Origin of the sequence: Nocardia sp. CA-151230 (genome assembly GCF_050942175.1) — a bacterium.
In the GTDB taxonomy this organism is placed as follows: Bacteria; Actinomycetota; Actinomycetes; order Mycobacteriales; family Mycobacteriaceae; genus Nocardia.
The window spans coordinates 4,658,090-4,766,715 of sequence record NZ_CP192061.1; the positions used below are offsets into that span (position 1 = coordinate 4,658,090).

General features: G+C 67.7%; 122 protein-coding genes and 7 pseudogenes (1 of these 129 cut by a window edge). 64 read left to right on the forward strand and 65 right to left on the reverse strand.

The annotated features are described in order from the left end of the window. Window positions 1-41, forward strand: partial view of a LysR family transcriptional regulator gene (locus tag ACQP1O_RS21895; RefSeq protein ID WP_433560367.1) — the final stretch only. 919 nt of this gene lie to the left of the window's left edge; 41 of the gene's 960 nt are visible here — the last part of the coding sequence; the start codon falls outside the window, past its left edge; the stop codon is at window positions 39-41. 177 nt (window positions 42-218) lie between these two features. Further along, window positions 219-1,343 (forward strand): PLP-dependent cysteine synthase family protein, encoded by a 1,125-nt coding sequence (locus ACQP1O_RS21900; RefSeq protein ID WP_433560368.1) that lies wholly within the window; start codon window positions 219-221, stop codon window positions 1,341-1,343. Window positions 1,344-1,370: 27 nt separating this feature from the next. Here the strand turns inward: ACQP1O_RS21900 and ACQP1O_RS21905 are convergent, their stop codons facing one another. Continuing rightward, window positions 1,371-2,576, reverse strand: a complete 1,206-nt coding sequence (locus ACQP1O_RS21905) for an erythromycin esterase family protein (RefSeq protein WP_433560369.1) — start codon at window positions 2,574-2,576, stop codon at window positions 1,371-1,373. A gap of 112 nt (window positions 2,577-2,688) precedes the next feature. Here ACQP1O_RS21905 and ACQP1O_RS21910 point away from each other — a divergent pair, with 112 nt between their 5' ends. Next, window positions 2,689-3,408: a MerR family transcriptional regulator gene (locus ACQP1O_RS21910; protein WP_433567748.1), complete on the forward strand. Its 720-nt coding sequence runs from the start codon at window positions 2,689-2,691 to the stop codon at window positions 3,406-3,408. 114 nt (window positions 3,409-3,522) lie between these two features. After that, complete coding sequence (locus ACQP1O_RS21915; protein ID WP_433560370.1) at window positions 3,523-4,452, forward strand: EamA family transporter; 930 nt, start codon at window positions 3,523-3,525, stop codon at window positions 4,450-4,452. 61 nt (window positions 4,453-4,513) lie between these two features. Here ACQP1O_RS21915 and ACQP1O_RS21920 read toward each other — a convergent pair whose 3' ends face one another. After that, complete coding sequence (locus tag ACQP1O_RS21920; RefSeq protein ID WP_433560371.1) at window positions 4,514-5,497, reverse strand: glycosyltransferase family 9 protein; 984 nt, start codon at window positions 5,495-5,497, stop codon at window positions 4,514-4,516. Between the two features lie 189 nt (window positions 5,498-5,686). On the opposite strand from ACQP1O_RS21920, the gene ACQP1O_RS21925 reads away from it, so the two are divergent. Further along, a complete protein-coding gene (locus ACQP1O_RS21925) occupies window positions 5,687-6,037 on the forward strand; it encodes a hypothetical protein (protein WP_379380628.1) in 351 nt (116 codons plus the stop codon). A 115-nt stretch (window positions 6,038-6,152) separates the two neighbouring features. On the opposite strand, the gene ACQP1O_RS21930 is transcribed toward ACQP1O_RS21925, so the two are convergent. Together ACQP1O_RS21930 and ACQP1O_RS21935 are read right to left on the reverse strand one after the other, a co-directional pair. Then, entirely contained in the window at window positions 6,153-6,839 is a 687-nt protein-coding gene (locus ACQP1O_RS21930; protein WP_433560372.1) for an SGNH/GDSL hydrolase family protein, read from the reverse strand. Continuing rightward, on the reverse strand, window positions 6,836-8,287 hold the full coding sequence (locus tag ACQP1O_RS21935) for an MFS transporter (RefSeq protein ID WP_433560373.1): 1,452 nt from the start codon (window positions 8,285-8,287) through the stop codon (window positions 6,836-6,838). Before ACQP1O_RS21935 ends, ACQP1O_RS21930 begins: the two co-directional genes overlap by 4 nt. Before the next feature lie 131 nt (window positions 8,288-8,418). Between ACQP1O_RS21935 and ACQP1O_RS21940 the strand changes: the two genes are divergently transcribed. Continuing rightward, window positions 8,419-9,036: a TetR/AcrR family transcriptional regulator gene (locus tag ACQP1O_RS21940; protein WP_433560374.1), complete on the forward strand. Its 618-nt coding sequence runs from the start codon at window positions 8,419-8,421 to the stop codon at window positions 9,034-9,036. 181 nt (window positions 9,037-9,217) lie between these two features. On the opposite strand, the gene ACQP1O_RS21945 is transcribed toward ACQP1O_RS21940, so the two are convergent. From ACQP1O_RS21945 to ACQP1O_RS21960, 4 genes are all read right to left on the reverse strand, one after another. Continuing rightward, window positions 9,218-9,553, reverse strand: coding sequence for a YnfA family protein (locus ACQP1O_RS21945; RefSeq protein ID WP_356996771.1), 336 nt, complete (start codon window positions 9,551-9,553; stop codon window positions 9,218-9,220). Between the two features lie 69 nt (window positions 9,554-9,622). Beyond that, window positions 9,623-10,858 carry a Dyp-type peroxidase gene (locus ACQP1O_RS21950; RefSeq protein WP_433560375.1) on the reverse strand — a complete coding sequence of 412 codons (1,236 nt, stop codon included), beginning with the start codon at window positions 10,856-10,858 and terminating at the stop codon, window positions 9,623-9,625. Beyond that, the gene (locus ACQP1O_RS21955) at window positions 10,851-11,411 is read right to left on the reverse strand and encodes a copper chaperone PCu(A)C (RefSeq protein WP_433567749.1); all 561 of its coding nucleotides are present in this window, start codon (window positions 11,409-11,411) and stop codon (window positions 10,851-10,853) included. Before ACQP1O_RS21955 ends, ACQP1O_RS21950 begins: the two co-directional genes overlap by 8 nt. Window positions 11,412-11,535: 124 nt before the next feature. Beyond that, window positions 11,536-12,087 (reverse strand): hypothetical protein, encoded by a 552-nt coding sequence (locus ACQP1O_RS21960; RefSeq protein ID WP_433560376.1) that lies wholly within the window; start codon window positions 12,085-12,087, stop codon window positions 11,536-11,538. Window positions 12,088-12,206: 119 nt separating this feature from the next. Here ACQP1O_RS21960 and ACQP1O_RS21965 point away from each other — a divergent pair, with 119 nt between their 5' ends. From ACQP1O_RS21965 to ACQP1O_RS21975, 3 genes are all read left to right on the forward strand, one after another. Then, the gene (locus ACQP1O_RS21965) at window positions 12,207-12,884 is read left to right on the forward strand and encodes a response regulator (protein ID WP_433560377.1); all 678 of its coding nucleotides are present in this window, start codon (window positions 12,207-12,209) and stop codon (window positions 12,882-12,884) included. Window positions 12,885-12,939: 55 nt separating this feature from the next. Further along, a complete protein-coding gene (locus tag ACQP1O_RS21970) occupies window positions 12,940-13,950 on the forward strand; it encodes a HAMP domain-containing sensor histidine kinase (protein ID WP_433560378.1) in 1,011 nt (336 codons plus the stop codon). A 496-nt stretch (window positions 13,951-14,446) separates the two neighbouring features. Beyond that, complete coding sequence (locus ACQP1O_RS21975; RefSeq protein WP_433560379.1) at window positions 14,447-16,084, forward strand: DUF4153 domain-containing protein; 1,638 nt, start codon at window positions 14,447-14,449, stop codon at window positions 16,082-16,084. Here ACQP1O_RS21975 and ACQP1O_RS21980 read toward each other — a convergent pair whose 3' ends face one another. Beyond that, window positions 16,085-17,296 carry a WD40/YVTN/BNR-like repeat-containing protein gene (locus ACQP1O_RS21980; RefSeq protein ID WP_433560380.1) on the reverse strand — a complete coding sequence of 404 codons (1,212 nt, stop codon included), beginning with the start codon at window positions 17,294-17,296 and terminating at the stop codon, window positions 16,085-16,087. Continuing rightward, on the reverse strand, window positions 17,196-18,557 hold the full coding sequence (locus tag ACQP1O_RS21985) for a TIGR03619 family F420-dependent LLM class oxidoreductase (RefSeq protein WP_433560381.1): 1,362 nt from the start codon (window positions 18,555-18,557) through the stop codon (window positions 17,196-17,198). The genes ACQP1O_RS21980 and ACQP1O_RS21985 overlap by 101 nt, the downstream gene beginning before the upstream one ends. On the opposite strand from ACQP1O_RS21985, the gene ACQP1O_RS21990 reads away from it, so the two are divergent. Continuing rightward, window positions 18,537-19,103 (forward strand): sugar O-acetyltransferase, encoded by a 567-nt coding sequence (locus ACQP1O_RS21990; protein WP_433560382.1) that lies wholly within the window; start codon window positions 18,537-18,539, stop codon window positions 19,101-19,103. The genes ACQP1O_RS21985 and ACQP1O_RS21990 overlap by 21 nt on opposite strands. 76 nt (window positions 19,104-19,179) lie before the next feature. Here ACQP1O_RS21990 and ACQP1O_RS21995 read toward each other — a convergent pair whose 3' ends face one another. From ACQP1O_RS21995 to ACQP1O_RS22005, 3 genes are all read right to left on the reverse strand, one after another. Beyond that, window positions 19,180-20,016 carry an SDR family NAD(P)-dependent oxidoreductase gene (locus ACQP1O_RS21995; protein ID WP_433560383.1) on the reverse strand — a complete coding sequence of 279 codons (837 nt, stop codon included), beginning with the start codon at window positions 20,014-20,016 and terminating at the stop codon, window positions 19,180-19,182. Window positions 20,017-20,136: 120 nt separating this feature from the next. Beyond that, window positions 20,137-20,505, reverse strand: coding sequence for a hypothetical protein (locus tag ACQP1O_RS22000; RefSeq protein ID WP_356996783.1), 369 nt, complete (start codon window positions 20,503-20,505; stop codon window positions 20,137-20,139). A 39-nt stretch (window positions 20,506-20,544) separates the two neighbouring features. Continuing rightward, the gene (locus ACQP1O_RS22005) at window positions 20,545-21,330 is read right to left on the reverse strand and encodes a DeoR/GlpR family DNA-binding transcription regulator (protein ID WP_433560384.1); all 786 of its coding nucleotides are present in this window, start codon (window positions 21,328-21,330) and stop codon (window positions 20,545-20,547) included. A gap of 118 nt (window positions 21,331-21,448) precedes the next feature. On the opposite strand from ACQP1O_RS22005, the gene ACQP1O_RS22010 reads away from it, so the two are divergent. The 4 genes from ACQP1O_RS22010 (at window position 21,449) to ACQP1O_RS22025 (ending at window position 24,306) form a co-directional block, all read left to right on the forward strand. Further along, complete coding sequence (locus ACQP1O_RS22010; protein ID WP_433560385.1) at window positions 21,449-22,240, forward strand: helix-turn-helix domain-containing protein; 792 nt, start codon at window positions 21,449-21,451, stop codon at window positions 22,238-22,240. A gap of 62 nt (window positions 22,241-22,302) precedes the next feature. Beyond that, window positions 22,303-23,154 carry a fructosamine kinase family protein gene (locus tag ACQP1O_RS22015; RefSeq protein WP_433560386.1) on the forward strand — a complete coding sequence of 284 codons (852 nt, stop codon included), beginning with the start codon at window positions 22,303-22,305 and terminating at the stop codon, window positions 23,152-23,154. Window positions 23,155-23,215: 61 nt separating this feature from the next. Then, on the forward strand, window positions 23,216-23,602 hold the full coding sequence (gene gloA2 / locus ACQP1O_RS22020) for an SMU1112c/YaeR family gloxylase I-like metalloprotein (protein ID WP_433560387.1): 387 nt from the start codon (window positions 23,216-23,218) through the stop codon (window positions 23,600-23,602). 212 nt (window positions 23,603-23,814) lie between these two features. Further along, window positions 23,815-24,306, forward strand: a complete 492-nt coding sequence (locus ACQP1O_RS22025; RefSeq protein ID WP_379380679.1) for a peptidylprolyl isomerase — start codon at window positions 23,815-23,817, stop codon at window positions 24,304-24,306. Between the two features lie 81 nt (window positions 24,307-24,387). Here ACQP1O_RS22025 and ACQP1O_RS22030 read toward each other — a convergent pair whose 3' ends face one another. Both ACQP1O_RS22030 and ACQP1O_RS22035 read right to left on the reverse strand, forming a co-directional pair. Then, window positions 24,388-24,882: a phosphoribosyltransferase gene (locus ACQP1O_RS22030; RefSeq protein WP_364610181.1), complete on the reverse strand. Its 495-nt coding sequence runs from the start codon at window positions 24,880-24,882 to the stop codon at window positions 24,388-24,390. An 86-nt stretch (window positions 24,883-24,968) separates the two neighbouring features. Then, window positions 24,969-25,679, reverse strand: coding sequence for a metal-dependent hydrolase (locus ACQP1O_RS22035; protein WP_433560388.1), 711 nt, complete (start codon window positions 25,677-25,679; stop codon window positions 24,969-24,971). A 227-nt stretch (window positions 25,680-25,906) separates the two neighbouring features. Here ACQP1O_RS22035 and ACQP1O_RS22040 point away from each other — a divergent pair, with 227 nt between their 5' ends. After that, window positions 25,907-26,653, forward strand: coding sequence for an SCO6745 family protein (locus ACQP1O_RS22040; RefSeq protein WP_433560389.1), 747 nt, complete (start codon window positions 25,907-25,909; stop codon window positions 26,651-26,653). A gap of 43 nt (window positions 26,654-26,696) precedes the next feature. Here the strand turns inward: ACQP1O_RS22040 and ACQP1O_RS22045 are convergent, their stop codons facing one another. Next, the gene (locus ACQP1O_RS22045) at window positions 26,697-27,548 is read right to left on the reverse strand and encodes an alpha/beta fold hydrolase (RefSeq protein ID WP_433560390.1); all 852 of its coding nucleotides are present in this window, start codon (window positions 27,546-27,548) and stop codon (window positions 26,697-26,699) included. A 37-nt stretch (window positions 27,549-27,585) separates the two neighbouring features. Between ACQP1O_RS22045 and mmuM the strand changes: the two genes are divergently transcribed. The 8 genes from mmuM (at window position 27,586) to ACQP1O_RS22085 (ending at window position 32,828) form a co-directional block, all read left to right on the forward strand. Next, window positions 27,586-28,485: a homocysteine S-methyltransferase gene (gene mmuM / locus ACQP1O_RS22050; RefSeq protein ID WP_433560391.1), complete on the forward strand. Its 900-nt coding sequence runs from the start codon at window positions 27,586-27,588 to the stop codon at window positions 28,483-28,485. A 247-nt stretch (window positions 28,486-28,732) separates the two neighbouring features. Beyond that, a complete protein-coding gene (locus tag ACQP1O_RS22055; RefSeq protein ID WP_433560392.1) occupies window positions 28,733-28,996 on the forward strand; it encodes a hypothetical protein in 264 nt (87 codons plus the stop codon). Continuing rightward, window positions 28,993-30,198 carry an FAD:protein FMN transferase gene (locus tag ACQP1O_RS22060; protein WP_433560393.1) on the forward strand — a complete coding sequence of 402 codons (1,206 nt, stop codon included), beginning with the start codon at window positions 28,993-28,995 and terminating at the stop codon, window positions 30,196-30,198. The genes ACQP1O_RS22055 and ACQP1O_RS22060 overlap by 4 nt, the downstream gene beginning before the upstream one ends. Window positions 30,199-30,256: 58 nt before the next feature. Further along, a complete protein-coding gene (locus ACQP1O_RS22065) occupies window positions 30,257-30,826 on the forward strand; it encodes a ferric reductase-like transmembrane domain-containing protein (protein ID WP_433560394.1) in 570 nt (189 codons plus the stop codon). Further along, window positions 30,823-31,629 (forward strand): hypothetical protein, encoded by an 807-nt coding sequence (locus tag ACQP1O_RS22070; protein WP_433560395.1) that lies wholly within the window; start codon window positions 30,823-30,825, stop codon window positions 31,627-31,629. Before ACQP1O_RS22065 ends, ACQP1O_RS22070 begins: the two co-directional genes overlap by 4 nt. Before the next feature lie 21 nt (window positions 31,630-31,650). Then, the gene (locus tag ACQP1O_RS22075) at window positions 31,651-32,115 is read left to right on the forward strand and encodes an NADH-ubiquinone oxidoreductase-F iron-sulfur binding region domain-containing protein (protein ID WP_433560396.1); all 465 of its coding nucleotides are present in this window, start codon (window positions 31,651-31,653) and stop codon (window positions 32,113-32,115) included. Then, window positions 32,105-32,269, forward strand: coding sequence for a ferredoxin (locus ACQP1O_RS22080; RefSeq protein WP_433560397.1), 165 nt, complete (start codon window positions 32,105-32,107; stop codon window positions 32,267-32,269). Before ACQP1O_RS22075 ends, ACQP1O_RS22080 begins: the two co-directional genes overlap by 11 nt. Before the next feature lie 31 nt (window positions 32,270-32,300). Next, the gene (locus tag ACQP1O_RS22085) at window positions 32,301-32,828 is read left to right on the forward strand and encodes a hypothetical protein (RefSeq protein WP_433560398.1); all 528 of its coding nucleotides are present in this window, start codon (window positions 32,301-32,303) and stop codon (window positions 32,826-32,828) included. 73 nt (window positions 32,829-32,901) lie between these two features. Here the strand turns inward: ACQP1O_RS22085 and katG are convergent, their stop codons facing one another. Then, complete coding sequence (katG, locus tag ACQP1O_RS22090) at window positions 32,902-35,109, reverse strand: catalase/peroxidase HPI (RefSeq protein ID WP_433560399.1); 2,208 nt, start codon at window positions 35,107-35,109, stop codon at window positions 32,902-32,904. 64 nt (window positions 35,110-35,173) lie between these two features. Beyond that, complete coding sequence (locus ACQP1O_RS22095; RefSeq protein WP_379381392.1) at window positions 35,174-35,587, reverse strand: Fur family transcriptional regulator; 414 nt, start codon at window positions 35,585-35,587, stop codon at window positions 35,174-35,176. A gap of 384 nt (window positions 35,588-35,971) precedes the next feature. On the opposite strand from ACQP1O_RS22095, the gene ACQP1O_RS22100 reads away from it, so the two are divergent. The 4 genes from ACQP1O_RS22100 (at window position 35,972) to ACQP1O_RS22115 (ending at window position 40,005) form a co-directional block, all read left to right on the forward strand. Beyond that, on the forward strand, window positions 35,972-36,679 hold the full coding sequence (locus tag ACQP1O_RS22100; protein ID WP_433560400.1) for a DUF4232 domain-containing protein: 708 nt from the start codon (window positions 35,972-35,974) through the stop codon (window positions 36,677-36,679). Window positions 36,680-37,660: 981 nt separating this feature from the next. Beyond that, window positions 37,661-37,960: a hypothetical protein gene (locus ACQP1O_RS22105; protein WP_433560401.1), complete on the forward strand. Its 300-nt coding sequence runs from the start codon at window positions 37,661-37,663 to the stop codon at window positions 37,958-37,960. Next, window positions 37,953-38,267: a hypothetical protein gene (locus ACQP1O_RS22110; RefSeq protein ID WP_433560402.1), complete on the forward strand. Its 315-nt coding sequence runs from the start codon at window positions 37,953-37,955 to the stop codon at window positions 38,265-38,267. The genes ACQP1O_RS22105 and ACQP1O_RS22110 overlap by 8 nt, the downstream gene beginning before the upstream one ends. 883 nt (window positions 38,268-39,150) lie before the next feature. After that, window positions 39,151-40,005 (forward strand): NmrA/HSCARG family protein, encoded by an 855-nt coding sequence (locus ACQP1O_RS22115; protein ID WP_433560403.1) that lies wholly within the window; start codon window positions 39,151-39,153, stop codon window positions 40,003-40,005. Between the two features lie 16 nt (window positions 40,006-40,021). On the opposite strand, the gene ACQP1O_RS22120 is transcribed toward ACQP1O_RS22115, so the two are convergent. After that, window positions 40,022-40,495, reverse strand: a complete 474-nt coding sequence (locus ACQP1O_RS22120; RefSeq protein WP_433560404.1) for an MFS transporter — start codon at window positions 40,493-40,495, stop codon at window positions 40,022-40,024. A gap of 840 nt (window positions 40,496-41,335) precedes the next feature. Between ACQP1O_RS22120 and ACQP1O_RS22125 the strand changes: the two genes are divergently transcribed. From ACQP1O_RS22125 to ACQP1O_RS22135, 3 genes are read left to right on the forward strand one after another with little or no spacing between them, the layout of a single operon-like run. Next, window positions 41,336-41,455 (forward strand): transposase, encoded by a 120-nt coding sequence (locus tag ACQP1O_RS22125; RefSeq protein ID WP_433560405.1) that lies wholly within the window; start codon window positions 41,336-41,338, stop codon window positions 41,453-41,455. Further along, entirely contained in the window at window positions 41,452-41,634 is a 183-nt protein-coding gene (locus ACQP1O_RS22130) for a hypothetical protein (RefSeq protein ID WP_433560406.1), read from the forward strand. Before ACQP1O_RS22125 ends, ACQP1O_RS22130 begins: the two co-directional genes overlap by 4 nt. Next, a complete protein-coding gene (locus tag ACQP1O_RS22135) occupies window positions 41,631-42,443 on the forward strand; it encodes an IS3 family transposase (protein ID WP_433560407.1) in 813 nt (270 codons plus the stop codon). Before ACQP1O_RS22130 ends, ACQP1O_RS22135 begins: the two co-directional genes overlap by 4 nt. On the opposite strand, the gene ltrA is transcribed toward ACQP1O_RS22135, so the two are convergent. Then, window positions 42,374-43,648, reverse strand: a complete 1,275-nt coding sequence (gene ltrA, locus ACQP1O_RS22140) for a group II intron reverse transcriptase/maturase (RefSeq protein WP_433560408.1) — start codon at window positions 43,646-43,648, stop codon at window positions 42,374-42,376. The genes ACQP1O_RS22135 and ltrA overlap by 70 nt on opposite strands. Before the next feature lie 461 nt (window positions 43,649-44,109). Here ltrA and ACQP1O_RS22145 point away from each other — a divergent pair, with 461 nt between their 5' ends. The 4 genes and pseudogenes from ACQP1O_RS22145 to ACQP1O_RS22160 all read left to right on the forward strand — a co-directional run. Continuing rightward, a complete protein-coding gene (locus tag ACQP1O_RS22145; protein WP_433560409.1) occupies window positions 44,110-44,409 on the forward strand; it encodes an integrase core domain-containing protein in 300 nt (99 codons plus the stop codon). 605 nt (window positions 44,410-45,014) lie between these two features. After that, window positions 45,015-45,293 (forward strand): hypothetical protein, encoded by a 279-nt coding sequence (locus tag ACQP1O_RS22150; RefSeq protein ID WP_433560410.1) that lies wholly within the window; start codon window positions 45,015-45,017, stop codon window positions 45,291-45,293. Window positions 45,294-45,570: 277 nt separating this feature from the next. Continuing rightward, the gene (locus ACQP1O_RS22155; RefSeq protein ID WP_433560411.1) at window positions 45,571-45,822 is read left to right on the forward strand and encodes a hypothetical protein; all 252 of its coding nucleotides are present in this window, start codon (window positions 45,571-45,573) and stop codon (window positions 45,820-45,822) included. A 94-nt stretch (window positions 45,823-45,916) separates the two neighbouring features. Beyond that, window positions 45,917-46,285 (forward strand): annotated as a pseudogene (locus ACQP1O_RS22160) (hypothetical protein); the annotation flags it as partial. 100 nt (window positions 46,286-46,385) lie between these two features. Here the strand turns inward: ACQP1O_RS22160 and ACQP1O_RS22165 are convergent. Both ACQP1O_RS22165 and ACQP1O_RS22170 read right to left on the reverse strand, forming a co-directional pair. Further along, window positions 46,386-46,724, reverse strand: coding sequence for a hypothetical protein (locus tag ACQP1O_RS22165; RefSeq protein ID WP_433568016.1), 339 nt, complete (start codon window positions 46,722-46,724; stop codon window positions 46,386-46,388). Between the two features lie 369 nt (window positions 46,725-47,093). Further along, window positions 47,094-48,092 carry a LysR substrate-binding domain-containing protein gene (locus ACQP1O_RS22170; protein ID WP_433560412.1) on the reverse strand — a complete coding sequence of 333 codons (999 nt, stop codon included), beginning with the start codon at window positions 48,090-48,092 and terminating at the stop codon, window positions 47,094-47,096. Window positions 48,093-48,195: 103 nt separating this feature from the next. Between ACQP1O_RS22170 and ACQP1O_RS22175 the strand changes: the two genes are divergently transcribed. Further along, complete coding sequence (locus ACQP1O_RS22175) at window positions 48,196-49,104, forward strand: DMT family transporter (protein ID WP_433560413.1); 909 nt, start codon at window positions 48,196-48,198, stop codon at window positions 49,102-49,104. 278 nt (window positions 49,105-49,382) lie between these two features. Here the strand turns inward: ACQP1O_RS22175 and ACQP1O_RS22180 are convergent, their stop codons facing one another. From ACQP1O_RS22180 to ACQP1O_RS22190, 3 genes are all read right to left on the reverse strand, one after another. Then, window positions 49,383-50,066, reverse strand: a complete 684-nt coding sequence (locus tag ACQP1O_RS22180) for an alpha/beta fold hydrolase (RefSeq protein ID WP_433560414.1) — start codon at window positions 50,064-50,066, stop codon at window positions 49,383-49,385. Between the two features lie 259 nt (window positions 50,067-50,325). Then, complete coding sequence (locus ACQP1O_RS22185) at window positions 50,326-50,745, reverse strand: SRPBCC family protein (RefSeq protein WP_433560415.1); 420 nt, start codon at window positions 50,743-50,745, stop codon at window positions 50,326-50,328. Window positions 50,746-50,798: 53 nt separating this feature from the next. After that, window positions 50,799-51,134 (reverse strand): VOC family protein, encoded by a 336-nt coding sequence (locus ACQP1O_RS22190; protein ID WP_433560416.1) that lies wholly within the window; start codon window positions 51,132-51,134, stop codon window positions 50,799-50,801. A gap of 84 nt (window positions 51,135-51,218) precedes the next feature. Between ACQP1O_RS22190 and ACQP1O_RS22195 the strand changes: the two genes are divergently transcribed. Then, window positions 51,219-51,824, forward strand: coding sequence for a CGNR zinc finger domain-containing protein (locus ACQP1O_RS22195; RefSeq protein WP_433560417.1), 606 nt, complete (start codon window positions 51,219-51,221; stop codon window positions 51,822-51,824). Window positions 51,825-51,839: 15 nt separating this feature from the next. Here ACQP1O_RS22195 and ACQP1O_RS22200 read toward each other — a convergent pair whose 3' ends face one another. Beyond that, complete coding sequence (locus tag ACQP1O_RS22200; protein WP_433560418.1) at window positions 51,840-51,980, reverse strand: hypothetical protein; 141 nt, start codon at window positions 51,978-51,980, stop codon at window positions 51,840-51,842. 41 nt (window positions 51,981-52,021) lie between these two features. Between ACQP1O_RS22200 and ACQP1O_RS22205 the strand changes: the two genes are divergently transcribed. From ACQP1O_RS22205 to ACQP1O_RS22225, 5 genes are all read left to right on the forward strand, one after another. Continuing rightward, window positions 52,022-52,807 carry a CPBP family intramembrane glutamic endopeptidase gene (locus ACQP1O_RS22205; protein ID WP_433560419.1) on the forward strand — a complete coding sequence of 262 codons (786 nt, stop codon included), beginning with the start codon at window positions 52,022-52,024 and terminating at the stop codon, window positions 52,805-52,807. 369 nt (window positions 52,808-53,176) lie between these two features. Then, entirely contained in the window at window positions 53,177-53,329 is a 153-nt protein-coding gene (locus tag ACQP1O_RS22210) for a DUF4158 domain-containing protein (RefSeq protein WP_433560420.1), read from the forward strand. Window positions 53,330-53,431: 102 nt separating this feature from the next. Then, entirely contained in the window at window positions 53,432-53,860 is a 429-nt protein-coding gene (locus ACQP1O_RS22215; RefSeq protein WP_433560421.1) for a site-specific integrase, read from the forward strand. After that, window positions 53,787-54,338, forward strand: coding sequence for a hypothetical protein (locus ACQP1O_RS22220; protein ID WP_433560422.1), 552 nt, complete (start codon window positions 53,787-53,789; stop codon window positions 54,336-54,338). Before ACQP1O_RS22215 ends, ACQP1O_RS22220 begins: the two co-directional genes overlap by 74 nt. Next, window positions 54,335-54,691, forward strand: coding sequence for a hypothetical protein (locus ACQP1O_RS22225; RefSeq protein ID WP_433560423.1), 357 nt, complete (start codon window positions 54,335-54,337; stop codon window positions 54,689-54,691). The genes ACQP1O_RS22220 and ACQP1O_RS22225 overlap by 4 nt, the downstream gene beginning before the upstream one ends. Before the next feature lie 146 nt (window positions 54,692-54,837). Here ACQP1O_RS22225 and ACQP1O_RS22230 read toward each other — a convergent pair. The 3 genes and pseudogenes from ACQP1O_RS22230 to ACQP1O_RS22240 all read right to left on the reverse strand — a co-directional run. After that, a pseudogene (locus tag ACQP1O_RS22230) lies at window positions 54,838-55,077 on the reverse strand (IS110 family transposase); the annotation flags it as partial. Between the two features lie 99 nt (window positions 55,078-55,176). Then, window positions 55,177-55,407, reverse strand: a complete 231-nt coding sequence (locus ACQP1O_RS22235; protein WP_433560424.1) for a hypothetical protein — start codon at window positions 55,405-55,407, stop codon at window positions 55,177-55,179. A gap of 285 nt (window positions 55,408-55,692) precedes the next feature. Beyond that, window positions 55,693-56,272, reverse strand: a pseudogene (locus ACQP1O_RS22240) (recombinase family protein). A 284-nt stretch (window positions 56,273-56,556) separates the two neighbouring features. Here ACQP1O_RS22240 and ACQP1O_RS22245 point away from each other — a divergent pair. Next, window positions 56,557-57,285 carry a hypothetical protein gene (locus ACQP1O_RS22245; protein WP_433560425.1) on the forward strand — a complete coding sequence of 243 codons (729 nt, stop codon included), beginning with the start codon at window positions 56,557-56,559 and terminating at the stop codon, window positions 57,283-57,285. A 128-nt stretch (window positions 57,286-57,413) separates the two neighbouring features. Here ACQP1O_RS22245 and ACQP1O_RS22250 read toward each other — a convergent pair whose 3' ends face one another. After that, the gene (locus ACQP1O_RS22250) at window positions 57,414-59,081 is read right to left on the reverse strand and encodes a transposase (RefSeq protein ID WP_433560426.1); all 1,668 of its coding nucleotides are present in this window, start codon (window positions 59,079-59,081) and stop codon (window positions 57,414-57,416) included. Window positions 59,082-59,365: 284 nt separating this feature from the next. On the opposite strand from ACQP1O_RS22250, the pseudogene ACQP1O_RS22255 reads away from it, so the two are divergent. Both ACQP1O_RS22255 and ACQP1O_RS22260 read left to right on the forward strand, forming a co-directional pair. Beyond that, window positions 59,366-59,668 (forward strand): annotated as a pseudogene (locus tag ACQP1O_RS22255) (IS21 family transposase); the annotation flags it as partial. A 157-nt stretch (window positions 59,669-59,825) separates the two neighbouring features. Then, a complete protein-coding gene (locus ACQP1O_RS22260; protein ID WP_433560427.1) occupies window positions 59,826-60,269 on the forward strand; it encodes a hypothetical protein in 444 nt (147 codons plus the stop codon). A gap of 10 nt (window positions 60,270-60,279) precedes the next feature. Here the strand turns inward: ACQP1O_RS22260 and ACQP1O_RS22265 are convergent, their stop codons facing one another. From ACQP1O_RS22265 to ACQP1O_RS22285, 5 genes are read right to left on the reverse strand one after another with little or no spacing between them, the layout of a single operon-like run. Then, window positions 60,280-60,504, reverse strand: a complete 225-nt coding sequence (locus ACQP1O_RS22265; protein WP_433567750.1) for an aldehyde dehydrogenase family protein — start codon at window positions 60,502-60,504, stop codon at window positions 60,280-60,282. A 4-nt stretch (window positions 60,505-60,508) separates the two neighbouring features. Next, window positions 60,509-62,281 (reverse strand): AMP-dependent synthetase/ligase, encoded by a 1,773-nt coding sequence (locus ACQP1O_RS22270; protein WP_433560428.1) that lies wholly within the window; start codon window positions 62,279-62,281, stop codon window positions 60,509-60,511. 35 nt (window positions 62,282-62,316) lie between these two features. Next, window positions 62,317-63,855 carry a succinic semialdehyde dehydrogenase gene (locus tag ACQP1O_RS22275; protein WP_433560429.1) on the reverse strand — a complete coding sequence of 513 codons (1,539 nt, stop codon included), beginning with the start codon at window positions 63,853-63,855 and terminating at the stop codon, window positions 62,317-62,319. Window positions 63,856-63,885: 30 nt separating this feature from the next. Next, window positions 63,886-65,151, reverse strand: coding sequence for a cytochrome P450 (locus tag ACQP1O_RS22280; protein WP_433560430.1), 1,266 nt, complete (start codon window positions 65,149-65,151; stop codon window positions 63,886-63,888). Continuing rightward, the gene (locus tag ACQP1O_RS22285) at window positions 65,148-66,611 is read right to left on the reverse strand and encodes an aldehyde dehydrogenase (RefSeq protein ID WP_433560431.1); all 1,464 of its coding nucleotides are present in this window, start codon (window positions 66,609-66,611) and stop codon (window positions 65,148-65,150) included. Before ACQP1O_RS22285 ends, ACQP1O_RS22280 begins: the two co-directional genes overlap by 4 nt. A 68-nt stretch (window positions 66,612-66,679) precedes the next feature. On the opposite strand from ACQP1O_RS22285, the gene ACQP1O_RS22290 reads away from it, so the two are divergent. After that, complete coding sequence (locus ACQP1O_RS22290) at window positions 66,680-67,240, forward strand: TetR/AcrR family transcriptional regulator (RefSeq protein WP_433560432.1); 561 nt, start codon at window positions 66,680-66,682, stop codon at window positions 67,238-67,240. Window positions 67,241-67,246: 6 nt separating this feature from the next. On the opposite strand, the gene ACQP1O_RS22295 is transcribed toward ACQP1O_RS22290, so the two are convergent. After that, entirely contained in the window at window positions 67,247-68,035 is a 789-nt protein-coding gene (locus tag ACQP1O_RS22295; RefSeq protein ID WP_433560433.1) for a crotonase/enoyl-CoA hydratase family protein, read from the reverse strand. A gap of 112 nt (window positions 68,036-68,147) precedes the next feature. Between ACQP1O_RS22295 and ACQP1O_RS22300 the strand changes: the two genes are divergently transcribed. Both ACQP1O_RS22300 and ACQP1O_RS22305 read left to right on the forward strand, forming a co-directional pair. Then, window positions 68,148-69,353, forward strand: a complete 1,206-nt coding sequence (locus ACQP1O_RS22300) for a CaiB/BaiF CoA transferase family protein (RefSeq protein WP_433560434.1) — start codon at window positions 68,148-68,150, stop codon at window positions 69,351-69,353. Further along, window positions 69,350-70,435 carry an NAD(P)-dependent alcohol dehydrogenase gene (locus tag ACQP1O_RS22305; protein ID WP_433560435.1) on the forward strand — a complete coding sequence of 362 codons (1,086 nt, stop codon included), beginning with the start codon at window positions 69,350-69,352 and terminating at the stop codon, window positions 70,433-70,435. Before ACQP1O_RS22300 ends, ACQP1O_RS22305 begins: the two co-directional genes overlap by 4 nt. Before the next feature lie 114 nt (window positions 70,436-70,549). Here ACQP1O_RS22305 and ACQP1O_RS22310 read toward each other — a convergent pair whose 3' ends face one another. From ACQP1O_RS22310 to ACQP1O_RS22335, 6 genes are read right to left on the reverse strand one after another with little or no spacing between them, the layout of a single operon-like run. Beyond that, the gene (locus ACQP1O_RS22310; protein ID WP_433560436.1) at window positions 70,550-71,299 is read right to left on the reverse strand and encodes an SDR family NAD(P)-dependent oxidoreductase; all 750 of its coding nucleotides are present in this window, start codon (window positions 71,297-71,299) and stop codon (window positions 70,550-70,552) included. Further along, entirely contained in the window at window positions 71,296-72,306 is a 1,011-nt protein-coding gene (locus ACQP1O_RS22315; protein ID WP_433560437.1) for a phosphotransferase family protein, read from the reverse strand. The genes ACQP1O_RS22310 and ACQP1O_RS22315 overlap by 4 nt, the downstream gene beginning before the upstream one ends. Next, window positions 72,303-73,499 (reverse strand): acyl-CoA dehydrogenase family protein, encoded by a 1,197-nt coding sequence (locus tag ACQP1O_RS22320; RefSeq protein WP_433560438.1) that lies wholly within the window; start codon window positions 73,497-73,499, stop codon window positions 72,303-72,305. The genes ACQP1O_RS22315 and ACQP1O_RS22320 overlap by 4 nt, the downstream gene beginning before the upstream one ends. Further along, window positions 73,496-74,665 carry a thiolase family protein gene (locus tag ACQP1O_RS22325; RefSeq protein ID WP_433560439.1) on the reverse strand — a complete coding sequence of 390 codons (1,170 nt, stop codon included), beginning with the start codon at window positions 74,663-74,665 and terminating at the stop codon, window positions 73,496-73,498. Before ACQP1O_RS22325 ends, ACQP1O_RS22320 begins: the two co-directional genes overlap by 4 nt. Further along, a complete protein-coding gene (locus ACQP1O_RS22330) occupies window positions 74,662-75,075 on the reverse strand; it encodes a Zn-ribbon domain-containing OB-fold protein (RefSeq protein ID WP_433560440.1) in 414 nt (137 codons plus the stop codon). The genes ACQP1O_RS22325 and ACQP1O_RS22330 overlap by 4 nt, the downstream gene beginning before the upstream one ends. Before the next feature lie 2 nt (window positions 75,076-75,077). After that, window positions 75,078-76,244: a thiolase family protein gene (locus ACQP1O_RS22335; RefSeq protein WP_433560441.1), complete on the reverse strand. Its 1,167-nt coding sequence runs from the start codon at window positions 76,242-76,244 to the stop codon at window positions 75,078-75,080. Window positions 76,245-76,305: 61 nt separating this feature from the next. On the opposite strand from ACQP1O_RS22335, the gene ACQP1O_RS22340 reads away from it, so the two are divergent. Next, a complete protein-coding gene (locus ACQP1O_RS22340) occupies window positions 76,306-76,497 on the forward strand; it encodes a ferredoxin (protein ID WP_433560442.1) in 192 nt (63 codons plus the stop codon). Beyond that, the gene (locus ACQP1O_RS22345) at window positions 76,494-77,708 is read left to right on the forward strand and encodes an NAD(P)/FAD-dependent oxidoreductase (RefSeq protein ID WP_433560443.1); all 1,215 of its coding nucleotides are present in this window, start codon (window positions 76,494-76,496) and stop codon (window positions 77,706-77,708) included. Before ACQP1O_RS22340 ends, ACQP1O_RS22345 begins: the two co-directional genes overlap by 4 nt. Before the next feature lie 591 nt (window positions 77,709-78,299). Here ACQP1O_RS22345 and ACQP1O_RS22350 read toward each other — a convergent pair. Together ACQP1O_RS22350 and ACQP1O_RS22355 are read right to left on the reverse strand one after the other, a co-directional pair. Then, complete coding sequence (locus tag ACQP1O_RS22350; protein ID WP_433560444.1) at window positions 78,300-78,764, reverse strand: hypothetical protein; 465 nt, start codon at window positions 78,762-78,764, stop codon at window positions 78,300-78,302. Window positions 78,765-78,790: 26 nt separating this feature from the next. Next, window positions 78,791-80,197, reverse strand: a complete 1,407-nt coding sequence (locus ACQP1O_RS22355) for an APC family permease (RefSeq protein ID WP_433560445.1) — start codon at window positions 80,195-80,197, stop codon at window positions 78,791-78,793. Window positions 80,198-80,382: 185 nt separating this feature from the next. Between ACQP1O_RS22355 and ACQP1O_RS22360 the strand changes: the two genes are divergently transcribed. Continuing rightward, the gene (locus ACQP1O_RS22360; protein ID WP_433560446.1) at window positions 80,383-81,009 is read left to right on the forward strand and encodes a TetR/AcrR family transcriptional regulator; all 627 of its coding nucleotides are present in this window, start codon (window positions 80,383-80,385) and stop codon (window positions 81,007-81,009) included. 111 nt (window positions 81,010-81,120) lie between these two features. Then, the gene (locus ACQP1O_RS22365) at window positions 81,121-82,470 is read left to right on the forward strand and encodes a flavin monoamine oxidase family protein (RefSeq protein WP_433560447.1); all 1,350 of its coding nucleotides are present in this window, start codon (window positions 81,121-81,123) and stop codon (window positions 82,468-82,470) included. Between the two features lie 35 nt (window positions 82,471-82,505). Here ACQP1O_RS22365 and ACQP1O_RS22370 read toward each other — a convergent pair whose 3' ends face one another. Next, on the reverse strand, window positions 82,506-82,835 hold the full coding sequence (locus ACQP1O_RS22370) for a hypothetical protein (RefSeq protein ID WP_433560448.1): 330 nt from the start codon (window positions 82,833-82,835) through the stop codon (window positions 82,506-82,508). 534 nt (window positions 82,836-83,369) lie between these two features. On the opposite strand from ACQP1O_RS22370, the pseudogene ACQP1O_RS22375 reads away from it, so the two are divergent. Continuing rightward, window positions 83,370-83,549, forward strand: a pseudogene (locus tag ACQP1O_RS22375) (virginiamycin B lyase family protein); the annotation flags it as partial. Then, window positions 83,498-83,677: pseudogene (locus ACQP1O_RS22380) on the forward strand (hypothetical protein); the annotation flags it as partial. The pseudogenes ACQP1O_RS22375 and ACQP1O_RS22380, both read left to right, overlap by 52 nt. A gap of 46 nt (window positions 83,678-83,723) precedes the next feature. Here the strand turns inward: ACQP1O_RS22380 and ACQP1O_RS22385 are convergent. Next, entirely contained in the window at window positions 83,724-83,849 is a 126-nt protein-coding gene (locus ACQP1O_RS22385) for a hypothetical protein (protein ID WP_433568017.1), read from the reverse strand. Window positions 83,850-84,046: 197 nt separating this feature from the next. On the opposite strand from ACQP1O_RS22385, the gene ACQP1O_RS22390 reads away from it, so the two are divergent. Then, window positions 84,047-87,298: a protein kinase domain-containing protein gene (locus ACQP1O_RS22390; RefSeq protein ID WP_433560449.1), complete on the forward strand. Its 3,252-nt coding sequence runs from the start codon at window positions 84,047-84,049 to the stop codon at window positions 87,296-87,298. A gap of 48 nt (window positions 87,299-87,346) precedes the next feature. On the opposite strand, the gene ACQP1O_RS22395 is transcribed toward ACQP1O_RS22390, so the two are convergent. The 7 genes from ACQP1O_RS22395 to ACQP1O_RS22425 form a co-directional block, all read right to left on the reverse strand. After that, window positions 87,347-87,829: a hypothetical protein gene (locus ACQP1O_RS22395; RefSeq protein WP_433560450.1), complete on the reverse strand. Its 483-nt coding sequence runs from the start codon at window positions 87,827-87,829 to the stop codon at window positions 87,347-87,349. Between the two features lie 206 nt (window positions 87,830-88,035). Further along, complete coding sequence (locus ACQP1O_RS22400; protein WP_433560451.1) at window positions 88,036-88,446, reverse strand: hypothetical protein; 411 nt, start codon at window positions 88,444-88,446, stop codon at window positions 88,036-88,038. Between the two features lie 684 nt (window positions 88,447-89,130). Next, window positions 89,131-90,093: a hypothetical protein gene (locus tag ACQP1O_RS22405; RefSeq protein WP_433560452.1), complete on the reverse strand. Its 963-nt coding sequence runs from the start codon at window positions 90,091-90,093 to the stop codon at window positions 89,131-89,133. Beyond that, a complete protein-coding gene (locus ACQP1O_RS22410) occupies window positions 90,090-90,413 on the reverse strand; it encodes a hypothetical protein (protein ID WP_433560453.1) in 324 nt (107 codons plus the stop codon). The genes ACQP1O_RS22405 and ACQP1O_RS22410 overlap by 4 nt, the downstream gene beginning before the upstream one ends. A gap of 622 nt (window positions 90,414-91,035) precedes the next feature. Continuing rightward, complete coding sequence (locus ACQP1O_RS22415; RefSeq protein ID WP_433560454.1) at window positions 91,036-91,989, reverse strand: ATP-dependent DNA ligase; 954 nt, start codon at window positions 91,987-91,989, stop codon at window positions 91,036-91,038. Between the two features lie 94 nt (window positions 91,990-92,083). Beyond that, entirely contained in the window at window positions 92,084-92,329 is a 246-nt protein-coding gene (locus ACQP1O_RS22420) for a hypothetical protein (RefSeq protein WP_433560455.1), read from the reverse strand. 68 nt (window positions 92,330-92,397) lie between these two features. Continuing rightward, a complete protein-coding gene (locus ACQP1O_RS22425) occupies window positions 92,398-92,619 on the reverse strand; it encodes a hypothetical protein (RefSeq protein WP_433560456.1) in 222 nt (73 codons plus the stop codon). A gap of 53 nt (window positions 92,620-92,672) precedes the next feature. On the opposite strand from ACQP1O_RS22425, the gene ACQP1O_RS22430 reads away from it, so the two are divergent. The 3 genes from ACQP1O_RS22430 (at window position 92,673) to ACQP1O_RS22440 (ending at window position 94,301) form a co-directional block, all read left to right on the forward strand. Further along, window positions 92,673-92,852 (forward strand): hypothetical protein, encoded by a 180-nt coding sequence (locus ACQP1O_RS22430; protein ID WP_433560457.1) that lies wholly within the window; start codon window positions 92,673-92,675, stop codon window positions 92,850-92,852. A 30-nt stretch (window positions 92,853-92,882) separates the two neighbouring features. Next, on the forward strand, window positions 92,883-93,716 hold the full coding sequence (locus ACQP1O_RS22435; protein ID WP_433560458.1) for a DUF6585 family protein: 834 nt from the start codon (window positions 92,883-92,885) through the stop codon (window positions 93,714-93,716). 228 nt (window positions 93,717-93,944) lie between these two features. Then, entirely contained in the window at window positions 93,945-94,301 is a 357-nt protein-coding gene (locus tag ACQP1O_RS22440) for a hypothetical protein (RefSeq protein ID WP_433560459.1), read from the forward strand. 149 nt (window positions 94,302-94,450) lie between these two features. On the opposite strand, the gene ACQP1O_RS22445 is transcribed toward ACQP1O_RS22440, so the two are convergent. Further along, window positions 94,451-95,407, reverse strand: a complete 957-nt coding sequence (locus ACQP1O_RS22445) for a hypothetical protein (protein ID WP_433560460.1) — start codon at window positions 95,405-95,407, stop codon at window positions 94,451-94,453. Window positions 95,408-95,410: 3 nt separating this feature from the next. Between ACQP1O_RS22445 and ACQP1O_RS22450 the strand changes: the two genes are divergently transcribed. Both ACQP1O_RS22450 and ACQP1O_RS22455 read left to right on the forward strand, forming a co-directional pair. Beyond that, a complete protein-coding gene (locus tag ACQP1O_RS22450) occupies window positions 95,411-95,842 on the forward strand; it encodes a DUF4253 domain-containing protein (RefSeq protein WP_433560461.1) in 432 nt (143 codons plus the stop codon). 218 nt (window positions 95,843-96,060) lie between these two features. After that, a complete protein-coding gene (locus tag ACQP1O_RS22455) occupies window positions 96,061-96,318 on the forward strand; it encodes a hypothetical protein (protein WP_433560462.1) in 258 nt (85 codons plus the stop codon). Between the two features lie 43 nt (window positions 96,319-96,361). On the opposite strand, the gene ACQP1O_RS22460 is transcribed toward ACQP1O_RS22455, so the two are convergent. The 3 genes and pseudogenes from ACQP1O_RS22460 to ACQP1O_RS22470 all read right to left on the reverse strand — a co-directional run. Beyond that, window positions 96,362-96,793 carry a hypothetical protein gene (locus ACQP1O_RS22460; RefSeq protein ID WP_433560463.1) on the reverse strand — a complete coding sequence of 144 codons (432 nt, stop codon included), beginning with the start codon at window positions 96,791-96,793 and terminating at the stop codon, window positions 96,362-96,364. A 153-nt stretch (window positions 96,794-96,946) separates the two neighbouring features. Continuing rightward, window positions 96,947-97,246, reverse strand: a complete 300-nt coding sequence (locus ACQP1O_RS22465) for a hypothetical protein (protein WP_433568018.1) — start codon at window positions 97,244-97,246, stop codon at window positions 96,947-96,949. A gap of 1 nt (window position 97,247) precedes the next feature. Further along, window positions 97,248-97,376 (reverse strand): annotated as a pseudogene (locus ACQP1O_RS22470) (hypothetical protein); the annotation flags it as partial. Between the two features lie 498 nt (window positions 97,377-97,874). On the opposite strand from ACQP1O_RS22470, the gene ACQP1O_RS22475 reads away from it, so the two are divergent. Beyond that, window positions 97,875-98,942 carry a fatty acid desaturase family protein gene (locus ACQP1O_RS22475; RefSeq protein WP_433560464.1) on the forward strand — a complete coding sequence of 356 codons (1,068 nt, stop codon included), beginning with the start codon at window positions 97,875-97,877 and terminating at the stop codon, window positions 98,940-98,942. A 40-nt stretch (window positions 98,943-98,982) separates the two neighbouring features. Here ACQP1O_RS22475 and ACQP1O_RS22480 read toward each other — a convergent pair whose 3' ends face one another. The 3 genes from ACQP1O_RS22480 to ACQP1O_RS22490 form a co-directional block, all read right to left on the reverse strand. Further along, the gene (locus ACQP1O_RS22480; RefSeq protein ID WP_433560465.1) at window positions 98,983-99,972 is read right to left on the reverse strand and encodes an alpha/beta fold hydrolase; all 990 of its coding nucleotides are present in this window, start codon (window positions 99,970-99,972) and stop codon (window positions 98,983-98,985) included. A gap of 5 nt (window positions 99,973-99,977) precedes the next feature. Then, on the reverse strand, window positions 99,978-100,781 hold the full coding sequence (locus ACQP1O_RS22485) for an alpha/beta fold hydrolase (protein ID WP_433560466.1): 804 nt from the start codon (window positions 100,779-100,781) through the stop codon (window positions 99,978-99,980). A 330-nt stretch (window positions 100,782-101,111) separates the two neighbouring features. After that, window positions 101,112-101,978, reverse strand: a complete 867-nt coding sequence (locus ACQP1O_RS22490; protein WP_433560467.1) for a hypothetical protein — start codon at window positions 101,976-101,978, stop codon at window positions 101,112-101,114. Window positions 101,979-102,007: 29 nt separating this feature from the next. Between ACQP1O_RS22490 and ACQP1O_RS22495 the strand changes: the two genes are divergently transcribed. Then, window positions 102,008-102,379 carry a hypothetical protein gene (locus ACQP1O_RS22495; RefSeq protein WP_433560468.1) on the forward strand — a complete coding sequence of 124 codons (372 nt, stop codon included), beginning with the start codon at window positions 102,008-102,010 and terminating at the stop codon, window positions 102,377-102,379. 246 nt (window positions 102,380-102,625) lie between these two features. After that, window positions 102,626-102,856, forward strand: coding sequence for a hypothetical protein (locus tag ACQP1O_RS22500; RefSeq protein ID WP_433560469.1), 231 nt, complete (start codon window positions 102,626-102,628; stop codon window positions 102,854-102,856). A gap of 126 nt (window positions 102,857-102,982) precedes the next feature. On the opposite strand, the gene ACQP1O_RS22505 is transcribed toward ACQP1O_RS22500, so the two are convergent. The 4 genes from ACQP1O_RS22505 to ACQP1O_RS22520 all read right to left on the reverse strand — a co-directional run bounded on the left by ACQP1O_RS22505 (window position 102,983) and on the right by ACQP1O_RS22520 (window position 106,868). Next, on the reverse strand, window positions 102,983-103,561 hold the full coding sequence (locus ACQP1O_RS22505; RefSeq protein WP_433560470.1) for an NUDIX hydrolase: 579 nt from the start codon (window positions 103,559-103,561) through the stop codon (window positions 102,983-102,985). A gap of 518 nt (window positions 103,562-104,079) precedes the next feature. Then, window positions 104,080-104,922 (reverse strand): DUF1932 domain-containing protein, encoded by an 843-nt coding sequence (locus tag ACQP1O_RS22510; RefSeq protein WP_433560471.1) that lies wholly within the window; start codon window positions 104,920-104,922, stop codon window positions 104,080-104,082. A gap of 505 nt (window positions 104,923-105,427) precedes the next feature. Next, complete coding sequence (locus tag ACQP1O_RS22515) at window positions 105,428-105,814, reverse strand: amidase family protein (RefSeq protein WP_433560472.1); 387 nt, start codon at window positions 105,812-105,814, stop codon at window positions 105,428-105,430. Then, window positions 105,795-106,868, reverse strand: a complete 1,074-nt coding sequence (locus tag ACQP1O_RS22520; protein ID WP_433560473.1) for an amidase family protein — start codon at window positions 106,866-106,868, stop codon at window positions 105,795-105,797. Before ACQP1O_RS22520 ends, ACQP1O_RS22515 begins: the two co-directional genes overlap by 20 nt. Window positions 106,869-107,062: 194 nt before the next feature. On the opposite strand from ACQP1O_RS22520, the gene ACQP1O_RS22525 reads away from it, so the two are divergent. Further along, on the forward strand, window positions 107,063-107,689 hold the full coding sequence (locus ACQP1O_RS22525) for a hypothetical protein (RefSeq protein WP_433560474.1): 627 nt from the start codon (window positions 107,063-107,065) through the stop codon (window positions 107,687-107,689). A 205-nt stretch (window positions 107,690-107,894) separates the two neighbouring features. On the opposite strand, the gene ACQP1O_RS22530 is transcribed toward ACQP1O_RS22525, so the two are convergent. Then, complete coding sequence (locus tag ACQP1O_RS22530) at window positions 107,895-108,152, reverse strand: hypothetical protein (protein WP_433568019.1); 258 nt, start codon at window positions 108,150-108,152, stop codon at window positions 107,895-107,897. Here ACQP1O_RS22530 and ACQP1O_RS22535 point away from each other — a divergent pair. Continuing rightward, window positions 108,067-108,483, forward strand: a complete 417-nt coding sequence (locus ACQP1O_RS22535; RefSeq protein WP_433567751.1) for a hypothetical protein — start codon at window positions 108,067-108,069, stop codon at window positions 108,481-108,483. The two genes, ACQP1O_RS22530 and ACQP1O_RS22535, sit on opposite strands and share 86 nt — an antisense overlap. The last annotated feature ends 143 nt before the right edge of the window (window positions 108,484-108,626 follow it).

Here is a 108,626-nt window from a genome sequence, read left to right on the forward strand (position 1 = left end):
AGGCGTCCGCGCGGCTGGTGGAGGCCGCCGTCTCGCACTAACTCCGACGGTGGACTCGGCGTACGGGTCACCACACCGGGCCATTAGCACAGCTTTCACCCCCTATTACAGATGCTTGGGAAATATCGCCCCAGGTCACACTGGGAAAACCTGATTCCCCGATAGCGTCGAAGCTGCCCTGCTCCGCATCGCGGGCCCGAACCGGAAGGACACCCGAGATGGCTGTGACCCAGGACAACACGCTCGTCGACGAGACCGACATCGACCGCTCCGACCCGGAATACCGGAGCTGGCTGCGCGAGGCCGTACGCACGGTGCAGGCCGACGGCAACCGCTCCGCCGACACCCACCTGCTCACCATCCCGCTACCGCCGGAATGGGGCATCGACCTCTACCTCAAGGACGAATCCACCCATCCCACCGGCAGTCTCAAGCATCGGCTGGCACGGTCGCTGTTCCTGTACGCGCTGTGCAACGGCTGGCTGCGGCCCGGCCGCCCGGTGGTGGAGGCGTCCAGTGGATCCACCGCGGTGTCGGAGGCGTACTTCGCCAAGCTGATCGGCGTGCCGTTCATCGCCGTCATGGTGCGCTCCACCGTGCGGTCCAAGATCGATCTCATCGAATTCCACGGCGGTGTCTGCCATCTCGTCGACGACCCCAGCGAGGTGTACGAGGTCGCGGCCCGGCTCGCCCGCGAACACGGCGGTCACTACATGGACCAGTTCACCTACGCCGAGCGCGCCACCGACTGGCGGGGCAACAACAATATCGCCGAATCGATCTTCCGCCAGCTCGAACACGAGCGTTACCCCGAGCCGAGCTGGATCGTCGCCACCGCGGGCACCGGCGGCACCTCGGCCACCCTGGCCCGCTACGTCCATTACACCCAGCGCGATACCGGCATCTGCGTCGCCGATCCCGAAAACTCGGCGTTCCTGGAAGGCTGGCGCACCCTCGACCGAAACGCCACCTCCGCCAAGGGATCCCGCATCGAGGGCATCGGCCGCCAGCGCATCGAACCCAGCTTCCTCCCGCACGCCATCGACCGCATGATCCGCGTCCCCGACGCTGCCTCGGTCGCCACCGTCCACCTGCTGCAGCGCCTGCTCGGCCGCCGGTGCGGCGCCTCCACCGGTACCGGCGTCTGGGCCGCCTTCGCCGTCATCTCCGGCATGCTCGCCCGAGGCGACCAGGGCAGCGTCGTCACCCTCCTGTGCGACCCGGGCGAACGCTACCTCGACAAGTACTACAGCCAGGCGTGGCTCGCGGGAGAAGGCATCGACCCGACTCCGTATTCTGTTCGGCTGGAACAGTTTCTGCTCACCGGTGAGCTCTCCCGCTGAGGCGGCGGATCGTTGCCGCCGGTCTCGCTACCAATACCGATGGCGCTTTCCGTCGGTGTCGGTGATGAAGACGACCGCGGCCGCGCCGGACAGGTCGGCGGGGGTGAGTGGGATGTGGCCGGGCACGATCGGTGTGCTCGTGCCGGTGGACGGGGGGAGTGCGGCGCGCAGGGGAGGTGCCGGGAAGAGGGTGCAGTGGGGTGTCGCCGCTGCCAGGGAGTGCTGGAGGGTGTTCGGGTCGGGGTCGGGGCTGGCGTCGGTTGCCACGAACAGGTAGCGGTCCGCGAGCGTCATGTGGACGAGCGCACCGGCATTGGCCCAGCTCTCGGCGTCGTCGTGGGCGGGGTTCACGTGGGCGTTGTGGGCGAAGACCAGGGATGGGCCCCGGTGTTGCTCCTGGGCGATCACGGCGAGGAGGTTGTCGGCCATCATCTCGGCGCGCAGGCTGAGGACGATGTCGATGCGGTCGGGGGTGTCGGTGGCCATGGCGGCGTGGTAGCGGAGCAGGCCCTGGGCGGTGCGGGCATAGGACACGGCGCGGTCGTAGGCGGCGGGGTCGGCGGGGCGCAGGCCGGGGGAGGCGCGGTGCAGCGCGCTGGCGAGGTCGTCGGCGAGGAGGCGGAGGGCGTGGGCGCGGGGGGAGTTGCCGATCGATGCCGCCGGGTCGTACATGGCGGCCGGATTGGTCCAGTCGGCGTCCTCACCGGCCAATTCGTCGAGTTCGCTTGCTGATTCGGGGCGCAGGGCGGCGGGCAGGCGGTCGGCGGCCCGGGACAGGGCATGGCGTGGGCCGGGGGCGCCGGCGTATTCCACCGGGGCATCGAAGCCGTGGAAGCGCACCCGATCCGCCGGCGCGCGGGCGGCATTGTGCGCGCGGAGCCATTCGACGAGTTCGCGATTGCCCGGCACCGCGCCGAAACCGTGGCTGAATCCGGTGGCGAGCACCGTGTCGATCTCCGTGGCCGCGCCGCACACGTAGTCGTCGACAATGGACGCGGCGAAGTGGTCGGTCTCCAAAACGATCGACCGGTAACCGCGTTCGACGAGGTGAGCGAGAACCTCGTTGCGCAGCAACGGGAATGCGGCGATGCCGTGCGTCGGCTCGCCGAGCGCGAGCAGGGCGGGCGGCTCGGTGTCGGTGGCGGTAGCGAGCAGGTCGTCGAGGGCGCGGCCCAGGTTCTGCGGCCCGTCGATCGGGCGGCCGATGGCCTGTATTGCGGTGGCAGTTGACATGGAGACCCCTTCCAGAAGTAACTGCCTTCGACACTATCGTTGAAGGTTCGTGTGAAACTTGCCCGAGTTCGACCTGGTATCCCGTGCTCGAACTCTCAAACGGAGGTGCGATCTGCGACCCATCGATCTCGCGCGGGAGCACGGGTTGTCCGCACAGGCCATCCGCAATTACGACGAGGCAGGCGTCCTCCCGCCGACCGAACGCAGCGACACGGGCTACCGGCGCTACACACCCCTGCACGCGCAGGCCCTGCGCGCCTTCCTGGCGCTACGCCGTGGCCACGGCCATCGGCCGGCCACCGACATCATGCGCGCGATCAACCGCCGCGACAGCGAAGCCGCCTACCGGCTCATCGACGCCACCCACCTCGCCCTGCACACCGAACGCGCCACCCGAGCCGACGTCGCGAGGGCCCTGCACAGCCTGTCCACCCCGATCCCGCCGGGTACCACGCGCAGGCCGCTGACCGTGGGTGAGCTCGCCCGCCGCCTCGACGTGCACCCGGCGACCCTGCGCACCTGGGAAGCCGAAGGCATCCTGCATCCGGACCGGGACCGCGTCACCGGCTACCGCCACTACGGCCCGGACTGCGTTCGCGACGCCGAGATCGCCCGCCAGCTGCGCCGTGGCAACTACCAGCTGTCCCAGATCACCCGATTCCTCGACGCGCTCCGAACCGCAGGCGGCACAGCAGCTCTGACCGTCTTCCTCGACGCCTGGCAAGAACGCCTGAGCACCCGCAGCCGCGACCTGCTCACCGGCGCCGCCCAACTCGACGCCTACCTCGCCCTGCTCGATCAGCGCGACCCCGAGGCGATCGCGGATCGGTGATGGCCATGTTCCCGGGGGACAGGGACCTTCGGCCGTGATGGAATCCCGAAGGCCCGCCCGTACCGCGGGGCTTTCTCCTCCGGCATCGGGGCGGCCGGGCGCTACGGTGGCGGGGTGGGTACGTCCGTCGTTGTCGAGAGTCCGCACCGGACACTGCTCCCCGGCTGGTCGGTGCCGCTGATCTTCATCGCGGGCGGCGTCTCGCAGTATCTCGGCGCGGCGATCGGCGTCCATCTGTTCGGCACGGTCGAACCCGCGACGGTCGCCTGGCTGCGTGCGGCGGCCGCGGGTGTCGCCCTGCTGGCGTGGCGTCGGCCCTGGCGTGGGCGGCCGACCCGCCGCTCGATCGGGGTGGCCGCCGGGTTCGGTGTGGTGACCCTGGGCATGAACATCGCCTTCTACGAGGCGATCGCGCGGATCCCGCTCGGCACGGCGGTCGCCATCGAATTCCTGGGACCGGTCGCGATGGCCACGCTCGGATCGCGCCGGGCCCGCGATCTCCTGGCCGTCGCCCTGGTGGTCGCCGGTGTCTTCCTGCTGGCGGGGGTCTCCTCGGATGCCCGGCCGGCCGGTGTCGCGTTCGCCGTGCTCGCGGCCGCACTGTGGGCGGGCTACATCCTGCTGGGCAAGCGGGTCGCCGACGCGGGTTCGGGCCTGGACGCCCTGGCCGTCGGCATGGCCGCCGCCGCACTTCTGCTGGCGCCGATCCTGGTGACGCGCCAATGTGTGCTCGCCCCAGCCGCTTTCGCGGACCCGGGCACCTGGCTGCTGGGCGCCGGTGTCGGTGTCCTGTCCAGTGCCGTCCCCTACGCTCTGGACCAGCTGGTCCTGCGCACGGTCGGCCGCGCCCGTTTCGCCTTGCTGCTGGCTCTGCTCCCGGCCACCGCGGCGGTCATCGGCGCGCTCGCACTGGCCCAGCGGCCCGCTGTCCCCGAACTCGCGGGCATCGCGCTGGTGATGGCGGCGCTGACTCTCAGTGCGACGCAACGCAACAGCCGTCCACGGTTGCGCGCGAACGCGCGGCCGTCCGAATCGCGGGAATGACCGCGGGCGCGCTCTCAGCGGGTTCGCCGCGTCAGGCCCCCGAGGGCGCGGGGTGCCGGGCTCACCCCACCCGCCGGTAGGTCTGCTGGGCGCGGCGGTCCAATCCGGTGCCGGGCCAGGGGCGTTTGCGCAGTTGCTTGTCGATGGCGTTGACGACCTCGGGCACACCGATCTTCAGCAGCCCCGGGTCGATGTCGTCGGCGTCCGGGTCGCCGGTCTGCCCGGCCCAGAGCACGGCGTGGCGGCCGAGCAGGTGCGGGGGCGGGCCGCTGCGGCTGGGCGGGTTGGGGCCGAAGAGCAGGACGGTGCGGGTGCCGAAGGCGGTGGCCAGGTGGGCGACACCGGTGTCGCCGCACACCACGAGGGCGGCTTCGGCGACGGTGGCGGCCAGTTCGATGAGGTTCTGCTGGCCGGCGAGGACTCGCGCCGATGAGAGTCCCGCGCGGCCGGCGACGTCGAGGGCGGTCTCGCGTTCGGATTCGTCACCGGTCAGCACGACATCGCGATCCTGTACCAGTAGATGCCGGACTACGGCGGCGAACCGGTCGGCGGGCCAGCGCCGGGCGGCCGCGCCGGCGCCGACGTGCACGACCACGGCGTCGCGGTGGCTGGTGCTGGCCACCGGCGGCACCAGGCCGAGGTTGCGGCGGTCGGCGGCGATCCCGTCGAATTCGAGCAGATGGCACCAGCGGTCCACGTCGTGCATCTCGGGCTGCCAGTCCGGGCCGGGCAGGTCGGGGAAGGCCGGATTGCGGTAGGTGAGAAGGCGTTCGGGCTGGGTGCGGGAGAGTTCGGCGATGCCCTCGGCGTCGTCGAGGTTGACGGCCAGCGCGGGTGCCTCGCCGTCCCAGCGCAGTCCCATGGTGTCGTGGACGGGGACCATTTCGTCGACCGAGGCGATGAGGTCGACGATCGGTTTCAGGCGATGGGGTGCCGCCAGTGCGATGTGGTCGCCGGGCCGGGCCCGGCGCAGGGCGCGCAACGCGGGAACGGCGGTGAGGAGATCACCCAACCCGCGTGCTCGCAGCACTAGTACAACCGCCACCTGAATTCTCCTAGCCGGCCACGCTGCCCACGACGCTACGGTCCGCCACCGGACGTGCGGGGACCATTGGGTGAGGACTACCCGGCCCGTACGGGGGTGAAACCCTGGGGACCGGTCCGCACGATGGCGGAAAACCGCGGGTACTACCGGCTGTCGTTGGCGCGGGTGGATGGATTACCGTGTGCAGTCATGACGGTCGTCTACAACCTCATGGTCACTGCTCATCTGCTCGGTATGGCGGCGGTGGTCGGCGGGTATGTCGCCTCCCAGCCGCGGGTATCGGAACTGATGGTGTGGGGCGCACGGGTGCAGATCCTCACCGGGGTGATCCTGCTCGGCATGGCCGAGTCGATCCATTCGCTGGGCAAGGACCCCGATATGGCGAAGATGATCACCAAACTCGTGGTGGCGGTGCTGGTCGCGGCCTTCGCCGAAATGGGTCGCGCGGACGCCAAGCGCGGCAAGGAGGTGGCGTGGATGACCCACGCGGCCGGCGGGCTGGCGATCCTCAACGTCTTCATCGCGGCGCTGTGGAAGTGAGCGGGCGCGAAACCGTGAGCGCGACAACCGCGTAGCGTTTCTCCTGCGTGAAAGGCGATGCCGCACAGGGTGCATGAGTGCACCGTGTGCGGCATCGGGCGTTTCCGGGCCCGGTTCAGGGGTGGCGGACCGGCTCGGGTGGGAGTTCGCGGGCGGTGTGGCGGGCCAGGTTCTCGGCGATCTCGGCGGCGACCACCGCGTGCCCGGCCATGGTCAGGTGGATGAGATCGGCGGAGAGCCAGCCGGGGCGCAGTCGCGCGGGGTGGTCCCAGAATTCGGTGAGGATGGCGTCGTGGCGGTCGGAGACGCGGCGCACGGCGTCGGCGAATCCGGCGAACAGCGGGCGCAGGGGGGCCATGCGCCCGGTGAAGGAGTCGGCCAGGGTGAACATCGACAGTCGCGCGCCGGTGGCGGCCACCCGGGTGCACAGCTCGTCGAGGGCGGTCTCCACGTCGGGCAGCCGGGCATCGCGCAGGAACAGGTCGTTGCCGCCGCAGGTGATGTGGACCAGGTCCGGGTGGAATGCCTCGAGCGCGGGCAGTTGCCCGGCGGTGACGTCGGCGATGACCGCGCCCAGCACGCCGGTGTTGAGGTAGTCGGTGCTCGGGTGGGCGGACAGCAGCCAGCGTGCCACGCGGTCGGCCCAGGGCACGGTGTCGTAGCCGGGCCAGGGGTCGCCGGTGCCGGCGGCGGTGGAGTCGCCGATGACGGCGAAGCGCCGGAACGGCACCTCACGCAGGAGTGCGGCGGCTGCCGGATCGGACAGGGTGAACGGATCGGTGGCTTCGGTGCGGGCGGTCATGGCCGGGGCTCCTCGGCTCGGACCGGCAGGGCGGCGAGACCGGCTGCGGCGACGGCGATTCCGGCGCACACGGCGAACAGGGTGTGGAAGGCGGTGAGCGGCTGGGCCGGGTGGGCGGCGAAGACCGCGGCGAGCACGGCCACCCCGAGCGCGCCGCCGGATTGGCGGGCGGTGACGTTCATGCCGACCCCGGCCGCGAACCGGTGCGGCGGCAGCGATCGCGCGGCGGCGGTGCCGAGCACGGTGATGAGCAGGCCGATGCCGCCGCCACCGAGCAGTCCGGCCGGCACCCACGCGGTCCACAGCGCGGGGGTGGCGTCCCAGCGGCCGGTGCTCATGTAGAAGGTGGACGCGGCGAACATGACGGCGCCGAGGACACCCAGCCACCGCTGCCACGGCACCGGCGCGCGCCCGGCCACCACCGCGGTGACCATGGAGGCGACCGCGCCGACGGTCATGGCGGCCGCCGACTGCAGCACCGAGTAGTGCCACATGGTGTCCAGCCACAGCGGTCCGGCCAGCAGCCACGCGAACATGGTCGCGCCGAAGACGAAGGCGACGGCATTGACCAGCGCGTAGTGGTGGCTGCGCCACAGCCCGACCGCGATGGCGGGGCGCGGATGCGTCCGCGACCGCCACAGCGCGAGGCCCAGCAGTACGAGCCCGCCGAGACCGGTGACGAGGGTTTGCCAAGCGCCCCAACCCCATTGCTGTCCCTGGGTGACCGCGGCGACGACCGCGCCGATGCCGAGTCCGGTGGCGAGGGTGCCGACCGGATCGGGCAGCCCCTGCGTGTGCCGCTGATCGCCGCGTGCCAGCCGCAGCCCGGTGACGATGAGCAGTGCCGCGATCGGCACGTTGATGACGAAGACCGAACGCCAGCCGAACCAGTCGACCAGCGCGCCGCCCACGGCCGGGCCGACGGTGGCGGCGAATCCACCGGCCGCGGTCCAGGCGGCCATGGCGACGCCGATGCGGGCGGGCGGGGTGACGCTCAGGACCAGGCCGAGTCCGGCCGGGATGAGGAAGGCCGCGGTCGCGCCCTGCAGGAAGCGGCCGCCGATGAGCCAGTCCGCCCCCGGCGCGAGCGCGCACAGCAGCGAGGTGAGCGCGAATCCGGCCAGGGCGGTGAGGAATACGCGCCCGCGGCCCAGGGCGTCGGCCAGCTGTCCGGCGGGGGTGAGCAGGGCGGCGAAGGCGACGGCGTAACCGCTCACCACCCAGGTCAGGGTGGTGGCGGCGGTGTCGGGGTAGTCGCGGGTGATGGCGGGGAAGGCGATATTGACCACGGACAGGTCCAGGAAGGACACGAACGCCGCGCCGGAGGCGACCAGCAGGGCGAGGCGGGCCGGGCGGTCGGACGTGGTGGTGGCCGAGGGGGATCGGCGAGCGGTGCTCGGCGGGGAGGTCTCGGGTGGTGCGGGCTGACGATGGCTGATGTCGGTCATGACGGGCTCTCCACGGAGGGGTGTCGGAGCGGGATCAAAACAATACGCACGATCGTTCGTATTTCTGAAAAGTACGACCGATCGTGCGTAAAAGCAACACTCGATGCGAAGATGAAGGGGTGGATGAACCGGTGCAGCCTTCCGAGCAGGAGATTTCCGATCAGCGGCGGCTCAAGGGGGCGCGTGCGCGCGCGACCATCGCCCGTCACGCCGCCGACGTGGCCTCGGTCGAGGGATTGACCGGGCTCAGTCTCGGCCGGCTCGCCGGGGATCTGGGGGTCAGCAAGTCGGGGGTCGCGACGCTGTTCGGGACCAAGGAGAACCTGCAGCTGGCCGCGGTGGAGTCGGCGCGTGAGGTGTTCATCGAACACGTCGTCCGCCCCGCCCTGAGCGCGGACCGTGGCATGCCGCGACTGCGGGCGATCATCGACCACTGGTTCGACTACGTGGGTGAGCCGCTGCTACCCGGCGGCTGCTTCCGGGGCGCGAGCGTGCCCGAGTTCGACAGCCGCCCGGGCCCGGTGCGCGACGCCCTTGCGGCCGACCGCGACGACTGGTTCGCGGTGCTGGAGAAGGAGATCGGCCGCGCTCAGGAGCAGGGCTACCTGGCCGGGCTGGACCCGCACGCCGTCGCGTTCCAGTTGGATGCGGTGGTGGCGGCGGCGAATACGGCCGCGCGGATGGGTGACGGCACGGCGCTGCACACCGCGCGCGCGATCATCGACGGCCTGCTCGAAGCCCGACGTTGACCATCGCCGTGACCGCGGGGAATGCGTAATCCGTTCACGCGCTGCAAATCTGCATCGACTGCATTGCGGTGGGATCCGGCGGGAATGCGTGGCATGCGTGAATGCAGTTCGGGCGCAGCTGGTTTCACGTGGAGCAACGCCTGTGTGTGTCTTGCCTGTGGGTGTCTTGCCTCTGTGTGTCTCACGCCGAGCGTGGCGCGTACATGATGAGCCCGACCCCGGCCAGGCACACCAGCGCGCCGATCACATCCCAGCGGTCGGGCCGGAAGCCGTCCAGCGCCATGCCCCACAGCAGCGACCCGGCCACGAAGACGCCACCGTAGGCGGCGAGGATGCGCCCGAAGTGGGCGTCGGGCTGCAGGGTGGCCACGAACCCGTAGCAGCCCAGCGCCACCACCCCCGCCCCCATCCACAGCCAGCCGCGGTGCTCGCGCACTCCCTGCCAGATCAGCCACGCGCCACCGATTTCGGCGACGGCGGCCAGCCCGAAGAGCACGATCGATCGCAAGACGGTCATGGCAGCCCACCCTAGAGTCCGCGGCGGTATCCGGTCGGACCGCCCCGTGTGCGGTCCGACCGGTCCGGATCATCGTTGGGCGTCGGCGCGGTCGAACAGCTGCTGTCCGAGGTAGCCGCCCGGGCCGGGCACGCCGGGCGGGACGGCGAAGACCGCCGAGCCGACCGGTGTGGTCCATTGGTTGAGGGCGTCGAAGTCGGCCAGTCGCTGCTGCACCGGCAGGTACTGGGCGTCGATGTCGCGCTGGAAGGACGCGAACAGCAGGCCCGAGTTGGAGACGTGCCCGGGGGCGGGCGCGTCGTCGTAGTTGTAGCCGCGGCGCAGGAACCGCTCCCCGTCGTGGGCGTGGTGGGCGCGGGCGATGTGGGAGGACGGCGGGATCTTCGGGATGCCGTACTGGTCCACGGCCGCGAAGTCGGGTTCGTCGAATTCCCTCGTGCCCGACAGCGGCGCCCCGTGCTCGACGGTGCGGCCGACGGTGATGGCGCGCCCGTCGGCGTCGAGTTCGTCCCAGGTCTCGAGGTTCATGGCGATGCGCCGCAACACCATCGAGGTGCCCCCGGCCAGCCACGGCCGCACCGATCCGTCGTCCCACACGAGGCGATCGAAATCGGTTGTGCCGGGCGCGATGTTGACCGTGCCGTCCACCGAGCCCATGAGATTGCGCATGGTCCGGCCGCGGGCGCCATTGCGGAATCCGCGCTGCACCCATTTCACCGTGACCAGCGATTTCACATGCTTGGACAGCACCCGCACCGCATGCGAGACCGTGGTGGCCTCGTCGGCGCAGATCTGCAGCAGCAGATCACCCCCGCACCAGGCGGCGTCGAGCTTGTCGATGCCGAAGGGCGGCAACGGTTTCAGCCAGTGCGGACGCTGATCCTCGAGTCCGGCGACGGTGAACAACCGCGGCCCGAATCCGACGGTGACGGTGAGCCGGGCGGGCCGGGCGGCCAGTTCCGGTTCGGTGTCGGCCAGTGCCGGTCTGCCCTGGGTGAGGCGCGAGGCGTCGTCGGTCCAGATCTTCAGCAGGCCGACGATGTCCTCGCGCTGTGCACCCGTCACCAGGTCGAAGGCGACGAAGGCCGCGTGCAGCGGCGGATCCGTCGCGATGCCCGCCTGATGAGGGCCGTGGAAGGCGACCGTGTCCAGTCCGGGATCGCGATCGTGGTCGCGGTGGGTGAGTGTGGCCGCGCCCCAGCCGACGCCGGCGGAGCCGGCGATCGTCACCGCGGCGGCCCCGGCGCCGCCGCCGAGCAGTCGCCGCCGGGACAGGCGGGGGTGCGGTTGCGGCCGGTCAGCCACCGTGGGCGGCGTTGTCGCCGGAGGGCTGGTAGTTCTCCTTGCCGCCCGCGAAGTCGCGCACCTGCGCGGTGACGGTGGTGCTGGAGCCGTCGGAGAAGGTGAGCGTGATGGGGGTGTCCGCGCCGGTGCGCAGCGGGGCCTTCAACCCCATGAACATGAGGTGCTCGCCACCGGGCTTCAGGGTCGCGCTGCCGTGGGCGGGGATGACGAGGCCACCGGCCTTGGGCCGCATGATCTTCTCTCCGGCCGCGTCGGGGACGATCTCGTGGATCTCCACGGTGGCCGAGGCCGGGCTGGTGGCCGCGACCAGGTTGATCGGATTGTCGGAGGTGTTGGACAGGGTGCCGAAGGCGGCGGACATGCCGCTGTCGGCGGCCTTGATCCACTGGTCGGTCATGGTGATCCGGTCGGCGGCCCTGCCGGTGGCGTCCGAGGCGGTCTGTGAGGAGGAGCAGGCGACGGGCAGCAGCGCCAGGGTCGCGACGGCGGCGGCCGCGCCGAGCCGGCGCGCGAATCCGCCGGTGCGCAGGCGGAAGCTGTGGCAGGAGGGCATCTGGGACATGGGAAACGAACTCCGTGTGTCAGGGGGAAGGGAGGTCACCCCGGACCGGTTCGCGGCGACACCCGTTCGGCGCAGGCCTGATTCGGCCACTGCGCGGGGAGCAGGCGTCGCGGATCTATGCCGGGGCGAGGTGTGGGAACGGTGCGCCGGCGCGAGGTGGGCCACGACGCCCGATCCCCGGACTGACGAGCAGGCGACGCGCCTCGGCGCGATCGTCGGTGCGGCACGGGCGCAGGCGCGGCGCGGGCGGGCGCAGGATCGAACCCAGCGCGTGGATGAACCGCCGCACGCTGGTGATGGCCCGGCGCATGCCGGCCTCGGCGGCGCGAATCGCGATCGCGCCCACCGGAATTGCGACCAGGTGGGCCAGCAGCATGGACGGCGAGGAGCCGTGATGGTGGTGACCCGGCGACATCGACAGTGCCGCATGCCCGATGGACTGCCCGGCCGCCAGCATCGCCATGGTTCCGGCAATCCCGTAGCGGGGGCGCAGGGTCGCCACCACGACCCCGATCAGTGTGCACGCCGCGAACAGCAGGGCGAGCGCGGAACCGTCGAGCAGGGTTGCGCCGCCGCCGAGTCCGTGCGCGAGAATCGCCACCGCGCCCGAGGATGCGCCGACGGCAGCGCCGCGCAGGCGCGCGGTGTGATCCGTCGATGAGCGCACCCGGCCATGCTACGACGTCGTGTCGCAGACGATGCTTCCAGGTGGTATGACCGGCGTCTCCACAGGATCTTCACAATCGACGCGAACCATCTCCACGGCGGTTGCCTAATGTCAGCTGCATGGAAACCAGTGCGCGCCGGATCCTCGTCGTCGAGGACGAGCCGACCATCGCGGAATCCCTCGCTGCCCGCCTGCGCGCCGAGGGGTACGCGGTCGACATCGCGCACGACGGGCCCGCGGCCGTGGCGGCCGACGCGGCCGGGGATCCGGATCTGGTGGTGCTGGACGTGATGCTGCCCGGCTTCGACGGGCTCGAGGTCTGCCGCCGCATCCAGGCCCGCCGGCCGGTGCCGGTGCTCATGCTGACCGCCCGCACCGACGAAACCGACATGCTCGTCGGCCTCGGGGTCGGCGCGGACGACTATCTGACGAAACCGTTCTCGATGCGTGTGCTCACCGCCCGTGTGCACGCCCTGCTGCGCCGCGTGGACCGCGCCGCCGCCCCGGTCGCCGCCATCGTGGTCGGTGATCTGCGCATCGACACCGATCAGCGGCGGGTGTGGCGCGGCGACGCCGAAACCCAGCTCACCCCACTGGAATTCGAGCTGCTGGTGCATCTGGCCCGCCGGCCGCGCACCGTGCTGGCCCGGGAGCGACTGCTGAGCGAGGTGTGGGGCTGGGCCGACGCCTCGGGCACCCGCGCCGTCGACAGCCACGTCAAGGCGCTGCGCCGCAAGCTCGGCGCGGACCTGATCCGCACCGTGCACGGTGTCGGGTACGCGCTGGAGGCTCGATGAACGGCGCTCGGCGCGGATCGGAGGGGGAGCGGTGAGAGCGCGAGAGTGGTTGCGGATGGCCGGGAATCGGGCGGCGGCATGGATGCCGCGGCCGCTGGACCGGGTGCGGTCGATCAAACTGAAGCTGGCCATCCTCATGGTCGGGTCGGGGGCGGTGGCGTTCGGGTTCTTCGCCTCACGCATCGGATGGCTGCCGCCGCGCACCACCATCGCGGCGACACTGCTGGCGCTGGTGTTCTCGCAGGTGCTCGCCCACGGCATGACCCTGCCGCTGCGGGAGATGACCGCCGCCGCCAAACGCATGGCGCAGGGGGATTATTCGCGGCGGGTGCGCGCCACCTCCCGGGACGAGGTGGGGCAGCTGGCGGCGGCGTTCAATCAGATGGCCGCTGACCTCGCCGCCGCCGATCAGCAGCGGCGCGAGTTCATCGCCAATGTGTCGCACGAACTGCGCACCCCCATCACGGCGTTGGGCGCGGTGCTGGAAAACCTGGTCGACGGTGTGGCCGAACCCGATCCGGCGACCCTGCGTACCGCGCTCGCCCAGACCGAGCGGCTGAGCCTGCTGGTGTCGGAGCTGCTGGCGCTGTCGAGCGTCGAGGCCGGTGCGGTGGCGCTGGAGCGCGAACCCGTCGCCGTGGAGCCGCTGCTGAAAGAGGTTGTCGCCGAAGCGGAGGTGATGGCGGCCGCGGTCGACCGTCCCGTCCGCTTCACCATCGTCACCGCTCCCGATCTCACCGTGCACGCCGATCGTGCCCGCCTGCACCAGGTCCTGCTCAACCTGCTCGACAACGCCACCCGCCACGGACCCGCCGGCGGTGAGGTCCGCATCCACGCCCACGCCGACCGCACCGGCGCCGTCATCGATGTCGCCGACGACGGCCCCGGCATCCCGATCGCCGAGCGTGCCCGCGTCTTCGAACGCTTCACCCGCGGCGGCCGCGCCACCGGCGGCGGCACCGGCCTCGGCCTGGCCATCGCCCGCTGGATCGTCGACCTGCACGGCGGCACCATCGCCGTCGCCGCCCCCGGCTCCCGCATCCGCATCACCCTGCCCGTGTCCTGACCTTCACCCCATCCACAACCCGCAGCGCCCCGCGCTCCCGGGTCGCTCCCGCACACCCATCGGAGGCCTTGCCATGCCCGAAAACCCTTGCGCCGCACCCTCTCCCGACGATCACCCGCCCGCCCCTGCAGCATCTGAACTCACAGCGAACGAACCGCCGATACACGGTTCGGCACCACGCGAACCCGAACAACGTCCACCCTGGCCAGGAACGACCGGCCCGAGAACCTCCGAAATGGCAAGGCCCGCAGCGCCGCAGCCCGACCCGGGACCGCCGGACCGGGGATCGTCGGAACCGGGAACCACCGCAGCGGCGATCGCCGACTCGGCCACCCCCTCAGCGTGGACCGTCCCAGCGCCGCCGGAGGCGTGGCCCACGCCCACTCCGCCCCAGCGTGTTCCGCCCCGATCAGCGTGGACCGTCCCAGCGCCGCCGGAGGCGTGGCCCACGCCCACTCCGCCCCAGCGTGTTTCGCCCCGATCAGCCCGGGTGCCGGTGCCGAGCGGGCTGTTGGCCGCCACGGTCGCGGCGGGATGTGCCGGGGCGATCCTGCTACCCCTCGACCGCCCCGGAGTCGGATGGCTGCTCGCGGGCCTGGCGATCACGGGCGCGGTGTACGCGGTCGACCGCTCGGCCCGGCAGACGGTTTCCGCCGAGCACGACATTGTCCCCGCGGCGCGTGAGGCGCATGCGGCGGCCACCGCGGCTTCCGGGACCGTGTCCGCTGCGCAGCCCGCTCCCGAGCCCCGCACGTCCCCCACCGCCACCGGCCGTTCCGCCGGTGCCGGCTCGGTTGCCGATCCCGCCGTCGCCGGCCCCGGAGAGCCCGGGGACGGTGCCGGGACCGGCGGTGCGGGCCGGATGCGTCCCGGTGGACCGGGGTGGACGGGCCGGGCGTCGTGGGATCGGATCTGGTGGGCGGGGGTGGCGCTGGCGCTGCTGGGTGTCGGTGTGTTCCGGTCTGCCCCTTGGCTTTTCGTGCTCTGTGTGCTCGGGGCAGCGATGGCCGGGTCGTTGGCGGTGGTGCGGCGGTCGGTGTACGGGCTGTGGTTCGACCTGCTGGCGGTGGCGTTCGCGGGACTGAATTCGCTGCCGTGGCTGTATCGGGCGGTGACGCGGGCGCGTGGCCGCTTCGGGAATGGTTCGCAGCGGGTGTGGTGGTCGGTGGCGGTGGCCTCCGCGCTGCTGGTGATGGTGGTGCCGTTGCTGGCGGGCGCGGATGCGGTGTTCGCCGGGCTGGTGGACGGGCTGATGCCGCGCATCGATGTGCCTGCGGTGGTGCGGTGGGGTTTCGTGTTCGTTGTGGTCGGGTCGGGGACGGCCGGGGCGCTGTATCTGCTGGCGGGGCCGCCGTCGGTGGCCGACGATGCGGGACCGGGCCAGGGGATGGATCCGCTGGGTTGGCTGGGGGTGCGCAGGTTCTCGCCGATCGAATGGGGAATTCCGGTGGGCGCGTTGACGATCGTGTTCGCGGCGTTCGTGGGCACGCAGGTGGTGGTGCTGTTCGGCGGCGACGGGTATGTGCAGCGCACGGCCGGGCTGACGTATGCCGAGTACGCGCGCTCCGGGTTCTGGCAGTTGTCGATCGTGAGCATGCTGACCCTCGCGGTGATCGGGATCGTGCTGCGCCACGCGCTGCAGGACACGGTGATCGAACGGCGCTGGTTGCGGGGCGCGGTCACGGTGGTGATCGGGTTGTCACTGGTGATCGTGGCGTCCGCGCTGCATCGCATGTGGACCTATCAGCAGGCGTACGGGTTCACGGTGCTGCGGCTGCTCGTGGAGGTGTTCGAAGCCTGGATCGCGCTCGTCTACCTGCTGCTGCTGGCGAGCCTGGTGTGGTTGCGGCGCGGCTGGGTGCCGCGCGCGGCGGTCGGCGCCGCGCTCGCGACATTGCTGGCGCTGGCGGTGGCGAACCCGGAACGGTTCGTCGCCGAACGCAATGTGGTGCGCTGGCAGGCGGGCAAGTCCCTCGACACCGGATATCTGAGCACCCTGTCGCCGGATGTCCTGCCGGTGGCCGACCGGCTGCCCGACGCCGAGCGCGCGGCCGTCGCGAACGTCATCCGCGCACACCTGTCCGATGATTCGTGGCAGGGCTGGAACTACGCCCGCGCCACCGCCCGCCGGTGATCAGGAGCCGAAGCTGACCGGGGTCCAGGTGCGGCCCGCGTCCTGGGTGGCGAGCATCGTGGTGGCCGCGTGCTTGGATCCGGTCTGGGACATGATCACGAAACCGGTTGTCTCGGTGACGAAATGCCCTGAGCTCTCGCGCCAGCCCTGGGCGGGTGCACGGTAGGTGGTAGTCCACGTCGCGCCGCCGTCGGCCGAGGTGAGCAGGTGGTCGTCGAGAGCGGCGACCAGATGGGTGGGGTCGGCGGGGATGAGCGCGGCGCCCGCGGACAGCGTCGGTGACAGCTGCCCGGTCTCGGTGAAGGTGGCGCCGCCGTCGGTCGAGGTCATGAGCTCGGTGGTGGTGCCGCCGTCGGAGTACGGGCCGAATCGGCCACACAGTGCGACGAGCCGCTTTTCGGAGAAGGGGTGCCAGGCGGCGGGACCATTGCCGCCGCAGGGCAGTTTCCACGGGGTCCACGTGCCGTCGACCGATCGGGCACCGTCCTCACCCCGGTTGGTGACGACCATCCAGGCCCGGCTGCCGAGAACGGTGACAGCGGCCGAGGGATCCGGGCCTCCGCTGCCGGGTACCGGGATCTCGGTGGGACCGGTCCACGCGTCGCGGGTGAGGGGGCTGGTGAACAACACGGTCCGTTCACCGGGCTGCACGGTGGCGATGTACACGCTGTCGTCGGAGATCGTGAACGACCAGGCGTCGACGACCGGATCGATGTCGAGATCGACCTCGCGCCAGGTCTTTCCGCCGTCGTGGGTGGCGAACAGCTTGTCGCCGGCCCGGATCCAGCCATTGCGGGCGTCGGCGAACTTCAGCCAGTGGCCCTTGGACCCGGGATCGCGCAGCGGGGCGGGGAGTGGGGCCTGCTGCCACGTCTGGCCGCCGTCGGTGGTGTGCTGCAGCGCCAGGCAGGGCTCGCTCGTGCACGGATAGGTCCGGCCCAGCACCCAGCCTTCGTCGGCGGAGATGAAGGTGATCGAATCGGGTTGGAAGCCGACCGGATCCGTCGCCGCGGCCTCGGTGGCGGCGGCCGGCGTCATGGCCGCCGCGGTGACCGTGGCCGCTGTCGCCGGGGTCGTCGTCGTGTCGGTCGTCACCGAGTCCGGGCCGCTCTCACCGGTTTTGATGGTGAGCGCCGCGACCACCCCCGCCGCCAGGACCGGTACTCCGACTCCGACGACTCCGGCCAGCACGACCGGATTCCGCAACCCCACCGGCCCGGACTCCCTTCAGCACATCGCCGGGGCCGGTCATCCGGGAGGTCACCCGGCGGCCCTGCGGCACAACGGGATCGAGTATGCCCGGTGGATGCCCGATTTGCCCACCCGGCACGGGTTTCGCCCACCCGGCTCGAATCGCCGGCGCGCTGGGCTGCCGGCGGGCAGCGATATCGCCGATGAGCTGGTAAGGGACCGGTGCATCCGGTGACGCTGAGCGGATGGCGGCACGCCACCGCTGGAGGGCGGCGCGGGTGGGTGGCGGGCCGGACCGCCGGGCCGGTTCAGCCGCGCAGCCGGGCCAGCAGCCGCAGGGCGGCATCGAGCTTCCGTCGAGGGAGTCGGTGACGTAGAGCAGGTCGATGAAGAAGTCGTCGAATCCGGTGTCGGCGGCGACCTTCTCGATGGTGGCGGCGACCAGTTCGAGGTCGGTGCCCGCGGCGACGTTCACCCGCAGCACGGTGCCGATGTCCTTCGGATCGCGGCCCGCCGCGACCGCGGCCTCGTCGATGACGCCGCGCAGCTTCAGCAACTGCTGACCCCAGGCGGGCGGGCCCGGCACCGGGACCACCGGCAGCCAGCCGTCGGCGCGGCGGCCGATGCGGGCCAGACCGGCCGGGCTGAACGCGCCCAGATAGATCGGCGGCCGCGGCCGCTGCACCGGCTTGAGCTCACTGCGATGTTCGGGCACCGACACGTAGCGGCCGCGATATCCGGCGGGGTCGGTGGTCCAGATGGCCTCCAGCGCATCGAGGGTCTCGTCCAGCCGGGCGCCGCGATGGGTGAAGGGGACCTCGGCGGCCTCGTACTCCTCCGGCGACCACCCGATGCCGAAGCCGGGAATCAGCCGGCCGTTGCTGACCACGTCGACCGTGGTGAGCGCGCGGGCCAGCTGCGCGGGCCGATACAGCGGCGCGATCAGCACATTCGCGCCGAGGGCGACCCGCTCGGTCACCGCGGCCGCGATCCCGAGCAGCAGCAGCGGGTCGAGCACCGAGTTGAACTCGTCGGGAATGGTGTCCTTGCCCGCGTAACCGACCTTCGGATCGGTGGCGGCGATGAGCCGCTCACCCACCCAGAGACTGTCGGCCCCCGCCTGCTCCAGCGCGGTCGCGTAGTACGCCACCCGTGCGCCCTCGCGCTCCTGTGAACCATGCTGAGGAAGAGCGAAGCCGATTTTCACCCTTCCGGTGATACCAGACACGCGATCACACCGGGCCGGCGGATCGCGGACAGGATGGTCGGGGTGGGACAACACAAGGACCGCATGCTCGCCGGAGAGCCGTACCGCGACAACGACCCCGAACTGGTCGCCGAACGTCTGCGCTGCCAGGAGTTGCTCGACCGATTCAACGCCACCCGCGCCGGTCAGGACATCGAGCGTCGAACCATCCTCGACGCGCTGCTCGGCGAGATCGGGGAGGGGTCCTGGATCATGCCGCGCTTCCAATGCGACTACGGGCAGCTGATCCGGTTGGGCCGCAACAGTTTCCTCAACTACGACGCCATCGTCATGGATTGTGCGCCGGTCACCATCGGTGACGACGTCTCGATCGGCCCGCGTGCCCAGCTGCTCACCGCCCTGCACCCGATCGACGATCACGCGCTGCGCCGCGACCGCTGGGAGACGGCCGCACCCATCACCATCGGCGACAATGTGTGGCTCGGCGGCGGGGTCATCGTCTGCGCGGGAGTGAGCATCGGCGCGAACACGGTGGTCGGGGCGGGCAGCGTCGTCACCCGCGACCTGCCCGAAAAGGTGTTCGCCGCAGGCAATCCCGCGCGGGTGATCAGGCCGCTGTGACCGATACCGGCGGCGGGCACGAAACCGGGTCCGGTGCGAGTTCGTTCACCGATGCGCAAGCTGGTTCGGCGCGACCTCAGCCGGGCAGGCCCGTCAATTCGGCGCACAGCCGGTGCAGGCGGGTGGCGGCCGCGTCGTCCTGGGCGGCGGGGGAGGGCGCCTTGACGCGGTTGCGCTCGAAGTAGCAGCCCGACACCGAGGAGACGTCGGGGTCGGTGGCCAGGTAGGTGAGGGTCCGCGCGGCCGTGCCGGCGTCGGTCATGAACAGGCGTTTACCGAGTGCCAGCGCGGGCCGGGCGAACCAGGGTGCGGCGTCCCAGATGCCGGTGGCGACGACCCCCGGGTGGAAGGCGTTGGCGGTCACCCGGGTTCCGTCCAGCCGCCGGGCCAGCTCGCGCGTGTACAGAATGTTGGCGAGCTTGGCGCGGCCGTAGGCGGTGGCGCCGCTGTACCCGTGCCGCAGTTGCAGGTCCTCGAAGTCGAGGGCATTGCCGTGGTGCATGACCGACGAGGTGAACAGGATCCGCGCCGGGGCACTGCGGCGCAGCAGATCCAGCAGCAGCTCGGTGAGCAGGAATCCGGCGAGATGGTTCACCGCGAAGGTGGCTTCCAGACCGTCCCCCGTTTCGGTGCGCGACATGTGGAATGCGCCCGCATTGTTGGCCAGCACGTCGAGCCGGTCGTATCGAGCGGCGACGGTGCCCGCGAGCTGCCGGACCGCGTCCAGGGACGAGAGGTCGCATTCGATCGCATCGACCGGCGCGGTCACGGTCGCACGCACCGATTCGACAGCGGCACTGAGCTTTCCGGGGTTGCGGCCGACCAGGATGACCCGGTGACCGGACGCCGCGAGCTGCCCCGCCGCCCCCAGGCCGATGCCCGACGTGGCCCCCGTGATCAGCATGGTCTTCATGCCCGGCCAGCCTGCCACACCCCGGCCGCACTGTCGCGGTACGCCGAACCGCGAATACGGAACCGCACCGCGGCCCGACCTCGCGCACCCCGGGCCCGGGCCGCCGCGGGCTCGGGCCGGTCAGACCGCGGCGGGAATCTCGCTCAGGCTCAGATAGATTCGCTTGCCCTCCGCGCGCGCCTGCGCCACCATCCGATCGGCCCCCTCGGACGGACCGCCGATACGCAGCACCGCATCACAGCGGGAGAGCAGCTGCTCGGCGACGGGATGGAAGATCTCGTCGTAGAGCGGGTCACCCGGACGCGTACTGCCGGCGGTCTCGAGCAGCGGCAGCGCCAGCGCCTCACCGGTGACCGGGAGATGCCCGGCGCGGAAGAGGGTCAGGGCCGTCTCGTTCATGGCGCGCACGTTCGCCGCCAGCTTGACCGGATCGTCACCGGTACCCGAGCGGTACGGGCCCGCGACCAGGATCATCTGAGAATTCGACACGGTAGCTCCTTCGATCATCGGTTCACACGTCGCCTCGGTTCACGCCGTGTGCAGGACGACGCCCGCCTCACGCAGGGCATCGAGCGTCCGCGGCCCGGCCGGATGGATCGCCGGGTCGGATGCGGAGCGGTCGGTGACGAACTCGTGGGCCGCGCCCAGCGCGGCCACCTGGCTGAAGGCCCGCACCCCGAGCTTGGTCGCATCCGCGACGGCCAGCACCCGCGCCGACTGCGCGATCCCGGCCTGCTTGACCGCGGCATCGTCGAGACAGAACTCCGACCAGCCATACGCGGCGTGCACCCCGCCGATCGACATCACGAACACATCGAACGCGAGGGACTCCACCGCCCGCAAAGCCAAAGGGCCGACCAGGGATTGCTCACCCGGCCGGGACCGGCCACCCGCCACCAGCAACTCGATCCCGGGACGGTCGGCGAGGCACACCGCGGTCTGCAGGCTCAGCGCGGTCACCGTCAACGGGCCGCGCTCGGCCAGCGCCCGGGCCACATGCACGGTCGTCGTGCCCGCGTCCAGCAGCACCCGCGACCCGGGTGCGATGCGGGCCGCGACGGCCGCGCCCAGCCGATCCTTGGTGGCGGCCGACCAGCCCGCGCGATCGGCGAACCCGCCCGCCTCGATCCGCGCCCGGGTCGCCACCGCCCCGCCGTGCACCCGCCGCACCAGGCCGCGCTGCTCGAGCGCGTCCAGATCGCGACGCACGGTCATCTCCGAAACACCCAGGCGCTGCGCCAATTCCGCCACCGCGGCCCGCTCCGTGCCCTGCACCAGGCGCAGCGTCACATCCAACCGTTCACCGGCATCCACACCACATTTCTAACAGAGTCGTGTTCGAATGAACAGAGTAAGTTTCGTATGGCGCGAGGTCGGGCGCTTACCTCCCGAGTAATGGCCTGTGGTGGTTGATCATTCGTACGATCGGCACATGGCGACTCACACGGCAGGCGACCTCCTGCGGCACTGGCGCACCACCCGGCGGCTCAGCCAGCTCGAACTCGCCGGCCGTGCCGAAACCTCCACCCGCCACCTGAGCTTCATCGAAACCGGCCGCGCCACCCCCAGCCGCCAGATGCTGCTGCACCTGTCCGACGAACTCGACATCCCCCTGCGGGAACGCAACCGCATGCTCCTGGCCGCCGGATACGCACCCGTCTACGCCGAACCCGAACTCGACACCCCCGCCATGCAATCCGTCCGCGACGCCCTCCGCCGGATCCTCACCGGCCTCGAACCACACCCCGCCCTCGCCATCGACGCGAACTGGACCATGGTCGACGCCAACGCCGGCATCGGACTGTTCCTCGACGGCATCGACCCCGCCCTGCTGGCGCCGCCCGTCAACGCCCTGCGCCTGACCCTGCACCCCGACGGCTTCGCCGCCCGCATCATCAACCTCGCCGAATGGCGCGGCCACCTCTTCGAACGCCTGCAACGGCAGATCGAGGTGACCGGATCACCCGAACTCAGCACGCTGCTCGACGAATTGCGCGCCTACCCCGGCGGCGAGGAATCACCCGGCCTGCCCGAACCCGAGCAGGCCGTCGTCCCCCTGCGCGTGCGTCTCGACGGCCACGAACTCGCCTTCCTCAGCGTCACCACGGTTTTCGGCACACCCATGAACGTCACCGTCGCCGAACTCGCCATCGAAGCCTTCCTCCCCGCCGACGCCGCCACCGCCGCCCACCTCCGCGACCGCTTCACCGTCGCGGGAACCTGACCCCCGCAACCCGATCCGACTAGTCGGTCCGCGGGTTGGTCCATACCCCACAATGAGATTCCATGGACGTGCCCGCGCACCTCACCCACCTCACCGGCACACCCATCACCCGCGTAGACCACCTCGGCCACAGCCACGCCTGGACCCTCCACCGCGCCCACACCGCCGACGGCCGCACCCTCTTCGTCAAAGCCGTCCAGAACGGCACCGCCTCCGCCGTCCTCGCCGCCGAAGCCGCCGGCCTGCGCTGGCTGGCCACCGGCCACCCCACCCTCATCCCACCCGTCGTCGCCGCCGACCCCCACATGCTCGTCCTGCCGTGGCAGCCACCCGAACCCGCCACGCCCACCACCGCCGAACACCTCGGCCGCGACCTCGCCACCCTCCACACCGCCACCCCACCCACCTACGGCGCCCCCTGGGACGGCTACATCGCCACCCTCCCTCTGAACAACACCCCCACCACCGGCGACTGGGGCCCGTGGTACGCCGAATACCGCCTGGCCCCTTACATTTCCGCAGCCGCCCCCGAACTCGGCCGCGACGGCACCCGCCTCCTCGACCGCGTCATGGACCGCATCGACGACCTGGCCGGCCCACCCGAACCCCCCGCCCGCATCCACGGCGACCTCTGGTCGGGAAACATCCTCTGGTCCACCGGCCACGCCCTGCTCATCGACCCGGCCGCCCACGGCGGCCACCGCGAAACCGACCTGGCCATGCTCACCCTCTTCGGCGCCCCCTACCTCGACCGCATCCTCGCCGCCTACCAAGAAACCACCCCCCTGAGTTCCGGTTGGCGCCAACGCATCCCCCTCCACCAACTCCACCCCCTCCTCGTGCACGTCATCCTCTTCGGCGGCTCCTACCGAGGCATGCTCCTCGCCGCAGCCGCCTCCGCCCTGGCGGGTTAGCGGCGCAATCGCCGCTGCATCATCTGCTCGGTGGGAATAGCCGTGGGCTAGCGTCGGGGGAGTGGAGCTGCAGCGGATTCATCATGTCGCGATCATTGCGTCGGACTACGAGAGGTCGAAGGCGTTCTATACCGAGGTCCTCGGGTTGCCGGTGATTGCGGAGAACTATCGGGCCGAAAGGTGTTCGTACAAGCTGGATCTCGCGTTGCCCGACGGCGGGCAAATAGAGCTGTTCTCGTTTCCGGAGCCGCCGGCGAGGCTGTCGAGGCCCGAGGCTGCCGGGTTGCGGCATCTGGCGTTCTCGGTGGCGGATGTGGGGGAGGCGGCGGCCGAGTTGCGGGGTAGGGGAGTGGCGGTGGAGGAGGTGCGGGTGGATGAGTACACAGGGAAGCGATTCGTGTTCTTCGCAGATCCGGATGGCCTGCCGCTGGAGCTGTACGAAGTCTGAGGTCAAGGCCTCCGTCGGAGGCCTTCTTAGTTGAACATCAAGAAATGGAAATATGCGCATCAACGCATGTTGCTCCGTTCCGAACAAAACTCCGGTACTCGGGACCTCACGCACCCGCCTGACCACACCCATCACCACCCAACCTCGAAGAGGGGAGCGGCTATTCGATGCCGCTCGGTCGCTGGGTTGGGGGCTCCCATACGATGGTCGGTATGACCAAAGTGCTCCTGAAGACCTCCGCCGGGGACATCACCCTGGAACTGGACGAGGCCAAGGCACCCAAGACCGTCGCCAACTTCGTCGACTACGTCAAGGCGGGCCACTACGCGGACACCGTCTTCCACCGGGTGATCCCGAACTTCATGATCCAGGGTGGCGGTCTGACCGCCGACATGCAGCAGAAGGCTGCCAAGCAGACTGTCGAGAACGAGGCCGCCAACGGCCTCAAGAACGACAAGTACACCGTCGCCATGGCGCGCACCTCGGCCCCGCACTCGGCCAGCGCGCAGTTCTTCATCAACACCAGCAACAACGCCTTCCTGAACTACCCGGGCCAGGACGGCTTCGGCTACGCCGTGTTCGGCAAGGTCGTCGACGGCGCGGCCGTCGTGGACGCCATCGAGGGTGTGCGCACCGGCAACAAGGCCGGCCACCAGGATGTGCCGGTCGAGCCGATCACCATCCTCTCCGCCGAACTGGTCTGATCAGTCCCTGCGGCATCTGAACAAACGGCCCGGAACCGAATGGTTCCGGGCCGTTGTCGTTGCCGCGTCGCGGATTTCGAGTCAGGCGTCGAGGACGCGGGCCTCGCGTTTGACGACGGGTGGGAGCACGGACCAGGGGAAGTTGATCCACTTGTCGGTGCGTTTCCACACGTATTCGCAGTCGACCTCGGAGTGCGGCTTCTGGTAGATGACCGCGCAGCGCACCTCGGCGACGTGGTGGGAGCAGAAGTCGCGCACGAGTTTGAGGGTCTTGCCGGTATCGGCGACGTCGTCGGCGACCAGGACGGTCGCGCCGGTGAGGTCGACGGCGCTGGGGACGGGCGGCAGCATGACCGGCATGTCGAGGCGCTGGTCGACGCCGGTGTAGAACTCCACGTTCATGACGTGGAGGTTCTTGACGTCGAGGGCGTAGCCGAGGGCGCCGGCGACGAAGAGCCCGCCGCGGGCGATCGACAGGATGAGGTCGGGTTCGAAGCCGTCGTCGGCGATGGCCTGGGATAGTTCGCGGCTGGCGTCCCCGAACAGTTCCCAGCTCAGTTCCTCGCGATCGCTCATGCCCGACTCCGTTCTGCCTGCTGTGGTTGTCTTCGGATCATACGAGCCGGGTTGCCGGTCGTTGCCCGGTCCGGCGCCCGTTCGGCTCACGGGTGGTGGGTGAGGGTGTACCAGAGCAGGGCGAGGGTGCCGAGAGCGAAGAGGGGCACCAGCACCATGGTCTCGATCTTGTTGCCGGTGCGGTCGATGATCGGGATACGCGTGCGGATCTTCAGCGGCCACAGCAGCCGGCAGCCGCGGTCGGTGAGGCAGTCGCCGACGAGGTGAGCGAGGGCGCCGAGTCCGACGGAGAAGGGCAGCCACGCGGGTTTGTCGCTGATCCAGTGGTCGATGGCGAAGGTGCCGCAGACGGCGAGGATGACGACGGTGCCCCAGGATTTGAGTCCGTCTCCGGTGGGTGCGAGGCCGAGCGCCTTGATGGCGAGGGCGAGCAGGAAGAACACCAGTGAGAGCGTGAAGTAGCGGCCCAGCAGGTGTTCGCCGGCCCAGGTGCCGTAGGTGACGGCGGCGACGAAGGCGAAGGAGTGGGTGCCGTGGCGGTGCCCGCCGGAGATCCACGAGATGAACTTGCACGCGTAGTGCGAGATCGGCCCCAGCACATGGGAAATGGTGCCGGAGGGGTGATCGGCGTCGGGCAGCAGCGCGGCGCCCGCGGTGAGGAAGGTGCCCATCACCAGATCAACGGAGCCGATGGCCCCGGATTGCACTGCGGGATAGGTCAAGACGGTGAACGGTAGCGCCGCGGCCGCCGCCGACCAGGCGAGCGCGCCGCTGGTCGCATGTGAATGTCCTAGCACCGCTTGAAGGTTAGCGGATGTAACCGACAGGTCTTTCCGGCTGCGTCGCGCGGTGAGGGACCTTGCTGGGCAGCGGATTCCGGGTGGGTGGGGCAAATATGTTTCAGGACAGTCGGTTTGGTGTTGGGAGTGCTCTCCGGGCCACATTCGGGTGGCCCGTGTGCGGCCGGTCGGCGGTCTGAAATAGTCTCGGATCGATTGCGCTTTCCGCTCAGAGAGGAACGGACATGTCGGTAGCGTCCGCGGTGAAGGATCAGATCCAGACGATCGGTGGGGGATTCATGTTCTCCCGGGAAGCCCGAGCCTTCGCTGACAGCACCGGTGTCCCCGGCTTCATGCCCGGCTATACCCGCGGCCGCGCCGGCGTTCTGGGTGATGTGGATGCCGATGTGGTGACCGCGGCCTTCGGTTTCTTCCGTCCCGAGGCGATCCGGGAGGCGTGGGAGGCCACGGCCTCGATGTCGGCCGCGGCAGCAGCCGAGAGGTATCTGACGGCATGCCAGGACTTCGGCCGCCGGAAGCTGGCCTCCTTCGAGGACTCCGGGCGCCTGGCCGAGCTGCTACAGCGGGTGGTGGTGGCCGCGAATCCGGTGGGCACGCCGCTGTTCGCGGGCTGGCGTGCCCTGCCGCTGGCGGAGGACGCGCCGGGCCTGGTGCTGCAGCTGATCCATGTGCTGCGGGAATTGCGTGGTGGCCTGCACCTGATCGGCGTGCTGGGTAGTGGGCTGACTCCGTTGCAGGCGGTGCTGATCGCGGGCTCGCCGCTGAAGCCGGGTCCGGATCAGGCCCGCAATTTCGGGTGGCCGGAGCCGTTCGACGAGATCACCGCGGAGCTGAAGGGCCGCTGGATGCAGGCGGAGTCGATCACCGAGGATCTGATCGCGCCCGCGTTCGCTGTCCTCGACGACAAGGAGGGCGAGGAGCTGGTGACGCTGCTGGACGCCTGCCAGCTGGTGGTGTTCGGCGGCCGCTGACCCGCCGCCCGGGTGGGCCGGTGAGCCCACCCGGGAATCCGGTTCAGCGGTGCAGGAATTCGAGGGTGACGCGTTCGAAGGCCTCCTTGGCCTCGTACATGACCCAGTGCCCGCATTTGGGGAACACGTGCAGTTCGGCGTTGGGGATCTGCCGCAGCGGGATGAGCGCCATGTCGGTGGGGCATTGCCGGTCGTCGGCGCCCCAGGTCATCAGCACCGGGCTCTTGATCTTGTGCAGCATGGACCAGTAGGGCGGGGTGGGGGAGTTCTCCAGGAACTGCTGTTGCAGCGCAAGCGCTTCGGACCCGTACATGGCCCTCAGGCTGGCCTGGGCGGCGGGTTCGATGGCCGCGGTCCAGCGTTCCTCGATGAGGCTGTCGCTGATCATCTTGGGGTCGTGGATCATGCAGCGCAGCCAGCGCTCGAGGCCCTCGCGGCTGGGTTGGTCGACGAATTCCGACAGCAGGCGGGTGCCCTCGCTGGGATTGGCGGCGAGCAGGCTGTGGCCGACACCGCCGATGGCGACGATCTTCTCGACCCGCTGTGGGTGGTGCATGGCGACATTCACCGCGACGACGCCGCCCATGGAGTTGCCGATCATGGCGGCGGAGTCGATGTTCAGCGCGTCCATGAACCGGACGACGGAGTCGACGGCGGTGAGGACCGGGTGCCCGGGGACCGGGTCGCTGACGCCGAAGCCGGGGAATTCCAGGACGTAGCAGTGGAAGTGGTCGGCGTAGAAGCCGAGGTTGCCGCGGAAGTTGCGCCAGCCGTTGACGCCGATTCCGGAGCCGTGCAGCAGAATCAGGGGAGGACCGTCGCCGGCCTCGTGGTAGCGCAGGACGCCTTTGTCGGTGGCGATTTCGCGTCGGGTGTTCTCATAGGTGACATCCACGCCACCCACATTAGAACAGGTTTCAGTTTGGAGGCCGATGGCCGAGTTCGGGTTCCCGGTGGGCGAGGTGACGGTCGCCGACGGCGGAGTGGCGACCGCACTCGAAGCGCGCGGACATGATCTGTCCGATGCGCTGTGGTCGGCGCGACTGCTGGTGGACGCGCCCGGCGAGATCCGGGCCGTGCACACCGCGTTCTTCCGGGCGGGCGCGGTCATCGCGACCACCGCGAGCTACCAGGCCTCGTTCGAGGGATTCGCGGCGCGCGGAATCGATCGTGAGCAGACCGCCCGATTGCTGCGGCGCAGTGTCGAGCTCGCGCGTGCGGCGCGAGAGGAGATCGACGACGGCCGTGAGCGCTGGATCGCCGCCTCGATCGGACCCTACGGTGCGGCCCTGGCCGACGGTTCGGAATACCGCGGCCGCTACGGGCTTTCCCTGACCGAGCTCAAGCACTGGCACCTGCCGCGGCTGGAAGTGCTCGCCGATGCCGGGGCGGATGTGCTTGCGCTGGAGACGATTCCGGATATCGACGAGGCCGAGGCGCTGGCCGGACTGCTCGACGGGAGTGGCGTGCCCGCCTGGCTCAGCTACACCATCGACGGCGAACGGACCCGCGCCGGGCAGCCCCTGCGGGACGCGTTCGCGATCGCGGCGGCGGTTCCGGAGATCGTTGCGGTAGGGGTGAACTGCTGTGCGCCCGACGATGTCGCGGCGGCGATCGCCCTGGCCCGGGAGGTGACGGGGAAACCGGTGATCGTCTACCCGAACAGCGGGGAGAAGTGGGACGCCGGGCAACGGTGCTGGACGGGGGAGGCACGGTTCCCGGCCGGCCTGGCGGGGGAGTGGGCGGGGCTGGGTGCGGCCATCGTCGGCGGATGCTGCCGGGTGCTGCCCGCCGATATCGAGCAGCTCGCCGCGGTCGTCGCCGCAGGTTAGGCGGCAGTCGCCCAGGTCCGCCCAATGATGAATGTTCGCATGCAGACATGTGCATGTACGAACGTTGTTCGAATGTAGCAAGAAAACACAAAACAGCCAGGACAGAGCAGTGGATGTCGGGTCCGGCATATTCGCAGCATCCAGGCCCCTGCTTCACAGCGCTCTCACAGCGCCGGTTCGCATGCTGAGGTTCGAGCCCATCCCGGGAGCGCCGCGCCCCGGGGGAACCGAGCGAACAGGAATCAGCATGCCGTCACATCCGAGCCTGCGGGCCGGGCGCACCGCGACCGCGACCCTGCTCGCCGTGACCGCGGCGGGCACGCTCGGCGCGACCGCGCTGGCCTACGTCGACAGCCACGGCAGTCTCCAGAGCGGCGGCAGCACAACCCCATCGGCCACCCCGGATGCCACCGCGGCCTCCGACGGCACTGCGGCGAACGCCACCACCGACCCCACGCCTGCGCTGCGTGCGGGTACCGGTCGCGTCCACGCCCGATCGAGCGGCTCATGATCGCCGCCCCCGACCGCACGGCCTCGACCGAATGGCCGGTGTGGAGCACCACCGCGCGCGTGGTCGTCTCCGACCCGGCGGCGCTGCGCCCGGCGCGGACCCTGCTCCGTGCCCACCTCGCCGAGGTCGACGCCGCATGCAGCCGCTTCCGTCCCGACTCCGAGATCAGCCGGCTGGCGCGGGCCGCCGGGGAACCGGTGCGCATCAGTGCACTGCTTGCCGGGCATCTGCATGCCGCCCTCGCGGCCGCCCGCGATACCGGCGGGGATCTGGACCCCACGATCGGTGCCTCGCTCATCGCCCTGGGCTATGACCGTGACTTCACCTTGCTGCTGCCGGCCTCCGCCGCCCGTGCGGCCGCGGACCGTCCGGATGCGGGCGCACGAAAGCCTGATTCGCACACCACGATCGGTGACGTCGAGGGCGCGGTCACCGGCCACGAAGCAGGTCATGTCGTGCCGGAGGAAGAGCACCATGACGAAGGTGGTGCGGCAGGGGAGGTGACGTCTGCGGAGCGGGTCACCCGGGGTGAGACCGGAGTCGATCGGCGCGGTGACGTCGGAGTCGACGGGCGTGGCCGGAGCTCCGGTGGGCACCGGGTACCCGTGGCACTCACGATGCGCCCGGACTGGACGCATGTCAGGTTGGATGGCGATCTGCTGAGCGTTCCCGCAGGGGTAGTGCTCGATCTGGGCGCGACGGCGAAGGCACTTGCCGCCGACCATTGCGCGCAGCTGGTCGCCGATCGGCTCGGCTGTGGTGTGCTGGTGAGCCTGGGCGGTGACATCGCCACCGCGGGCCCCGCCCCGGCGGGTGCCTGGCAGGTGCTGGTCGAGGATCGCCCCGGTGAACCTCGTTCCCGTATAGCCCTTCCCGCGGGTGCGGCGCTGGCCACGTCGAGCACGCTGCGCCGGCGCTGGTGGCGTGGCGGCAGTCTGGTGCACCACATCGTCGACCCGCGCACCGGTGTCGCCGCGGATCCGGTGTGGCGGACGGTGTCGGTCGCCGCCGGATCCTGCCTGACCGCCAATACCGCCGCGACGGCGGCTGTCATCCGCGGCCGGGACGCGCTGACGGGGTTGCGTGGCAACGGTTTTCCGGCGCGGCTGGTGAGTCGTGACGGTGAGGTCATCACCTTGTGCGGGTGGCCGCAGGCCGCTGACGACCAGCCCGGGACCCGGGAGAACGGAGCCGAATCATGAACAGCGGGAACCGAATCGTGCACCGGCCGACGCCGCGGTCACGGGGCGGTGAATGCTGATGGGGCAGGCGGGGTTCGACGAGGCGTTGTGGGCGTTCGGGCGGGGGACGGGTGTCACGGCGCTGGTGGTGATGACGGTGGCGGTGGTGGCCGGGATCGTCGCGCGGTCGGGGCGGGTCGTCGTGTTGCCGCGGGCCGGGATGGCGGTGTTCCATCGGGGCGCGGCGTCGACCGCGGTCGGGTTGGTGGCCGTGCATGTGGTGAGTCTGCTGGCCGATCCGTGGGCGCAGTTGCGGCTGGTGGATGTGGTGGTGCCGTTCGGCGGGGCGTATCGGCCGGTGTGGGTCGGGTTCGGGACGGTGGCGGTGGACGTGCTCGCCGCGGTGACGGTGTCGGGTCTGTTGCGGCATCGGATCGGGCCGAGGGCGTTTCGTGCCGTGCACTGGGCGACGTATGCGCTGTGGCCGGTGGCGTCGATCCATGTGCTCGGGGCCGGGACGGACGCGTTGCGGCCGTGGCTGGTGGCGGTGCTGATGGCCTGTGCGGTCGCGGTGATGGCCGCGATGGGCTGGCGGATCAGCCGGGGATTCACCGAGATCGGTGTACCGGCCGGGCAGCTGGCCCGATGACCGGCGTCGAATCCGGGAGTCGCCGCGCGGTGGCGGTGCGCAGGCTGCTGGCCGCGCCGACGGCTGACCTGGCCGCGCACGAGGCCACGCACGGCCGGTTGCCCGCCGTCACGCGGGAGCTGATCGATGCGGTGGCGGCCTCGGGGCTGCGCGGGCGCGGCGGCGCGGGGTTCCCGGTGGCGCGCAAGCTGGCGGCGGTGGCCGGGGGTCGTCGCCCGATCGTGGTCGCCAATGGTGCGGAGGGGGAGCCCGACAGCCACAAGGATGCCGTATTGCTCACTCGCGCACCGCATCTGGTGCTGGATGGGCTGGTCGCGGCGGCGGCCGCGGTCGGGAGCCGCGACTGCCGGGTCCATGCCTCGGAGACGGTGCTGGAACCGCTGCGGCGGGCACTGGTGGAACGGCGGATGGCCGGGTATCGCGAACCGGGGATCGAACTGACCGCTGCCGCCGAGACTTTCCTGGCGGGGGAGAAGTCGGCGGTCGTGAATCGCCTGTCCGGACGCGCGGCGCTCCCGTCCGATCAGGTGGTCTCCACGTCCCGCTCGGGTGTGGGTGGTCGCCCGACACTGGTCCACAATGTCGAGACGCTGGCCCAGCTGGCGTTGATCGCCCGGCACGGCCCGTCCTGGTTCTGTTCGGTCGGTGTCCGGGATGAGCCGGGCACGATGCTGATCAGCTTGTCGGGCACCGGAATCGCGGGTGTTTTCGAGGTTGCCTCCGGTGCCGGGTTGGCGGCGGTGGTCGCCGGTCTGGGCGGCACCGACCCGGCCCGGGTGCGCGCGGTGCTGGTCGGCGGCTGACATGGCACCTGGATTTCCGGGTTGGCCCTGCCCGGGGCCGCGTTGTCGGCGCAGGGTTTACGGCATCTGCGTGCCGTCCCGGGCGCCGGGGTGGTGCGGGTGCTGGCTCACGGTGAGTGCGGGTTGCGTGTCACCGCCGAGATCACCGCCTATCTCGCGGCACAGAGTGCCGGGCAGTGCGGTCCGTGCCGCAATGGGTTGCCCACCCTCGCAACCCGATTCGAGCAGCTGGTCCACGGAGTCGGCGATCCCGCCGAGATCGCCCGGGTGGCCCGGCTGGTCGAGGGCAGAGGAGCCTGCCATCACCCCGACGGGACCGCGCGACTGGTGCGGTCCGCGCTGGAGGTGTTCGCCGACGAGGTGGCGCGGCATCGGCACGGCCACTGTGTCGCGGGTGCGCCGGCCCGGACAGAGTACTGCGATGAGCGAACCGCTTCGCCTGCACATCGATTGGACCCGCTGCGACGGCCGGGGGGTGTGCAGTGAACTGCTGCCGGGCACCTTCGCCCGCGACGACTGGGGATTCCCGCTGACCCGCGATCACCGCGACCCGGTACTGGAACGCGCGGATCTGCCCGCCGCACGCGAGGCGGTGCGGCTGTGCCCGCGCCTGGCCCTGCGGGTGCTGCCGCTGGCATGATCGGGGGTCGAGGGCGTCGGAAGGGGAGAGCATGGCGACGGCGACGATGGGCCGAATCCAGCGGCTGCGCAGTCTCATCGAGCATCCGCGCACCGGAGCGGCGGAGCGGGCGGCCGCGCAGCGCATGCTGGACCGGTTGCTGAGCAGGACCGGCGGGGGAGTGCACCGGACCGGCGACCGCACCTACGGTGCGCGCCACGATCGTCCCGGCCGGCACGCGGGTCTGTCGCGCATCGCCGACATGATCGGCGAGGACATCGCCCTGGCCCGCGTCCTCACCCTCCCCGGTGGCGACGGTGACCTCGCCACTCGCAGCGCCCTGCGCGACGCGCCCGGCCAGCTCACCTACACCGTCGAAACCCCGTACGACGCAGGCATTCTCATCACGGTCGGCAACATCCCACCGGGGTGGGCCTGCGATCCCGACGGCTTCGACACTCCGGCGCTGCGTGCGCTGGTCGAGGAACTGACCGACCTGATGAACGCCTACAACCACGACGGCGGCGACATCGCGCGCCGCTTCCTCGGCCGCGTCCGCACCCAGACGTCCACCGGCTAGCATCCCGAAACGCACGATGCCCCCGAACCGGGTCGGTTCGGGGGCATCGTCCTGCTGGTTCAGACGGTTGTCATCACGCCAGGTCGAAGCGGTCCAGCTCCATGACCTTGGTCCAGGCGGCCACGAAGTCGTCGACGAACTTCTGCTTGGAGTCGTCCTCGGCGTACACCTCGGCCAGGGCCCGCAGCTGCGAGTTGGAGCCGAACACCAGGTCGACGCGCGAACCGGTCCACACGGTCTTGCCGGTGGCGCGGTCCTTGCCCTCGTAGGTGCCGTCGTCGGCGGACGACGGGCCCCACTTGGTGGACATGTCGAGCAGGTTCACGAAGAAGTCCGTGGTGAGCGCACCCGGCTTGTCGGTGAACACGCCCAGCTGCGAACCCTGGTAGTTCGCACCCAGCACGCGCAGACCACCGACGAGCACGGTCATCTCCGGCGCCGACAGGGTCAGCAGGTTGGCCTTGTCCAGCAGCAGGTACTCCGCCGGGATGCGGGTGCCCTTGCCGACGTAGTTGCGGAAACCATCGGCGGCCGTCTCGAGCGCGGAGAAGGACTCCACGTCGGTCAGCTCCTGGGTGGCGTCGCCGCGGCCCGCACGGAACGGCACCTCGACATCGAAGCCGGCGGCCTTGGCGCCCTGCTCGACGCCGACGTTACCGGCCAGCACCACCAGGTCGGCGAAGGAGACCGGCTTGCCGAAGGACTGCTGGATGCCCTCGAGCACCCGGATGACCTGCGCGAGCTCGTCGGGCTGGTTGACCTCCCACCCGGCCTGCGGCTGCAGGCGGATGCGGCCGCCGTTGGCGCCGCCGCGCATGTCCGAGCCGCGGAACGACGAGGCCGCCGCCCACGCGGTCGACACCAGCTGTGCCACGGTCAGACCCGATTCCGCGATCTTGGCCTTCAGCGCCGCGACGTCGGCGGCGTCGATGAGCTCGTGCTCGACGGCGGGGATCGGGTCCTGCCACAGCAGGGTCTCTTCGGGTACCTCGGGGCCCAGGTAGCGGACCTTGGGACCCATGTCGCGGTGGATCAGCTTGTACCAGGCCTTGGCGAACTCCTCGGCCAGCTCTTCGGGGTGGTCGAGCCAGCGGCGGGTGATCTGCTCGTAGACCGGGTCGAACCGCAGCGACAGATCGGTGGTCAGCATGGTCGGCAGGTGCTTCTTGGACCCGTCGAACGCGTCGGGGATGATCTCCTCGGCGTTCTTGGCGACATACTGGTGCGCACCGGCGGGCGACTCGGACAGCTCCCACTCGTGGCCGTAGAGGGTCTCGAGGAAGGAGTTGTCCCACTGGGTCGGGGTGGGGGTCCAGGTGACCTCGATACCGGAGGTGATGGCGTCCTTGCCGACACCGGTGCCGAAGGTGGAGCGCCAGCCCAGGCCCTGCTGCTCGAGCGGGGCGGCCTCGGGCTCGGGGCCGACATTGTCGGCCGGGCCCGCACCGTGGGTCTTACCGAAGGTGTGGCCACCCACGATGAGCGCCGCGGTCTCGACGTCGTTCATGGCCATCCGGCGGAAGGTCTCGCGGATGTCCACGGCCGCGGCCAGCGGATCCGGGTTGCCGTTGGGGCCTTCGGGGTTGACATAGATCAGACCCATCTGGACCGCGGCCAGCGGGTTCTCGAGGTCACGCTCGCCGGTGTAGCGGGCGTCGCCGAGCCACTCGGTCTCCGGACCCCAGTACACGTCCTGCTCGGGCTCCCACTGGTCGACGCGGCCGCCGCCGAAGCCGAACGTCTGGAAGCCCATGTCCTCGAGTGCGACATTGCCGGCGTAGACGATGAGGTCGGCCCACGACAGCTTCTTGCCGTACTTCTTCTTCACCGGCCACAGCAGACGCCGCGCCTTGTCGAGGGAGGCGTTGTCGGGCCACGAGTTCAGCGGAGCGAAACGCTGCATGCCGGCACCGGCTCCACCGCGGCCGTCGTTGATGCGGTAGGTGCCCGCGGCGTGCCAGGACATGCGGATGAAGAACGGGCCGTAGTGGCCGAAATCGGCCGGCCACCAGTCCTGCGAGGTACGCATGACCTCGACGATGTCCTGCTTGACCGCGGCCAGGTCCAGGGTCTTGAACTCGGCGGCGTAGTCGTAGCCCTCGTCCATGGGGTTGGCCACGGCCGGGTTCTTCTGCAGGATGCTCAGGTTCAGCTGGTTGGGCCACCACTGACGGTTGGCGTTACCGCCCTCGGCCGGGTCGTTGAGCCGGCCATGTGCGACGGGGCAGCCACCGGCGGGTTCGGTATTGGCTTCACCGATGGGCGGGTGTTCTTCAGGCACGGTGTGTCCTTTCAGTGAGTGATCATCTGAGTGACCATCTAGCTGTCGGCCACGATTGTGGCCGCTACTTGTCTTGTGTCGCAGTAGTTTTCGAGCATTCGGGGCACAGGCCCCAATAAATGACCTCGGCCTCGTCGAGCGCGAAACCGTTGTCGTCGGAGGCGGTCAGGCAGGGCGCGTCGCCCACGGCGCAGTCGACATCGGCGATCACGCCGCACGACCGGCACACCACGTGGTGATGGTTGTCCCCGACGCGCGTCTCGTACAGCGCCACGGACCCCATCGGCTGAATCCGGCGAATCAGCCCCGCACTGGTCAAAGCCTTCAATACGTCGTACACCGCCTGATGTGAAACCCCACCCAGCGTCTCGCGCACGAAGCCCAGGATCGAGTCCGTATCCGAGTGCGGGTGTGTGTGCACCGCGGTCAGCACCGCCAGCCGCGGTGCGGTCACACGCAAAGCGGCCCCGCGCAACATGCGCTCGAAATCCGTAGGCGTGGGCACAACCCGAAGTCTGCCCCTTTTTCTTGAATCAATCAAGTATTGATTCGATCGAGTCGCGAAAATTCGGTCTTGCGCGTCGCCCGCACATCGGGGGAGCAGCAGGCTCCGCCGCGGGCGACCGACAGGACCGGGTCGGGGCCCCCAATTCCTGTGGCATGCGAAACCGCGGCGAGGTGTCAACGCCGCGACGAAGGTCGGCCGGAACAGGGAATTCCGGCCTGTTCCGGTGAATTATGCTGGACCGCAGCTGATTACGGGGGAGTATCGGTGTCGTTCGCGGGCGTAACGGAGGGTCGGGCGCCTCGATGTCCAGCGTGCACACCAACCGGTGGCAGACCGAATCTTCGAGGGGACCACATGCGCATCAAGTCACTGGTTGTCGCCACGCTCGCCGCGGGCGTCGCGATCGCCGTCACCGGTTGCGAGCCGACCTCATCGCCACAATCGGCCCCGGCAACCACCCCGGCATCCCGCAACGCGCAGCCCTCGGGACAGGCGACCCCGGGCCAGACCACCCAGGCCGGCCAACCGGGCCAGGACGCGCCCGCCGCCACACCATCCGATACCCACGCACCCGACAGCACCGCTCCCACCGCGGCACCCCAGGGCGGCACCACACCCGCGAAGTGCACCACCTCCCAGCTGGTCCTGGACAAGGGAGTCGGCGGCCCCGTGGGAGGGGACTGGTTCCTGAGATTCATCAACGTCAGCTCGACCAGCTGTGTCATGCAGGGATTCCCCGGCGTCTCCCAAACCCTCGGCGCGGCAGGCGATGGCGTCTCCCAAACCCTCGGCGCGGCAGGCGATCCGGTCGGCGAACCCGCCGACCGCGACCAGGGCCCCCAAGCCCCGAAACCGGTCCCCGTCACCCTCGCCCCCAACGGCGCCGCCCAATTCGAATTCATCACCTACCCCAAACAGGTCAACGCCTGCGCCGCCCTGCGCACCAACACCCTGCGCGTCTACCCACCCGACAACACCGAATCGCTCTCCCTCCCATGGGACAGCCTCATCTGCCCCAGCCCCCAGCGCATGCTCATCGTCCGCGCCGTCCAGCCGATGTAGGACCACACCCGGAACCGGTGCGAGTCCCGTCCTCGCACCGCTGCGGGCATGCCGACCGCAGTCCGAATGGGCCCTGCGCCCCGACGCACTGCATCCGCGATCGCCTTCAGCTCGGCGTCCCCGGTCGGGGGCGCACACCATCGGCGGCGCAACCGACACCGGCGACTGTGCCGCAGGGGGAGCGGGTGCCGCGGAGGCGGACAGCGCCGGGGCGGGGTGGGCGGCATGTACTGCGGGCCACCGGGATCCGAGTGACCAGGATGCTGCCGAGCGGAAGCTTGCATGTGCCGCTCCGGGCGGCCGGGGTAGCCTGCTGACGTTGCCGGATGATTCAACTCGGCCTCGATGCACGGGGCTCGGGTCGGAGGCAGCGTCACGGACCCAGACAAGGCCCGTCAGTGCTCCAGTGTGTCGGTTTTCGAATTTCTTCGCCGAGAATCCTCGTCGGAGACGGCGCTGCGGTCAGGCCACCTCGACCGACTATTTCGTCAATGTGACGAAATAGATCTGAAGGGAGGGGGCTGGTTGTTCTCAACCTTGTGTCGTCGACGTGACCCCTTGGATCTCAACGGATCCGGTCGGAGGGAAACCACAGGGTGCTCCACGGCCGTACGCCTGGCCCTTACAGGCGCACGGTGGTGGATTGTTGCGCGTTCCGGCTGCCCACATGCTGCTGATCCGGTTGCGGCGTGGGCCGCCCCACCGGTTCTTTTGCATGACTGTTCGACGTCAAGGGCATGAACCACGCCCTGTCAAGACACCTCGGCGGTGGTGGCGATGCGCCCACCCCGTGCGTCCTCCCGCTGATCTTCGTTGAGCGCTAGGTCAGGATGCGGTGGGTCTGGGTCTGGGTCCATCTCCGATCCTGGCCGGACATCCTCCATGACCATATCGGCCAGGGCACAGCTGCCGTGGGTGCGCAGCCGCCATGGTTCCGAAATCCACCGTCGAAGTCTGTCGTAGTCTGTGGTAGTCTCAGCCGTGGCGATTACATGGTATTGGGGATTGGCGCATCTGCTTGCCCAGTCCGGTATCGAGATCGACGACGTGTACGACATGCTCAGTGCGTGGCTGGCCAGCCAGCGACAGATCTGGTTCATGCCCGCGGTCGACGACGCCACCGGCATCAAAGCTTCGATATTGGTTGGTAGAGCCGATGACGGCCAACCCTTGGTGGTCTTGGCCCGCGTTGACGGCAAGGACATCTATATCGTCAACGCATTTCGACCGACGCCCGAGCTTGTCGCCGATTTCGAAAGATGGGAGTCCCGCCGTGACTGACTTCGAGAACATGACCCCTGCAGAGATCGCCGCGCTCACCCAGCGGCTGATCTTCCATACCGATCAGGCACAGGAATTGCCTGCGGTCCACCATGGCGTGGATACGGGCGAAACACTGATTCCTCGCTCCGTCAAGCTGCCCGCGACCGTTGATCGTGCGTGCAAGGCTCGGGCCCAGGAACTCGGTCTCACGCAGTCCGCCTACATTCGGTCGCTGATCGAGAAGGATTTGTCCGGTGCGCCGGCGCGGCCTCTGACCACAGCCGATCTGCCGCTGATTCTGGAGTTCATCCGCAACGCGGCGTGAGTCCTCGAACTGTTCGATGCGGTCGAGCGAGGAGCCGGTGCACTCGATCACCGACAGTGGCCCAGACTGCGCAACCCAGGACGAGCGGTGAGTCAGCCTGGGGTGCAAGCGATTCCATGATCTAGCGGTGGCCGGCCCGTAGAGGCGCGTCTCGGTCGTGGTGGTCCCCGTCGGCTCGTCCCAGGTCGCCGGGTCGCCGCATCCGATGGTCCCGGGATGGCCGTACCGCACCGGGCCGTCCGCGCACCACCGCATCCGCCAGTAGGGGTTGGGGGCCCGTGGTGAGCAGGGTGCGGGCGGCGGCGCTGATCAACACCGCCCGTGGCGATATCGTCCGAGAATTGCGGTTCTTGCGGGTGCCGGCCGCCTTCGAGAACCTGCGGTTGCGGATCGCGGGCCGCGTCGTGCACGTACTGGGCTGGTCGATTCCAGCGCGGATGCCGTTGCGGCGGTGGGGTGTTCCGCCGCTACGGAATGGGTTCCGGGGCAACGGGACCGGCGGCGGCATTCGTGTAGGAGATGGCCTTGACCTCGAGGCGCCGCAGCCGCGGTGTTTTCGGCGCGGCACTGGTCCACCTCGATTCCGCCCGGTTCGATCTTGCCGGGCTCACAGTGCCCACAGTGGTGATCGCCGCCGAGAGCGATCGGATCACGCCGATGGTCCAAGCCGAGAAGATCGACGCCTTCCTTCCGATTTCAGCAGGCCTCGTGCGTCTGCCGGGCGGCATTGCCTGCCGCTGGAACAGCCACAAGCGATCACCGAAACGCTGCTCACCCTGCTCGGGTGAGCGGAGCGCCGTTGGCCGGCAGCCGTATTGTCACACTTGTTCTGACTTCGCCGGACAGCTGACTCTCACATCCGCAACCTCAGGAGGGCGCGACAATGACAGTGCTTCCGATCCTGGTACTCGGCGCCACCGGTGGACAGGGCGGCGCGGTGACCGCGGCGCTCCTGCGACACAATGCCCCGGTTCGTGCGATGGTCCGGAATCCGGCCGCCGTTCGAGCGCGGGGCCTCGCCGACACCGGCGTCGAGGTGGTGAGTGGGTCTCTCGACGATCCGGGCGCGCTGGCCGCCGGAATGCGCGAAGTATCAGCGGTGTACGCCTTGACCACACCGTTCGAAGCCGGGCCCGAGGCCGAGATCGCGCAGGGCCGCGCCATCCTCGCCGCTGCTACCCAGGCGCGGGTTCGGCACCTGGTGTTCAGTTCCGTCGCCGGAGCCGATCAGCACAGTGGGGTCCCGCATTTCGAGAGCAAAGCAGTCATCGAGACCGAACTCGCCCGTAGCGATCTCCCATACACCATCCTGGGACCGACCTACTTCTTCGACAACGCTCTCGGCGGAGCGGACCGCATCACCGTTGACGGTGTCCTGGACCTTCCACTGCCCTCGGACCGGAAGCTGCAGCAGCTGGACCGAGCCGACCTCGGCGCGTTCGCCGCGAAGGTCCTGCTCAACCCGGACAGCTACCTACGGCGTCGCATCGAGTTGGCCGGCGACGCGCCGACACCTGCCGAGATGGCGGAGTCGCTCACCGCGGCCACCGGAAGGTCGGTGCGGCACGAACGGGTACCGCTGGCTGCGATCGGCAACCCGGACATGCACGCCATGTGGAATTTCCTGAACGGTCCCGGCTACCGCGTCGATATCGACACCCTGCATCGGGAGAACCCGGATATCGCGTGGACATCGTTCCGGAGTTGGGCAGGCACAGCTTTCACCGAGAGCCGGTAGCGGAGCCGATCGGCGTTCAGACCAAGGTGGATGCCGCGTCTGGCACAGCGGGGTCGTCGGGGTGCGGTGGCGTATGGACCCGCGCGGCGGACCCGGCTGCGATCAGGCAGGCGCTCGCGCCGACCAGCAGAGCGGCCCGGGGACCCGCGGAACTGCATATCCATCCCGCCAGGAGGCTGCCGATCGCGATCAGAACCGGCACGTCGGCCAATCCCGACCAGGCCAGCATCCACAATCCGACGGCAAGCAGACATTGCAGCGCCTGCGTGACGATCAACAGTCGGCGTAGGTCGAACCGGTCGGTGACCACCCCGCCCCAAGGGCCGAGCAGCAGTGGCGGAATGCCGCCGACAGCAATGACGATACCGAGCGACGAGGCGGAACCTGTCAGCCCCAGCACCAGCCATGCGATCGCGGTCTGCTGTACGAAAGTGCCACTCGCCGATACGATCTGGCCGGCGAAATACCAGCGAAACGGCACGGAGCGCAAGGCGCGGAATCCGGCGCTCCGACTGCGACGCGTGGCTGTGCCGCGATTTGTCTACTGACATCTTCGGTGCGACAGTGCCTCGGATTCCGGATACTGACACGTTCCGCGCGAAAAATGACAACTAGAACGCGAACGGACACGGGAAGCGACGCACTGGGGGCCTGGACCGGGGTCGACACTTCGACTTGACATAATGTTGATTATCGGCGTGGTTACGGCCTTGAGTTGATCTTGAAACAGGCTGCGCAACTGCGGTATCTGTTCGGTTCCAGGAAAAGGTGGGAGTAATCCGGGGGCGTGGCTTCGGCGATGCGCGGCGGTAATCCAGGAAGACCTGAGCGTTGGGCCGTGTTCGATTCAAGCCTCTGCATAGTCATTCATGATTCAGTTGCGTCACTGTGACGTTTTGTGCCTGATTGACTGAAGTTGCCGTTTCACGGCTCGCGCCGAAGCTTCCGGGTATTCCTGGATTGTGTGGCCCGCGGCGCGGGTGTCCGTTGCTTCCTGGCGTTTTGGGGCTTCGGCACTTTCAGGTGCGCCTGGAATTCTGCCCCGCCGCCGGGCGGTTGTGTGGTTGGTTCGGTCGGTCTGGTGGGCGGCGCGGGTTCGGCACTCTCACCTTTTTCTGGATGGCATGTGGGTGGGTTCGGCACTCTCGTGTTTGTTTGGGCGACTCTGGGGGCCTCTCCCCTGGGTTGTCTTGTATTGCAGCAGCTTTCGCCGATAGGTAATTATGTCAAGTCGAAGTTAGGTAATTATGTCAAGTCGAAGTATGAGGTGCCTGAAGATCTTCGGACAGTGCCCCCAAAGTAGAATCTGGGGAACTGAACGGAGTTGTTTGTGGCACAGAAGAAGTCGCCGAAGTCGCGGCAGTTCAGTCCCGAGTTTCGGGAGACTGCGGCCCGGGAAGTGGTGGAGAAGTCGCGGGCGGTCGCCGATGTCGCTCGCGATTGCGGGTGACCGATCAGACGATCCGGAACTGGGTGCGCGATTTCCGGCGTGCGCATGTCACCGATTCGGAGTTGTCGATCTCCGAGCGTGCCCGGTTGAAGGAGCTGGAGCGGCGGGTGCGGGAGTTGGAGGAGGAGAACCGCTTCTTGGGAAAATCGGTGGCCTTCTTCGCGAAGAAGCACCGGTGAGTGTCAAGTACGCGTTCATCGCCTCCGAAGAAGGCAATTATTCCGTCGTGGACATGTGCCGGTGGGCGAAGGTCTCGCGATCGGGCTACTACGACTGGTATCGGCGCGAGCCCTCGGCCACCGCGCAGCGCCGCGAAATCCTCGCCGCCGAAATCCAGTTCTGTTTCGAACATTCCGACGGCACCTACGGCTATCGGCGCATCCACGCCCAACTGACCCGGTGGGGCACGGTCGTGGACCCGGGCACGGTCCGCGCGATCATGCGGGAGCTGGGCTTGGTGCCGTGCCAGCCACGCCCGTTCCGGCCGGTCACCACCCTCGCCGGCGATGCGGCCGAGCTGCCGGACCTGGTGCGCCGCGACTTCACCGCCGATGCTCCCGGGACGAAATTGGTCGGCGACATCACCTATATCCGCACCTGGGAAGGATGGTTGTACCTGGCGACGGTGCTCGATTGCTTCTCCAAGAAAGTGGTCGGTTACGCGATGGCCGATCACATGCGCACCGAACTCGTCACCGACGCCTTGCATATGGCCGCGAAGAATTCGACCTTCACCCCAGGGATGACAATCTTCCACAGTGACCGCGGCAGTCAATATCTTTCCTCCGAATTCGCCACCGCGGCAAAGGAACTCGGCGTGCTGCGTTCTGTAGGCCGTACCGGTACGTGCTTTGAGGTGAGTCGGCGGCGGGAATCGCACCCACCGCCGCTCTCAGAACCGTGCTTAACAGTCTCCCGTTACACGGCTCCCGCTGCTGAACCGGTAGGCAATGCGCCGTGCTTCCAGTGCGCGAACATGCCCGGATAAACCGACGCTATCTCGGCGAGTTGCTTCCGAGCTTTCCTGGGTGCGCGGCGGAACCGTTTGTACTTCCTTACTGCCCATTTCACCAGAAACGGGTTGATCTGTCGCTCCAGGAACCGGATCAGATCGGACTTGTAGAAGCGCCCGTAGTAGTTGATCCAGCCAGCCACAACGGGGTTGATCATCGCGGCGATTTCCTTGAAACTCAGCGCGGTCCAGCGACCCAACTGCCAGTTCCGGATGGCCGCGGCCATGTTCTTCCTCGCCTGCTTGCTCACCGAGGGCAGGAAGCCTGACTTCAGCCTCCCGTCCCGCAAGCGAGCGGCCCGGCACCGGAACGTGAACCCCAGAAAGGTGAATTCCGTGACCGGGAAATCCAGATCACGACCCTCCTGCTTGCAATACACGATCCGGGTCTTCTCCGGGTGCAGACTCAAACCGAACTGACCCAACCTGCGCCCGATCGCATCACGGACGAACTCCGCTTGCTTCTCACTGGCGCAATGGATTACAGCGTCGTCGCAATACCGCTCGAACCTGATCGACGGAAACTCCCGATCCAGCCAGGCATCGAAAGCGTAGTGCATGAACAGATTCGACAACAACGGCGAAATCGCGGATCCCTGCGGAGTCCCCTTGTCCCGCCATAGAAGCGTCCCGTCGGCCTGCTGCATCGGCGCGATCAGCCACCGTTTCACATACAGCAGAACCCACGGCAGATCGGTGTGTTTCTCGACAGCGGCGACGATGGGATCATGCGGAACGTTGTCGAAGAATCCCTGGATATCGAGGTCGACAATCCAAGGCTGTCGCCAACACCGTTGCTTGCATGTTTCCACCGCCTCCCACGCCGACCGGCCCGGGCGATAACCATACGAATCCCGATGAAACACCTTCTCCACCTCGGAATTCAGCACCATGGCCACCGCAGTCTGAGCGATTCGATCGGCGACGGTCGGAACCCCAAGGGTCCGAACACCACCATGCTTCGGGATCTCCACCGCCCGAACAGGCGGCGGAAAATAGCTTCCCGAAGACAGCCGATTCCAGAGCCGATACAGGTTGTTCTTCTCGTCCTGCTCGAACTCCGCCAACGACTGCCCATCCACACCAGCCGCTCCCTTGTTGGCCTTGACCCTCTGATATGCGTTCCACACCAGAGTTTTCGGGATATCGAACGGCTTGCCTACCGATCTCGTCTCGGTCATCAGATTCCTCCCATTACTGGTTGATCATCGATCGAAACCCAACAACACGCCCCCTTCGCTCCGCCCCCATTACAGGAGCTTCATCACTACTACGGGGCGTTCCGCCCTCCTGACAGGCCACCGGGTTCTGCACCCGTCTCGCGTCCACCTCAACCAGCGGACACCATTTCATGTCGAGGAGTTCTCCTGTTCCGTTGTGAAGCCCGGACCGAGCTCGCGCCACCTTCATGCCGGACACCACCAGACCAATCAGCAGGCACCCGTCTGGCTCATCCCGGAACAGCATTAAGGCCCCGGTTTCGATGTCACTTGGCCTAACGACACGTCATCAGTGGTTCACTCGCGTTCGCCTTCTCGGCCCCTACCTGCCCTGTCTTGCAAGGCTTTTCCCACGACGCTCACCACCACGACTCATTCACCGCAGCAGCTCGGGGCGGTTTGACACCTGCACCTGCATACCGATGCCGAAGGACCTACCTTCATCTCCACAACAGCACGGCAACAACAAGATTCGCGCTTCTACATCACGACCTCCCTATCACCTATCAGGACACACCAACGCCTGGGCGGAATCGTTCAACGGGACCCTGAAGAACGAGCGGGTGAACCGCACCGAGTATCCGACCCGTGAACACGCTCGACGCGACATTACACGCTATATCGAGTTGCGCTACAACCAGATTCGGCTCCACTCGGCAATTGACTATCGGACACCCAACGAAGTAGAGTCCGAGTGGTTCGAACGGAACCAGGCAGCGTAGAGAAACCAAAGATCCGCTGTCCGAAATCCTTCCGGCCCCTCAGTATCGACCCCGGCTGGTCCGGGCCCCAGTGCTTCGCTTCCCGCATCGGTCCCTTGTGTCGGTCTCCACTCCCCGCCCATTACGTCACAGTGACGAACCAATAGTGGTTTCTTTTGGTATTGACCCAAGGGAAGCTCGCAACAACGCATCTGGAAGCACGACGCTTTGATCTTGACGCTTTGATCTTGAAGCAAACGTCCCGACCGGGGGCACCCTGAGTTTTCGATACTTTCCGAGCCACCGCCCGAAGGTGCCGGAGAAATGCCCCCAGTACACGTTGTTGGGCAAGGTCGATACGCTCCGCCAGGGCGCAGAGATCGACGACGAGGAAAGACTCGCCCTGTCGTGCGTGCCGGCCATGACCGCAGATGCCGAACGCCTTCTCGCAGCGTTGCTCTCGCGACGGGCAGCGCGCTGTGGTGATGGGTGCCGGCAGGAACCAGCACCCATCTGGAGGTGCTCGGCTGTGTCGAATACGACGGGAGCCGAGACCAATGAGGACGTATCGGACCGCATCGGTCAGAGCAGCCCACAGCGCCCGCTACCAGCATTATCTTCCTGGCATGACACCACTCGAGCCGCCGATGATCGCCTCGCCGCAGCAGACAGGGATGATCCTCGACGTCGCCGCCGTCGGCATCTACGACCCCGCTGGCGCTGACACCTTGTATCTGCGGTCAACCAACGGCGTGCGGTACCAGCTACCCGAGCAGCTGCGGGACTGGGCGACTACGGTCATCGGGGGGAACCTGCACGCTGTCGCGGCCGGGCGGCCGTCGGCGTTCCCCTGCCGGATCGAGTTCGGAATCCTCGACGGCCACATGTACGCCGAAATGCTGTAGCTCTACTGCAGGAAATGACGAAGGCCGGTCTCGGAGGGGGGATTCCGAGACCGGCCTTCGTTGTTCTCACCTGCAGACTGCACTGCTGTGTGTATGACCCGCTCGAGCTACCGGATTTCGGCGCGGAACTCGAGCCGACGCGACCGGCCAACGGCGCCGCGGCGGCTACCGCTCGCCTGTCAGGAGCATGAGCGCGAGCCTCCAGTCCGGAGCGGTCCTGCATCCCTGTTGTGCGCGACGTCGGTACATCGGGGCCGTATCCGGCTTCGTAGGCCGCGTGCTCAGACAGCCCTGTCTCGTCCTCAGCGATCTGGACTTCCAGATACCGTGCGAGCCGCTCCATTCCAGCGGCGATGTCTTCTGCGGACATGCCGGCCGCTGGGCGGCCGAGGGCGCGCTCGAGACGGTCCCGCGCCTCGGCGTGCTCCTGGAACACGCGTGTGAGGCAGGCGAAATCACGATCGCCGATGTGCGCTATGTCGGCGTGGTCGCGGTGCGCTACTACCCCGCGCCGGTAGCGGGCAGTTAACCCGAGGTTCGGGATGCCAGCCCAGCGGCACTCGCTTTATCACCCAGGCATGGCCCGGGACTGCACGAGCCTTAGCGCTCACCAATCAGCGATCATGGCCGGACCTGACGGTGAACCCGCGCGCAGACCGCCGTCCGCCAAAGGGCTCATCACGATCTTTGCGTGCCCGGGATCGGAACCGGCGATTGTGACGCTAGGCGCTGCGGTGGCGCAGGTCCGCTGCCAGCCTTCGCTTTGCGGGTACACCCTGCTGGGCGCGGTCGGCACAGGGTTCACGGCCGCCGCGCGGCGTTTGCTGCGTTCCCTGCTCGACGAATTGGCGACAACCGACCCGCCGGTCACCGGTTCGGTGCCGAGATCGGTTGCCTCGCTGGCGAACTGGGTTTCGCCACAGCTCGTGGGCACCGTGGAGTTCCGGGAGTTCACCGGCGGTAGTCTGCGGCATCCGAGCTGGCGGGGCCTGCGGCCGGACAAGACCGCGGTCGAAGCAGACCTCTTCCCTGCGGTTACGCCGCGGGCCCGGCGTAACGCCGGGCCCGGAAAGGGGTTCGATGGGGAAGCGTTCAGGCCGAGCGGCGCTGACGCTGGGCGAGCATGTGCAGGATGGCGTCGCGGGGCACGGAATCGTCTGCCGATGCCTCCACTGTCACCCACTCCGAGACGAGTTCCTCGACGCTCGCGCCGGCCTGGGCGGCGCGGGTCCGGAGCCGTTGCAGCACCGGCCACGGCAGCTTCAGGCTCACGTCCTGTGTCATCACCAGATCGTTCGGATCCTCGAGGCGGGGAACGTCCACCGGAGCGGCGTCCGGGTCCGGTGTGAAGCTGTCGATGTCGAAATCGGGTCCGTATGCTTCGACCAGCGCTGTGTACAGCTCGGTGGCGCTATCCTTCGAACGGCTCATCGGTCTCGGCCTCCCATCGTGTGAACTCACCCAGATTATCGCCGACCGACTCGCCAGCGGCTATCACGATCGACTCGAACGGTGCGACTTCTCGCAGGTGATGACGTGACAGTGCCGTCAGGAAAGCCCCTGGCGGCGCCGCGGCGTGTTTCCCGGTGGTGCGTGTGTGGGCACCTACGATGATCAGCGGTTATCCGGTCGTCACGGGTCGGGTGATCGTCACTGGAGATACGCACACATCCCCGCCCGGCCTGGCTCCGCAGATCCCGTTGGCCGGGCGGGGCCCGTGCCAGCGGTGCCCGGCCTGCCGAGACCCTGTGTTCGCAGCGAGGACGCCGGGATATTCGGTGCGGTGGCCGGGCCCCACCGTCAACGGTTCTGGGGCGGAATCGATTCCACCGTGCCTATGGATCGGCTACCGGCAAACCATTCACCTGAGTTCGCGCCCGCTGTGGAACCGACCTTGACGAGTGGTGTCGACGATGGTGGTTGCTGCGCTGGCCTGGTTCGAGAACGTGCTGTGTCCACCATGTGAGCGACAGCCGGATGCCATGGCCGATTGGAGGGGCCGCAAAGGTACAGGGACCGTTGGAGATTGTGTTTGATCGGAACCAAGACCAGGTCGTCGCCTTCCATACCCGCAGCGGACTCGGGTACCACGGTCACGCCGATTCCTGCCCTGACCATGGAGAACAAGGTGCTCAGCTGGCGCACCCGATGTGTGGGCCGGAATTCGGAACGGGCGCGGCGGTGCAACTCCCGGATGTGCGGCTCGCAGCCGCCTGTCGACAGCAGCAGCGGATCGTCGGTGAGGTCGGCGATGTCGACGACGGCCTCGGCGGCCAGCGGATGATCCCTTCTCATGGCCGCGCAGAAGGTGTCTCGCGCCAGCAGTACCGCTCGCGTTGGTGCTTCGGACGGGTCGACGAGCACCGCCGCATCTGCGGTCGCATCACCGAGCCACGCAGCTACTTCGGCGTCTTCGCCTTCCAGCACAACAACTCTTACTCGGGGCAGTTCGACCTCCCAGGCGTTGAGGAGATCGGGAAGCAGGGCGTGACAAGCGGTCGGCGGCGCCGCGAGTGTGATCGAACCGAAAGGGATGCCAATCCGGCCTCGCAGTACGTCCTGGGCGGCTGTGGTGGCCGCCACCGCGACCCGGGCGTGCTCAAGAATGCACTGACCCAGGGCGGTGGGGGTGATGGGGAACTCTCGCGTCACCACAGGCTGTCCGCTGAGGCGCTCGAGTGCTGCGATGGTGTGCGATACGGCGGACTGGCTGACGCCGAGTTCGGCTGCGGCTGCGCCGAATCCGCCGGCGTCCACGACCGCAACCAGGGTCTTGAGGTGTGTGAGTGAGATGTCCATGAATCGTCCTCATGATGCGACCAGTTCATATCATTGGACTCATGTATAGCTCATCGGCAGACTGAAACGCGATCGAACGACTCGTGTGAAAGGTGCCCGTCCGATGACCCTGGCCGAAGCTAGAGCGCGAATGAGGGCCAGTTGGGTGCCGAAGTTCGTTGTGCTGTCGGGGATTTGGGGTGCCAGCTTCGCTCTCATCAAGCTCGCTGTCGATGCGGGTGTCGCCTCGGTGTGGGTCGCGTTGTGGCGGTGCGCCTTCGGCGCGCTCGTGCTGAACGTCGTGTGTGCGGTGCGTCGGGAGGCGCTACCTCGCACACGGTCGATATGGGGCCATGCTGCTGTGGTTGCTCTGCTGGTCAACGCCATTCCATTTACCCTGTTCGCGCTGGCCGAGCAACACATCGGCTCGGTGCTGGCCGGCCTGATCAACGCGACGACCCCGATCATGACGATGGGCTTCACCATCCTGCTGGTCCCCGGCGAGCCACTGACCCGACGTCGGGTCGAAGGAGTCCTGATCGGGTTTGCAGGCGTGGCTTGCCTGCTCGGAGTCTGGCGGGGCATGGATGCCGACACGGTGGGCGGTATTGCCCTCTGTCTGGGCGCCACCCTGTGCTATGGCGCTGGATTCGCCTACACCCACAGGTTCCTCGCCAAACCGGGGAGTTCACCAGCGGTCCTGTCGCTGACCCAGTTGCTCACCGCCACACTGGAATTGGCCCTGATTGCCCTGCTGGCCGGTCGTGTCCCGACCGTGCCGGAGTGGCCTGGCGCTGTCGGTCTGATCGTGCTGGGCGTGCTCGGCACGGGCTACGCGTTTGTGCTCAACATGCAGGTGATCGCCTCCGCCGGGCCGACGGTCGCCTCGACGATCACCTACGTCGTCCCGATCTGGTCCACCGTCCTGGGTGCGGTGCTGCTGTCGGAAACTGTCCGCTGGAATGCTGTTATCGGCGCGATCGCAGTCGTCACTGGCGTTGTCGTGACACGCTCCCGGCCTGCCCTGAAATGAAATCCGATAGTGGGGAAGCGGGATCGGGTTCAGCGACACAACCCGCCGCTTGCTGCAGCGCGAGCTGCTGGCCTTGGCCCACCGCCGGTCACCGGTGAGATCCTGGCATCGATCACGGCCGCCGTGTACTGGGTCGCCCCGCACTATCCGGTCGGGGCGGCCCAGAAGGGTGGTAGTGACGGGCAAGGTCACCTATTCGACTGTCGCGGGTTCATGTCGACCGAAACGGCGCTTCTGATGAGGTGAGAAGTCGGGCGGGCCGGCTGGACCGCGGCGGTTCAACGCTCGGTCTTGAACTCACCAACGATACGTGCCAGCAATGCCGGGTCCTGCAGCATCGGCAGGTGACCCGTTGACAGTTCGCTGCGGAACTCCGCGCCGAGCTCGGTGGCGTGCCTGCGTTGGTCCGCTGCGGGGATAACCCGGTCCGACGAGGTCACGACATACCCGCGTCGCGCCGGAAACGTTCGCGGGGATACGCCGTCCCGATAGAGGTGTTGCGATTCCGGCTCGAACTGCGAGACGATGCGCGAGGTGTCGGGCTCGCCGAGTCCCGCGCACACCCCGGAGCGGATCGCGTTCTCGGGAGGCTTGGTTCCCGCGAACCGCATGATCAGACCCATGACGAGCTTCTGCGGCATTGGCATGGCACCGAGGAACGACTTCCCGATGCCGGGCATCGACGCCGCGACGCCGAGGATGCCGTCGAGCCGTTCCGGCGCGATGGCCGCGATCTCACTGGCCACGACCCCGCCGATCGAGTGGGCCACGATCGTGAATACGGGGCCGGGTGCCTGCTCCAGAACCGCGTCGGCGTAATTCCGCAGGGTCGCGTCCGCTCGGCGCGGGTAGGTCGCGACAACCGATTCGACTAGCAGCGAATTTCGAACATCGTCCCAGATCCAGGCTGGAAGTCCTGCGCCACTGAGAAACAGTATCGGCGTTGTCTGCGAGGCGGTCATGTTTGCTCCTGTATTTGGCTGCCGGTGCGCCTTTGCTGATGTTCGAGTTGGAGGCCCGCGCCTGGACCGGAGGAGCAGCCGCCGGCTTCCCTGCCCGGCTTCAGAGCCATCGGGAAAACTGGCCGCGAGTAGACGAGCACAGCTGGTCGCCGGATCGGGCAAGACCGGCCTGCCGTCGATCGGTGGGGCACCCTCGTCCGGCCATACTGCTGGCCGCAGTCCCCTGGGAAGGACCGCGACCAGCGATGACGCGACTGTCCTAGCCGAGGTGCTCGTTGGCGGGTTCCACGGTCTGCTTGAGAAGGCTCAGGCCGTGGTCCATGACGGCGCCCATCGGAATGGTGAGCTCGGCCGGTTGCACGTCGTGGATCCAGACGAACCGGGTGCGGCCGTCCTCGTGCGGGAAGACTTGCATCGACGCGTTGTCGTGCGTCGGCGCCATGGTGTCGCCGATGATCGAGAAGACGAGCCGACGCAGCTCATCGTCGAACGCGATGAGCCGCTCCCGCGCCACCGTCCCGTCGGCGAACGTGACAACCCTGACGTCGGGTTCCTCGAGCCGGCTCTCGGTGACGAAGCCGGGCGCCATCCGCACGGGCCCGTCGGTGAAGTCACCGATGATCGACCACACGGCCCCGGGGTCGGCATCGATGATGATCTCTTTGTGCACGGAGGCCATAGCTGTCTCTTCTCTGGTGGTGGGATTCCGGATCGCGAGGTCGGCGGGTGCGTCTATGCGGCGACGACGCAGAACTGGTTTCCCTCGGGGTCGGCCAGCACGACCCACCCGTCGAAGCGCCCTACTTCGGTCGCGCCGAGGGCCCGAATCCGGTCGACCTCTCCGGCCAGGTCATCGGTGAACAGGTCCAGATGCAGCCGATTTTCGCCCTCCCGACCTTCGGGCACTGCCTGCAGGGACAGGCCGGCACCGGCCTTGTTCGAGTCCTCCAGATAGGTGGTGCCTTCGTCCGAGGACGCGACCTGGTACCCCGTGACCGCCTGCCAGAACGCGGTGCTGCCTGCCAGGTCGTTCGTGTCGATACAGATGTTGCCAATGCTGACGCTCACCAGCGAGCCCTCTCATCTAACTGACGTATCGGTTACGTCAGTTAGGTAACCTACCATGGTCGTTAGCCGGGTAGGCTGCGAGAGGTGAAGAATGAGCGGACTGCCGATCTCGTGCCGGACCTCGCAACCGGGACGGCGCCGATGCCGCTGCGCGTGATCGAGAAGTTCATCAACACCCGCCGCCGCGACAGCGACGAGATCGCAACCCCGCCACAGCTGGCGAAGTGGTTGCACGCTAACGGCCTGACACCGGTCGAGATGGTGGTGAAGGCCGAGCAGCGCGACCGTGCCGAACGGATCCGTGAGGGACTGCGCGCGCTGATCGCGGAGAACAACACCGCGCCGGTCTCGAGCCCACGCCCGGACGGCCTCAACCCCGCCGCCCGCGCCGAATTCGCCGAACTCACCCGCGAATTCCCGTTGATGCTCGACGTGACCGTTTCCCCGCCCCGACTGGTCCCCTGTTCCCGGGTGCCGGTCGAGGCGGCGATGGCCGGGCTCCTCGCCATCGTGGCCGAGGCCGTGGCAGAAGGCACGTGGACGCGACTGAAGGCCTGCCGGGAACCAAGCTGTCGATGGGCCTACTACGACCACTCGCGCAATCGCCGCCGGACCTGGTGCTCCATGGACATTTGCGGCAACCGTGCCAAAGCCCGCGCCTCACACCACCGCAAGTCCGCCTCGCCTTGACCGCGGGCAGGTCCGTCAACCGATAACCCCGCGCCGTCGGCCTTCGGGCGCGCCTGCGACGAAATCCGCCTCGGCCATTTCAAGTTCGCGGTGGGGTACAGCTGCTCCGGTCAGCTCGCCGCCGAGCACATCGGCGATGTCGTGCGAGTCCTGCACCAGCGCATGGATATCGACCGCTGCCGCAGTATGGTCGGAGCGTGATCGATGAACGCAGACCGCTACTGTTCCTGACTTCGGTTGCGCTGTCCTCGATCCCGTTCTTCGTGTTGGGCGCAGTCACCGACGGAGTACGGATGGGTGCAATGCGGCTGCCCATGAGCGCAGTCATGTTCGTGGTTCCGGTTGCCGTCGCCGCGGCACTGACCTGGCGGTATTCCGGTGCTGCGGCGGTGCTGGGGTTGCTGCGGCGCGCTGTGGACCGTCCCGCTGCCGCGCCGCGCTGGTATGTGCTTGCTGTGTTGCTGCCGGCGGCGCTGGCGGTGGGGTCCGTGGCGGCCGTGTGCTGGACGGGGCAGGCCGGATGGCGGCTGCCGCTGTCCCCGGCCGCCGCACCGGGGCTGGTGCTGGTTTTCCTCCTCGCAGCGACCTGCGAGGAGCTGGGCTGGACCGGATATGCCATCGAGCCGTTACAGCAGCGCTTCGGCATGTTGCCGGCCGCACTCGGTCTGGGCGTCTATTGGGCGGTCTGGCATGTGATTCCGTTGGTCGAGGCGGGACATCCGGTGGGTTGGATCGCCGGAGGGTTCCTCGGTACGGTCGCCACTCGAGTGCTGATCGTGTGGCTGCACGATCGCACAGGGCATGGAGTGAGTGCGGCGATCCTGATGCACACCTCGTTCAATGTCGCCGCCGCCTACACCCCGGGGCTGGACCGGCCGATCAGCGTGATCACCACCGGCGTCCTCACGGCCGCGCTCACCGCCAGTCTGATATGGGGCAGCACATCGCGGACTCCGCGGGCAATCGACGCGTTGACGCACTGAACTGCTCCCCCGTGATGGCGATTGCGGCGACGACGAGATACCCGACAGTGTGGAATGGCAGGAATCGCAGGGATTAGCCGATGTCGACCCATGGGCCGACTCCGATCCATGCGACGATATCGGAGAAACACGTTCTCCCTCGTCGCGAATTGCATCCCGCCACGAAATTCCCACCGGTCGCTCGGATAGCTGATTGACGGGGTGGGCATACTCGTTCCATCGAGGGCGAGTTGCTCCGGCCGTTTCGGAACGGCCCGTAAGGGCCAGTGACGAGAAAAGTCACGCTAAGCGGCTGGTGTGGGCGGACCGAGCGTCATTCTTCGGTGAACTGCGGGCGGCGTTGTGGCGCTGGTGGTTTCATGTCCGGCTGTGCGTGATGAGGGCGTGGGCGAGTACGGCCGGTTTCCGGCGTTGTCGCGGGTGGAGCTGGAGCGGTTCTTCCACCTGGACGACGAGGACCGCAAGCTGATCGCCGATCGCCGCCGCGACTACAACAAGCTCGGCTTCGTTATCTCCAGCTGAATCAGGGCCGTACACAACGTGTTCGAGGAGAGCGGTAAGTCCTCGGCGTGGCGTCGTAGACGGGATTACCTTCCGTTATCCATCACGGAACGGGAGGTAGGAATGCGGGTGCAGCGGGTGCTGATGCCGGGCGCGGGGTTCGAGTCGTGGACGGTGCTCGGCGACGATCACATGCCGGTGCCGCAGGTCGAGCGGTTTCTGTCGTATCTGGCGTCGATCGAGAAGTCGCCGAACACGATCAAGGCGTATGCCCATGATCTGAAGGACTGGCTGACTTATCTCGACCGCCACGGCATCGACTGGAGGGAGGCGCGGCTCGAGGACGTGGCCGGGTTCGTGGCCTGGTTGCGGTTGCCGCCGCAGGCCCGCGATGGCCTGGTGGCGGTGCTGCCGTCGGTGGCACCGCACTGCTCGGAAAGCGGGCCGGTTCTCCACGGTCCGCTCGTTCCTGCCCGCGATGATGCACATCATCGATTTCGGGGCCACCGGCGACGGCAAACCGGTCCACACCAAGTCCTTCATCGGGGTTAGCTTCGCCGATCTGCGTGACTGGGAACACTGTCTGGTGCGGCTCTACCACCACGTCTTCGTGTCCAGCCTGACCGTGGACCGCGAGCCGGGCCGCTGCGTGCTGGTCAGCCGCGGCCCGCTGGACTCGGAGGCCTACATCGAGGCCTACCATGTGCCGCAAGCGGATCCGGAATTCGATGAGCAGCGCCTCGAGGAGCTGGCGACCGGCTGGGTTCGCAGACCTGGCCGACCGGCCGAACGTGCTGACCATCCGCGACAACGAAGGCCCGCAGCTGAGCGCCGCACTCGACTGGATCCTCGGCACCGGACCGGCGGCCGCATGAACTACATCGCCGAATTCGGGGCCGCGGTAGACACAGAGTCCCCCAAACACGGAGTCCCCCGAACACGCCTGGCAGCGGCTGGCCACCCGCTGGTGGTCGCAGCGGCCGCAACGCGGGCAAGCTCGCCCGCGCGGTGCGGGTGCTATTGGAGATGAGCGAAGCCGACCCGGGGCTGTCGCTGGAGCTGGTGTGGGATCTGATCGAGAACACCGTGTCCAAGGCGGAGTTGCGGGCGGCGCTGGCCGCGATAGATGAGCTTGAGCAGGTCGAACAATTCGAGGGCGTCATCGACGGCCTTGGCGCGCAACCCTCGCGCGTTGCTGGAATTCCTACGCGAGCACACCTGCCAGCGCGCGATCCTCGCCTTCCCGACATGCCTGAATCCCACGGCATGGGTGCGCATGGGCGGGCGGACCGACCCATACGTGTTCGGCCGCGGATCTCTGCCGGCGGCCGGGCGCGGACTGGCCCGCATCATCGCCGCCCGGGCACGGTGGATTCAGGCTAAGGAGTTGCCGCAGATAGGTACCGAATATGTGCGGTAACTCCGGTGACGACCTGGGGAAACGGTCCGCGCTGAGGCTCGGTGACTCCGCAAACTATCTGCGGTAGCGGCTTACCGCCGGATTTGGCGGACTTGGCCCTTCTGACCTCACGGGCCGTGCAGTAGGCGCGGCTGGCCGGGTCGTGCAGGGCGGCGAACGCGGACAAGAACAGGGCGCGTTTGAGTTTGTGGTTGCCGGACCGCGCGGGGTGTTCTCCCTTGATGGAGCTGCCGGAGCGGTGGGTGACCGGGGCGATGCCGACATAGGCGGCCAGATGCCCGGCCGTGGCGAAGGCCGAGCCGTCGCCGACCTCGAGCAGGATGCGGGCTCCGGTCCTGACTCCGACGCCGCACCCAGAGACGTGCCGACGCTCGAGACGAGTCGTCGGCACGCCAGCCAGTTGCTCTTCGACGGTCCTATCGACCGCTCGCGAAGTTACCGGCCTGGCTCAGGCAGGGATGCCTGTGTACAGGTCGAAGCTGCCGTCGGGCTGCTGCTCGCAGACGTAGTGGGTGCCGCCGGTGCTGGGGTCCTGGCCGTCGGCCTCGCATGCGGCCTGGGTGGCGTAGTTGCCGATGTAGTCACCGCCGGGGTTGGCCTGGGCGACACCGATTCCGAGGGTGGCAGCGGCGCCGACCGTGAGCAGGCCGGTGACAACGGTGGTGGCAATCTTGATCATGGGGTTCCTTGCTGTGAGGACTCGGAGGGCCCGAGTTCGACAACAGTAGAGCAGGCCGGCCTCGGCAGCCCAGCCGAGTGCTACCAGTCCGAACTCGCCCCTGAGAAGGTGAAAACCACTCCGTAGCAGCACATCACGACGAAGGCGTTGGACAACTCATCGGCCATGGCCGGACATCATGCGCTACAGCCGATTTCGACCTACCGAAAACGAATCACACGACATGAGAAACAGTGCCGTTTGGCCTGGCGCCCACCTCGGCGAGATCCCCGGGAGTATCCGGTCCTACACCGCGACGTCGGGCAACGGCCCGCGGTCCTCGGGCAGGGTGGGCCCGGTGTTGAGGTAGCTGTAGACGGTGTCGCGGTGGACTCCGAATTCCTTGGCCAGCGTGGCTTTCGGCTCGCCGGCCGCGGCGCGGGTACGCAGGGCGTGGGCCTGTTCGGTCGTGAGGGAGGGTTTGCGGCCTTTGTAGACGCCGCGGGCTTTGGCTTTGGCGATGCCTTCGCGCTGGCGTTCGAGGATGAGGGCGCGTTCGAATTCAGCGACCGCGCCGATCATGTTCAGCAGCAGGTTGGCCATCGGGGTGTCCTCGCCGGTGAAGGTGATGCCCTCCTTGACGAACTCGACCTTGATCCCGTCCTCGGTCAGCCCGCGCACCAGCTGGCGCAGATCGTCGAGACTGCGCGCGAGCCGGTCCATCGGGTGCACGACCATGGTGTCGCCGTCGCTGTTGCGGGCGTTCACGATCTTTGCCGGAGGCCTTGTCGGTGAAGGTCTTCTCGACCCGAACCCCATCGAGTTGTCGTTCGGTGTTCTGGTCGCCGGTGCTGACCCTGACGTAGCCGACTCGCTGCCCGTGCATCGCCCGGAATCCCTTCTGCGCGTGGGAATGTGCCGGGCTGGAGTCCAAGAACCGACACCGACAAGTGTCGGAAAAGCCGATACGGATTCTATTCCGACGCTCGTGCGGGTGGATCGGGAGTGTCGGGTACGGGTGTACCCCCAAAACGACAGCCGGGCGCCGGCCCGAATCGTGGTGACGAGACCGGTCGAAGCATGCTGTAACCCGCCGTGTGCGGTTGGCGACATTTGCAGGTGATCCGAGAGGGCCAGATCCTTTCGGCGCTTGTGGTGGAAGGGGTTTGGATGGACGAGATCGAATGGCAGGAAGACATACCTGGGGGTGTCCGCTGTGTGAGGGAGGTCCTCGGGTTGGACTTCGCCTCCGCGCTCGACGGCACACCGGTGACAGTGCACATGCCAGGACCGCCGATCACGGACGAAGCTCTGCCCCTGACTCAGCCGACAGCGATCCTCGGAAATTTCGAACTTTCCACGATGGCCTGGGGATACCGTCCGCCGAGTTCGTCGGCGATGGTGGTCGTCAACCGGATCGGTTTCACTGCCGCGGTCCCCGATTCCCAGATCGTGGGCGATGAGATGAACGACTGGGCGCTCATTTTTCTTTCGTGGCTCGACATCCTCACAGGTCAGCACCTGACGCCCATCGCGTTCCGGCCGCCTCAACAGGCTGAAAATCGAACTTGCTTGATGACTCGTGGAAGCGACGGAACACCCCTTCATGCTGCGGTCTTCCGTCCCTTTCCGCCGATCTATCCACTCAACCAGTTCGACGCCAGCAAGGAGACGATTGAGCACTGCTGCGCCTTGGCAGGTACGAAGGAACAGGTGCCGCTGGCCTGGATGCTGCTCCGAGACGCTCGCGCACTGCATCGAGTTGCCCAAACGCGCAGAGCGGCCATCGAGTGCGGCAGCGCCGCCGAGATGGCGATCAAATCGCTTCTTAAGCGGCGCAAGGTTTTCCCGAAGAACCCCCGCTCGACGCTAGGTGGCTGGTGTCGAACGGGTATCTGACGGCCGGCGGTGTGGTGGTGCTGGTGGGTGAGGTCGAGTTGGCGCGGGCCGGCGGTGGTATCGGTTGTTGTTTGTTTCCGGTTGTGCCCGTGGCGGTTTGGCCTGACAGCGCCGGATGACCGGCGCTGTCAGGCGGTGGTGGCCCAGCCGGTGCTGGTGTGGGTGAGTCCGAGAACGGCGAGGCGGGAGAGGTTGACCGCGGCGGCCAGCAAGCTGAAGTCGGCTCCGATTTTGGCCCGGCCGCGCATGCGGGCGCGGCGTCCGCCGTGGCGGCGGCGCATCAAATGGCCGATCTTGCGTTCGACCTTGGGTCGGGTCGCGCGGTAGTCGGCCTTCCAGACCGGATCGAGCTGCCGCTGGCGACCGGCGACCAGGTAGTTCTCGAAGGCGCCGACGGTGATCGTGCGCCCGCCCGCCGCCGAGGTGCACTGCGAACGCAGCGGGCACTCGGCGCAGAGGGCACCGAAGTGGGCGGTGCCGGTATGACGGCCGGTGCGGGCAGCGATCGATGCGGTGGCCCCGGCCGGGCAGCTCACCGTGCGGGCATCCAGGTCGATCGTGAACCGGTCCTTGGAGAAATGGCCTTTCACCGACGACGACGGCTGCACCTTCACTCCGTTGTGAATCCCGTTGTCGTCCAAACGTTTCAACAACTCACCGGACCCGTAGGCGGAGTCACCGAACACCGCGGCGGCATCCTCGTCCCGACCTTCGGCTTCGGCTTCGGCTTCGGCTTCGGCTTCGGCTTCGGCTTCGGCTTCGGCTTCGGCTTCGGCTTCGGCTTCGGCTTCGGCTTCGGCTTCGGCTTCGGAGGGCAGGGTATCGGCGAGCAGTTCCTCGGCGGGGTCGGCGTCGCCGGTGTTGCCGGGGGTGACGGTGGTGGCGGTGATGATCTCGCTGTCGGGATCGATGGCGATATGACCCTTGTAGCCGTCGAACCCGCGCGCTTGGGTCTTGTGCCCGTGGCGGGTTTCGGGGTCGACGGTGGAGATCACCCGATCGGCCGCGGTGCCCCGCACGATCCGGAAGGTCCCCTCCTCGTCGGTGATGTCCTGGCCGAGCACGGTGGCCAGCAGCGCCGCGGCCTTACCGGTGGCTTCGTCGAGGTCGCGGCCCTCCAGCAACACCAGCATGGCCATCGCGTCACGAGCCCGGGAATCGATCAGTGCGGCGCGGGCGGTCGCATCGTCCCAATCGATGACCGGTTTCGCCGCGGTGGCGTAGTCGTCACCGCTGCTGATCCGCGCCCGCAACGACCCCGCAAGCTCGGCGCCGGCGACCGCGAGCAGCCCGCGGATCGCCGAGCGGACCAAGGTGATGGTGTCCATCGTGGCCACCGCGTCATACAACGGTGTCGAGTCCAGCACCCGTTTGCGGCCCACCAGCCCGGCCTGGCGTGCCACGGCGAGCACAGCGTCGAAGATACGGCCGGGCCGATCCGAACGGGCCAGCCTCGCGCGCATGTCCACCAGCACCGTGTGCACGAACCCCGGATAATCGAAAGCCAGGCCACCGGCGGCGTATTTCCAGCGGGCGTCGAACGCGAACCGCTCCACCGCTTCCCGATCCGACAAACCTTCGATCCGCTGCAACGCCATCACCACCGCCACGATCATCGGCGGCACACTGCGCCGCCCGACATCGGTGAACAGATCAGCGAACATCTCATCCGGGAACAACCGCCCGCATTCCCGGTGCAGCACACCGTAAATCGAGTCCTCGCCCACCCGGCCCGCGCAGAACTCCACCGTCGACTGCAACAGATCACCCTGAACCGGCACACGCCCCAACGTCACCGCAACATTCTGCTCGAGACCCGCCCCTCACCGCACGAAAAACACCAGTCACCTAGGCCCGCTCTCGGAATTACTCGAAAAGGAGGGCTACCCGCTGCACGCTGACTTCCAAACTTCCTTTCTGGATGTCCGCAACAGGGTGGTTCACATGAACGAGGGGTGGGAATCCGTCACCGAGGCCGAATCGCTACGAATGCTCGAAATCGCCGCAGAGCTGGTGGAGGACGCCTTTCCGCTACCTCGCGGGATCAAGAGGATGCGGTAACTCGATCCGGGCGCTGTCGGGCCGGGTCGCGGATCTGCGGCCGGCGTATCTGCCGCCGGACCCCGCGTCGAGGACGGCGTATGTGGCCGGAGAGATCGCGCAGTGTGATTTCTGGTTCCCGCCGATCGATCTGACGGTGGAGTCGGGGCAGGTCCGGGGCCCGAAACAGTTGCCGGTGCTGACCATGGTGATGGGGTATTCACGCTGGTTGACCGCGATCCTGGTGCCGTCGCGGCATGCGGAGGATCTGTTCGCCGGCTGGTGGAAACTGATAGGCCAGGTGGGTTCGGTGCCAAGGGTTTTGGTCTGGGACGGTGAAGGGGGTAGTGACTGGACGGGATCCGGCGCTAACGCGGTGATCCCACGAGGTTGATCCCGTGACGGGCGTAAACCGTTGCGGCCGAAGCTATTTGTCGCAGAGTCCGCCGGTGGCGAAACCCCGTGGCCTAGAACAGCGCCCGGCGGCAATGATGGCGGGCATGAGCCTGATGAAGTACTGGCCGGTGGCTGGATTGCAGGTGCGGACGCCGTGTCTGGAGCTTCGCATGCCCGGTTTGGAGGACCTGGGTGCACTCGCCGGGCTGGCGGCTGAGGGAGTCCACGATCCGGCGGTTCAGCCGTTCACGGCGGAGTGGACGGATGCGGAACCGGACGAACGCGCAGCGGGTGCTGCGATGGCACTGATGCTGGGCGGACTGGCAGGCGGATCCTCGGCCGATACCGCCGACGCATCCCGCTCGTCGAGCATGACCCAGGTTGTCCGCTTCCGATCCACGATCGAGGCGTCAGCGAGTCTCGCTCTGCGCGAGGGGGATCCGTACGCGCTCGGGTTCTACCTCTATCATCAGCGCGTCCGGTCCCGCGCACGCTTCGGTCGGTCGACCAGACCGAACCGCCCAGTCCCTAGGCGGAATCCTTGGTGATCGTGACCGCCTAATCCTCGTCGTCGTAGGCGAGCACCGGACCGAGGATCTCCTCACGCGCGATCGTCTGATCGTTGGTGATGCCGGAGAAGATCGTCGGGGCGACGAACCAGCCCGCGCGGTCCGGCCGGGTACCGCCCGCGGTTAGAATGCCGTCGTCGGCCGGCTGCGGGAGAACGTGGCCGTCATCTTGGCGCCGCCGCAGATCCGCGCCAAGATGACGGCACCGCCTGATCGATTCAGGCGTACATGTCCTCGATCGCCGCCGCGTACCGTTCGGCGATCGGTTTGCGACGCAGCTTCAGGGTCGGGGTCAGGACATCGCTGCCGGGCTCCCAGAACTCCGGCACGATGGTGAACTTCTTGATCTGTTCGACCCGCGAGAGCTTGGCATTGGCCTGTGCCACCGCCTCCTCGATCTGCTGGCGGATCACCGGCGACTCCGCCAGCACGGCCGGATCCGCCGATTGACCGGACTGCGCCGCGTGCAGTGCGACCGCGTCGGCGTCGAGACAGATCAGGGCCACGTTGTACTTGCGGTCGTCACCGATCGCCACAGCCTGCCCGATCAGCGGAGAGAAGGCCTTGATCCAGTTCTCGATGTTCGACGGCGACATGTTCTTGCCGCCCGCATTGATGATGAGTTCCTTCTTGCGGTCGACGATTCGAAGGTAACCGGCCTCGTCGATGGTGCCGATGTCGCCGGTGTGCAGCCAGCCGTCAGTGATCGCCTCGGCCGTCTGTTCGGGCTTGTTGAGGTAGCCCTTCATAACGATCGGGCCGCGGACCAGGATCTCGCTGTCGGCCGCGATCGCGAGTTCCACACCGGCCAGCGGAGTTCCGACAGTCCCGGGGCGGACCTGCCCGCGCGGGCTCATGGTGACCATCGCCGAGAGCTCGGACATGCCCCAGGCGTCGCTGACCGGGATGCCGAGTCCATTGAAGTAGCGCAGCACTTCCGGCGAGATCGGCGCGGCCCCGGACAGCGCGAGTTTGATCCGGTCCATGCCGATGGCGGCACGCAGCTTGGCCAGCACCAGGGCATCGGCGATCGGATGCAGGACCCGCAACAGCGGATCGACGTCGCGACCGTCGAGGCGGGCATCGGAGACCTTGCGCCCGACGCCGACGGCCCAATGCGCCAGCGCCGCCTTGGCCCCGGTGGATTCGGCGAGCTTGGCGTCGATCGCCGCCTTGAGTTTCTGCCACACCTGCGGCACCGCACCGAAAACGGTGGGATGTACCTCCGCCAGTGCCGCGGCGAGCTGGTGGCGGTCGGCCACCGTGGTGACCTGGTTGCCGACGACCATCAGATGCCACAGCGCCGACCAGCGGTCCGCGGCGTGCGCCGAGGGCAGGAACGACAGAATCCGATCCTCGGGGCCGGAGTCCCACCGTTGCTCGGTCCCGTCCACCAGCGCCAGAACATTCGCGTGGGTCAGCTGCACGCCCTTGGGGTCGCCGGTGGTGCCCGAGGTGTAGATCAGGGTGAGGACGTCATCGGGTTGTACTGCGCGCCAAGTGCTTTCGAAGTCGAACCGGTCCTTGCCGGCAGCGGCGATCTGGTCGAGGGTCAACGCGCCCAGCATCGGAGTGTCTATGCAGATCACCTGCTCGACGGCGGAGTCGCCGCCCGCAGCGGAAATCTTGGCGTAGAACTCGGATTCGCAGACCACGACCTTGGCGCCCGAGTCCCGAAGCAGGTAGCTGATCTGTTCCCGGGAGGACGTGTTGTAGATCGAAAACGGTGTGGCGCCCAGATGCTGCACCGCCACGTCCACCGGGTAGAACTCCGGCCGGTTGGTCATCATCAATGCCACCCGGTCGCCGCGTCGCACGCCGAGACCGGCGAATCCGGCGGCGAGCGCCCGGACGCGCTCACCCCATTCGGCGAAGGTGAGAGTGTGTGTCCCGCTGACGTTCCGGACGGCGATCGCCTCGGGATCGCGTGCGATGGTGGCCTGGAACGCCTCGCACATGGTCTTGGCTCCGGCCGCAAACGTCGATGCCATGGGTTCGGTGACTCCTCGGGTTCGCTGTGCGGATCTCATTTGATCCGCAGCGCTTTCATGAGCTTGTAGGTGGCGGTGAGCAGCTTGGCGTTCTGCGCGCTGGACACTCCCGGCGGCGGATCGAAGCCGATGATGTGCTGGCTGCCCACCGATTGCAGCTCCACGTACTCGAGCAGTCCGTGCTCGCCGTGCCGACGCCCGATACCGGAGGACTTCATGCCGCCCATCGGCGCGTCGTTGGACGCGTAGGCCGACCCGTACCCCTCGTTGATGTTCACTGTGCCGCAACGGATTCGGGCGGCCATCCGGCGACCGCGCGCGACGTCGCGGGTCCAGACGCTGGCGTTGAGGCCGTAGTCGGTGGCGTTGGCGAAGGACACCGCCTCGTCGTCGCCGCGGAAGGCGTACACCGAGACGACCGGCCCGAATGTCTCCTCGCCGAAGACGGTCATCTCCGGTGTCACGCCGCTGAGCACGGTCGGTTCGTAGAACAGCGGGCCGAGATCGGGCCGCGTACGCCCACCGGTCAACACCTGAGCCCCCTTCGCCCGGGCGTCTTCGACATGGGATTCGACCCGTTCGAGCTGGCGCGGCAGAGTGAGCGTGCCGATGTCGTAGTCGAAGCCCGGGCCCTGGCCGAGCACCAGCTTGCCGGTGTGGGCTACGAACTTGGCGAGAAACTCGTCATGGACCGATTCGGCGACGTAGAGCCGTTCGGTGGACAGGCACAGCTGCCCGGTGGTCGAGAAACATGCCCGGACCGCGCCTTTGACGGCCTTGTCGAGGTCGGCGTCGTCGAGCACCAGCATCGGGTTCTTGCCACCGAGTTCGAGCGTGCAGCCGATGAGCCTGCGCGCCGCGGCCTCGGTGACCCGGCGGCCGGCGGCGGTGGAGCCGGTGAAGCAGATGTGGTCGGCTTCCGCGACGAGGGCGTCGCCGAGGTCGCCGGGTTCGCCGATCACGATCTGCCATAGGTCTTCCGGCAGCCCGGCGCGGATCAGCAGTTCCCGCGCGAACAGCGCGGTGAGCGCGGTCTGTGTGTCGGGCTTGTGTACGACGCCGTTGCCCGCGATCAGTGCGGGGATGGCGTCGCCCGCGCCCAGTGAGAGCGGGTAGTTCCAGGGCGAGATGATGGCCACGACGCCCTTGGCCTGCCGCAGCTCGCGGACCTGGGTGGCCATCGGAATCGCTCCCGCACGCGAGCGCGGCGCGAGGAATCCGGGCGCTCGGCGTCCGTAATACAGTGCGACACCGGCGATATCGAGCGTCTCCTCGAAGGCGCTGGTACGCGATTTGCCGGTCTCGGCCTGGACGACATCGATCAGTTCACCGTTGGCGACAATCAGATCATGCAGGGCGACAAATGGTTTCGCTCGCTGCCGGGGTGTTCGCGACGCCCATTCGGCCTGCGCTCTGCGCGCCCGGACATAGGCCCGGGCCACGTCGTCGGCGGTCGACTGCCGCAGGGTGGCGAGGTCTTCGCCGGTGGTCGGCGAGACGGTGGTCACCGGCTGTCCGGTTCCGGTGAGTTGCGCGCTCAGGCGCGAGATCACGGGGTCGGGCAACGCTGCCATGGTGGGGGCTCCCTCCGATACGAGTGTGGTTCAGCGCTCAGGCGTGAAGGTGATGGGCATCGATTTGATCCCGTGGATGAAGTTGCCCTCCAACATCACCGGTTCCCCCGCGGTGAAGTCCGGCACTCGCGTCAGCAACTGCTTGAACAGCGCGCGGAGCTGGGTCTTCGCCACCTGGTTGCCGAGGCAGAAATGCGCGCCGCCACCGCCGAATCCCAGGTGCGGGTTGGGGTCCCGGGACAGGTCGAAGCGCTCGGGGTGGTCGAACACGGTGGTGTCCCAGTTGCCCGCGGCGTAGAACATGACGACCTTCTCACCGGGCCGGATGAGCTGGCCGCCGAGCTCGTATTCCTGCACGCAGGTCCGTTTGAAGGTCATCACCGGCGAGGCCCATCGCACGAATTCCTCCATCGCTCCCTTGATGCGTCCGTCGAAATCCTCTGCCAGCCAAGCTCTTTGGTCGGGATACTCGGTCAGGGCGCGGGCCGCGTGGGCCGCGGTCTGCCGGGTGGTGTCGGTCCCGGCCACGCACAGCAGGGTGAAGAACGAGGACAGTTCGACATCGTTGAGCGTCTCGCCGTCGACCTCGGTATTGGCCAGGGCGGACATGAGGTCGTCGCGCGGGTCCGCGCGGCGTTCCTTGGCGAGTCGGCGGCCGAGTTTGGTCAGATACCAGCCAACCTCGGCGAGCGCCTCGCCGCGATTGCGGCCGCCGCGCACGTCGGGGTCGTTCCAGCCGGTGATGACCTCGGCGGCGTGGGCGACGTCGCGCTGATCGGCCGGGTCGACGCCGATCATGTCGCAGACGGTGCGCATCGGCAGCACCGCGGCGATGTCGGCGACCAGGTCGGCGTGCCCGCGGCCCGCGACGCCGTCGATGATGTCTCCGGCATTGGCTTCGATCTGATCGGCGATGCGCTGCACCTGTTTCGGCGTGAACGCGGCGCTGATGATCTTGCGCTGTTTGGTGTGATCCGGCGGGTCCATGGCCAGGATCGACTGCGAGCCGCGCAGCACGTCCGGCGGCAGGTTCTCGAACGTCACGCCCTGGCCCGAGACGAAGACATCGTTGCTGCGGCTGACCTCGACGATGTCGCTGTGGCGCACCACGGCCCAGTAGCCGGGAATGTCCTCCGGCATCCACGGATCCTCGACCTGCGGCTGCCAGCTCACCGGTGCCGCGGCCCGCAGCGCCGCGAACGATTCCTCACGTTCGCGAGCGGTCTTGGCCCAGAACTCCTTCGAGGAGGTCTCGACGGGGTGAAAAGGGCGAACGCTGGTTTCGACGCCGGTCATGCGGATTCTCCTGGTCCCGTGGGGAAATAGATCGACTGGAGGTGGTGATAGGCCGCCAGGCCTTCGGGCCCGAGCTCTCGGCCCAGGCCGCTGTGCTTGACGCCGCCGAAGGGCGCGCCCGGGTCGAGGGTGAACCCGTTGACGCCGAAGGATCCGGTGCGCACCCGGCGCGCGATGTCCAGGCCGCGTTGCGGATCCGATGTCCACACGGTTCCGCCCAGCCCGAAATCCGAGTCATTGGCCAGGCGAACGGCCTCATCGACATCGCGGTATCGCAGGACGGTCAGCACCGGTCCAAAGATCTCCTCCTGCGCCAGCACCGAATCGTTGTCCAGACCGGCGAACACGGTCGGCTGCACATACCAGCCACGATCCAGGTGCGGCGGACGCCCGCCGCCGGCGACGACCCGACCGCCCGCGGCGATCCCCGCGGCGATATAGCTCTCCACGCGACCGCGTTGACGCTGCGAGACCAGTGGTCCGATCAAGGTTTTCGGGTCGAGCGGGTCACCGATGCGCAGTCGGCCCGCCAATGCGCCCAGCGCGTCGAGGATCTCGTCGTAGCGCGATTCCGGCGCGAGAATCCGCGTGCTGATGTAGCAGGTCTGCCCTTGGTTCAGCAGGAACGCGCCATACCATTCGCGCACGGCCGCACCCAGATCCACGTCGTCGAGCACGATTCCCGCGGACTTCCCGCCCAGTTCGAGCGTGACCGGCCGCAGCAGCCGCCCGCACTGTTCGGCGATGGCCTGCCCGGCGGCGACGGATCCGGTGAACGCCACCTTGTCCACGCCGCGATGTCCGACCAGGTACGCCCCCAGATCGCGACCGCCGGTCACAATGTTCAGCACGCCCGCCGGGATCCCAGCCGCCTGCGCGGCCTCGGCCAGCAGGAACGCGTCGAGGACTGTTTCAGGGGCCGGCTTGACCACGAGGGTGCAGCCCGCCGCCAGGGCGGGCGCGAGTTTGAACATGAGCAGCGACTGCGGGAAGTTCCACGGCACGACGGCCGCGACCACGCCGAGCGGCGCGCGGCGCACCAGCGTGGTGCCCGAAACCATGGAGCGACGAGACTGTTCGAGCGGCATCAGCTCGATCAGGTCGGCGTAGTAGTGCAGCAGCTTGGCCGGGTAGGTTCCCTCGGTCTGCGCGCCGACGACGACCGGCATGCCGTTCTGCATGCTGACCCGGCGCACGAAATCCGTTGATCGCTCCTCGATTTCCTCGGCGAACCGGCGCATCACCGCAGCGCGGTCCTTCGGCTCCCAGGCCGACCATCCGAGCGGATCGTCGAAGGCGCGCCGGGCGGCGGCCACGGCGCGGTCGACGTCGGCGGCGACGGCCTCGGGAACCTGACCGATCGGCTCTTCGGTGGCGGCCGACACGACCGTGATCACTGCGTCACCACTGGATTCGATCCAGTCACCGTCCAGGTAGAGCCGGTCGTAGACGTGTTCCATGACCACACCATAGAGCATGTTATGGTCTCTGCGGAAGAGGCGACCATAGAATGAACTACGGTGTAGGCATGTCGCGCGTGGTGAACAAGGACCAGTACTTCGAGTTCGGACTCGAGACTCTGGCGCAGGCCGGATTCAAGGGCCTCAATATCGGCGTGCTCGTCAAGAACCTCGGCGTCACCAGCGGCTCCTTCTACCACCACTTCGGCAGCTGGCAGGGCTATGTCGACGCCCTGCTCGCGTACTGGGAGAACCTGCAGGTGCAGAAGCTCCGCGACATGCAATTCGGTGGCACCACACCGGAAGCCGACGTCGAGAAGCTGCGCGAGCTGACCATCGACCTGCACCACGAGGCCGAAGCCGCCATCCGCGCCTGGGGTGCGAACGACGAGTCCGTGCGGGCCGTGCAGCGCCGCGTCGACGACGCCCGCCGCAAGACGGTGGGCAAGGCCATCGGCGGCGTGGTCGGTGACCGCAAACTCGCCAAGACCCTCACCTCACTGGGCATGGCGATGCTCACCGGCTACCAGCAATTGGCCGCGGCCGGGCATCATGACGACCTCGGCGCGCTGCTCGACGAGTACCTCCGGCTGATCAACTCGCACGTCGCCGCGGAACAGCGCGCCTGACGCCCGCTATTCGCCGCGCCACTGCGGCGTTCGCTTCTCGGCGAAGGCTCGCGCGCCCTCCCGCGCGTCGCCACTGCGGAAGACCGGACCCAGTTCCGCGGCGTTCATCTCCCACAGCTCGTCACTCCAATCCGCGCCGAAATCGGCCGCTCGGTAGGCGACTCGCTTACTGGCCCGGACCGGCAGCGGGGCATTGGCCGCGATGCGCGCGGCCAACTCCAGCGCGGTATCGAGCACCTCCGCAGCCGGTACGACCCGGTTCACCAGCCCCCAGCGGGCGGCCGTGGCCGCGTCGATCGGTTCGCCGGTGAGCACGACCCCGAGCGCGAGTTTGAGCGGAATCTGCCGCGGTAGTCGCAGCAGGCCGCCCGCGGCCGCCGCGAGGCCCCGTTTCACTTCCGGCAGGCCGAGTTTCGCGTCGTCGGCGAGCACGGCCAGATCGCAGGCAAGCATGATCTCCGTGCCGCCGCCCAGGGCGAACCCGTTGACCGCCGCGATCACCGGCTTGTCGACGAAATGCTTGACCAGACCGGCGAATCCCCACTCCTCGTGCCCCTCGGCGTGGATGCGCTCCCCCGCTGCCAGCGCTTTGAGATCCGCTCCGGCGCAGAAGGCCCGCCCCGCACCGGTGATCACCGCGACGCGCAACTCGCGATCGCGGGCGAACTCGTCGAGCGCCAGTCCGGCCGCGGTGGACAGCGCGCCGTTCACCGCGTTGAGGGCGCCGGGCCGATTGAGGGTGATCACCGCGATGGGCCCGCGACGTTCCAATACGGCAGCAGGGCTTTCGAGCATGGGTCGTAGTCCTTTCGATAGGGGTTCGCGCCGTGGCGACGCATGGACATCGCACCATATTCTGAGTTATGGTTTGACAACACCATAGAGTACGTTATGGAAGGTTGTGCCGATGCCGAGCACCGACACCCCACGCCCGCTCGACGGCTTCCGGGTACTGGATTTCACCCAGAACGTCGCGGGTCCGCTGGCCGGACAGGTCCTGGTGGACCTGGGCGCCGAGGTCATCAAGATCGAGGCGCCGGGCGGTGAGGCCGCCCGCCGAATCACCTCGGTGCTGCCCGGACGCAAGCCGCTGGCCACCTATTTCCTGCCCAACAATCGCGGCAAGAAGTCGGTGATGGTGGACCTCGCAACCGAGGCGGGCAAGGACGCGGTGATGCGACTGGCAGACACCGCCGACGTCATCCTCGAGGCCTTCCGCCCCGGTGTGATGGAAAAACTGGGGTTCGGTCCCGATGAACTGCGGCAACGCAATCCGAGGCTGGTGTACGCGCGACTGTCCGCCTACGGCGGCAACGGCCCGCGCAGCGGCCGCCCCGGGCTCGATCTCATGGTGCAGGCCGAGTCCGGCATGACCACGGGTCTGCGGCGCGCCGACGGCGGACCCCAGATCGTCCCGTTCCAGCTGGTCGACGGCGCGAGCGGGCATGTGCTCGCCCAGGCGGTGCTGGCCGCGCTGCTCAACCGCGAACGGCACGGTGTCGCCGACGTGGTGCGGGTGGCCATGTACGACGTCGCGATCAGCCTGCAGGCCAATCAACTGACCCTGCATCTGAACAAAGAACCGAATTCCGCGACGGCAGCACCGAAACCGGACGCGGCGACCGGCGCGAAGCCCCGCAAGCAGGTCGCGTTCGCGACCCAGCCGTCGGAGGCGTTCCGGGCCGCGGACGGCTTCCTGGTGCTGAGCGCGTATGTCCCCAAGCATTGGCTGAAGTTGTGCGAGGTGCTGGGACGTCCCGAGCTCGCGGACGACGAACGCTTCACCGATCAGCGTCTGCGTTCGATCAATTTCGACGAGCTGCGCACCGAACTCGAGGCCGCGCTGGCCGCTCGGTCGGCCGCCGAATGGGTCGAATTGCTGCATGCGGCCGGTCTCATGGCGACCCTCGCCTACTCCTGGAAGCAGGTCGTGGCCACGGAGTTGTTCGCCGAGAACGAGCTCGCGGTGTCGGTCGGCGACGGTGCGAGCGCGGTCGCGCTCATTCGCACCCCGGCCCGATACCAGAGCTTCACCGCGGCGGGCGTCACCGTCCCGCCGGCGGCCGGTGCGCACAATGACGAGTTCCTCGCTCCCACACCGGCGCATCGATGAGGGCGACCGCGGCGGTACTGCGAGAACCCCAGGGCCCGTTCATCATCGAGCCGATCACGCTGCTCGAGCCCGGGCCGGGCGAGATCGCGTTGAGGGTCGCGGGCGTGGGACTGTGCCATACCGATCTGCTGCCCCGGGTCGCGCCCGGCATCCCGATGCCGATCGTCTGCGGGCACGAGGGTTCCGGCGTGATCACCGCGGTCGGCTCCGGCGTCACGGAGCTGGCCGTGGGCGATCATGTTGTACTGTCGTTCGATTCGTGCGGTGCATGCCGCAGCTGCGCGACCGATCGTCCCGCCTACTGCACCACGTTCTTCCCGCGCAATCTGTCGGGCCGCCGCATCGACGGTTCGACGAGCGCCGAAGACGCTGCCGGACAGCCCGTTTCGGCCCGATGGTTCGGACAGTCGTCGTTCGCCACCTACGCCGTCGCCGAGGCCCGCAATGCGGTGAAGGTGGACGATGATCTCCCCCTGGAACTGCTCGGCCCACTGGGCTGCGGCTTCCAGACCGGGGCCGGTGCGGTGCTGAACTCGCTGGCGGTGCAGCCCGATTCCAGCCTGGTGGTGCTCGGAGTCGGCGCCGTGGGCATGGCCGCCATCCTGGCGGCCCGAATCGCGGGCGCACGCACCATCGTCGCCGTCGACCGCAATCCCGACCGGCTCGAGCTGGCCGTGAAACACGGTGCGACACACACTTTCGACGGCATCCTCGGCGATCTGGGCAAGCAGCTGCGGCGGGCGACCGGCGGCGCGGACTACGCGCTCGACACCACCGGCGTCCCCGAGGTGATCAGCGCGGCGATCAACGCCCTGAACCCGGTCGGTGTGTGCGGCCTGGTCGGCGCGCAACGCGGCGACCTGACCATCGACCCGATGCAGCTGGCCGTCGGGCGCACGATCAAGGGCATCGTCGAGGGCGACGCCGTGCCGCGCCGGTTCATTCCGCGGCTGATCGAATACTGGCGGCGTGGCGACTTTCCGTTCGACGAGTTCATCCGCACGTATCCTCTGTCGGAGATCAACGACGCCGAGCGTGCGCTACATCGCGGCAGCGTCATCAAAGCGGTGCTCATTCCCTGAGCACCCTCCCGATCCGGCGCGTGGGTCAGGTCGTTGAGCCGCCCTCCCCACCCGCACGGCGACTGGGCCCGGCACGAATTCGTGCCGGGCCCAGTCTGTTTCGAGTGGAACCGGTCAGGCCCGCCAGAGCTGATCGCCCGCGCGGGCGACGACGATATTGGGCACCACGGCCGCCGCCGACAACCGGGTGACCGCCAGCGCCAGCTCCGCGATATCCGCGGTGGTGAGCATGGCCGCGGGATCGAGGACGTCATGCTTCCAGACGGTCATATCGGTGTCGACGTACCCCGGTGACAACGCGGTGGCAGCCACACCGTGACGAGACTCCTCCAGCGACACCGTCTCGCACAGCGAGATCAGCGCCGATTTGGTCGCACCGTAGGCGGCTAATCCGGGTTCCCCCACCACGCCCGTGATCGAGGCCAGCGCAATGATTTTCGCGCCTCGGCCGGGATCCGCGGCGGCGCTGGACCGCAGCAGGGGGAGCGCCGTCTGGATGAGGGTCAGCGGCGCCCGGAAGTTGATGTCCAGCATCCGCTCATACGTTTTGGGGGCCATGTCGGCCACCCGGCCCGCCGTGCCGGTGCCCGCGCTCATGACGAGCACGTTCATGCCACCGAACCGTTCACCATGCCCGCGCACCAGGTTTCGCACCTGGTCGAGATCGTTCATCGCTGCGACAGTCGGGTACACCTCCCCCGCGCCCCGCTCGCGCAGCCGGGCGGCGGTGCGCTCGAGCGTCTCGGGATCGCGGGCCGCGATCGTGAGGTCGTAGCCTTCGGCGGCCAGCCGGGCCGCGATCTCCGCGCCGATGCCCCGCGAGCCGCCGGTCACCAGGGCGCTGCGCCGCGCCGGTGGGCTCATGAGAGCGTGTCCAGTCCGGCGTCGAACAGGACCGGCACCGCCCGGCCCACCTGGTCGAAACCAGCCCCGACCGTCTTGCCCGCGAGGAAGCGCTGGTGGATCCCCTCCGCGATGACGGCCAGTTTGAAGTACCCGAGCGCCCGGTGGAACGACAGCCCGCCGACATCGCGACCGGTGGCCATCGAGTACCGTTCGGCCAGATCCGCGGCGGACGGGAAGCCGGGATTGGCGGTGGGTGCGTGCTGCACCCCGAGCACCGGCTCGGTGCGGGGATCCCAATAGACCTGCAGCAGGCCGAGATCCGCGAGCGGATCGCCGAGGGTGGCCATCTCCCAGTCGATCACCGCGGCGACCCGGGTGAGATCGGCGCTGAGGATGGTGTTGTCGAGCCGGTAGTCGCCGTGCACGATGGCGGCCTCCGACCAGGCCGGAAGGTTTGCGCGCAGGGCGTCGGCGAGCCGGTCGACGGTCGAGAGCTCGCGGGTCGCGACCCGGTCCCATTGGCCGCGCCAGCGCCGCACCTGCCGTTCCAGATAGCCGGTTGGACGCCCGAATTCGGACAGTCCGGCGGCGGTGAAGTCCACGGTGTGCAGAGCGGCCAGCGTGTCGACGAGGGCGGCCGCGCAGGTTGCCGCCTGCGCGCTGCTAAGCCTCGCCGCCTCGTCGCCGTCGCGCAGGGTGCGTCCGGCGACATGATCGACGACCGCGAACGGCACTCCGATCACCGCCTCGTCCTCACACAGGCTGACCGCGCGCGCCACCGGCACGCCCGATCCGGCCAGCGCGGCGACGATGCGGAACTCGCGGGCCATGTCGTGGGCGGTCGGCGTCAGCGGGCCCAGCGGCGGGCGGCGCAGCACCCAGTCGTGGACGCCGTCGGAGAGCCGGTAGGTGAGGTTGGACTTGCCGCCCTGCAGCAATCCCGCGCGCAGCGGCCCGGCGGTACCGGGGACGTGCTCGTCGAAATACCGTTGCAGCGCGGGCAGATCCAGCCCGGCGGGTGTCACCGGCCCCGCCGTTCGACCTCGCGAAGCACCCGTCGTGCGATCGCCCAGCGATGGGTTTCGGACGGGCCGTCGTAGATGCGGAACGGACGCACCTCCCGGTAGAGCCGGGCCAGCGGTGCGTCACCGGACACACCGAGCGCGCCGCAGATCTGGAACGAGCGGTCCACGACGCGATTGACCGCCTCTGCCACAAAGGTTTTGGCGATCGAGGTGATCTGCGCGGAGGACACTCCCGCATCGATGTTCCAGCAGGCCTTGAGGGTGATGGCCCGGCTGGTCTCGATGTCGATCTCGTTGTCGGCGATGAGCTGCTGCACCATGCCGAGGTCACCGAGCCTGCCGCCGAACGCTTTTCGGGTCGCGGCCCGGTCGGCGGCGTAGTCGGCCGCCCGCCGCGCGGTTCCCAGCCAACGCATGCAGTGCGTCATGCGGGCCGGGCCGAGCCGGACCTGGGCATAGTCGAAGCCCTGGTCCACCGCGCCCAGTACGGCGTCGTGGCCGACCTCGAGATTGTCGAGCACCAGCTCGCAATGACCGCCGAACATGGACTCGTCGAGGGTGTCGATATCGCGGACCAGGGTGAATCCCGGTGTCGCGGTATCGACCAGGAACATGGTGGCCCCGCCGCGGGACCCGGGCTCGCCGGCGGTGCGGGCCATCACGATGGCGAAGCTCGCGCCGTTCGCGCCGGTGATGAACCATTTGCGGCCGTTGATGAGCCAGCCCGCGGAGGTGCGTTCGGCGCGGGTGGCCAGGGCGGTCGGATCGGAACCGGCGCCTGGCGCGGGCTCGGTCATGGCGAAGCAGGACCGAATCTCACCGGCGGCCAACGGGCGCAGGAATCGTTGCTTCTGCTCCTCGGAGGCGACTTGCTCCAGTAGGTGCGTATTGCCCTCGTCGGGGGCGGCGCAGTTCATGCCGAGGGGACCGAAGAGCGAATAGCCCGCGGCCTCGAAAACTGGTGCGCGGTCGCGCATATCGAATCCGAGACCGCCGAACGCGGTGCTGATGTGCGGAGCGAAGACGCCGTATTCCCGGGCGCGCTCCTGCAGCTCCTTGCGCTGCATGTCGGTCAACTCGTGCGCGTTGCCGCGGAAGGCCGTCTCGGTGGGCAGCGCCACATCGCGGACATAGTCGCGGGTGCGAGCCACGGCGTCGGTGACCGTGGGGGAATGGGCGAAGGAGATCGTCATGAGAGTCGCTCGATAATGGTGGCGTTCGCCATCCCGCCGGCCTCGCACATGGTCATGAGTCCGTAGCGGCCGCCGGTCTGTTCGAGGTGGTTGAGCAGCGTGGCCAGGATGCGGGTGCCGGAGGCGCCCAGCGGGTGTCCGAGCGCGATCGCGCCGCCGCGTGGGTTCAGCCGGTCCGGATCGGCCCCGAGTTCCTTCGCCCACACCAGCGGCACCGGCGCGAAGGCCTCATTGACCTCATAGGCGTCGATGTCGTCGAGGGACAGTCCGGCCCAGGCCAGCACCTTGCGGGTCGCGGGGATCACCGCGGTCAGCATGAGCAGCGGGTCGTCACCGGACACCGCGAACGAGTGGAACCGCGCCCGGGGCGTCAGGCCGAGTTGGGCGGCCTTGTCCTCGCTCATGATCAGCGCGGCCGACGCGCCGTCGGTCAGGGGCGAGGAGTTGCCCGGGGTGATCGACCACTCGATCTCCGGAAAGCGCGCCTGGGATTCGGCGTCGGCGAACGCCGGTTTCAGTACCGACAGCCCTTCGACGGTGGTGGACGGCCGAATCGTCTCGTCGGCGGCGAGCGCGCCCGCGGCCACAAGCTCGTTGCCGAAGCCCCCGGCGGCGGCGCTCGCGGCGGCCAGGCGGTGCGAACGGGCCGCGAACTCGTCGAGCGCGGTGCGGTCGAATCCCCATCGGGCGGTGATGATCTCAGCCGAGATTCCCTGTTGGACCAGACCATCCGGGTACCGATGCGCGATCGGTCCGCGGTTGGCGTCCTGGCCCTGGGTGCTGGAGAACATCCGCACCCGGGACATGGATTCCACGCCACCCGCGATCGCGATGTCGTACGCCCCGGCGATCACGCCCTGCGCGGCGAAATGCGCTGCCTGCTGCGACGATCCGCACTGGCGATCGACGGTGGTCGCCGGAACCGATTCCGGGAACCCGGCCGCGAGCAGAGCCGTGCGCGAAATATTGAGCGCCTGCTCCCCGCTCTGGGTGACACAGCCGCCGATCACGTCGTCGACCAGGGCCGGGTCGAGATCATTGCGGGCGATCAGTTCGCCGAGCACTCCGGCGAACAGCGACGCGGGGTGGGTGCCGGACAGCCCTCCCCCGGCCTTGCCCCTTCCGGACGGGGTGCGGATCGCATCGACGATGACAGCCGATCTCATAGTTCTCCTTCGGGAACGAATACGGGGTAGGAATCGCCTTCGGCCGGGTGCACGAAAGCGGCCCGCATGGGCAGACCGATCCGCAACGCCGACAGGGGAACCCCGGCGAGGCGCACGGTCAGCCAGGGGCCTTCGACAAGTTCGACCATGCCGATCGGGAACGGCACCTCCGCCGCGAAAGCCGGATGCGGCGGATGATGCACCACCGACCACGTCACCAGCTGCCCCGCACCCGACGCGCGCCACCACTCCAGATCGCCGCTGCCGCACCAGGAGCAGGTGCGCGCCTCCAGCCCGAGCAGGTGGGCGCAGTTGCGGCAGTGGCGGATGACCAGTCGGTCTTCCGCGGCGGCGGCGAAAAATTCGGCGCTCCGTTCGTCGGGCACTATCGGTGGACCGGAAATCTCCATGGTCACGCTCCCTTCAGCACGAGGGTCGAATGATGGTCGAGAATGCCGCCGTTGCCACTGACCATGACCAGGTCATTGCTGGGCGCCTGCCGCTCCCCGGCCCGTCCGCGCGCCTGAATGACGGCCTCGGTGAGCGGTGTCATGCCCCACAGGTAGTAGGACGACAGCTGTCCTCCACCGGTATTCAGTGCCAGCGTGCCGCCGGGGCCGAGCCGCCCCGGCTCCGCGACGAACGCCCCGCCTTCGCCCTTATCGCAGAATCCGTAGTCCTCGAGGGTGATCAGGACCGTGAAGGTGTAGCAGTCGTAGAGTTCGAGGACATCGATGTCGTCCACGGTGACCCCGGCCATCTTCAGCGCCGTGGGGCCGGAAACCGCCGCGCCCGTGCGCAATCCGAAGTCCGAGCCTCGTTCGGCCACCTGTCCCGGATGGCCCTGCCCCCAGCCCAGGATCTCCACCGCGGGCTGGGCGAGCGAGCGGGCACGTTCGGCGGTGGTGACGATGACCGCCGCACCGCCGTTGGAGACGAGACAGCAGTCCAGCAGGTGCAGCGGCTCGGCGATCCACCGCGAGCTCTGATGATCCTCGATCGTGATCGGATCCCGCAGCTGCGCAAGCGGATTCAGCGTCGCCCACGCCCGCTGGGCCACCGCGATCTGCCCCAGTTGCGCACTGGTCGTGCCGTAGGTCTCCATGTGCCGGCGCGTGGCGAGGGCGTATTTGGCATTCGCGTTGGTGATGCCGCTCGCGATCGAGAAACTGGCGAATCCGGTGGGTGGTTTGCGGCCGCGCGCGGTGTAGGCGGCACCCGCCGATTCCTTCGGCCTCAGCGGCGCGTCCGCGAAGACGCACGCCACCGCCTCGGCCGCACCACTGGTGACCGCCGCCGCGGCGTAGGAGACCATAGCGCCGGCCGAGGCACCGAAGGCGTTCATCTCGGCGAGCAGCCGCAGATCGCGCAGCCCAAGCACATTCGCCAGCGTGATCGACACATCGCGCTTCATCCCCGCTGAGACCAGCAGCCCGTCTACGTCCGATACCGCCAGCCCGGCGTCTGCCGCGGCGCGGCGAACGGCATCGGCGGCGAAATCGGTGGCACTGCGGCCGTACACCTTGCCGACATCGGTGATGCCGAGACCCGCGATGGCGGCCCGACCGGTATTGCCCACGACCGGCTCCCTTCGATTCATACTTTCCGGACCATACCATAGAGTGTGTTATGGTTGCGTCATGAAGGTAGTAGTCGATCGCACCAAGTGCACCGGTCTGGGTCTCTGCGAATCCCTCGCACCCGAGTTCTTCGAGGTCGACGAGCACGGCGACCTGATCCTGATGAAGGACGAGGTCACCGAAACCGAACGCGCACAGGTGGAGTCGGCCATCGAAGGCTGCCCGACCTTCGCGTTGCGGTTGCTCCGATGAAACGCCTGGTCGTTGTCGGCGCGTCGCTGGCAGGTCTGCGAGCCGTCGAAAGCGCGCGCAAGGCGGGATTCGACGGTGAGATCACGCTGATCGGCGCGGAAAAGCACCTCCCCTACGACCGGCCTCCGCTGTCCAAGGCGTACCTGGATGCACCGGAACCGGAAGTGCCGCTGTATCGCACCCGCGGCGAACTACACGACCTGGGTGTGCAGCTGCGGCTCGGACAACCGGCCACCGGGTTGGACCTCGACCGGCGAACCGTCGACTGTGGCGGCGACACGATCGAGTACGACGGGCTGGTGATCGCCACCGGCGCGACCGCGCGCGCAATGCCCGCCACCGACCGGCTGACCGGGGTCCACACCCTGCGCACGCTCGACGACGCGCGCGCGGTCCGCGCCGCACTCGACGCGGGAGCCCGTACGGTCATCGTCGGCGCGGGCTTCATCGGATCCGAAATCGCCTCGGGCGCAAGGAAACGCGGCCTCACAGTGACGGTGCTGGAGGCCCAGCACACCCCCCTGGCGCGCGCCGTCGGCGACGTCATGGGGGCGGCCTGCGCGCGCCTGCACACGCTCAACGGCACCGATCTGCGGTGCGGCGTGGAGGTATCGGCCATCGAGGGCGATGGGCACGTGGAACGCGTGCGGCTGATCGACGGTTCGGTGATCGAGGCCGACCTGGTCGTGTTGGGCATCGGGGCCGCGCCCGCGACGGGCTGGCTGGAAGGCTCCGGACTCGAGCTCGACAACGGGATAGCCTGCGACATGACCCTGATGGCGGCCGCCGGGGTGTACGCCGCGGGCGATGTCGCACGCTGGCACAACCCGGCCTTCGACCGTCCGATGCGACTGGAGCACTGGACCAGCGCCCAGGAACAGGGGGCGGTGGCCGGACGCAATGCCGTCGACCCGGCACACGCGACGGTCTACAGCACGATCCCCTACTTCTGGTCGGACTGGTACGGATCCCGCATCCAATTCGCCGGGGTACCTGACGCCACCGAATTCGAGGTCCTCGGCTCACCCGAGCACGGGCGCTTCCTCGCACTGTACGGCAATGGCGAATACCTCACGGGCGCACTGACATTGAACGGTCAACCCGACATCATGAAGCTGCGCGCCCTGATCGCCGAACGCACCCCGTGGCAATCCGCTGTCACCTTCGCCCAGCAACGGGCCGCACTGTGGCGAGCCGAGCGGGCCTCCTGACCGCCACACCCGACACAGCCAATCACCGACCGGAGGGGTCATCAGCCACGGTGCGAGCGCGACGTGTTCGGCATCGATGCCCGTCGGTAACGATTTCGACTCGACACAGCGCGGGAGACCCTGTCGCGGAAGCTAATTGAGGCAGCGGCACCTTCGGCGGCTCCGTAGCTGGGTGGCGAACGTTTCACTGGAGCGGCCCGTAGGTTATCCACAGGCGTCATACACCGTGAACTGCGGACTTCCGCTAGGGGTCAGGGGCGTGTGGGCTGCCAGTCAGGCACTCCTCGAACGCCCCGACAGGGACAAAGGTCCTGACCTGACTTCGCGATTTCGGTCCGGGTAGACCGAAATCACGGAGTTCCGTCAGACGGATTCAGGCTGCTTTGCCAGCGGTCCGACTATCGCGTAGGTGAGATACGCCGTGCATTGCTTGAGGCCCGGCGTCTAGCAACCCATCGCTACCAGGTTCTCGTTGGACCGTTGCTCGCCGCAGCGCCTACTACAGCGAGCAGACCCAGGCCTACCCCATTTACCGCTCGGCGCGCAGCAAACGCGCGTTGCCGTACACGCGCGTTGCCGTACAACAGGTGGCTAACGGCTGTCCTTCTCGCTCCCGGTAGCGCTGTCGGCGTTAGGGGTCGTGATCGTGTTGTACATTGCCGATCCGCTGGACAGACCAACCGGGATGCCGAGCATGGCGCCACCGAGTGCACCGCCGATGCCTGCACCGACGCTGGCGCCGACGAGGCATCCGAACACTGCGGCAGGCAAGGCGATCGGGCCTGTGGGCAGGGCGACGAATCCGCCGGTGAGGGCGCCTGCGACGCAGCCGATGCCCATGCCTACGAGCCCGCCACCCATGGTGCCGACGCCAGCGGCGAGGCCGAACTGGGTCGCCACCTTCGCCAGCCCATTGTCGAAATCGGCAGCGGCGTCGACATTCTGGAGTGGGGCGGGGGTATCGGCGGTCGTGGGTGCCGCCTGGGCGGCTCCGCCCGCGAGTGTGACCAGACACGCGCTGGCGGCGACGGCGGTTGCGATTCGGGCGATGTTCATTGAATTGCCTTTCTGGAGTGGTGATTTCATCGATGGGTACGGATCGCGGCGACAGCGGCGCCGGTGAGAGCTGCCAGCAGCAGCGACCAGGGCAGGGAGTTGACCCAGAGGAGGGTGTTGCCGGTCAGGGTTGGATAGTTGGCGATCATGAGGGCGAGTCCGGCTGCGAGGCCGAGGCCGCCGAGTGCGGGGGCCACGATGGCGGCTCCGATCGATTCGCCGCGTCGTTCGCGCAGGAAGAAGCCGACGATCGAGGCGGCAGCGATGGCTTGCAGGGCAACGATTCCTAGGATGCCGAGTCCGTAGAGGCTGATGCCCATGTCGAGGTATGGGTCGCGGCCTGAGAGCGTGAATCCTAGTGTCGTGGCGGCGAGGAGCGTGAGCTGGAATGCGCTGGCGCGCACTGGGGAGCCGTGCGTGGGATGCAGTCGTGCCAGTGAGTTCGGCAGCAGGCCGTCGCGGGCCAGGGCGACGTGGTAGCGGGCGGTGTTGCAGTGAAAGGCCAGGAACGCTGCGAAAAGGCTTGTCATCACGAGGATCTGGAGAAGGTCGGTGAATGCTGTGCCGAGATAGTCGGTGCCGGCGTCGAAGAGGAAGCTCTGGGGATTGGCCTCGGCGACGGCCTTCGCGCGGTCGGCACCGTAGGCCGAGATCGCGGCCCAGGTGGTGATCAGATAGAAGCCGCTGATGATGGCGAGTGAGATGTAGGTTGCCCGCGGTACGGTCCGATGGGGTCGGCGGGCCTCTTCGCTGTAGAGGGCGGTGGCTTCGAAACCGACGAACGATCCGAACGCGAGCATCAGGCTGACGCCGAATCCGCTGCCGAGGACCATCGACGGGCTGAACACCTCGAAGGAGAAACCGTGAAATCCGTTGCGGACCAACACGGCGCCGTCGAAGCTGAGCAGGGCCAGCACTTCTGCGGCCAGCGCGACGCCGAGCACCTTGGCGCTGAGTGTGACCTTGAAATAGGCCAGTATCGCAACGATGGCGAAGAAGGTCATGGCGCATATCTGCCATGGCACCGGGGTTCCGGTGAGGGCCGTGAATACCTCGCTGCCGAAATAGGCCACGGTGCCGAAGATTCCGATCGTAGCGGCGTTGTACGCCACCAGCGCAACGTAGGCTGTCGCGCCACCGGCTCGGGCGCCCAAGCCTGCGCGGGCGAAGCTGTAGAAGCCGCCGACGTCGCTGATCCGGCGACTCATTCGGACAAATCCGATACTGAACAGCGCGAGGATCACACCGGCGATCACGTAGGTTCCAGGCACGCCGACACCGTTTCCGCGGGCGATCGACAGCACCAGCAGGGCGACTACGACACCCATCGGGGCGACGCCGGCGAGCACGAAGAACACGATGTCGGCCGTTCCCATGGTGGCGTCTGTGGAATATCCCTCATCGGGGTGGCGGGCTGGGTCCAGAGCGGTCATGGACGTCACTTTCTTCAGGGAAGGCATGCCTGATAGCCCGACGGCATGGGAAGGCATCCTGTGAGCACGAAGGCGAAGGAATCAGTCACTTGACTGAGATGACGCGGATCACAGTAAACGTGGACGAAGATTCAGCGCAAGCGTTCGTGAAAGAATTTCAGTCTGTTGACCGAGAAGGAGATGTCATGGTTTACGTCGAAGCGTCGGTTCGCCGGCCGCAGATGATCACCGCGGCGCGGCGCGCTATGGCGCGCGACGGCGTGGCCAAGACCTCGATGCGCTCGGTAGCCGCCGAGGCTGGCGTCCCCCTGGGGACTCTGCAGTACGCGTTCCGGTCCAAGGAGCAGTTGCTGCGTGCGGTGATCGAAGATGTAGTCGACGAGATCACTCGGGTGCTGCGGCAATCCGCCGAGGGTGAGGCCGGGCTCGCGAACGCGATCCGCAGTGGCATCCAGAGCTTCTGGTCCACGCTGGTCGCGGGCGGGACCGACCTGCAGACGATGCAGTACGAGCTGACCACGTACGCGCTGCGGGCATCAGGCCAAGAGGGCTTGGCGCGCTGGCAGTACGAGCGCTATGCCAGCGTCGTCGCCGAATGGTGTCAGCACGCCGCTCACGTTGCCGGCGAGACTTGCACGATCCCGTTCGGACGTCTGGCCCGGCTCATCGTCGCCACAGTGGACGGGCTCATCATCCAGTATGTGTGCGACCCGAACCCGTCCCGTTCGGCCGAAGATCTCGATGCCGCGATCGCAATGCTGGTCGCGGCGGCGGGGGTACGCCCAGCTGCTGCGCCGCGAGGTTCGTCCTAGTTTTTCCGGTCAATCGTACAAATCTTTCCAAGAAGGTCTTGCGGCCTGGATCACACTCACGATAGCCTTCGCCACACAATTCATACGAGTGACTGAATTTGAGGAGTGGCAATGCATGACGTCGACGTCGTAGTGGTCGGAGCTGGATTGGCCGGGCTGAACGCGGCCCGCGCACTGGTGGCGGCCGGTCGATCGGTGGCGGTGCTGGAAGCCCGTGACCGGGTCGGAGGCCGGACGATGGGCGGATTTCTCAGCAACGGCGTGCCGGTCGAGATGGGCGGTCAATGGGTCGGCCCGACTCAGGATGCGGTGCTCGGTCTGATCACTGAACTTGGCCTGGAGACCTTTGACGTTTTCAACGACGGGGAGGCGCTGACCGTCGTCGGCGGGCGCGCGGTGCGGTACGACGACGAGACCTTCGGCCTGCCGCCAGCGTCGGCGGCCGAATTCGGGCGGCTGTGGGAGCGCATCGAGACAATGGCCGCCGAGGTCAGCGTCGAGGCGCCGTGGGAGACCCGCGGCGCCGATGAGCTGGACCGTCAGACCTTGGACACGTGGCTGGTCGACAACACCGACGACGAGCTGGCGCGGGGATTCGTCCGCATGCTGGTTCCGGCCTTGTTCTCGGCCGAGTCGCCCGAGTTGTCGCTGCTGCACTTCCTGTTCTATGTCCGCTCCGGGACGAGTTTGGCGACCATGATCGCCACAGCCGGTGGTGCGCAAGAGAGCCGCGTGGTCGGCGGCACACACCAGATGTGCGAGCGGATCGCCGACGACCTGGGGTCTGTGGTGCGCCTGAACACGGTTGTGCGGACCATCCGCCACGACGGCAACGGTGTGACGGTCGATTTCGAGGGTGGCCGGATCACCGGCGGCCATGTCGTGGTTGCCATTCCGACGACATTGGCCGGGCGGTTGCGCTACATCCCGGCACTGCCTGCCCAGCGTGATGGGCTCACTCAGCAGATTCCGGCCGGATCAGTGATCAAATTCCAGATCGGCTACGACACGCCGTTCTGGCGCGAGGACAAACTCAGGGGCTTCGTTTTCAGCATGGACGACGAGTTCAACGTGGTCTTCGACAACTCACCGGCCGACGGGTCGTGCGGTGTACTGGTCGGCTTCCTCGAAGGCAAGAACGCACGCGCAGCTGCGCTCCTCACAGCTGCGCAACGCCGGGACATGGTCGTGTCGGCCCTGGTGAAGTATTTCGGCCCCCAGGCGGCCAATCCCTTCGACATCGTCGAACAGGATTGGTCCGCCGAGGAGTTCACCCGCGGTTGTTACGGTGGCCGGCTCGGCGCAGGTGTCTGGACACAGTACGGCGCCGCGCTGGCGGCGCCCGTGGGCCGTATCCACTGGGCGGGCGCGGAAACCTCCGATATCTGGAACGGCTACATGGACGGCGCGATCCGCTCCGGTCGGCGGGCAGCGACCGAAGTGCTCACCGAACTCGGCTGACCAACGCGATTGCAGAACCGGTGGAGTAACGGTATTCAAGATCTGTCGTATTCCACCGGCGCTGGCCCGGCCCTAGGGCAGCCAGAAGTGCTGCATGCGGCTGATGCGGGGTTTGCTGCGGTGATGCCCTGGGTGTTCGGGTGCGGATACAGCTTGCCGAACGGGTCGGCCCAGTCGTAGAGCTGGCTGCTGAGCCCGAACGGGACGTCTCGCTCACGCAGGCTGGTCAGGATTTCTCCGGCTTCGGCTACGTTGCAGGCGAATCGGTCGAACTTCGTCGCGGTCAACACCACCTGCCGCTCCGTGACGGCAGCGGAAGTGACCGCGGTCAGGGCCGAGCCGGCCGCAGTGACCGCCCCGTTCACCGGCAAGACCATCGTCTCGTATCTGGGCTGGCCATCCTCGAGGACTGAGCGGCAGCGCAGGCCTGCGGACCGGGTGCCGTCCCCCTCGGGTCGGCGTGCGGGACGATCCGCGATTGCTCTATGGGCAGCAACGCATTTCGCGCCTGCGACGCCCGACCCTAGACAAGCGGCACCGTCCCCATCGAATCGTCGTCCTGCGGTAACCAACCCGCGCATATCAGTCTGACCGCGCCGTCGCCAACCACGACACGACCCACAGGCCAGACACCCCGACCGCACACGAAAGCGGTCCCGGCAACCACCGTTACCGGGACCGCTTTCACCTGCCCCTTGACAGAACAACCCACATATCAGAGCAGGATCGGGCCGTGCGGAAGCAGCAGCCGTTCGAGGTGCTCACGCCGGTTGAGGTAGGTCAGCGCAGGTAGCGGCCGTCGATGCCGAGCAGGTCGAACACGTACAGCTGGGCGGGCACCGCCCGGATCAGCGCCGGGCTCGGCCTGTTCACCCCCAGGCGCCGGCAGCGACGGCGGAATGTGGTCCACCCTCAACCAGGCCAACGCCATCGGCCGCATCGGCATGAACGGCGAGATCGCCCTGCACCCCCTGCCGACGGAGGCCGCAGCCCTGGTAAGACTCGCTGCCGGGCGAGACGGCGCGCTGTGGTTCGTCGAGATCGTCGCCGGTCAGATCGGACGGATCACCCCCGACGGCCAGATCACCGAGTTCCCCCTTCTCGACCGCGCCGCCCGCCCCCACGCCGCCACCGTCGACGCCCCGACACCGTCTGGTTCACCGAATGGGCCGCCAACCGCGTCGGCACGATCACCCCCGACGGTTCCCTCACCGTCCACGACCTGCCCACCCCTCACTCCGAACCGCACGGCATCACGCCCGTCCCGACGGCGCGGCGTGGACCGCATTGGAGATCGGCGCACTGGCTCGAATCGCCCCCGCCAGCGTCCACACACCGCAGGCCGCGTAGCCGTGCTCGACCGCGCGCACCCGCGACATGGACCGGGAAGATGAACACTCCGCTACGCTCCGCCCACGACGCTCGGACGGGTTCATGGCGCGGGTGGATCGGTTGCGGAGATGGCGGTCGAGCACCGTGCGACGCGTTCGTGCCCACGCGCGTTCTCCTCGTCCGGCGTTAGTGTGGAACTGTCGAAAGGTGACTTCGTCGTGTCCGGCGCCTGCGCAGATGCCGAGTGGATCGTGCGCCGCTGATGGTGGAGAACGATCCGCTCGGAACTCAGCGTGACGCGAGCCTGTTGGTCGCGTCGGACTTGCGCGCGGCCGGGTTCGAGGACGCCGAGCAGATCGGTCATGGTGGCTTCGGTGCTGTCTATCGGTGCCGGCAGGTGGGGTTGGATCGCACGGTCGCGGTGAAGGTACTGACCGAGGAATTGGGGGAGGAGGACCGGGCGCGGTTCGTGCGGGAGCAGCGGGCGATGGGTCGGTTGACCGGGTATCCCAATATCGCCACCGTGCTCGAGGCCGGTGTCACCGGTGGCGGGCGGCCCTATCTGGTCATGCCGTACTACCCCTTGGATTCGCTGGAGGCGCGGATCCGGCGGGACGGCCCACTTGCGGTGGATGAGGTGCTGACGATCGGGGCCGGGATCGCCAGGGCACTCGAGTCCGCCCACCGGCTCGGCATTCTGCACCGCGACGTCAAACCGGGCAACATCCTGCTCACCGATGCAGGGGAACCGGCCTTGGCGGACTTCGGAATCGCCCGTGTCGCAGGTGGATTCGAGACAGCTACCGGCGTCGTTTCGGCATCGCCGGCGTTCACCGCGCCGGAGGTGCTCGAGGGCCGCACGCCGACCCCGGCCGCGGATGTCTACGGGCTCGGAGCCACCCTTTTCTGTGCGCTGACCGGGCACGCGGCATATGAGCGGCGCAGTGGCGAACAGCTGGTGGCCCAGTTCGTGCGAATCAGCCGACAGCCGGTGCCCGATCTGCGGGACAGCGGGATTCCCGATGAGGTGTGCACCCTCGTGGAGTCGGCGATGCATCGAGACCCGGAGCAGCGGCCGTCGGTGGCAGGCCTGTGTGACATGATCCGCCGGGTGCAGCGGCACCGAGAACTCAACGAGATTCTGCCGCAGGGTGATTCGCGTGCGCCCAGGATCCCGCACCAGACGCTTCCACGAGTTGCGGGCAACGGCGAACCGCTGACCGAGCTGACCAGCTTTGTCGGTAGGCGTGCCGAGTTGTCCGAACTCAAGAATCTGCTGACCGGGTATCGTTTGGTGACGTTGGTCGGGCCGGGTGGGGTGGGCAAGACGCGGCTGGCCCTGCGGGCGGCCTCGGTGACGCGGCGGGAGTTCGCCGACGGGGTGTCGGTGATCGAACTGGCCGAGGTGCACGATCCGTCGTTGGTGGCTGATGTCGTCGCGGCCGCGGTGGGTGTGCGGGTGGAGTCGTCTCGACCGGTCGAGGATCTGCTGGTGGAGTCTCTGCGGTCCCGCGAAACCCTGCTCGTCGTGGACAATTGCGAGCAGATCGTGGATTCGGTGGCGAGTTTGGCCGAGTCGCTGTTGCACGCGTGTCCGAAGGTCAGGATTCTCGCAACCAGCCGCGAGCCACTCGATATCGGCGGCGAAATGGCTCAGCGGCTGTCGCCGCTGGCCGTGCCTTCGCGCCGCGAACCGACATTGCGAGAGTTGCCGAAATACGATGCGGTGACGTTGTTTTCCGAGCGTGCGGCGGCGATTGTGCCCGGTTTCGCGCTGACCGAGAAGAACAAGGCCGCGGTGGTCGCGATCTGTTCCCGGTTGGACGGGTTGCCTTTGGCGATCGAGCTCGCGGCGGCCCGGATGCGGACCATGTCGCCGGAACAGATTCTGCAGCGGCTGACCGATCGATTCGAGCTATTGACTCGGGGCAGCCGGACGGCTCCGACTCGGCAGCAGACGTTGAGCTGGTGCACCGACTGGAGTTATGAGCTGTGTACCCAGGGCGAGCAACGGCTATGGGCCCGGTTGTCGGTATTCGTGGGTGGTTTCGAGTTAGACGCCGTCGAACTCGTCTGCGGAGCCGAGACCGCAGCGGCCGAGCTGGTCGATGCGTTGTCCGGGTTGGTGGACAAGTCGATTGTCGTCCGGGAAGAACCCGAAGGTGTCGTGCGCTTCCGGATGCTGGAGACGGTGCGGGACTACGGGCTGGCGAAGCTGCGGGAGAGCGGTGAGGAAGCGGACCTGCTTCGCCGGCACCGGAATTGGTGCCTGCGGCTGATGCTCGACGCCGAGGCCGACCTGATCAGCGACAAACAACTCGCCTGGCTGAACCGGGTGCATCACGAAGAGCCGAACCTGCGTGCGGCGCTGGAGTTCTGCGAGTCCGACCACACCGAGGAATCGGCGGCGGCCGGGCTCCGCACGACGTCCGCCCTCTATGTGTTCTGGACCGTCCGGGGGCAATTCGGCGAAGGCCGACGCTGGCTCGACCGGGCCCTGGCCCATCCCTGCGCCTCGTCGACCTCGACCTCCGATCAGGTCCGTGCCCTGTATGCCGACATCTCCCTTGCCGCGATGCAGCGGGATTTGCAACGCGCCGCGACCCTGCTGGAGCAGGGACATGCGCTACTCGACCAGGACCACACTCCCTGGAACGAGGCGCTGATCGCGTTTGCCGAAGCGGATCTCGCGATCTACCTCGACGAGCCCGTGCGCGCGGCGTCCTGCGTGGGGCGTGCGATCGAAGTGTTCGGGTCGGATACTCGAAGCTGGTGGTATGTATCGGCCATGTTGGACCTCGGTGTGATTCATGCCCGGCTGGGCGACATCGGGCAGGCGATCGAGTGTTATCAGCGGATCCTGTCCATCACCGAACCATGTGGTGAGTGGTTGTTCCGGTCGCTCGCGATGTGGGAACTCGGGCTCGCGGTGTGGCAGCAGGGCGATCGCGGTCGCGCACAGGAATTGCAGAAGGAAGCTCTTCGGTTCAATCGGCGGGTCCGCAATCCGATATTCGCGGCGCTCGGCCTGGAAGCGCTCGCGTGGATCGTGGTTGATTCCGACGGCGAGCGCGCTGCGGTGCTTATGGGCGCGGCGGACGACCTGATGCGGTCGGCCGCCGGCAGTATCGTCTTCTACTTTCCGGAATTGGATCAGTTCCACCTCGATTACGAGCGAATGGCGCGGAAGGCGCTGGGCGACAAGCATTTCAATGCCGCATGGGGGCGTGGTCGGTCGATGGGTTTCGATGCCGCGGTCGCATACGCGCTGGAGGAAGCGGTGGCTGAAACGCCTTCCACCGGACCGGCGACCCTGACCAAGCGTGAACGCGAGGTTGCCGCCCTTGTCGCCGGAGGACTGACGAACAAGCAGATCGCGACCCGGCTGGTGATCTCCCAGCGCACGGCGCAGGGACATGTCGAGCACATCCTCGCCAAGCTCGGCTTCACCTCCCGTGCGCAGATCGCGGCCTGGATCGCCGAGGAGTCCCGGTAGGTCGAAGCGGGATCTCGGCTCGAGGTCATAGGCGTTCTACGCATCGTCCTACCGAATCTCCGGTCCGGCACGCGTGGTCTTCTCGATCGCGCCGTCGTTCCATGCCCTGGCCCAGCTGAGTATTGACAGAATGGCGGACTTGTCGGCCTTGGCCTGAGATGTGTGGCCGGTGCGCTCACCGGCGGCTTCGGCGCACTGCCCACCGGGCCGATCGCCCTGCCCGCAGCGATGTCGGCTGCACTGCGTCGGCGCTGGTATCGGTGGAGTGACAGTCACCGCTCTGCTCGGCATTCCGGTCGGCTCCGGAAGTCGCACGGAGTGCGTTCGAGAGATGAATTTCGGTGGGTTGCGGCCGATTTCGGCGCACGGCTCCGCCACCGGCCCATCGGCCAGGCGGACCACCTCGTTCAGCATGGTTCGCACGCTGTCGCCGACCAGGTCGCCGAAGGCGCGGGAATCGGGGACCATAAGTCCACCCAGACGTCGCTTGATGACGAAGCCGGAAAGTACTGTGCCTGGCCGCACGTCCATGAAACCCTCTTTCCCCCGCGTGTCCAGCCCGCTGCATCGGTGTTCCAGAAATCCTTGTGTGCCAACCGAACTCTAACGCGCCAACGGTTGCCTTATCACGTGCTGAACAGGCCGCCACCACCAACCGAATGGGGCCCGGTAAAGGGCGAGCTGAGTTTCGGCCCGCCGATTCCGAAGAAACTCGACTCTCCGGAAGGCCTGCGGGCTCACGGCGGTGTGCCACCTACGGTGTCGTTGATCAGGGCGTCGGTGCGGGTCAGCCAGTCGTCCATCTGGGCCAGGACCGCGTCGAGGCGGTCGTCGACGTCGGCGAGCCGTTCGGCGTCGCGGCGGCGGGCGGCGGTGCCGCGCTCGTAGTAGTCGCTGCTGAGCTCGATCTCGACGATCGGCTCCGGCTCCAGGACCGGTGCCGGATTGCCGGAAGCCGGTGTGCGCGACCGTGTCCGGTAGCGCACGGGCTGCCCGGACAGGTGCCGGGTGATGACCGCGCTGATCGAGTCGACGCCGAGGGCGGGCAGGGTCGGCGGCGCGCCGGGGGTGTCGGTGTGCGGGGTGGGAGCGTAGCCGTGGCGGTCGAGCAGCACGAACAGCGGCTGGCCGGGGTCGACGGAATCCACGGGAATCGGTGGGAGGGTGTGTTGTTCGAGGTGATGGGCGAGCAGGGCGTGGCCGCTGCAGCGCCCCGCGGACCTCGAGCCAGCTGCGCAGCGCGGTGACCGGGCAACGGTCCGGGTCGTCGCCGGCGTTGAGCGTGGCCAGCGGCGCGGTGCCGAGGTGGATCACGGCGCGGCCGTCGGCGGCCGTGCCGGGAACGACGTCACCGATGGTGAGTGCGGCGATGGCGGTGCGGGGCAGGCCGGTTCCGGCGAGGGTGAGCAGGGCGGCGTTGCGGCGTCCGGCCAGCCCGGCGGGCCAGCCCCAGCGCGGGATCTGCGGCACGATCTTCTCGGCGAGGGCCCGGATCCGGGCGGCGCGCTGGGCGCGGTCGTCGTCGAGGGCCTGGCGCAGCGCTTCGGCGCGGCCCGGGACCGCGTGCCCGGCGGCGCGGTGGGCGGCGTTGATCGCGGTGATCCGCCCGGCCTGGGTGGCGGTGGCGCCGGGGTGTTCGGCGAGGAACTCCAGCAGGGTCAGCGGCGCGGTGGGCAGCGCGCGACGTTCGGCGGCCGCGCACCAGATGGCGTAGTCGCGCCAGCCGCGGTGATAGCGCGCCGCCAGCCCGGGAGGTGGTGCGGCGCAGACGAATTCGCTGTCCGGGTCGTCGAAGTCGTCGAGTTCGAGATCGTGGTCGGGGGTCACGGCGTTCACAGGCCGAGGTGGTCGGCGGCGGTGTTCCCGGCCCACGGTTGGCTCCGGTCGTATCCGCGGGTGGTGCGAATATCGCGGTGGCGCAGGTGTTTGGCGACGTCGTTGATGCTGACCCCGGCCGCCAGGGCCATGGTGGCGGCACCGCCGCGGGCGGAGTGCCCCTTCAGCGTCTCGACCACGGGGGCGTCGAAACCCGCCTGGGCCGCACGGCGTTTGAGGATGTCGGGCACGACGGCGGGGCGGGTGAGGGCCTTGAGGTGGGGCAGGCCGTCGGCGTCGAGCGGCCGCAGGAGGGCGACGTCGACGGCCTGGAAGCTGGGCCAGGCCCGCTCGCACACGTGCACGTCGGCCGGGGCGGTATCCCGCGCGCACACGCGCTCCACGGCATGCTGACCTGCGGCGGCCGGGTCGGGGTGGGCGCGGGCGGTCGCCCTCGCGACGGCCCGGTCGAAGGCTGCCAGCACCGCCAGCCACCGCAGCACCGCGCACCACGGGCAGGTCCGCGGGTTCTCCCCGCGGGCCATGGCCACGTATTCCATCTCGGTCGGCGACTTCTTGCTGCCCCGGATCCGCACCAGCAGGAACCGGTCGCCCGGGTCGCCGGCGCGGGCGATGTCGGAGACCCACAGCGCCACCAGCTCCGAGCGCCGCAGCCCGGCGGCGAACCCGATCACCAGCAGCGCGGTGTCGCGCCGCGCGGCGACCTGGGCCTTCCAGCCCACCGCGGACTCGTCGATCGCGGTCACGATCGCAGCCAGCGTGTGCGCCAGCAGCGGCGCGGCCTTCGTCGGGCCGATCCCGGCCTTGGTGCGCTGCTTGCGGATCCCGGTCATGGTCTCCGCGACCACCCGGGTGCGGACCGGGCTGTCCAGTCCGGCCGCGGTGTAGTGGTGGGTAATCGCCGCCATCCACGACTCCAGGGTCGTGACCGCGTAGCCGGGGCGACCGTCCTCGGTCACCAGGTCGGCCGCCTCGGCCAGATAGGCCGCGGCCGCGTCGGCGTAGTCCCCGCCAGCCCGGGGTGGACGGGCAGCGGCGGGGCGCCGCGCACCAGTCGCTCCACCGCCGCCAGGAACGCGGCGTAGCCACGGACGGTGTTGGCGGCCTTGGCCTGTGCGCGCCGGGCCGCGACCCGCTCGTGGTCGGCGGCGTCGACGCGGGGCGCGCCGCCCGGCGGCGGGGGCGTGTCGGCGCCGAGCAGCGCGATCGTCGCGCCGGAGCGGGTGCGCCGGTAATCGTGGGAGTCATGGGGTTGGGGTCGTCGTAGGAACTGAAGCACACCATCAACGGCTCATGTGGTGAGCCGATCATGGACATGACCGGGCCGTTCTTGGTTTCACCCTGGTTGACCCGACCCGACCGCAATGGGCCCGGTGGCATGAACGGCCTGTAGTCCGCATCCGGGGAAGGTCCCCAGCCAACGGTGTTCACCCCGGCCCAAGGATCAGACGTGCTGGCATAGGACCAGGTCACATCCATTTCGCTGTAGGGGAACGGCTTCGCCGAGGTTCCAACGATCGTGAAGTCCAGGACCAGGCACGGGAGAGCGCCGAGGCAGTGATCGTCCTTCACTCGTGCGCCGTTGAGCGTGATGTCCGCAGTGGATCCATCAAGAGCGGTCGCGTGAACCGGGTGGCCGATCGTGCCGGCATAGGCGGGTGCGGGCGTGACCTTCGGCGGTGACTGCTCCACCGACGGAATCTCGGCTTGCGCTTGATGACAGGTCGTCGCAACCACGATGGCGGCACCGGCGGCGATCATCCACGATTTCCTCAGCACGCTCACTCCTCATCCGCGAACCGCACAGCATCGCGCATCCGAACTCCAAAACCCATATCTACCAGAGCGTTACGGCACATCCGCCCAAAATCCGGCGGACGCTCCAGCGACCCTTGAACCGTTCACGCCACCGGATACGGTTGCGGCACAGCCACCTCCGCCGCGTCACGATCGGCGCGCACCCCACGAAACGACGGATGCCGCAACAGCCCCCCGGCACTGACCTCCCTGACCTCGATGTCGGCCACGATGACCGGCACCACCCACCGCGCATCCCGGGCGACCTCGCGCGGCACCCAGCCCGCCACCGGCGGATCCGGCAGCTGCAACTGCTGCAACGCCGAGAACAGGACCCGGCGAGCCCGATCCGTGAAACCCGTTCCCGCGGAACCGATATAGCGCAGCGACCCGTCCGGCCCGTGGCCTGCCAGCAGCAGCGACCCCACCATTTGCGGGTCACCGGCCAGGCCGAGGAACCCGACCACCACCGCCTCCACACTGTGCCGGAACACCGTCTTGATCCAGTCCCGCGAACGCTGCCCCGGCCGGTAGACGCTCTCGACCCGCTTGGACACCAAACCCTCGAAATGGGCCTCCGACGCCGCACCCAACAGCCAGCGCGGATCGGTCTCGCCGCTCCACGACCGCGGCACCTGCACACGCCCCGACGCCAACTCCAGCCCGAGCCCGTCGAGCACCTCCCGCCGACGCCGATACGCAAGGCCCATCGTGGAGCGCCCCGCCTCATAGAGCACGTCGAAGACCACGAAAACCGCTGGAGCCTCAGCGATTCGGTGCCTCGTCGCCCGGGCGTGCATCCGTTGCTGCAACCGCGAGAAGCTGGGCACATTCCCAGGGCCGAGCACCACGATCTCCCCATCGAGCATCAACCCGTCCTGGCCGCCCGCGGCGTCTTCCAACCCGGCGCTCACATCGGGATAGGTGCCCAGGCAGCCGACGGTCCTGGCACCTCGCCGGGAGTCGCCAGCATCGGTGCCGGGATACGCACCATGGGCCGAGCGTACCCAAAGAACAGACCGAACGGTTTTCAAACCGCGCCGACTTCGCACACTCACAACGCCCGCCGCAGCCAAGCCTTACGGTCCCGGCTGGACCGCAGCGAAGCGATGTCCGCGAAATATGCGCAGCCGCAACCGGATCGGCCCTGCGTCACAGGTCGAATCGATGCCCCAGTAGCACCCGAAACGCCTCGAGAGCCTCACCGGTCAACGTGGCCTCCAACTCGACATAGTTATTGCGCGCCAACGTCACCAGCGAATACGAGGCGATGACCCGGCCATCAGGTAACGGCATCGACAACAGCGACAACGGAGCCAGCACTTCCCGCGCCTCGATCACCCGCACCGCGCTCACCACCGGCCTCGCCTCCGCGAGCATGTCCGGATCGATCACCACTACCGAATATCGTTGGCGGGTAACCGTTTCCACCGTCCAAATCTCACCCTGCCGCGCCGGACCCTGGGTCACAGACCGGACTCCTGCTCATCCTGGAACGCGAGCTCGAACGACACATCCGCACCGCCAGCCGCCGCCTCGGCCGCCGCCAGCGCCGCGACATCGGCGCGCAACAGCTCACGCCGGATCGCCCGCGCCACGAACTCGCTCTGCTGCCGATTCGGCCCAGCATGCTTGCGCAGCGGCTCCACCAAGCTATCCGGGATCGCGAACGTCATCTTCGTACTCATACAGCCAATTGTATTGCCAAACGGATGGCCATGTCACGGGAGAAGGCGAATAGATGCGCCGACTCGAGGTGTCGGGCCGGTCCACGACGGACCTGCCCTACGCCCGTCGTCGTGAGTTGCTCGAAGAACTCGAGCTGACGGTGGGCCGGGTACAGGTGCCGCCGTACTGGACCGATGTGGACCCCAGCAACTGCTGCGCGCAGTCGAAGACACGACACGCGGCGCGGCGGTAGCGTCGGCCGGAACGACGGAGAGGAGCGGCCGTGTCCGAGCCGAAGGCCGAGTCGGATTCACAGACGGTTGCAGCGATCGAAAAGGCTGCCGCCGGAGCGGATCTCGGCACGTGGGTGGCAACCTATCCGTGGCGGATCCCGCCGGTTCCGTGGCGTGGTTACCTCCTGTGGGGCGGGCTGTGGATTGTCATCGCAGGGGCGTGGGGGTTCGCGGCCGGCACCGCGGCCGGAGGCTGGGCGATCTGGTTTGTCGTCGTGTTGGGTCTACCGCTCATCGCGCGTTCCCGCAGCCGGTCTGGCTTCGCCGACTGGCACGCGCGGTTGGCGCTGTATGAGCGGGGCGTGGTCGTGGTGGGCGAGCGCGGCGCCCTCCACACCGCGCGCTTCGACGCCACACTCGCCTACCTCGTTGCCGCGCAGTACCCGGCCGACGCATTCCGACGCGAGAAGGGCCGGCCGAGACAGTACACCGGCAACCTCACCGACAGTGTGGGACAACGTTTTCCGCTCACCGGCTACTTCGACACCGACTTCTGGTTGCGCGGCGGATATACCGAGCCGGAGATTTGGGCTCCTGCGATTCAAGACGGAATTGTCGACGCTCGATTCGATGCCGCGACCGAGGCACTCGACGCCGGGCAGACCCTCGACTTCGGCCCCGTTCAACTCGCCAAGTCAGGCATCTCCGCCGACCGCCAAACCATCGACCGGGCCAGTATCGAGGGGGTGTCCGTCGATACCGGACGCGTCGGCGTCATCATCGCAGGAACCTGGCGGCCGTTGAATGGCGCCGCCCACGAATCGGTTCCGAACTATCGGCTACTGATCGCACTGGCGAATCACCTCCGCGATGAATCATCGTGAAGGCGCAGGTGACACGGCCGCTGGGAATCAGTTCGAGAAATCTGGTGGTAGCTACTGGTGGGCTCGCCTGATCAAGTGTCGCCAGTCGGGGGTTCCCAGCCTGATCGCCTTGACCGGAGGCGGCATCACGGCGAGGGGATAGTCAGCAAACGCCTTGCGTCCCGCTATCAGCCGGGTCGCCGCTCGCGAGCCTGGATCAAGACCGCGATCCGCAAGCAGGCCGAGGTCGTGGTGGCTGGATTCCTGGGCACCGGCCCCGCGGCGGATTCGTTCTCCGCGTTGGCTGTCGGCGCCCACGACGAGACTGGGGCATTCCGGTTTGTCGGCACGGTGGGCAGCGGCCGAAACGAGCCCGCGCGGCGGCTGCTGCGCGCGGCGATGGACCGGCTGCGCCGCGACGAGATGGCGCTGGCCCCACCACTGCCGGACCTGCTGCGCCACGCCCAAGCGGTGGAACCGGTTCTCGTCGCGACCGTGGCGTACCGCGAGATCACCGCCGACGGCGTACTGCGGCATCCGAGTCTGTTGGGCATCCTCACCGACCGAGCCGCCACAGACATCAAACTGCCGAAAACCGGTCGCTAGCAGCGTCCTGACCGGCGTGAATGCATTCTCCGTGGTATTTAGTAGCGGCTGGCGGTGCCCCCAGTACGGCGACGGGTCTCGATCCTTCGTCACGCCCGACATAAGTAGGGCGGACGGGCCGGAGGCCACCGGACCCGGCACAGGCGGTGTCAGGGAGTGTCGACCAGACCGTTGACCTGCGCCCAAGGCGTGTACGCCGGACGGTATCGATCGTGGAGGCGGTGCAGGTCAAGGAATCCGTCGACCCGCAGCACGCAGGGATCGGCGATAGCGAAGGCACCGAGGATGTCCGGGGCCAAAGCGTATGCCGCTCGCACCACCGCCCGGGGATCACTGACGAGCTCATCGAGATCGACCGTGACCCGAACCGGATCCTGTTGCGCCACAACGGCCAATGCGTGATCCGCCCGCTGGTGAGCATCGATTCCCCAACCCGCCATCGTGCTGATCGGCGTTTCGACCGCTACCGGCCCGGGCACACCGTCACCGAGCACAGCCAGGAGCAATTGGCCGCGAATTTCGCAGTCGCCGCCGGCGCCGGAGTTCGCGGCGTGGTGGGCCAGCAACGAGGTCAGTGCCACCAACTGCAGTTCGAGGTAGTCCTGCTCGACACTGTGGGAGACCTCATCGGCAGGTGTTGCATCGCCACTCGCCTGGACCGGTGCCGCAGCGAACCCCGCTCCGTTGTAATGCAATTCGGCCTGGGGATACGGCGAGGGGTCCTGGAACTCCGTGGTGCTGACGATCATGGCGCGCCGCACGCCCGCATACGCTCGTATCGGTCTCGGGAATCCGCCCAGCGGCGGTGCCGTGTAGGTGCTCCACGTGGTGAAGAACCCGTCGGCGTCGCGCAGTGCATCGGTTCCGGTCCGCCGCTTGTCCGCTGCGATGCTCGGGTGCAACGACACCGCGACCCACGGCGTCTGTGAGAGGGCGATCCGCGAAACCCCTTCGGTGTGCATGCGATCCAGAGTGGCGGACATCTGATCACGAGCGGCGAAGCGGTCGCGGTAGCGGGCCGCGATCTCGGATTCGCTCAACCGGTGAGTCGTCGGGCCGTCGCGCAGCGGGTAGAACAGCACTCTGCCGTTGTCGGAGGTGGCCACTGCGTGCGGTGCGCCGACGCGCTGAACCTGTGCGGCTGGCAGGCATCCGACTTCACCGAGACCACCGAGGAGCTCAGCGCCGTCGTCCGCAGCTGGGAGGAGCGGTTCGCCGCGCGCTTGGTCATGATCGGCTTCGATACCCTCTGGATCTCCGTCGGTTCCCCGCCGACGACCCTCGAACACGCGCAAAGTATCGCCGCCGGTGCGCTGCTGCAACGGACACTCCCTGCCCCGAGACAACAAGGCCCTGGTGGGCTGGATCCTGTGCCTAGCGCCGGCCGCCGCCGACGGGAGCTCCACGGCACGGACCGGGCATCGCACACACCAGTGCCGGACCTGCGACACGACGGTCTACACCCCGCCGCTGGACTACCCCGAATGCGCCTGCGAGCGGCGCGCGGCCGGTCGCAGCGAATCCTGAAACCGAGAGGCTAGACCTCTCAGCCTCAAGTCCCCCCGGGCTTGGGCCAGCACCGGATCGTGCGCGAAGAACTGCGGTCAGGTCGTCTCAGGCTGCGGCTGGTCGACGTGGTCGTTGTTCTTCGGCATGCGCGCGTGTACCTCGCTCAGGCTGCGCGGAGAATGGCCGGGCGAGGAACGGACACCGCGCCTGGCCTGGACCAGTCGTGTCCGACCAGGAAGGGGTGCGCGAAATGCGAAGCCTGGAAGAGGAATTCGCCGACTTCATCGACCAGGTGAAGCGAATCGACTGGGACACCCTCGCCGCCCGGCGTGATGAACTGCGCAAGGAACTGACCGTCCTCGACCATGCGGTGGCCGCCGTCCCCGCCGGCGCCCGCCGGAGCGAGCTGGACAAGCTGAGCCGGGAGGCCGTCGCGGTGCTGGAGCGCCGAGTCTACGCCCTGGACCACCGCACCGGGCTCGGGCCCGACCGACGCCGGGAGCGGTAACCGCACCGGGCTACCGAGACATCGGCGATCAGCTGCATCGCTCTCATTCGGACCTACGAAGCTTGTCTCGTAGCCACTGCGGCGTATGGGCGTCGTCTCGGGGAAAGTAGTCGAAGTCGAGTGCATAGGCACCGTCGGTGAGTTGAGGGACGAAGTTGGGCTCGTGATCGTAATCGAAGCTGATCGTGACCTTGCCTGAGCTGTCGAGGACAAACTCTGCGGTGAACCACGTTCCAATGTCAGGTCGATACATAGCCGAACGCAGTTGATCGAACTCACGCATGACGATGCGAGGCGGTGAGTACCGTTCCGTCGCATCATCATTCGTGACAGCCTCCAGGCGGGCTGCGTCGATCTGCACAGTCCCCAGGAACTCGAGCCGAAGCTGTTTCCACCCACCGGGCACTGCATCGGTCAATGCCTGACCGATCTTGTCCAGGAGCTCGGAGGACGGTTCGAACAGGGGCTGATTCATGGCATCTCCGACTCGAGTCACGCAACAAATACTGCATGACGACCTCGCCGACAGTCCGGCTTGTGGTCCGAGGGCCCGTTGCCGATCCGGAGAACCCGTGGCCGGTCGCGGCCGTCCGCGGCGGTTGTAGCGCAACTGCCCAAGACCCGGCGGCTATGCCCCGGAATCGGCCAATCCTTCGGATTTCAGTGCGGCGCTCGCGATTTGCGGGACGTAGTGCTCCGTCACGAATGTTTCGATCGCGAGTTGGTGATAGCCGTAATAGAGACCGGTCCGGATGTCGGTGAGGGCGTACTCGATCGCGGGTGCGTCGTCGCCGAGTTCAGGAAATGCTCGAGGATCGATGTAGCCCCAGGCCACGGTGCTCGCGCATTCGGCGTCCAATGCCGGCCGCAGCTGCACATTTGGGGAAACCGTTGCGACCGGTGAGGTGTCGAACAGCGGTTCGCGCACTGGCCATGCTGCTCGGCGATAGATATCCCCCACGTCGTGTTCTGCCTACGGGCACCGCGAGCCGCCCGGAGACCACAGTGGCGCGCCCCGTGAGTGCCGGGTCCTCCAGTCGCACAGCGTAGTAGCGCATGTCGGCGCGCACGCTTTCGAGTACTTCGGCGCGCCCACGGATGCGGCGATTCGGTCGAGCGCGGGTCAAAGCCGCAATGGTGCTCAGCCGATCGCGTGCAAGATCCACGCGCCGATCCTACTGTCCGCCGCCACCGTGTTCGTCGGACAAGTGCCGGTGTTCCGGTGGAGTGCTTACGCTGATGTGCGCTCATTCGCGCAGGCTATTGCCAGAGTGGTGCGCTCTCATGGACCGTGCTCAATCCCCGGAACTCGTCTTCGGCCATACCGTCGTCGACAGGGCAGTCGGGTGCGCGGCCCGCCATCACACCGCAGTCCGATTCCGTGTCATACCAAGGTATTACATCGAACGAGAATCCGGTCGATAGCTTCGAATCGTCACTCCCGCCCTCGGCATGCCGAGCAGTTCCCGCTGAAATCGAAGCTCCGATCAGCATCGACCAGTCGGCAGCGAGGACGGGCGAAGTTGGCATCCCCGACTCAGCTCTCAGGAAGACTCATGACGACATCAGCCTCGGTCCCCGAGTCGGTTCGACGATCATCGCGTCGCGGCACCGATGGGGATTACGCGTCCCTGTTGCGCCGGGTCACCGACGCGGGACTGATGAACCGGCGTCCCCTCTACTACGCGGTCCGGCTCAGCCTCGTCGGGATCGCATTCGCGGCCGGTTGGGTGGCGTTCGTCCTGCTCGGCGACTCGTGGTGGACGCTCCTGGTCGCGGCGTTCATGGCCGTGACGTCCGCTCAGGTCGCCCTCGTCATGCACGATGTCGCGCACCGCCAGGTCTTCCGGCTCCGGCGGCCGACGGAGGTCGTGGGCCGGATCGTCGGCAACGCCGGTATCGGCCTGGGGTACGGCTGGTGGCAGGACAAACACACCCGGCATCACGCCAACCCGAACCACGAGGAACTCGACCCCGATGTCGCGCCCGACATTCTGGTCTGGTCCCAGCGGCAGGCGCGGGCCAGTCGCGGCCTGCCTCGTCTCATCGCGAGAGCGCAAGCCTTCCTGTTCTTCCCGCTGCTGCTGCTCGAGGGCCTGAACCTGCACGTGGCCGGTGTCCGTGCGCTGAAGAATCGATCGGTCAAACACCGCGGGCTGGAGGGCGCGCTGCTGTTCGGCCACTTCATCGCCTATCTGGCAGCATTGTTCGCGGTGTTGTCCGCGGACAATGCCATCGCGTTCCTCGCTGTCCACCAAGCGCTGTTCGGCCTGTACATGGGCTGCATCTTCGCCCCGAACCACAAGGGCATGCCGACTCTGACCGGAGATGACCGCCCCGACTTCCTACGTCGACAGGTGCTGACCTCCCGCAACGTGCGGGGCGGCGTGTTGACCGACCTTGCCCTCGGTGGACTCAACTACCAGATCGAGCACCACTTGTTCCCGAGCATGCCGAGTCCGAACCTGCGTCACGCCCAGGTGATCGTCCGTGACTACTGTTCCGAAATCAGCGTGCCCTACCACGAGACGGGACTGATCTCCTCCTACCGCGAGGCCCTGAAGCACCTACACAGCGTCGGCGCACCCCTCCGCATCACCGACCGACAGCAGAACGCCGGATGAACGTTCCCGCACTGCACCGCGTCTGACGTCCGCAGCCCGCTCACGTCGAGGTCGAAATCCATTGTTCGATAGCAGCATTGACCTCCCGTGGGCGCTCGAGCCCGACCCAGTGCCCCGCGTCGAGCATGACCTCGGTGAGGTTGCGGCAGTGCTCGCGCATCGGGTGCGCCAGGGCCGATTGCGCGGTGTCGGCGACCGTGTCGTAGCGTGCTCCGATGAACAGGGCCGCTACCTCGAGGTTGCCGTCGGCGGGCGAGGCATCGCTGTAGGCGAGATTGTCGGCGTGATTGAGGTAGTAGGCCGAAGCGCCGGAGAAGCCGTTGCGGACGAACGAAGCGTGCATTTCGTCGAATAGCTCCGCATCGAGCACCCGTTCGTCGAGCGGGAGGTCCGGGACGGCTTCGGCGCCGCCGAACCAGCCGCCGCCACGGGTCACCGTCGAGGTGACACCGGGTTTACCGGCATCGTCAGGGTTTCCGCTGCGATAGAACACCTTCAGCGTGCGCCCGGGGTCGGCGTCGAACATCGCCGTCACGTGGTCGGAATGCTGCTCGTAGTACCGCATGTAGTCGAATTGGGCATCCGGGTAACGGTTTTCGGGATAGATGTCGCGGTTGACGTAGCGCAGCATGTGGTCGATCCCGCGCTCGAGAGTGCGATACGGCACCGACAGGCTGACCACGCCGGAGCAGACGCCCGGATGGTGCGCCGCCAGACTCCACACCGTCGCGCTCCCCCAGTCGTGACCGACCCAGATCGCCCGATCACGCCCCAGGTGAGCGAGCAGGGCCACCATGTCGCCGACGAGATGACGCTGCGCGTAGGCGGTCGGATCGACCGGAATCGCCGAATCCCCATACCCGCGCATATCCGGAGCCACCACTCGGAACCCTCGGGCGGCGAAGTAGTCGAGTTGCGCCTGCCACGTCCGCGCACTCGCGGGCCAACCATGAACGAAGACGATCAACGGCCCGTCGGAGGGACCGGCGTCGAGATACGAGAGGGAGCCGACAGAATTCCGATTCACCATCGTTGTCACCGCAGGAATTCCCGGACGTGGCGGCCGAACAGGTGGGCGTGCTGGAAGTGGAACGCGTGCCCACTGTGCGGATAGAGCGCCAGGTAGGCGTTCGGGATCCGTTGCGCGAGAACGTATGCCTCGTAGGAGGAGACCATGACATCGTGAATTCCGTTGGCGGCCAAGGTAGGCGCGGTGATCTCGGAGAGGTGCGGCAGCGCCGAGTCGACCCCGGAGGCATAGGCGGCGATCGCGGCCTGCTGCGCCTTCACCGCGTCGATTCTGACTACTGACCTCGACGCGAGCAGACGCCGATCCAGCCGGCGCAGCGACGCAAGGCCCGCCGCGCGCGCTTCGCCGGTTTCGGGGTAGAAGAGGTAGAGAAAATCCTCGTCGTCATTGACGTCCTTGCCCGCCACCTGCCACACCTTCGCCGGAGCCTTGGGTGCGTCCGGCACCGCGCCCGGACCGCACCCGGCCAGCACGAGTCTGCGCACCGATTCGGGGTGTTTCAGCGCCAACCATTGCGCCACACCACCGCCCATCGACCAGCCCAGCACGTCGTATCGAGCGATCCCGAGCGCGGCCATGAACCCGGCGGCCGCGTCCGCCATCGCGGGGATCGAGTCGCGCGCCGTCCCACCGGACGCGCCGATCCCCGGGCTGTCGAACACGATCACCTGACGCTCGGACGCCAAGTCATCGAGCAGTTCGGGGTCCCAGTGATCCATCGTTCCCCGGAAACGCTGGGTCAGCACCAACGGCGCCGCGCTCGCGGCGCCGAGCGATCGATAGGCGATGCCCTCACCGCCAACGTCCACGAATTGGGTTGTGGCTTCGGCAGATACTGATGTCGACATGAGGTCCTTCCGATCCGGCATGGCCCGCGTGGCCACGCTTCAAGCTACCTGACTATATATAAATATAGCTAGACCGAAGCGGAGATACCTGCGCCCCCACATGCCGCTCGGTGCCGCCCCGTTCTTCAGCATGCCGCAGGGAAACGGCCGTACTCGCCCACAGCCTCATCACGCACAGCCGCACATGAAACCACCAGCGCCGCAACCACGTTCATGCTTCAGGCGAGACGTAGCGGCTCGCGCTGTGCCCAGGCCACGAGGTCCGGATCAATCAATGGTCGTAACCCTGATTCAGATGGCGAGCTGGTTCAGCAAGGTCAGGAACTCGTCGGTGGGGTGCAGCTCGAGAGAGTCGTCGGCCTGTTGGACGTAGGTGACCAGCTCGATACGGCCGCCGTGCCATCGGTACAGGTGCGGACTTGTCGGCCACGGATCGTTCGCGAAGTGGTGCACAGCCAGCGCGGCCAAGATCTGCCCAGCCTCGAGCACGTCGATACCCTCGATCGGGGCGGCGTAAATGCTGAGTTCGGCCGGAACGGTGAATATCGCACCAGCGCGGCCGATGACGTCGGGATAGTCGCCGAGCCACAGCGCATGCGCGCTGGTGTAGTCGTTGCCTTTGAGTAGAAACCAGGGCGGGGCGCCCTCGGGAAAGTCGGCCCGCTCGACATCCAGCGGCCCATCGGTCCGCGTGTTCTGCTCGGCGAGCGCGAACAGATCGCCTTCATCGACGTCCCAGCTCGCCAGCAGCTGGTAGGTGACCGGCGAGATGGTGTGTACACCGTCGAGCACCACGCGCTGGGTCAGCCCGGGGGCCACTGGTCGGCAGACGCATGCAAGCTGATCGTGGGTGCTGTCGGGGTACAGCCGAGTGCGCACCAGTGCCTGCACCGCGGCGAACCCCATCGCCTCCAGCGGTTCGGCATCTTCGACCTCGTCGTGGCTCAGCCCGGTGCTGAGGTGGTCGGCGACCAGTGCCGCCCAGTCCTGCGGTGGCGCGGCGGCGACTTCGCGTATCAAGTTCTCCAGGTAGTAGACCGTGGTCCCGGTCGGGCCGGTCACCGTCACCTCGCCGTCAGCGGTCACCCGCGCGGTGTAACCGTGCAATTCGGCGGCAGTGCAGAACAATTCCGTGACCTGCCCGCGAACGTCGCTCATCGCCCGTCCCTCCCCATTACCAACGCAGGTTGGAGTTATCGAACTGGCCTGCCGGACCGAGCGTAGAGGCCGACCCGGACACAATCGCGGCCGAACAGCCCGGCGGCATCGCCAACGAACCCACCATCGCTGTAAAAGTGGTTGAGCCGCAATATGTTCGACTGATCGAACCGGAGCCGACCGCAGCGGCCGAGGACAGTCTCACCGAGGGTTCGCACGCGAAGTATTCCGGCCGCTTCAACATCTTTGGATTGTGGCCACACGCGGCCACCGATCCCAGCCACGTCTACGCCTGCGACGGAACCTGGGCCTTCGGCCACAGCGGATGGACATCCGCGGCCGAACTACTCCAGGCCAGTCGGGCAGCCGAACCCACAGCGGCTACCACTCACAGCCAATAGCGAGGGATCTCGATGAGTTCTGCGCGCGGCACTGGCACCGCAGCCGGGCTGAGTTCATCCACGATCCTTGGCCACGCGCCTGCGCCTTCGTCGCGCGATTCGACCACGCCGATCTCCTGTAACCGGCCACACGCGGCCTAGGCCGAGCATCCAAGCATCCGAGATCGCCTTGGCTTCGGATATTCAGTCCGGTACACCCCGGAGCCACGATCGAGGGAGTTCGGAGGCTCGGCGCGAACTCTGTGCATGCACACGCTGGCCGTTCGGGATAGCGATGATCCCGACGGGCCGCCGGTCGCGTATATCTCGGGGGCCGTCTACGGGCAGCCATCGATAGACCCGGACATCTCTTGGCAGTGGGACATCGTCAAACCGTTCCATGCAGGGATCCTCTACTTCAGTGATCCTTTGCTGGCACCGGCAGGGCATCGGCTCGGTAATACTGCCTGCGCTGCGGGCGTATCCGGATTTGGCTGAGGTCTCGACGTTTCAGTGCAGTATCGAGGATGACAACATCGCCAGCCAAAAGGTCGCTGGGGCAGCTGGATTCGAACGGATACCTCTCGAGGCCGACCTCAACCGCGCCGACAAGAGCATGCACTTCTATCGGTTTCGCCGACGCGTCACCCTCTGACGACGGGGCGTGTTGATCGCTCGTGCGATGCGAGGCCCGACAAGGCGCTCGGCGGCGGCGAGCGGATACCAGGCAGCACCCGTCACTTCGGACTCCTGGATGACTCCGACCTCGGCCGCCGTCGAGAAGGCGAACCCGAAGTCGAGATGGAAGTGGGCTGGCTCGCCTTTTGCCGGTCGCGCTGGCACCTCACCGAACTCGATGTAGGCAGGGGACGGTGACATGAGGGCGACCTTGCCGGGGTCAAGGCCGGTCTCCTCTGAAAGCTCGCGCGCTACTGCACCGATCAGCGTGGTGTCTCCTGGCTCGAGGTGGCCGCCGGGCTGCAGTGTAATCCCGTACGCGAGGTGGTCGATGAGCAGTATCTCGGCGCCGCCGCGGACCACGAGCGCGCCGACCGTCACATGCATCGGGTAAGTCCGCCTCGCGGCGAAATGCTCGCCTTGACGCAGCAGGCGCATGGGCTCGGACAGCTGTGCAGCCTCCTCCGGGTAGCTCTCCAGGTAGGCCAACAGCGCGCCGGAGATATCGGAGTCACTGATGGCCATGCACCGGTACCTTATAACTCGGCATGGACCGGTGCACCCGCCACGAGGGGCGACACGCGAGTGTCTCGCAGATCATCGCGCGCAAAGCCTCGACCACAAGACACGTCGGTCAAATGCGTTGAGGTGGAACCTAATACTGGTGGACCTATACGACCCGGCCATCACTGTGACCCAACTGAAGCGTGCTGGCCGCGAAATGCAGTGGCATCCTGCCATCGCTGTCGGCTCGTTTGACATCCTCGGTGACGAGGAGTTGATTCACTGTAGCCAGGCCAGCAGTTGCAGCGGCGTAATGCAGTGGTATGCGGGGTCCCGCTGTGCGCAATGAGTTTTCGGGTCGACGGCGGGCACGCCCTGCGAGGCGTACTCCAGGCCTGGCCACTGGACGCGGAACGCGTCGACGACGGCCGGCAGCGAGGGCCGCAGGGTCGTGGACGTCGTCGAAGACGGTCGCGCCAGGCTGGGGGTAGACCTGCGCGATGATTCCCAGCAGCAGCCACCGGCTGTCGACGAGCACGCTATCGCGGGCGGCGCTCCGATTTCAGCAACTGAAGCACATGCTCCGGGGTGGCGGTCCAATCGTCCTTCATCGGAGCTAACAGCTGATAGATCTCGGCGGTAGCGCCAGCCAATTCTGATGGCAGGTCAGCGTCGGTCAAAGTGGCTGCGATCTCAGACATCTCGGGTATCCACCGCCACGCGCGGGCGGCGACTCCTGGTAGGTAGTCGCGGTCCGCGAGCATCGGCAGACCCATCAGGTCCGCTTCACGAACAAGCCCGGCGGTGACGCCGTGTGTGTCCGCGAGAGCGTGCGCGATTGCGACCAGCGCGCGGCTGGTCCTCAGGAATGACGCAGTGGCCATTTTCAGGGCGCTGGCAGCGCCGATCTGTTCAGCCACGACCGTGGTGTCGAATCCACTGCCCGACAGCAACTCGACAACCGGGTTGATGGTCGGGGACGGCCCAGCCATGTAGATGCGGGGGGCTGTGTCTGCTGTCGGCGGCGGCCCGGAGACCATGGCGTCGACTACGGTGGCCGCGGTAGTGAGTAGGTCGCCGATCGCGTCCATGCGTTGCGGGCTGATGGCGTTGGCGTCGACATAGACACCCGAGTACCTGGTCTGAGCGACCGCGCGGGCAACGGACTCGGCAGCGGCCGCCGGGCAGATCGCCATAACGATCTCGGCCTGACCGAGCAGCACCGTGAGGTCCTGGACCGGGTGCAACCCGGCGGCGCCGGCCCGCTTATGAGTGGCTGGGCTACGGCCAGTGGGACACCACAGGACGTCGTGGCCTGCAACGGTGAGGCGGGCGCCGATCGCGGCACCCATCTGTCCGGGATGGAGCAGCCCAACGATCATCGCCACATCGTAAGCATTGACGTAGGCGTGGGCTGTCTCGGTGAGGCACCGAGGCGTTCAGCAGTGATGTCGCTGTCGACGAGGTCGACAGCGCCGGGCGCTCCAGCGACGCGTGGACGTGACGCAGCCGCCGTGCGATCGACTCGGTGCGCCGCGTACCGCCGGCTTCGAGCATCGAGTCGATCGCATCTGCGGCCCCGTCGAGGTCTGAGCGACCCAGCCGCACCAGCGCCAGATCGACTTGCGCCAATGCTTTTTCCCGACGCGGCGTGTCTCAGGTGGATCGGCATCGTAGAGCCGTATGGCGTCAGCGGCCGCGGTCTCGGCCGCTGCGAGGTCGGAGGAGCTGCCGAGCCACAGCCGGGTAGAGGACACATACAGCAGCTGTTTCGAGACCGGAACGTAAGCATGCCGCCCAGGTCATCGTCGTCGAGAGTAGTTCCTTCGGAGGGAGTGTCTGAGCTGCGGTAACAGGTTTGGACTGTTGCGGTGGTCGGGTGGCGGCCTATCCTCGGGGCGGCTCGAATCCCCCGATCACCTGCTCCAGCAGTTCGGCCAACCGCAGCACTGTCCGGTCCTCGAACATCGGTCCGATCAGTTGCACCCCGACCGGCAGGCCCTCGGGAGAGCGGCCCGCGGGGATGACGGTGGCGGGCAGGCCGGGCAGGATCGCCAGCGCTGTCCACACGAACTGGTCGCTATAGGGGTAGGCGATGCCGTCGATGTCGATGTGGCGCTGTTCGCGGCGCGGGTTGTGGTCGTGCGGGAATGCCGGGGTCGGCATGACCGGGCAGACGACGGCGTCGAACTCGGCGAAGAACTCCCGCCACTGGTGGCGTTGCAGTTCGCGGCGCTCGACCGCTTCGGTCCACTCACGGTGGCTGTACACCATCGCCCGTAACCGGGCCGCCTCGAGACCATGGTCGGCGGCGGTCAGTCCGGCGGCGAGTGTCTGCAACTGCTCGTACACTTCGGCCGGTCTGGGCACCGATATCGGCGCCCAGCAACTGCGCGAAGAGCGTCGCGGCATCGGTCAGGTCGGGCAGGAGCCGACTGTGCTGCTGGACGCGCGCGCCGGCGCAGACAAGTGCGTCGGCTACCCGGTTCACCCCCGCGCGCTCAGCGGACCCGACCGGAATGAGCGGGTGTTCGTCGAGGACCAGGACCCGGAAGTCGCCGAGCCGCTCGTGGCGCGCGGGCGGCAGCGTGAGCTGGTATGCCATACCGAGGGTCAGCGGATCTGGCCCGGCCATCACATCGAACAGCAGCGACAGGTCGCGGGCAGTGCGGGCCATCGGGCCGACGACGGCGCGGTCCGAGTCGACCGGCAGCGCCGGCGCGGGCGGCGGAGCCATGCCGCGCACGGCCGCCAGCCCGGGTGTCGGCTTGTGCGCGTAGATACCGCAGCAGTGGGCCGGAGAGCGCAGCGAACCGTTGCGATCGGAACCGATGACAGCGCGCCGAATCCGGCTGCCAGGGCGGCAGCCGATCCGCCGGAGGATCCGCCCGGCGTCCGGCTGTGGTCCCACGGATTGCTGGTGGTGCCGTAGAGCTCGTTGAAACTCTGCCAATCTCCCAGCATGACAGGCACATTGGTCCTTTCCGAGTACCACGGCGCCCGCGTTCTTCAGTCGCGACACCTGCACGGCGTCCTCGTCGGGCAGATGATTCGCATACGCCGGCATACCCCAGGTGGTGGGCAGCCCAGCGACGTCGAAAGACTCCTTCACCGTGACCGGAATGCCGAGCAGCGGGCGATCTTCGCCGCCTGCGCGGGCCCGATCGGCAGCCCGGGCCTGGTCGAAGTCCGGTACACAGATGGAATTGATCGCCGGGTCGTAGCGCTCGATGCGGGCGATCGCGTCGTCTGTCAGTTCCATCGAGGTCACCTGACCGGCCCGCAACGCCACCGCGAGTTCTTCGGCCGACTGAAAGCTCCACCCCACGAACGGATTCTACGACTCGGCCTACCACCCGAACACCAGCACCCAGACCCCGCCGGCGGACGACCGAACGAGTGCAGTGAACCTGTCAGATCGTGGCCTTTTGCTGTTGCCTCCGTGTAGTTTTCGTCAGCGTCAGTCGCCGCACTGGTCCGTCGCTGGTTGCCTGTATGGTTCCAACCCGCGAAACTCATGTAGTGACAGCTGAATCAGCTCAAACTGATGACTCCAATCAAGAGGGTGCCTCCGGGCATCCGATGCAGCCGAAGTACGCAGAGCTGACGGCCTCGCCGGAAGAGAATCTCGTCATCGATGACGTCAACGTCCCCCTCAGCCCAAGCCCCAGCGTCATCGATGACGTCGACGTCCGCTCCCGCGCCGGCCACGTCCCCTTGATCATGGAACTCGCCTCGCTCCCGATGCTCAGCGTGGCCGTGCGGGGATTGGCTAAGAATCCTGAGAAGCTTGGTGCTTACTTGCCTTCTGTCGTAACGGGATTCGTCGACGGCTGGCGGAAGCTCGATGCGGCCCGAGGATGGTTGCGCAAGGAGCGGGCCGAGAGAAAGGGCAGCCTTGCTCGCGAGGTCGAAGCCGCTGAGGCTGAAATGCTTGCGCGTGTGCCCGCCATCCGTCGTGCCCTGGACGCGGCGATCAGCGAGATGAACATGTCCCTAGCGGCGCTTCGGATCGAGCTGATCAGCGAGCGCGATGAGCACCAGCGTGCCCGCTTGGAGGTTGAGATCGGTCAGACTGAGCAGGCCCTCGAAATCCAGCGTGGGCTGCTGAACGAGCTCCGTCCCAGAGCCCGATCTCAATTCTCCTGAAGGCCCGCTCATCCGATAGGCGGCACTCGGTCTCGGCGGGTCTACCGGGCCGGAACCGGATTGGCCTCCGGCGTCGGCTGGCGCGGCGCGGGCGCAGTTGGGTGCCGCCGGCGAGCGCACGCTGTACTACCGATACCTCCGAACCGAGTGATGGACGAGCTATTCGCCGTGGGTCTGGTGATCGAGGTGGCGATGAACTCACACACTAATGGTGTCGCGGGTGATTGTCCCGCGCGAAAAAAGACGTTGCCGCAGAAAGGATTTCGATCATCTGCTCCAACTCGGCGATCTTCCGCTTCTGCTCACGAATGATCCTGGCCGCGCGGCGTTCGCTGCGGCTACGGCTCGACGAGCTGGCGCGAACAGATGCCCCGGTCATCAGTCCAGTTCCGAGTTCGGTTGCCGCAGTGGCGAATTGGGTTTCGCCGCACCTAGTCGGCACCGTGCGTTTCAGGGAGTTCACCGGCGGCAGCCTGCGGCATCCGAGCTGGACTGGACTACGGAACGACAAGGAACCAGGTCAGGCCGACCTGATTCCCGAGGACCTGAGCGGTCGGACGGGCATGTTCTTCGTCCAGGAGGCCATCGTGCGCGGGCCCATACACGCCCGGGGTCATCGCGGTGCCGCTTCCCCGCTCGGCGTTCTACCGGCCGGGACCGATCACAGCGTCAGGGGTGACGAGGCCGACGAGCGCACCCACAACTTGGCGCAGCGTGGACTCGCTGACGACGCCAATGCGGTCGTGCAACCACGGCCGGTACAGGGGCGTAATCCGGTACACGACCGCGGATAGGCCCGGAAGCGGGTCTGCATCGGAGAACGGAACAGCCAGACCCGGCATCTTCGGGGCAAGCTCGACGGGCACAGCCAGCACGGTGGGCAGAATAGTGTTCGCGGCGGTACGGGAAAGGATCACCACCCGGTCGCTACCGAGCG

What these genes read in the sequence shown, in the direction of transcription:
- ACQP1O_RS21955 (WP_433567749.1), bottom strand. Translation starts at nt 11,411, where the DNA reads ATGCCCTCCTGCCACAGCTTCCGCCTGCGCACCGGCGGATTCGCGCGC.
- ACQP1O_RS22150 (WP_433560410.1), top strand. Translation starts at nt 45,015, where the DNA reads ATGACACCACTCGAGCCGCCGATGATCGCCTCGCCGCAGCAGACAGGG.
- ACQP1O_RS22355 (WP_433560445.1), bottom strand. Translation starts at nt 80,197, where the DNA reads ATGACCGCTCTGGACCCAGCCCGCCACCCCGATGAGGGATATTCCACA.
- ACQP1O_RS22425 (WP_433560456.1), bottom strand. Translation starts at nt 92,619, where the DNA reads ATGAGTACGAAGATGACGTTCGCGATCCCGGATAGCTTGGTGGAGCCG.
- ACQP1O_RS21900 (WP_433560368.1), top strand. Translation starts at nt 219, where the DNA reads ATGGCTGTGACCCAGGACAACACGCTCGTCGACGAGACCGACATCGAC.
- ACQP1O_RS22475 (WP_433560464.1), top strand. Translation starts at nt 97,875, where the DNA reads ATGACGACATCAGCCTCGGTCCCCGAGTCGGTTCGACGATCATCGCGT.
- mmuM (WP_433560391.1), top strand. Translation starts at nt 27,586, where the DNA reads ATGGCCGAGTTCGGGTTCCCGGTGGGCGAGGTGACGGTCGCCGACGGC.
- ACQP1O_RS22095 (WP_379381392.1), bottom strand. Translation starts at nt 35,587, where the DNA reads ATGTTGCGCGGGGCCGCTTTGCGTGTGACCGCACCGCGGCTGGCGGTG.
- ACQP1O_RS22325 (WP_433560439.1), bottom strand. Translation starts at nt 74,665, where the DNA reads ATGAGATCGGCTGTCATCGTCGATGCGATCCGCACCCCGTCCGGAAGG.
- ACQP1O_RS21930 (WP_433560372.1), bottom strand. Translation starts at nt 6,839, where the DNA reads ATGACCGCCCGCACCGAAGCCACCGATCCGTTCACCCTGTCCGATCCG.
- ACQP1O_RS22350 (WP_433560444.1), bottom strand. Translation starts at nt 78,764, where the DNA reads ATGAACATCGCCCGAATCGCAACCGCCGTCGCCGCCAGCGCGTGTCTG.
- ACQP1O_RS22225 (WP_433560423.1), top strand. Translation starts at nt 54,335, where the DNA reads ATGAGCGAAGCCGACCCGGGGCTGTCGCTGGAGCTGGTGTGGGATCTG.
- ACQP1O_RS22245 (WP_433560425.1), top strand. Translation starts at nt 56,557, where the DNA reads ATGGACGAGATCGAATGGCAGGAAGACATACCTGGGGGTGTCCGCTGT.
- ACQP1O_RS22320 (WP_433560438.1), bottom strand. Translation starts at nt 73,499, where the DNA reads ATGACGATCTCCTTCGCCCATTCCCCCACGGTCACCGACGCCGTGGCT.
- ACQP1O_RS22385 (WP_433568017.1), bottom strand. Translation starts at nt 83,849, where the DNA reads ATGTCGCGGGTGCGCGCGGTCGAGCACGGCTACGCGGCCTGCGGTGTG.
- ACQP1O_RS22165 (WP_433568016.1), bottom strand. Translation starts at nt 46,724, where the DNA reads ATGAGCCGTTCGAAGGATAGCGCCACCGAGCTGTACACAGCGCTGGTC.
- ACQP1O_RS22060 (WP_433560393.1), top strand. Translation starts at nt 28,993, where the DNA reads ATGATCGCCGCCCCCGACCGCACGGCCTCGACCGAATGGCCGGTGTGG.
- ACQP1O_RS22500 (WP_433560469.1), top strand. Translation starts at nt 102,626, where the DNA reads ATGCACACGCTGGCCGTTCGGGATAGCGATGATCCCGACGGGCCGCCG.
- ACQP1O_RS22505 (WP_433560470.1), bottom strand. Translation starts at nt 103,561, where the DNA reads ATGGCCATCAGTGACTCCGATATCTCCGGCGCGCTGTTGGCCTACCTG.
- ACQP1O_RS22220 (WP_433560422.1), top strand. Translation starts at nt 53,787, where the DNA reads ATGATGCACATCATCGATTTCGGGGCCACCGGCGACGGCAAACCGGTC.
- ACQP1O_RS22235 (WP_433560424.1), bottom strand. Translation starts at nt 55,407, where the DNA reads ATGATCAAGATTGCCACCACCGTTGTCACCGGCCTGCTCACGGTCGGC.
- ACQP1O_RS22340 (WP_433560442.1), top strand. Translation starts at nt 76,306, where the DNA reads ATGAAGGTAGTAGTCGATCGCACCAAGTGCACCGGTCTGGGTCTCTGC.
- ACQP1O_RS22295 (WP_433560433.1), bottom strand. Translation starts at nt 68,035, where the DNA reads ATGCTCGAAAGCCCTGCTGCCGTATTGGAACGTCGCGGGCCCATCGCG.
- ACQP1O_RS22280 (WP_433560430.1), bottom strand. Translation starts at nt 65,151, where the DNA reads ATGACCGGCGTCGAAACCAGCGTTCGCCCTTTTCACCCCGTCGAGACC.
- ACQP1O_RS21970 (WP_433560378.1), top strand. Translation starts at nt 12,940, where the DNA reads ATGGCCGGGAATCGGGCGGCGGCATGGATGCCGCGGCCGCTGGACCGG.
- ACQP1O_RS22300 (WP_433560434.1), top strand. Translation starts at nt 68,148, where the DNA reads ATGCCGAGCACCGACACCCCACGCCCGCTCGACGGCTTCCGGGTACTG.
- ACQP1O_RS22170 (WP_433560412.1), bottom strand. Translation starts at nt 48,092, where the DNA reads ATGGACATCTCACTCACACACCTCAAGACCCTGGTTGCGGTCGTGGAC.
- ACQP1O_RS22460 (WP_433560463.1), bottom strand. Translation starts at nt 96,793, where the DNA reads ATGAATCAGCCCCTGTTCGAACCGTCCTCCGAGCTCCTGGACAAGATC.
- ACQP1O_RS22510 (WP_433560471.1), bottom strand. Translation starts at nt 104,922, where the DNA reads ATGATCGTTGGGCTGCTCCATCCCGGACAGATGGGTGCCGCGATCGGC.
- ACQP1O_RS22480 (WP_433560465.1), bottom strand. Translation starts at nt 99,972, where the DNA reads ATGGTGAATCGGAATTCTGTCGGCTCCCTCTCGTATCTCGACGCCGGT.
- ACQP1O_RS22305 (WP_433560435.1), top strand. Translation starts at nt 69,350, where the DNA reads ATGAGGGCGACCGCGGCGGTACTGCGAGAACCCCAGGGCCCGTTCATC.
- ACQP1O_RS22145 (WP_433560409.1), top strand. Translation starts at nt 44,110, where the DNA reads ATGCCGAAGGACCTACCTTCATCTCCACAACAGCACGGCAACAACAAG.
- ACQP1O_RS22215 (WP_433560421.1), top strand. Translation starts at nt 53,432, where the DNA reads ATGCGGGTGCAGCGGGTGCTGATGCCGGGCGCGGGGTTCGAGTCGTGG.
- ltrA (WP_433560408.1), bottom strand. Translation starts at nt 43,648, where the DNA reads ATGACCGAGACGAGATCGGTAGGCAAGCCGTTCGATATCCCGAAAACT.
- ACQP1O_RS22365 (WP_433560447.1), top strand. Translation starts at nt 81,121, where the DNA reads ATGCATGACGTCGACGTCGTAGTGGTCGGAGCTGGATTGGCCGGGCTG.
- ACQP1O_RS21965 (WP_433560377.1), top strand. Translation starts at nt 12,207, where the DNA reads ATGGAAACCAGTGCGCGCCGGATCCTCGTCGTCGAGGACGAGCCGACC.
- ACQP1O_RS22070 (WP_433560395.1), top strand. Translation starts at nt 30,823, where the DNA reads ATGACCGGCGTCGAATCCGGGAGTCGCCGCGCGGTGGCGGTGCGCAGG.
- ACQP1O_RS21990 (WP_433560382.1), top strand. Translation starts at nt 18,537, where the DNA reads ATGGTCGGGGTGGGACAACACAAGGACCGCATGCTCGCCGGAGAGCCG.
- ACQP1O_RS22185 (WP_433560415.1), bottom strand. Translation starts at nt 50,745, where the DNA reads ATGGCCTCCGTGCACAAAGAGATCATCATCGATGCCGACCCCGGGGCC.
- ACQP1O_RS22285 (WP_433560431.1), bottom strand. Translation starts at nt 66,611, where the DNA reads ATGGAACACGTCTACGACCGGCTCTACCTGGACGGTGACTGGATCGAA.
- ACQP1O_RS22025 (WP_379380679.1), top strand. Translation starts at nt 23,815, where the DNA reads ATGACCAAAGTGCTCCTGAAGACCTCCGCCGGGGACATCACCCTGGAA.
- ACQP1O_RS22065 (WP_433560394.1), top strand. Translation starts at nt 30,257, where the DNA reads ATGGGGCAGGCGGGGTTCGACGAGGCGTTGTGGGCGTTCGGGCGGGGG.
- ACQP1O_RS22260 (WP_433560427.1), top strand. Translation starts at nt 59,826, where the DNA reads ATGAGCCTGATGAAGTACTGGCCGGTGGCTGGATTGCAGGTGCGGACG.
- ACQP1O_RS22115 (WP_433560403.1), top strand. Translation starts at nt 39,151, where the DNA reads ATGACAGTGCTTCCGATCCTGGTACTCGGCGCCACCGGTGGACAGGGC.
- ACQP1O_RS22290 (WP_433560432.1), top strand. Translation starts at nt 66,680, where the DNA reads ATGTCGCGCGTGGTGAACAAGGACCAGTACTTCGAGTTCGGACTCGAG.
- ACQP1O_RS22430 (WP_433560457.1), top strand. Translation starts at nt 92,673, where the DNA reads ATGCGCCGACTCGAGGTGTCGGGCCGGTCCACGACGGACCTGCCCTAC.
- ACQP1O_RS21905 (WP_433560369.1), bottom strand. Translation starts at nt 2,576, where the DNA reads ATGTCAACTGCCACCGCAATACAGGCCATCGGCCGCCCGATCGACGGG.
- ACQP1O_RS22015 (WP_433560386.1), top strand. Translation starts at nt 22,303, where the DNA reads ATGGACGTGCCCGCGCACCTCACCCACCTCACCGGCACACCCATCACC.
- ACQP1O_RS22180 (WP_433560414.1), bottom strand. Translation starts at nt 50,066, where the DNA reads ATGACCGCCTCGCAGACAACGCCGATACTGTTTCTCAGTGGCGCAGGA.
- ACQP1O_RS22175 (WP_433560413.1), top strand. Translation starts at nt 48,196, where the DNA reads ATGACCCTGGCCGAAGCTAGAGCGCGAATGAGGGCCAGTTGGGTGCCG.
- ACQP1O_RS22055 (WP_433560392.1), top strand. Translation starts at nt 28,733, where the DNA reads ATGCCGTCACATCCGAGCCTGCGGGCCGGGCGCACCGCGACCGCGACC.
- ACQP1O_RS22345 (WP_433560443.1), top strand. Translation starts at nt 76,494, where the DNA reads ATGAAACGCCTGGTCGTTGTCGGCGCGTCGCTGGCAGGTCTGCGAGCC.
- ACQP1O_RS22010 (WP_433560385.1), top strand. Translation starts at nt 21,449, where the DNA reads ATGGCGACTCACACGGCAGGCGACCTCCTGCGGCACTGGCGCACCACC.
- ACQP1O_RS22515 (WP_433560472.1), bottom strand. Translation starts at nt 105,814, where the DNA reads ATGGTGTACAGCCACCGTGAGTGGACCGAAGCGGTCGAGCGCCGCGAA.
- ACQP1O_RS22310 (WP_433560436.1), bottom strand. Translation starts at nt 71,299, where the DNA reads ATGAGCCCACCGGCGCGGCGCAGCGCCCTGGTGACCGGCGGCTCGCGG.
- ACQP1O_RS22490 (WP_433560467.1), bottom strand. Translation starts at nt 101,978, where the DNA reads ATGAGCGACGTTCGCGGGCAGGTCACGGAATTGTTCTGCACTGCCGCC.
- ACQP1O_RS21935 (WP_433560373.1), bottom strand. Translation starts at nt 8,287, where the DNA reads ATGACCGACATCAGCCATCGTCAGCCCGCACCACCCGAGACCTCCCCG.
- ACQP1O_RS22360 (WP_433560446.1), top strand. Translation starts at nt 80,383, where the DNA reads ATGGTTTACGTCGAAGCGTCGGTTCGCCGGCCGCAGATGATCACCGCG.
- ACQP1O_RS22270 (WP_433560428.1), bottom strand. Translation starts at nt 62,281, where the DNA reads ATGGCATCGACGTTTGCGGCCGGAGCCAAGACCATGTGCGAGGCGTTC.
- ACQP1O_RS22100 (WP_433560400.1), top strand. Translation starts at nt 35,972, where the DNA reads ATGCGCATCAAGTCACTGGTTGTCGCCACGCTCGCCGCGGGCGTCGCG.
- ACQP1O_RS22275 (WP_433560429.1), bottom strand. Translation starts at nt 63,855, where the DNA reads ATGGCAGCGTTGCCCGACCCCGTGATCTCGCGCCTGAGCGCGCAACTC.
- ACQP1O_RS22455 (WP_433560462.1), top strand. Translation starts at nt 96,061, where the DNA reads ATGCGAAGCCTGGAAGAGGAATTCGCCGACTTCATCGACCAGGTGAAG.
- ACQP1O_RS22395 (WP_433560450.1), bottom strand. Translation starts at nt 87,829, where the DNA reads ATGGACGTGCGGCCAGGCACAGTACTTTCCGGCTTCGTCATCAAGCGA.
- ACQP1O_RS22085 (WP_433560398.1), top strand. Translation starts at nt 32,301, where the DNA reads ATGGCGACGGCGACGATGGGCCGAATCCAGCGGCTGCGCAGTCTCATC.
- ACQP1O_RS21945 (WP_356996771.1), bottom strand. Translation starts at nt 9,553, where the DNA reads ATGACCGTCTTGCGATCGATCGTGCTCTTCGGGCTGGCCGCCGTCGCC.
- ACQP1O_RS22040 (WP_433560389.1), top strand. Translation starts at nt 25,907, where the DNA reads ATGTCGGTAGCGTCCGCGGTGAAGGATCAGATCCAGACGATCGGTGGG.
- ACQP1O_RS22330 (WP_433560440.1), bottom strand. Translation starts at nt 75,075, where the DNA reads ATGGAGATTTCCGGTCCACCGATAGTGCCCGACGAACGGAGCGCCGAA.
- ACQP1O_RS22030 (WP_364610181.1), bottom strand. Translation starts at nt 24,882, where the DNA reads ATGAGCGATCGCGAGGAACTGAGCTGGGAACTGTTCGGGGACGCCAGC.
- ACQP1O_RS21925 (WP_379380628.1), top strand. Translation starts at nt 5,687, where the DNA reads ATGACGGTCGTCTACAACCTCATGGTCACTGCTCATCTGCTCGGTATG.
- ACQP1O_RS21995 (WP_433560383.1), bottom strand. Translation starts at nt 20,016, where the DNA reads ATGAAGACCATGCTGATCACGGGGGCCACGTCGGGCATCGGCCTGGGG.